101 protein-coding genes and 1 riboswitch (2 of these 102 cut by a window edge) are annotated in these 115343 nt (G+C 71.6%); of the genes, 46 read left to right on the top strand and 55 right to left on the bottom strand.

What is annotated here, in order from left to right:
- The 3 genes in view from ACIBVQ_RS03105 to ACIBVQ_RS03095 are tightly spaced (at most 19 nt apart) and all read right to left on the bottom strand, a layout consistent with a single transcriptional unit that may run on beyond the window.
- Positions 1 to 297 carry the beginning of an XdhC/CoxI family protein gene (locus ACIBVQ_RS03105; protein ID WP_352008980.1) on the bottom strand. Its footprint begins 810 nt before the window's first position, so only the first 297 of its 1107 coding nucleotides appear in the window; it begins with the start codon at positions 295 to 297; its stop codon lies off the left edge, out of view.
- Positions 290 to 1405, bottom strand: a complete 1116-nt coding sequence (locus ACIBVQ_RS03100; RefSeq protein ID WP_399175254.1) for a VWA domain-containing protein — start codon at positions 1403 to 1405, stop codon at positions 290 to 292. The genes ACIBVQ_RS03105 and ACIBVQ_RS03100 overlap by 8 nt, the downstream gene beginning before the upstream one ends.
- A 19-nt stretch (positions 1406 to 1424) precedes the next feature.
- Positions 1425 to 2321 carry an AAA family ATPase gene (locus ACIBVQ_RS03095; RefSeq protein ID WP_399175252.1) on the bottom strand — a complete coding sequence of 299 codons (897 nt, stop codon included), beginning with the start codon at positions 2319 to 2321 and terminating at the stop codon, positions 1425 to 1427.
- A 111-nt stretch (positions 2322 to 2432) separates the two neighbouring features.
- Between ACIBVQ_RS03095 and ACIBVQ_RS03090 the strand changes: the two genes are divergently transcribed.
- Positions 2433 to 3773: a TrkH family potassium uptake protein gene (locus ACIBVQ_RS03090; protein WP_399175250.1), complete on the top strand. Its 1341-nt coding sequence runs from the start codon at positions 2433 to 2435 to the stop codon at positions 3771 to 3773.
- Positions 3766 to 4434, top strand: coding sequence for a TrkA family potassium uptake protein (locus tag ACIBVQ_RS03085; RefSeq protein WP_352008976.1), 669 nt, complete (start codon positions 3766 to 3768; stop codon positions 4432 to 4434). The genes ACIBVQ_RS03090 and ACIBVQ_RS03085 overlap by 8 nt, the downstream gene beginning before the upstream one ends.
- 43 nt (positions 4435 to 4477) lie before the next feature.
- Here ACIBVQ_RS03085 and ACIBVQ_RS03080 read toward each other — a convergent pair whose 3' ends face one another.
- The 5 genes from ACIBVQ_RS03080 to ACIBVQ_RS03060 all read right to left on the bottom strand — a co-directional run bounded on the left by ACIBVQ_RS03080 (position 4478) and on the right by ACIBVQ_RS03060 (position 8011).
- Entirely contained in the window at positions 4478 to 4966 is a 489-nt protein-coding gene (locus ACIBVQ_RS03080; protein ID WP_362916579.1) for a PH domain-containing protein, read from the bottom strand.
- A gap of 96 nt (positions 4967 to 5062) precedes the next feature.
- A complete protein-coding gene (ribH, locus tag ACIBVQ_RS03075) occupies positions 5063 to 5536 on the bottom strand; it encodes a 6,7-dimethyl-8-ribityllumazine synthase (RefSeq protein ID WP_399175248.1) in 474 nt (157 codons plus the stop codon).
- A complete protein-coding gene (locus tag ACIBVQ_RS03070) occupies positions 5533 to 6747 on the bottom strand; it encodes a bifunctional 3,4-dihydroxy-2-butanone-4-phosphate synthase/GTP cyclohydrolase II (RefSeq protein ID WP_352008973.1) in 1215 nt (404 codons plus the stop codon). Before ACIBVQ_RS03070 ends, ribH begins: the two co-directional genes overlap by 4 nt.
- Positions 6744 to 7406, bottom strand: coding sequence for a nicotinamide riboside transporter PnuC (locus ACIBVQ_RS03065; protein ID WP_399175246.1), 663 nt, complete (start codon positions 7404 to 7406; stop codon positions 6744 to 6746). The genes ACIBVQ_RS03070 and ACIBVQ_RS03065 overlap by 4 nt, the downstream gene beginning before the upstream one ends.
- A complete protein-coding gene (locus ACIBVQ_RS03060) occupies positions 7403 to 8011 on the bottom strand; it encodes a riboflavin synthase (RefSeq protein WP_352008971.1) in 609 nt (202 codons plus the stop codon). The genes ACIBVQ_RS03065 and ACIBVQ_RS03060 overlap by 4 nt, the downstream gene beginning before the upstream one ends.
- A gap of 390 nt (positions 8012 to 8401) precedes the next feature.
- Positions 8402 to 8532, bottom strand: a riboswitch (FMN riboswitch).
- 565 nt (positions 8533 to 9097) lie between these two features.
- On the opposite strand from ACIBVQ_RS03060, the gene ACIBVQ_RS03055 reads away from it, so the two are divergent.
- From ACIBVQ_RS03055 to ACIBVQ_RS03035, 5 genes are all read left to right on the top strand, one after another.
- On the top strand, positions 9098 to 10051 hold the full coding sequence (locus tag ACIBVQ_RS03055) for an ABC transporter permease (protein ID WP_362778594.1): 954 nt from the start codon (positions 9098 to 9100) through the stop codon (positions 10049 to 10051).
- 33 nt (positions 10052 to 10084) lie between these two features.
- The gene (locus ACIBVQ_RS03050; protein WP_386189980.1) at positions 10085 to 11875 is read left to right on the top strand and encodes an ABC transporter substrate-binding protein; all 1791 of its coding nucleotides are present in this window, start codon (positions 10085 to 10087) and stop codon (positions 11873 to 11875) included.
- 100 nt (positions 11876 to 11975) lie between these two features.
- Entirely contained in the window at positions 11976 to 12956 is a 981-nt protein-coding gene (locus ACIBVQ_RS03045) for an ABC transporter permease (RefSeq protein ID WP_399175243.1), read from the top strand.
- Between the two features lie 12 nt (positions 12957 to 12968).
- Complete coding sequence (locus ACIBVQ_RS03040) at positions 12969 to 13970, top strand: ABC transporter ATP-binding protein (protein ID WP_352008967.1); 1002 nt, start codon at positions 12969 to 12971, stop codon at positions 13968 to 13970.
- Positions 13971 to 14031: 61 nt separating this feature from the next.
- Complete coding sequence (locus tag ACIBVQ_RS03035) at positions 14032 to 15066, top strand: oligopeptide/dipeptide ABC transporter ATP-binding protein (RefSeq protein WP_352008966.1); 1035 nt, start codon at positions 14032 to 14034, stop codon at positions 15064 to 15066.
- Between the two features lie 88 nt (positions 15067 to 15154).
- On the opposite strand, the gene rpe is transcribed toward ACIBVQ_RS03035, so the two are convergent.
- The 24 genes from rpe to pyrR form a co-directional block, all read right to left on the bottom strand.
- The gene (gene rpe, locus ACIBVQ_RS03030) at positions 15155 to 15811 is read right to left on the bottom strand and encodes a ribulose-phosphate 3-epimerase (RefSeq protein ID WP_352008965.1); all 657 of its coding nucleotides are present in this window, start codon (positions 15809 to 15811) and stop codon (positions 15155 to 15157) included.
- A 64-nt stretch (positions 15812 to 15875) separates the two neighbouring features.
- On the bottom strand, positions 15876 to 17195 hold the full coding sequence (locus tag ACIBVQ_RS03025; RefSeq protein ID WP_399175240.1) for an asparagine synthetase B family protein: 1320 nt from the start codon (positions 17193 to 17195) through the stop codon (positions 15876 to 15878).
- A 292-nt stretch (positions 17196 to 17487) separates the two neighbouring features.
- A complete protein-coding gene (locus tag ACIBVQ_RS03020) occupies positions 17488 to 18948 on the bottom strand; it encodes an RsmB/NOP family class I SAM-dependent RNA methyltransferase (protein WP_399175238.1) in 1461 nt (486 codons plus the stop codon).
- 3 nt (positions 18949 to 18951) lie between these two features.
- A complete protein-coding gene (fmt, locus tag ACIBVQ_RS03015; protein ID WP_399175236.1) occupies positions 18952 to 19881 on the bottom strand; it encodes a methionyl-tRNA formyltransferase in 930 nt (309 codons plus the stop codon).
- A gap of 5 nt (positions 19882 to 19886) precedes the next feature.
- Entirely contained in the window at positions 19887 to 20435 is a 549-nt protein-coding gene (gene def, locus ACIBVQ_RS03010; RefSeq protein ID WP_352008961.1) for a peptide deformylase, read from the bottom strand.
- Positions 20436 to 20932: 497 nt separating this feature from the next.
- Positions 20933 to 22321 carry a hypothetical protein gene (locus ACIBVQ_RS03005; protein ID WP_352008960.1) on the bottom strand — a complete coding sequence of 463 codons (1389 nt, stop codon included), beginning with the start codon at positions 22319 to 22321 and terminating at the stop codon, positions 20933 to 20935.
- A gap of 39 nt (positions 22322 to 22360) precedes the next feature.
- The gene (locus ACIBVQ_RS03000; protein WP_362778606.1) at positions 22361 to 24013 is read right to left on the bottom strand and encodes a hypothetical protein; all 1653 of its coding nucleotides are present in this window, start codon (positions 24011 to 24013) and stop codon (positions 22361 to 22363) included.
- A gap of 64 nt (positions 24014 to 24077) precedes the next feature.
- A complete protein-coding gene (locus ACIBVQ_RS02995; RefSeq protein ID WP_399175233.1) occupies positions 24078 to 26156 on the bottom strand; it encodes a primosomal protein N' in 2079 nt (692 codons plus the stop codon).
- Positions 26157 to 26376: 220 nt separating this feature from the next.
- Positions 26377 to 27636 carry a LuxR C-terminal-related transcriptional regulator gene (locus ACIBVQ_RS02990; protein ID WP_399175231.1) on the bottom strand — a complete coding sequence of 420 codons (1260 nt, stop codon included), beginning with the start codon at positions 27634 to 27636 and terminating at the stop codon, positions 26377 to 26379.
- Positions 27637 to 27854: 218 nt separating this feature from the next.
- Positions 27855 to 30176, bottom strand: coding sequence for an ATP-binding protein (locus ACIBVQ_RS02985; RefSeq protein ID WP_399175229.1), 2322 nt, complete (start codon positions 30174 to 30176; stop codon positions 27855 to 27857).
- A gap of 240 nt (positions 30177 to 30416) precedes the next feature.
- Entirely contained in the window at positions 30417 to 31604 is a 1188-nt protein-coding gene (gene metK / locus ACIBVQ_RS02980) for a methionine adenosyltransferase (protein ID WP_352008956.1), read from the bottom strand.
- Positions 31605 to 31828: 224 nt separating this feature from the next.
- Complete coding sequence (locus ACIBVQ_RS02975; RefSeq protein ID WP_352008955.1) at positions 31829 to 32197, bottom strand: hypothetical protein; 369 nt, start codon at positions 32195 to 32197, stop codon at positions 31829 to 31831.
- Positions 32198 to 32276: 79 nt separating this feature from the next.
- Positions 32277 to 33581: a bifunctional phosphopantothenoylcysteine decarboxylase/phosphopantothenate--cysteine ligase CoaBC gene (gene coaBC / locus ACIBVQ_RS02970; RefSeq protein WP_399175226.1), complete on the bottom strand. Its 1305-nt coding sequence runs from the start codon at positions 33579 to 33581 to the stop codon at positions 32277 to 32279.
- An 8-nt stretch (positions 33582 to 33589) separates the two neighbouring features.
- A complete protein-coding gene (gene rpoZ, locus ACIBVQ_RS02965) occupies positions 33590 to 33853 on the bottom strand; it encodes a DNA-directed RNA polymerase subunit omega (RefSeq protein WP_352008953.1) in 264 nt (87 codons plus the stop codon).
- A 13-nt stretch (positions 33854 to 33866) separates the two neighbouring features.
- The gene (gene gmk / locus ACIBVQ_RS02960; RefSeq protein WP_399175224.1) at positions 33867 to 34499 is read right to left on the bottom strand and encodes a guanylate kinase; all 633 of its coding nucleotides are present in this window, start codon (positions 34497 to 34499) and stop codon (positions 33867 to 33869) included.
- A 139-nt stretch (positions 34500 to 34638) separates the two neighbouring features.
- Positions 34639 to 34962 (bottom strand): integration host factor, actinobacterial type, encoded by a 324-nt coding sequence (gene mihF / locus ACIBVQ_RS02955; protein WP_184714603.1) that lies wholly within the window; start codon positions 34960 to 34962, stop codon positions 34639 to 34641.
- Positions 34963 to 35161: 199 nt separating this feature from the next.
- Positions 35162 to 35875 carry an orotidine-5'-phosphate decarboxylase gene (pyrF, locus tag ACIBVQ_RS02950; RefSeq protein WP_399175221.1) on the bottom strand — a complete coding sequence of 238 codons (714 nt, stop codon included), beginning with the start codon at positions 35873 to 35875 and terminating at the stop codon, positions 35162 to 35164.
- Positions 35872 to 36846, bottom strand: coding sequence for a dihydroorotate dehydrogenase (locus ACIBVQ_RS02945; RefSeq protein ID WP_352008950.1), 975 nt, complete (start codon positions 36844 to 36846; stop codon positions 35872 to 35874). The genes pyrF and ACIBVQ_RS02945 overlap by 4 nt, the downstream gene beginning before the upstream one ends.
- Entirely contained in the window at positions 36836 to 37687 is an 852-nt protein-coding gene (locus ACIBVQ_RS02940) for a dihydroorotate dehydrogenase electron transfer subunit (RefSeq protein WP_399175219.1), read from the bottom strand. Before ACIBVQ_RS02940 ends, ACIBVQ_RS02945 begins: the two co-directional genes overlap by 11 nt.
- A gap of 230 nt (positions 37688 to 37917) precedes the next feature.
- Positions 37918 to 41211 carry a carbamoyl-phosphate synthase large subunit gene (carB, locus tag ACIBVQ_RS02935; RefSeq protein ID WP_362910399.1) on the bottom strand — a complete coding sequence of 1098 codons (3294 nt, stop codon included), beginning with the start codon at positions 41209 to 41211 and terminating at the stop codon, positions 37918 to 37920.
- Positions 41204 to 42352 (bottom strand): glutamine-hydrolyzing carbamoyl-phosphate synthase small subunit, encoded by a 1149-nt coding sequence (carA, locus tag ACIBVQ_RS02930; protein WP_352008948.1) that lies wholly within the window; start codon positions 42350 to 42352, stop codon positions 41204 to 41206. Before carA ends, carB begins: the two co-directional genes overlap by 8 nt.
- Positions 42353 to 42554: 202 nt before the next feature.
- Positions 42555 to 43850, bottom strand: coding sequence for a dihydroorotase (locus tag ACIBVQ_RS02925; protein WP_399175216.1), 1296 nt, complete (start codon positions 43848 to 43850; stop codon positions 42555 to 42557).
- Positions 43847 to 44779 carry an aspartate carbamoyltransferase catalytic subunit gene (locus ACIBVQ_RS02920; protein ID WP_362910403.1) on the bottom strand — a complete coding sequence of 311 codons (933 nt, stop codon included), beginning with the start codon at positions 44777 to 44779 and terminating at the stop codon, positions 43847 to 43849. Before ACIBVQ_RS02920 ends, ACIBVQ_RS02925 begins: the two co-directional genes overlap by 4 nt.
- Complete coding sequence (gene pyrR / locus ACIBVQ_RS02915) at positions 44776 to 45345, bottom strand: bifunctional pyr operon transcriptional regulator/uracil phosphoribosyltransferase PyrR (RefSeq protein ID WP_352008945.1); 570 nt, start codon at positions 45343 to 45345, stop codon at positions 44776 to 44778. The genes ACIBVQ_RS02920 and pyrR overlap by 4 nt, the downstream gene beginning before the upstream one ends.
- Positions 45346 to 45625: 280 nt before the next feature.
- Between pyrR and ACIBVQ_RS02910 the strand changes: the two genes are divergently transcribed.
- The 9 genes from ACIBVQ_RS02910 to ACIBVQ_RS02870 all read left to right on the top strand — a co-directional run bounded on the left by ACIBVQ_RS02910 (position 45626) and on the right by ACIBVQ_RS02870 (position 55191).
- Positions 45626 to 45895 (top strand): DUF3040 domain-containing protein, encoded by a 270-nt coding sequence (locus ACIBVQ_RS02910; RefSeq protein ID WP_352008944.1) that lies wholly within the window; start codon positions 45626 to 45628, stop codon positions 45893 to 45895.
- 123 nt (positions 45896 to 46018) lie between these two features.
- Positions 46019 to 47449, top strand: coding sequence for an amino acid permease (locus tag ACIBVQ_RS02905; protein WP_399175213.1), 1431 nt, complete (start codon positions 46019 to 46021; stop codon positions 47447 to 47449).
- Positions 47450 to 47487: 38 nt separating this feature from the next.
- Positions 47488 to 48732, top strand: coding sequence for an arginine deiminase (locus tag ACIBVQ_RS02900; protein WP_399175211.1), 1245 nt, complete (start codon positions 47488 to 47490; stop codon positions 48730 to 48732).
- A 21-nt stretch (positions 48733 to 48753) separates the two neighbouring features.
- Positions 48754 to 49758 carry an ornithine carbamoyltransferase gene (argF, locus tag ACIBVQ_RS02895; RefSeq protein ID WP_352008941.1) on the top strand — a complete coding sequence of 335 codons (1005 nt, stop codon included), beginning with the start codon at positions 48754 to 48756 and terminating at the stop codon, positions 49756 to 49758.
- Between the two features lie 2 nt (positions 49759 to 49760).
- Positions 49761 to 50696, top strand: a complete 936-nt coding sequence (gene arcC, locus ACIBVQ_RS02890) for a carbamate kinase (protein WP_399175208.1) — start codon at positions 49761 to 49763, stop codon at positions 50694 to 50696.
- 25 nt (positions 50697 to 50721) lie between these two features.
- Positions 50722 to 52146 (top strand): amino acid permease, encoded by a 1425-nt coding sequence (locus ACIBVQ_RS02885; protein WP_352008939.1) that lies wholly within the window; start codon positions 50722 to 50724, stop codon positions 52144 to 52146.
- Positions 52143 to 53051, top strand: coding sequence for a universal stress protein (locus ACIBVQ_RS02880; RefSeq protein ID WP_399175206.1), 909 nt, complete (start codon positions 52143 to 52145; stop codon positions 53049 to 53051). Before ACIBVQ_RS02885 ends, ACIBVQ_RS02880 begins: the two co-directional genes overlap by 4 nt.
- 269 nt (positions 53052 to 53320) lie before the next feature.
- Complete coding sequence (locus ACIBVQ_RS02875) at positions 53321 to 53815, top strand: transcriptional regulator (RefSeq protein ID WP_271219163.1); 495 nt, start codon at positions 53321 to 53323, stop codon at positions 53813 to 53815.
- Between the two features lie 149 nt (positions 53816 to 53964).
- Positions 53965 to 55191, top strand: coding sequence for a PP2C family protein-serine/threonine phosphatase (locus tag ACIBVQ_RS02870; RefSeq protein WP_362910415.1), 1227 nt, complete (start codon positions 53965 to 53967; stop codon positions 55189 to 55191).
- A gap of 5 nt (positions 55192 to 55196) precedes the next feature.
- Here ACIBVQ_RS02870 and ACIBVQ_RS02865 read toward each other — a convergent pair whose 3' ends face one another.
- Together ACIBVQ_RS02865 and ACIBVQ_RS02860 are read right to left on the bottom strand one after the other, a co-directional pair.
- Positions 55197 to 55643, bottom strand: coding sequence for an SAV_6107 family HEPN domain-containing protein (locus tag ACIBVQ_RS02865; protein ID WP_352008936.1), 447 nt, complete (start codon positions 55641 to 55643; stop codon positions 55197 to 55199).
- 726 nt (positions 55644 to 56369) lie between these two features.
- Positions 56370 to 57152 carry a L,D-transpeptidase family protein gene (locus ACIBVQ_RS02860; RefSeq protein ID WP_362910417.1) on the bottom strand — a complete coding sequence of 261 codons (783 nt, stop codon included), beginning with the start codon at positions 57150 to 57152 and terminating at the stop codon, positions 56370 to 56372.
- Positions 57153 to 57270: 118 nt separating this feature from the next.
- On the opposite strand from ACIBVQ_RS02860, the gene ACIBVQ_RS02855 reads away from it, so the two are divergent.
- Positions 57271 to 57750, top strand: a complete 480-nt coding sequence (locus tag ACIBVQ_RS02855) for a YbaK/EbsC family protein (RefSeq protein ID WP_352008934.1) — start codon at positions 57271 to 57273, stop codon at positions 57748 to 57750.
- Positions 57751 to 57826: 76 nt separating this feature from the next.
- Complete coding sequence (locus tag ACIBVQ_RS02850; RefSeq protein WP_362910419.1) at positions 57827 to 58381, top strand: GNAT family N-acetyltransferase; 555 nt, start codon at positions 57827 to 57829, stop codon at positions 58379 to 58381.
- Here the strand turns inward: ACIBVQ_RS02850 and metF are convergent.
- Positions 58378 to 59313, bottom strand: coding sequence for a methylenetetrahydrofolate reductase [NAD(P)H] (metF, locus tag ACIBVQ_RS02845; protein ID WP_352008932.1), 936 nt, complete (start codon positions 59311 to 59313; stop codon positions 58378 to 58380). The two genes, ACIBVQ_RS02850 and metF, sit on opposite strands and share 4 nt — an antisense overlap.
- Before the next feature lie 128 nt (positions 59314 to 59441).
- On the opposite strand from metF, the gene ACIBVQ_RS02840 reads away from it, so the two are divergent.
- On the top strand, positions 59442 to 60509 hold the full coding sequence (locus ACIBVQ_RS02840; RefSeq protein ID WP_352008931.1) for a polyprenyl synthetase family protein: 1068 nt from the start codon (positions 59442 to 59444) through the stop codon (positions 60507 to 60509).
- A gap of 44 nt (positions 60510 to 60553) precedes the next feature.
- Here the strand turns inward: ACIBVQ_RS02840 and thiE are convergent, their stop codons facing one another.
- Genes thiE through ACIBVQ_RS02825 form a run of 3 tightly spaced genes read right to left on the bottom strand, consistent with a single transcriptional unit; the run spans position 60554 to position 62785 of the window.
- Positions 60554 to 61198, bottom strand: a complete 645-nt coding sequence (gene thiE, locus ACIBVQ_RS02835) for a thiamine phosphate synthase (protein ID WP_399175201.1) — start codon at positions 61196 to 61198, stop codon at positions 60554 to 60556.
- Entirely contained in the window at positions 61176 to 61550 is a 375-nt protein-coding gene (locus tag ACIBVQ_RS02830; RefSeq protein ID WP_352008929.1) for an Rv2175c family DNA-binding protein, read from the bottom strand. Before ACIBVQ_RS02830 ends, thiE begins: the two co-directional genes overlap by 23 nt.
- A 50-nt stretch (positions 61551 to 61600) precedes the next feature.
- Positions 61601 to 62785: an NAD(P)/FAD-dependent oxidoreductase gene (locus tag ACIBVQ_RS02825; RefSeq protein ID WP_386189992.1), complete on the bottom strand. Its 1185-nt coding sequence runs from the start codon at positions 62783 to 62785 to the stop codon at positions 61601 to 61603.
- A gap of 327 nt (positions 62786 to 63112) precedes the next feature.
- On the opposite strand from ACIBVQ_RS02825, the gene thiO reads away from it, so the two are divergent.
- The 4 genes from thiO to pknB all read left to right on the top strand — a co-directional run bounded on the left by thiO (position 63113) and on the right by pknB (position 67323).
- Positions 63113 to 64276 carry a glycine oxidase ThiO gene (gene thiO / locus ACIBVQ_RS02820; protein WP_352008927.1) on the top strand — a complete coding sequence of 388 codons (1164 nt, stop codon included), beginning with the start codon at positions 63113 to 63115 and terminating at the stop codon, positions 64274 to 64276.
- Positions 64273 to 64473, top strand: a complete 201-nt coding sequence (gene thiS / locus ACIBVQ_RS02815) for a sulfur carrier protein ThiS (protein ID WP_352008926.1) — start codon at positions 64273 to 64275, stop codon at positions 64471 to 64473. Before thiO ends, thiS begins: the two co-directional genes overlap by 4 nt.
- A gap of 5 nt (positions 64474 to 64478) precedes the next feature.
- The gene (locus ACIBVQ_RS02810; protein ID WP_362910429.1) at positions 64479 to 65261 is read left to right on the top strand and encodes a thiazole synthase; all 783 of its coding nucleotides are present in this window, start codon (positions 64479 to 64481) and stop codon (positions 65259 to 65261) included.
- A 76-nt stretch (positions 65262 to 65337) separates the two neighbouring features.
- On the top strand, positions 65338 to 67323 hold the full coding sequence (gene pknB / locus ACIBVQ_RS02805; protein ID WP_399175198.1) for a Stk1 family PASTA domain-containing Ser/Thr kinase: 1986 nt from the start codon (positions 65338 to 65340) through the stop codon (positions 67321 to 67323).
- An 89-nt stretch (positions 67324 to 67412) separates the two neighbouring features.
- Here the strand turns inward: pknB and ACIBVQ_RS02800 are convergent, their stop codons facing one another.
- On the bottom strand, positions 67413 to 68603 hold the full coding sequence (locus ACIBVQ_RS02800; RefSeq protein WP_399175196.1) for a glycerate kinase: 1191 nt from the start codon (positions 68601 to 68603) through the stop codon (positions 67413 to 67415).
- Positions 68604 to 68745: 142 nt separating this feature from the next.
- On the opposite strand from ACIBVQ_RS02800, the gene ACIBVQ_RS02795 reads away from it, so the two are divergent.
- Entirely contained in the window at positions 68746 to 69603 is an 858-nt protein-coding gene (locus ACIBVQ_RS02795; RefSeq protein WP_399175194.1) for a deoxyribonuclease IV, read from the top strand.
- Between the two features lie 401 nt (positions 69604 to 70004).
- On the opposite strand, the gene ACIBVQ_RS02790 is transcribed toward ACIBVQ_RS02795, so the two are convergent.
- The 7 genes from ACIBVQ_RS02790 to ACIBVQ_RS02760 all read right to left on the bottom strand — a co-directional run bounded on the left by ACIBVQ_RS02790 (position 70005) and on the right by ACIBVQ_RS02760 (position 75519).
- On the bottom strand, positions 70005 to 71636 hold the full coding sequence (locus ACIBVQ_RS02790) for a SulP family inorganic anion transporter (RefSeq protein ID WP_399175823.1): 1632 nt from the start codon (positions 71634 to 71636) through the stop codon (positions 70005 to 70007).
- A 56-nt stretch (positions 71637 to 71692) separates the two neighbouring features.
- Positions 71693 to 72040 carry an ArsR/SmtB family transcription factor gene (locus ACIBVQ_RS02785; protein WP_399175192.1) on the bottom strand — a complete coding sequence of 116 codons (348 nt, stop codon included), beginning with the start codon at positions 72038 to 72040 and terminating at the stop codon, positions 71693 to 71695.
- Positions 72040 to 72237, bottom strand: a complete 198-nt coding sequence (locus ACIBVQ_RS02780; protein WP_352008920.1) for a hypothetical protein — start codon at positions 72235 to 72237, stop codon at positions 72040 to 72042. Before ACIBVQ_RS02780 ends, ACIBVQ_RS02785 begins: the two co-directional genes overlap by 1 nt.
- Before the next feature lie 104 nt (positions 72238 to 72341).
- Positions 72342 to 72746, bottom strand: a complete 405-nt coding sequence (locus ACIBVQ_RS02775; protein ID WP_386189996.1) for a ClpX C4-type zinc finger protein — start codon at positions 72744 to 72746, stop codon at positions 72342 to 72344.
- An 84-nt stretch (positions 72747 to 72830) separates the two neighbouring features.
- Positions 72831 to 73589, bottom strand: a complete 759-nt coding sequence (locus ACIBVQ_RS02770; protein WP_352008919.1) for a LytTR family DNA-binding domain-containing protein — start codon at positions 73587 to 73589, stop codon at positions 72831 to 72833.
- Between the two features lie 76 nt (positions 73590 to 73665).
- Positions 73666 to 74850, bottom strand: coding sequence for a histidine kinase (locus ACIBVQ_RS02765; RefSeq protein WP_362910436.1), 1185 nt, complete (start codon positions 74848 to 74850; stop codon positions 73666 to 73668).
- A gap of 48 nt (positions 74851 to 74898) precedes the next feature.
- Positions 74899 to 75519, bottom strand: coding sequence for a sulfite oxidase-like oxidoreductase (locus tag ACIBVQ_RS02760; RefSeq protein ID WP_399175189.1), 621 nt, complete (start codon positions 75517 to 75519; stop codon positions 74899 to 74901).
- Between the two features lie 343 nt (positions 75520 to 75862).
- On the opposite strand from ACIBVQ_RS02760, the gene aroF reads away from it, so the two are divergent.
- Positions 75863 to 76900, top strand: coding sequence for a 3-deoxy-7-phosphoheptulonate synthase (aroF, locus tag ACIBVQ_RS02755; RefSeq protein WP_399175187.1), 1038 nt, complete (start codon positions 75863 to 75865; stop codon positions 76898 to 76900).
- Between the two features lie 117 nt (positions 76901 to 77017).
- Complete coding sequence (locus tag ACIBVQ_RS02750; RefSeq protein ID WP_184714681.1) at positions 77018 to 77302, top strand: YiaA/YiaB family inner membrane protein; 285 nt, start codon at positions 77018 to 77020, stop codon at positions 77300 to 77302.
- A gap of 4 nt (positions 77303 to 77306) precedes the next feature.
- On the opposite strand, the gene thiI is transcribed toward ACIBVQ_RS02750, so the two are convergent.
- The 3 genes from thiI to macS form a co-directional block, all read right to left on the bottom strand.
- Entirely contained in the window at positions 77307 to 78509 is a 1203-nt protein-coding gene (gene thiI, locus ACIBVQ_RS02745) for a tRNA uracil 4-sulfurtransferase ThiI (RefSeq protein ID WP_352008915.1), read from the bottom strand.
- Positions 78510 to 78634: 125 nt separating this feature from the next.
- Complete coding sequence (locus ACIBVQ_RS02740) at positions 78635 to 79273, bottom strand: response regulator (RefSeq protein ID WP_399175821.1); 639 nt, start codon at positions 79271 to 79273, stop codon at positions 78635 to 78637.
- Positions 79273 to 80409 (bottom strand): MacS family sensor histidine kinase, encoded by a 1137-nt coding sequence (gene macS / locus ACIBVQ_RS02735; RefSeq protein ID WP_399175185.1) that lies wholly within the window; start codon positions 80407 to 80409, stop codon positions 79273 to 79275. The genes ACIBVQ_RS02740 and macS overlap by 1 nt, the downstream gene beginning before the upstream one ends.
- A gap of 120 nt (positions 80410 to 80529) precedes the next feature.
- Between macS and ACIBVQ_RS02730 the strand changes: the two genes are divergently transcribed.
- Complete coding sequence (locus ACIBVQ_RS02730) at positions 80530 to 81444, top strand: MHYT domain-containing protein (RefSeq protein WP_399175183.1); 915 nt, start codon at positions 80530 to 80532, stop codon at positions 81442 to 81444.
- 189 nt (positions 81445 to 81633) lie between these two features.
- Here the strand turns inward: ACIBVQ_RS02730 and ACIBVQ_RS02725 are convergent, their stop codons facing one another.
- Positions 81634 to 82659 carry a 6-phosphofructokinase gene (locus ACIBVQ_RS02725; RefSeq protein WP_352008912.1) on the bottom strand — a complete coding sequence of 342 codons (1026 nt, stop codon included), beginning with the start codon at positions 82657 to 82659 and terminating at the stop codon, positions 81634 to 81636.
- Between the two features lie 148 nt (positions 82660 to 82807).
- Between ACIBVQ_RS02725 and glpK the strand changes: the two genes are divergently transcribed.
- A complete protein-coding gene (gene glpK, locus ACIBVQ_RS02720) occupies positions 82808 to 84298 on the top strand; it encodes a glycerol kinase GlpK (protein ID WP_399175180.1) in 1491 nt (496 codons plus the stop codon).
- Here the strand turns inward: glpK and ACIBVQ_RS02715 are convergent.
- Complete coding sequence (locus ACIBVQ_RS02715) at positions 84264 to 86030, bottom strand: N,N-dimethylformamidase beta subunit family domain-containing protein (RefSeq protein ID WP_399175178.1); 1767 nt, start codon at positions 86028 to 86030, stop codon at positions 84264 to 84266. The genes glpK and ACIBVQ_RS02715 overlap by 35 nt on opposite strands.
- Positions 86031 to 86164: 134 nt before the next feature.
- On the bottom strand, positions 86165 to 87118 hold the full coding sequence (locus ACIBVQ_RS02710; RefSeq protein ID WP_399175176.1) for a lactonase family protein: 954 nt from the start codon (positions 87116 to 87118) through the stop codon (positions 86165 to 86167).
- A 198-nt stretch (positions 87119 to 87316) separates the two neighbouring features.
- On the opposite strand from ACIBVQ_RS02710, the gene ACIBVQ_RS02705 reads away from it, so the two are divergent.
- Positions 87317 to 88216 carry a helix-turn-helix domain-containing GNAT family N-acetyltransferase gene (locus ACIBVQ_RS02705; protein WP_362778675.1) on the top strand — a complete coding sequence of 300 codons (900 nt, stop codon included), beginning with the start codon at positions 87317 to 87319 and terminating at the stop codon, positions 88214 to 88216.
- A 103-nt stretch (positions 88217 to 88319) separates the two neighbouring features.
- Here ACIBVQ_RS02705 and ACIBVQ_RS02700 read toward each other — a convergent pair whose 3' ends face one another.
- Positions 88320 to 89405 (bottom strand): alkaline phosphatase PhoX, encoded by a 1086-nt coding sequence (locus ACIBVQ_RS02700; RefSeq protein ID WP_386190005.1) that lies wholly within the window; start codon positions 89403 to 89405, stop codon positions 88320 to 88322.
- A 198-nt stretch (positions 89406 to 89603) separates the two neighbouring features.
- Between ACIBVQ_RS02700 and ACIBVQ_RS02695 the strand changes: the two genes are divergently transcribed.
- Positions 89604 to 92585, top strand: coding sequence for a P-loop NTPase fold protein (locus tag ACIBVQ_RS02695; RefSeq protein WP_362910452.1), 2982 nt, complete (start codon positions 89604 to 89606; stop codon positions 92583 to 92585).
- A 7-nt stretch (positions 92586 to 92592) separates the two neighbouring features.
- Here the strand turns inward: ACIBVQ_RS02695 and ACIBVQ_RS02690 are convergent, their stop codons facing one another.
- Together ACIBVQ_RS02690 and ACIBVQ_RS02685 are read right to left on the bottom strand one after the other, a co-directional pair.
- On the bottom strand, positions 92593 to 93810 hold the full coding sequence (locus ACIBVQ_RS02690; RefSeq protein ID WP_362910454.1) for an MFS transporter: 1218 nt from the start codon (positions 93808 to 93810) through the stop codon (positions 92593 to 92595).
- A 115-nt stretch (positions 93811 to 93925) separates the two neighbouring features.
- Complete coding sequence (locus ACIBVQ_RS02685; protein WP_362910456.1) at positions 93926 to 94375, bottom strand: hypothetical protein; 450 nt, start codon at positions 94373 to 94375, stop codon at positions 93926 to 93928.
- A 688-nt stretch (positions 94376 to 95063) separates the two neighbouring features.
- On the opposite strand from ACIBVQ_RS02685, the gene ACIBVQ_RS02680 reads away from it, so the two are divergent.
- The 16 genes from ACIBVQ_RS02680 to ACIBVQ_RS02605 all read left to right on the top strand — a co-directional run.
- Complete coding sequence (locus ACIBVQ_RS02680) at positions 95064 to 95255, top strand: streptamidine-related RiPP repeat protein (RefSeq protein ID WP_362910458.1); 192 nt, start codon at positions 95064 to 95066, stop codon at positions 95253 to 95255.
- An 86-nt stretch (positions 95256 to 95341) separates the two neighbouring features.
- On the top strand, positions 95342 to 96097 hold the full coding sequence (locus ACIBVQ_RS02675; RefSeq protein WP_352008902.1) for a hypothetical protein: 756 nt from the start codon (positions 95342 to 95344) through the stop codon (positions 96095 to 96097).
- Positions 96094 to 97647, top strand: a complete 1554-nt coding sequence (locus ACIBVQ_RS02670) for a CocE/NonD family hydrolase (protein WP_399175172.1) — start codon at positions 96094 to 96096, stop codon at positions 97645 to 97647. The genes ACIBVQ_RS02675 and ACIBVQ_RS02670 overlap by 4 nt, the downstream gene beginning before the upstream one ends.
- A complete protein-coding gene (locus ACIBVQ_RS02665; protein ID WP_362910464.1) occupies positions 97644 to 98984 on the top strand; it encodes a YcaO-like family protein in 1341 nt (446 codons plus the stop codon). Before ACIBVQ_RS02670 ends, ACIBVQ_RS02665 begins: the two co-directional genes overlap by 4 nt.
- Position 98985: 1 nt before the next feature.
- Positions 98986 to 100317 (top strand): YcaO-like family protein, encoded by a 1332-nt coding sequence (locus ACIBVQ_RS02660; protein ID WP_399175170.1) that lies wholly within the window; start codon positions 98986 to 98988, stop codon positions 100315 to 100317.
- A 12-nt stretch (positions 100318 to 100329) separates the two neighbouring features.
- Complete coding sequence (locus ACIBVQ_RS02655; protein ID WP_362910468.1) at positions 100330 to 101367, top strand: iron ABC transporter permease; 1038 nt, start codon at positions 100330 to 100332, stop codon at positions 101365 to 101367.
- The gene (locus ACIBVQ_RS02650; protein ID WP_386190011.1) at positions 101367 to 102146 is read left to right on the top strand and encodes an ABC transporter ATP-binding protein; all 780 of its coding nucleotides are present in this window, start codon (positions 101367 to 101369) and stop codon (positions 102144 to 102146) included. The genes ACIBVQ_RS02655 and ACIBVQ_RS02650 overlap by 1 nt, the downstream gene beginning before the upstream one ends.
- Complete coding sequence (locus ACIBVQ_RS02645; RefSeq protein ID WP_399175167.1) at positions 102143 to 103129, top strand: ABC transporter substrate-binding protein; 987 nt, start codon at positions 102143 to 102145, stop codon at positions 103127 to 103129. Before ACIBVQ_RS02650 ends, ACIBVQ_RS02645 begins: the two co-directional genes overlap by 4 nt.
- Positions 103129 to 104316 (top strand): MFS transporter, encoded by a 1188-nt coding sequence (locus ACIBVQ_RS02640; protein WP_399175165.1) that lies wholly within the window; start codon positions 103129 to 103131, stop codon positions 104314 to 104316. Before ACIBVQ_RS02645 ends, ACIBVQ_RS02640 begins: the two co-directional genes overlap by 1 nt.
- A 213-nt stretch (positions 104317 to 104529) precedes the next feature.
- Entirely contained in the window at positions 104530 to 104874 is a 345-nt protein-coding gene (locus ACIBVQ_RS02635) for a CU044_2847 family protein (protein WP_352008894.1), read from the top strand.
- A gap of 3 nt (positions 104875 to 104877) precedes the next feature.
- Complete coding sequence (locus tag ACIBVQ_RS02630; RefSeq protein WP_399175163.1) at positions 104878 to 106758, top strand: TIR domain-containing protein; 1881 nt, start codon at positions 104878 to 104880, stop codon at positions 106756 to 106758.
- The gene (locus tag ACIBVQ_RS02625; protein ID WP_399175161.1) at positions 106755 to 108743 is read left to right on the top strand and encodes an SPFH domain-containing protein; all 1989 of its coding nucleotides are present in this window, start codon (positions 106755 to 106757) and stop codon (positions 108741 to 108743) included. The genes ACIBVQ_RS02630 and ACIBVQ_RS02625 overlap by 4 nt, the downstream gene beginning before the upstream one ends.
- The gene (locus ACIBVQ_RS02620; protein WP_399175159.1) at positions 108740 to 110323 is read left to right on the top strand and encodes an Hsp70 family protein; all 1584 of its coding nucleotides are present in this window, start codon (positions 108740 to 108742) and stop codon (positions 110321 to 110323) included. The genes ACIBVQ_RS02625 and ACIBVQ_RS02620 overlap by 4 nt, the downstream gene beginning before the upstream one ends.
- Positions 110324 to 110332: 9 nt before the next feature.
- Positions 110333 to 112633 carry a hypothetical protein gene (locus tag ACIBVQ_RS02615; RefSeq protein ID WP_399175157.1) on the top strand — a complete coding sequence of 767 codons (2301 nt, stop codon included), beginning with the start codon at positions 110333 to 110335 and terminating at the stop codon, positions 112631 to 112633.
- A gap of 3 nt (positions 112634 to 112636) precedes the next feature.
- On the top strand, positions 112637 to 113839 hold the full coding sequence (locus tag ACIBVQ_RS02610) for a hypothetical protein (RefSeq protein ID WP_399175155.1): 1203 nt from the start codon (positions 112637 to 112639) through the stop codon (positions 113837 to 113839).
- Between the two features lie 4 nt (positions 113840 to 113843).
- On the top strand, positions 113844 to 115343 hold the 5' portion of the coding sequence (locus tag ACIBVQ_RS02605; protein WP_399175153.1) for a hypothetical protein. 708 nt of this gene lie beyond the right edge of the window; 1500 of the gene's 2208 nt are visible here — the first part of the coding sequence; it begins with the start codon at positions 113844 to 113846; its stop codon lies beyond the right edge, outside the window.

Genomic DNA, 115343 nt, shown 5'->3' with positions numbered 1-115343 from the left:
CTCGACGAAGACGTCCAGAATCCCCCCGCAGGTCAGCCCGACGGAGAAGGCGTCGTCGTCGCTCACCCCGTAGCGCCGCAGCACCGGGGTCCCCGAGGCGGCCACCTCACGGGCCAGCTCGTAGACGGCTCCTTCGACGCAGCCACCGGACACGCTGCCCGCCGCCTCCTCCCCGAGGACGGCCATCGAGGCTCCCGGTGGCCGGGGCGCGCTGCGGAAGGTCTCGACCACGGTCGCCAGTCCGAACGTCTCACCCGCCTCCCACCAGCGCGTGATCTGCGAGAGGATGTCACGCATTCCGCCCTCCCAACAGCCGGGCCAGCGCCTCGAAGGCCGCCAGGCTGTGCCCGGCCACGAAGTCGTCCACGTACGGCAGCGCCGCCCGCATCCCGGCGGTGAGCGGGCGGTAGCCCTCCTGCCCCTTGTGCGGGTTCACCCAGATCACCCGGTGGGCGGTCCTGGACAGCCTGGCCATCTGCGCGCCGAGCAGCGAGGCGTCGCCCCGCTCCCACCCGTCGGAGGCGATGACGACGGTCGCGCCCGCCGCGTCGTGCAGCCGCAGGAGGCTCCGCAGTTCCTCACCGAGGCGGGTTCCGCCGTTCCAGTCGGGAATGGCGGCGGAGACGGCCTCCATCGCCGCCGCCGGGTCGCGCGGGCGCAGCTCGGCGGTGATCCTGGTCAGGCGGGTGCCCACGCTGAACACCTCGGTCGCCCTCGGCTCCGCGCGCACCAGGGCGTGTCCCAGGCGCAGCAGTGTGTCGGCGTAGGGGGCCATGGAGCCGCTGACGTCGACGAGCAGCACGACCCCGCGGGGCCTGGTGCGGTGGGCGCGGTGGCGCAGCCGTACGGTCTGGCCGCCGTGCCGCAGGGTCTCGCGGATCGTCGCCCCGCCGTCGAGGCGCCCCCTGCGGGAGGGGCCGAACCGTCGTGACCCGCGCCGCTCGCGATCCACCCGCAGCAGGGCGAGCAGGCGCCGTGCCTCGGCCAGCTCGGCACCGGTCATCGCGGCCACGTCCCTGTTGCGCAGGACCTCCGCCGGGCTGGCGGCCGCCGCCCGCTCCTCACCGTCCCCCGCCTGTCCCCGGGTGCCGGTCAGGGTCGTGACGCCCCGGGTGACGTTGACCGTGGGCGGGGGAACCGGACGTGCCCGCGTGCCGCCGAAGTAGGCGTCGAAGACACGGTCGTAGCGGGGCAGGTCGTCGGGACAGGCGCACAGGGTGAGTCTGCCCGCCCAGTAGACCCCGCGCGGGGCGGCCGCGCCGAGGACGGCCAGCGCGCGCAACAGGGCCTGGGTCCGCTCGTGGTCGGCGGGCACCCCGGCGGCGCGCAGCGTCCTGGCGAACCCGGTCATGACCGCGACCAGGTCGCGTCCCGCGTCCTCCACCGCGTCCTCCACTGTGTCCACCGGCTCCTCCAGGGGGCCCTCAGCCACGGGAGACATCGAAGAATCCGTTCCCGAGGACCGTCTCGTGGTCCTCACGGTGCTTGAGCAGGGCGCCCAGCGTCGCCGCGGCCAGGCCGGGGTCCAGCTCCCTGGCGCCCAGGGTCAGCAGTGCCTCGGCCCAGTCGAGGCTCTCGGCGACGCCGGGCGGCTTGACCAGACCGGCCTCGCGCAGCCGCCCCGCGGCCCCGGCCACCTGCTCGGCCAGGGTCCTGGAGCAGCCCGGGAGCCTGCGCAGCAGGATCGTCACCTCCCGCTCGAAGGAGGGGTGTTCGAGCCAGTGGTAGAGGCAGCGGCGTCTCAGCGCGTCGTGCAGCTCGCGGGTGCGGTTGGAGGTCAGCACGACGACCGGCGGGCTCTGCGCCCGGACCGTGCCGAGCTCGGGGATGGAGATCGCGAAGTCGGACAGCACCTCAAGCAGGATCGCCTCGAACTCCACGTCGGCCCGGTCGACCTCGTCGACGAGCAGCACGCTCGGCTGGGTCTCCACCGCCTTGAGCAACGGCCTGGCGATCAGGAAGCGCCGGTCGTAGACCTCCCCCTCAAGCCGCGCCGCGTCGGTGATCCCGCTCGCCTCCGCGGCCTTGAGGTGCAGCAGCTGGCGGGCGAAGTCCCAGTCGTAGAGCACCTGGGGGCCGTCGAGCCCCTCGTAGCACTGCAACCTGATCAGCGGCGCGCCGAGCACCGTGGCGAGCGTCCTGGCCAGCTCGGTCTTGCCGACCCCGGCCTCACCTTCGAGCAGCAGCGGGCGGCCCATCCGCAGCGCCAGGAACGCCGCCGTGGACAGCCCCTCGTCCGCGAGGTAGGCGCACCGGTCGAGGAGTTCCCCCAGATGTCCCGGTGACTCCACGTCAGAGATCTTGACCGTCCCCCTCAGCACCACCTCAGGCTACGCCGCGGGGGCCGCTGACGAGGCATCGACGGGGCACTGATGGGACAGGGCACGTGGGGCGGACGTGGCGGTCGTCTCCCCGGCGTATTCTCACCCCTCGTGAAGAACGTTCTGCGGCGGATCAACACGCCGTCGAGGGTCGTCGTGGCCGCCTTCCTGGTCGTGGTCATGTCGGGCTCGGCGCTGCTGTCGCTGCCTGTCGCGGTCGAGGCCGGGCGGGCGGCGTCGTGGACGTCCGCGCTCTTCACCGCGACGTCGGCGGTCTGCGTGACCGGCCTGGCCGTACAGGACACCGCGACGCACTGGTCGGTCTTCGGTGAGCTGGTGATCCTGGCGCTGATGCAGATCGGCGGGTTCGGGATCATGACGATGGCCTCCATCCTGGCGCTGGTCGTCTCCGGCAAGCTCGGCCTGCGCGCCAGGCTCAACGCCCAGGCCGAGACCAGGACCCTGGGCCCCGGCGAGGTGCGCCGCCTGATCGCGGGCGTCGCCAAGGTGACGCTGGCCGTCGAGGCGCTGACCACGGCCGTGCTGGCCGCCCGCTTCCTCATCGGGTACGGCGAGTCGCCCGGCCGCGCCCTGTACCAGGGGCTCTTCCACGCGGTCTCCTCCTTCACCAACGCCGGCTTCACCCTGTGGCCGGACGGCGTCGTGCGCTTCGTCCACGACCCGTGGATCTGCCTGCCACTGGCTATCTCCGTGGTCGTCGGGGGGCTCGGCTTCCCCGTCTACACCGCGCTCCGCCGCGGCTGGCACAGTCCCAGGCTCTGGTCGCTGCACGCCAGGATCACCGTGGGGATGACCGCGGTCCTGCTGTTCGGCGGGGCGCTGGCCGTCGCCCTCACCGAGTGGGAGAACTCCGCGACCCTGGGAGGCCTGCCGCCCTGGCAGCGGATCATGGCGGCGTTCTTCCACAGCTCCATGACCCGCAGCGGCGGCATGAACTCCGTGGACGTCTCACAGATGCACGAGACCACCTGGCTGATCAGCGACGTGCTGATGTTCGTCGGAGCGGGCAGCGCGAGCACCGGCGGCGGCATCAAGGTGACGACGTTCGCGCTCCTCGGCTACGTCATCCTGGCCGAGCTGCGCGGTGAGCCCGACGTCACGGTCGGCCGCCGCCGCCTGCCCGAGCAGCTCCAGCGCCAGGCGCTGACCATCGCCCTGCTCAGTGTGGCCTCGGTGGCGCTGGGCACGTTCGTCCTGATGGCCCTCACCCCGTTCAAGCTCGACCGGGTGCTGTTCGAGGTGGTCTCGGCGTTCGGCACGGTCGGCCTGTCCACCGGGATAACCGGCGATCTCGGCACCCCGGGACACCTGGTGCTGACGGTCCTGATGTTCGTCGGCAGACTGGGGCCCGTGACACTCGGCGCGGCGCTGGCGCTGCACGTCCAGACCCGCAGGTTCCGTTATCCGGAGGAGGGCCCTCTCGTTGGCTGACAGGAAGGACCGCGGCGACGCGGTCGCGGTGATCGGCCTCGGCCGGTTCGGCAGCGCGCTGGCGCTCGAACTGGCCGAGCGCGGCGTCGAGGTGCTCGGCGTGGACAGCGACCCCAAGATCGTGCAGCAGCTGTCCGGGCAGCTCACGCACGTGGCCTGCGCGGACTCGACCGACCCGGACGCGCTGACCCAGCTGGGCGTCGAGGAGTTCGGCAGGGTCGTGGTCGGCATCGGCGGCGACATCGAGGCGAGCATCCTGACCACCTCGATCCTGGCCGACTTCGGTGTGCCGGACATCTGGGCCAAGTCGATCAGCCGCCAGCACAGCCGGATCCTGGACCGGGTCGGCGCGCACCACGTGGTGCAGCCCGAGTACGACATGGGAGAGCGGGTCGCGCACCTGGTGACCGGGCGGATGCTCGACTACGTCGAGATCGACGAGGGCTACGCCCTGGTCAAGACCAAGGCGCCGGGCTGGGCGGTGGGCAGGACGCTGGGCGAGCTGGGCATCCGCACGAAGTACGGCGTGACCGTGGTCGGGATCAAGAGCCCCGGCGGCAGGTTCACCTACGCCACCTCCGACACGGCCATCCACGGGAACACGGTTCTGCTGGTCGCGGGCGAGACGGGTATGGCCGAGCGTTTCGCCGAGGAGACCTGAGACGCCCCGGCGTCGTCTCCGGCCCGGCCGCGCAGGCCGGGCCTCAGTCGTCGTCCCCGGCCCGTCCGCCGCTACCGCCCTCGTCCCTGGCCTCGCCGCGTTCCCTGATGAGCGCGGCGAGCTGACGGACCTGCTGGACGGTCCGTTCCTTCTCCGAGCCCTGCAGCCCCATGGCGCCGATCGTCGCGCCGTCGGTGAAGTCGATCTTCGCCCAGGGCTCGCTGTCGGTCAGCGTCACCGCGAGCACCTCCGGCCACTCGTAGCGGTGCACCCGCAGCGCGTTGACCAGGGTGACGCCCTTCTCGTCCGCCTCGACCCGGCAGCGGCCGAGCAGGTGCAGCACCCCGGCGACGGCGGCGCCGAGCACCACCATCGCGACCTTGTCGACCACGGTGAACGGCGGCGGCAGGAGGATCGCCAGGACCACGGCTCCAACGATGATCAAACCGGCGAAGCCGTACGCCACGACGCGTCCCTTCCTCGGCCGCCACACGACGGGCAGCTCGGGGGGCGAGACGTTCTCTTGACTCACCTGGAGATCACGTTCCTTCGGGAAAAGCACCGGTCACGGCGATAGGAAACCTACCGCACGCCCCGGCCGGCCCCGCGTCCAAGACGCTCGGGAACCTCAGGCGTCCCTGAGGTCCCGCAGCAGCAGCGCCGTCTCCAGGGCCGCGACGGTGGCCTCGTAGCCCTTGTCCTCGTGGCTGCCGGGCAGTCCGGAGCGGTCGAGGGCCTGGTCGAGGGAGTCGCACGTCAGCACCCCGTTGCCGACCGGCGTGCCCTCGTCGAGTGAGACACGGGTGAGCCCCGAGGTGACCGACTCGCAGACGTAGTCGAAGTGGGCGGTCTCCCCGCGGATCACCGCGCCCAGGGCGACCACGGCGTCGCAGCGCCTGGCCAGCGCCTGGGCGACGACCGGGATCTCCAGGGACCCGGCGACGCGGATCACCGTCGCGCTCGCCCCGCTGTCCGTGCTGGCCAGCACCGCCCGCGCCACGAGCTGATCGGTGATCTTCTCGTGCCAGCGGGCGGCCACGATGCCGACGGTCAGCCCGGCCGCTTCGACGGCCTCGGCCTGGGGACGTCCCGCGCCGCTCATACGTTCTCCTTGTTGATCTCGTGGCCCAGACGGTCGCGCTTGGCCGTCAGGTACCTCTCGTTGTGGGGGTTCATCGCCACGGGCATCGGCTCACGGCCGAGGACCTTGACCCCGTAGCCGTCCATGCCCCGCAGCTTGGCGGGGTTGTTCGTCAGCAGCCTGACCGACTTCACCCCCAGGTCGGCGAGGATCTGGCCGGCGTTGGAGAACTCCCTGGCGTCGACCGGCAGGCCGAGCTCCAGGTTGGCGTCCACGGTGTCGCTGCCCGCGTCCTGCAGGCCGTAGGCCCGCAGCTTGGCCAGCAGCCCGATGCCACGGCCCTCGTGCCCGCGCAGGTACACCACGACACCACGGCCCTCGGCGGCGATCTCCGACATCGCGTGGTCGAGCTGGACCCCGCAGTCACACCGCAGGGAGCCGAACACGTCCCCGGTCAGGCACTCGGAGTGCGCCCTGACCAGGATGTTCTCCCCGTCCTCCAGATCGCCGTAGACCAGGGCGACGTGCTCGCCGCCGTCCAGGGCGCTGGCGTAGCCGTAGGCGCGCCACATCCCGTACGCGTTGGGCAGGCGGGTCTCCGCGACCCTGCTCACCATCCGTTCCGTGCGGCGCCGGAACTCGACCAGCTGCTCGATGGAGACCAGCGCCAGGTCGTGCTCGTCGCAGAACTCGCGCAGCTCGGGCAGCCGCTTCATGGTCCCGTCGTCGTTGACGACCTCGGCGAGGGCTCCGGAGGGCCGCAGCCCCGCCAGCCTGGCCAGGTCCACGGCCGCCTCGGTGTGGCCGCGCCTGACCAGCACGCCGCCCTCGCGGTAGCGCAGCGGGAAGACGTGGCCGGGCCGTACCAGATCGTCGGGCTCGGTGGCCGAGTCGCACAGGGTGCGGATCGTCCTGGCGCGGTCGGAGGCGGAGATGCCGGTGGTCACCCCGTCGCGGGCGTCGACGCTGATCGTGTAGGCGGTGCGCAGGCGTTCCCTGTTCTCGTGCACCATCAACGGCAGGCCGAGCCGGTCGAGGTCCTCACCGGGCAGCGAGACGCAGATCACGCCGCTGGTGTGCCTGATGGTGAAGGCCAGCAGTTCCGGTGTCGCCTTGGCCGAGGCGAAGATGATGTCACCCTCGTTCTCACGGTTCTCGTCGTCGACCACCACGACGGGTCTGCCCTCGCGAATGTCGGCGATCGCCCGCTCTATGGGGTCAAGCTCGGTCACACAGCCTCCTTGGGGACGAGCACGGTCCTGGACCGGTACTCCTTGAGCCAGTTGAAGAGTCCGATGAGGACAAGGACGAAGAAGACCCCGTAGACGGCCCCCGAGACGACGAGACCCGAGCTGAAGGCCAGTGGCACGCCGACCAGGTCCACGGCCACCCAGATGATCCAGAAGTCCACCAGCGCGCGCCCCTGGGCCCAGGTGGCGACGGCGCTGCCGACGAAGATGTAGGCGTCCGCCGCGACCAGCAGGTAGCCCCTCGGCGGCGGCACCAGCGCGCCCCAGGAGAGCTTGGTCACGAAGAACAGCACGCCGACGAAGGCCGTGCCCAGCAGCATCGTGGCGGCCATCGCCAGCCGTTCCCAGCCGGTCGCGGGCCGTACGGCCAGGCCCTGGCCCGCCCGGGTGCCGCGGGTCCAGCGCCACCAGCCGTAGACGGCCAGGCCGCCGAACATGAGCTGTTTGAGGGCGTTGCCGGTGATGTGGGCGCTGAGGGAGGTGATGAACAGCAGGACCGCGGCGGTGAGCTGCACCGGCCAGGTCCATATCGATCTGCGGATCGCCAGCAGCACGGTGGCCAGCGCGGCCACGTTGCCGACCAGGTCGGTCCACAGGACCTTGACCCCGAGAAGCTGGAAGCCCTCGTTCACCCAGTTCATGACCCGTTCCCGGGGGCGTAGGCGCCGACGAGCCGCTCCACGTGCTTGGCGATCACGTCGACTTCGAGGTTCACCGGGTCGCCCGGCTGCTTGGCGCCGAGGGTGGTCAGCCGCAGCGTGGTGGGGATGAGGCTGACGGAGAAGCCCTCGTCGTCCACGCCGACCACGGTCAGGCTGACCCCGTCGACGGCGATCGAGCCCTTCTCCACGACGTAGCGGTTCAGCGCGGCGGGCAGGGAGATCCGCACGACCTCCCAGTGCTCGTCCGGCTCACGCGCGAGCAGCACGCCGGTACCGTCCACGTGGCCCTGCACGATGTGGCCGCCGAGGCGCTGGTCGGCGCGGACCGCGCGCTCCAGGTTGACCCTGGAGCCGGGGCGCAGGGCCCCCAGGCTGCTGCGGTCCAGGGTCTCCTTCATCACGTCGGCGGTGAAGACCTCCCCCTCGACGTCGACCACGGTCAGGCAGACCCCGTTGACGGCGATCGAGTCGCCGTGCCCGGCGTCGCCGGTGACGACCCCGCCGCGGATCGACAGCCTGGCGGCGTCGCGCAGCGTCTCGATCTCCGCGATCTCGCCGAGTTCCTCAACGATTCCGGTGAACATTCACAGCTCCTTCGCAGGGCGTGCGTAGATGACATCGGGAGTGAACCCGCGCGGGGCCGCCCGTCTTCCTGGCCTCACGGGGCCTGCCGGGACCGGGGAGCCGGTACGGCGGGCGTTTCCCAGGACGTGGGCACGTGGAAGCCGGCCAGGCCGTACGGGTTCACCGGGAGAGGCCGTGGAGATCGCGGGGACACGGCGGGCGAGACGGAGGAGGGGACCGGCGGCGCCGCGACCACGCGCGGGCAGGCCGGTCGGCTGACGCGGGTGCGCCCGACCACACATCCGGGACTCCTACTCGCCGGTAGCTTTCTGCCACGGCGGGCCCCGGGGGATCACAGGCACGTACACCCATTGGCGGCGAGGCGCCCCACCAAGGGACGTCCCTGCCGCCCGCGCGCTTCCTCCCATCCGGACTTTGACCGTCGGTCCTGGAGTTTCACCAGGTCAACCGGCCGATGGCTTCGGACGGGTCGCGGACTGTAACCGCCGGCTCGGAATTTCACCGACCCCGGAGCACGCTGCTCTCCCTCCAGTGTGCCACGTCCGGCAAAAGATGACGTGTCCCCCTCCCACCAGATGGAACAACCGGACATCGGGGAGAGGCACACCGCGCACCCTCGCGCCCGGGCCGGGCACGGTGGTACGAAGGGAACAGGGGCGAAGGGGGCACGGGGCCACAGGGGGCCGAGCGGGACCCGGACGGGTCACCCATAGTCAACACGCGTTCACGCACTCACCCGGCGGCCGGACCGCCTTCCGCCCCACCTGCGGACACCACACGACGAGAGGTGACACGACGGCCACACAGACCGTCATGGTCGTGTCATAGGTATGTCACAAATCCGTGAATAAGAGACGGTGGGGAATCTCATCATTCCATCCGACCCCCCACCCAGGTCAATGGAATTGCAGCCACAACCTGATCTATATTGCACAACAAAAAAACAAGTAACAGCTAGGCCATTGATTTGCCCCTGACTGTTTTGCAATGGTTCCCCCAGATCCCGCTCAGTCATGCTCGTTGGGGGCTCCCGCACGATGACCATCCCTGCACCTGCCGCGACCACCGCCGATGAGGCGCCCGTGGTGAAGGCACCGGAAACGGTGGGCCGCTCACCAGGGCAGCTGATGTGGCTCCGCTTCCGCCGTGACCGGACCGGGGTCGCCTCGGCCATCGTGGTGATTTTCTTCATCCTGGTGGCGATACTCGCACCGGTGATCTCCTGGCTGTACGGCAAGGACCCGTACACCCTCTACGGCCAGGACACCCCGGGCCTGCTCAACGACTTCGGCTATCCGATCGCCCCGAACGGCGGCATCAGCTCGGAGTTCTGGTTCGGCATCGAGCCGAACCTCGGCCGTGACGTGTTCACCCAGCTGGTCTACGGAATCAGGACCTCGCTGCTGATCGCGCTCATCACGACGATCCTCACCACGCTGATCGGCATCGTGATCGGCATCGTGGCCGGATACTCCGGTGGCAAGACGGACTACGTCATCGGCCGCGTGATCGACACGGTGCTGTCCTTCCCCTCGGTGCTGTTCATCATCGCGTTCATGCCCGTGGTGGAGAACCTCTTCGTCAGTCCCGACCAGGAGACGCCGGTCTGGCTGCGCGCCGTGACGCTGGTGCTCGTGCTGACGTTGTTCGGCTGGGCCGGTCTGGCCCGCCTGTTGCGCGGCCAGGTCCTCACGCTCCGCGAACGCGAGTTCATCGAGGCCGCCCGGGTGACCGGCGCCTCCCCCGCGCGGATCGTGTTCAAGGAACTGCTGCCCAACCTGTGGACGCCGATCCTGATCCAGGCGACGCTGCTGCTGCCCGCGCTGGTCACCTCGGAGGCCGCCCTGTCCTTCCTCGGCGTCGGCATGATCGAGCCGATCCCCGACTGGGGCAGGATGTTCCGGCGCGGTACCGAGGTCTACCAGAACGACATCACGTACCTGATCTTCCCGGGCGTCGCGCTGGTGATCTTCGTGATCGCCTTCAACCTTCTCGGCGACTCCGTCCGCGACGCCTTCGACCCCAAGCTCAAGCGCTAGCCCCAGCTCAAGCGCTGAACAGATAGGAGAGAGATGACAGTCAGAAAGCGGTCAGCCGTGGCCGTCCTGGCCATCGGTGTGCTGGCCGTCACCAGCGCCTGCGCCGAGGGCAACCAGGGGGCTCCGGCCGCCCAGCCGTCCGGCAGCTCCAACGGTGCCTCCTCGGCCCCCGCCGCCGCCTACAAGCCCGCGGTCATCACCCAGGGCACCGCGGAGGACTCCAAGGGACCCGCGATCCCGCCGGAGGGCGTCGTCAAGGGCGGAACGGTCACGATGATCGACCGTGACGACTTCTCCCACCTCGACCCCGCGCAGATCTACGTCAACACCGAGGCGAACTTCGCCCGGCTGATCTCCCGCACCCTGACCGGCTACAAGCGCGTCGCCAAGGGCGAGTTCAAGCTGGTCGGCGACCTGGCCACCGACACCGGCACCCAGTCCGACGGCGGCAAGACCTGGAAGTTCACGCTGAAGGACGGCGTGAAGTGGCAGGACGGCACGCCGATCACCTCCGCGGACGTCAAGTGGAGCATGGAGCGGACCTTCGCGCCGTTCGTCACCCAGGGCCCCACCTACATCCAGCAGTGGCTGACCGACGTCGACTTCAAGAAGGCCTATCCCGGCCCGTACGACGGCAAGGAACTCGACGCGATCGAGACGCCGGACGACAAGACGATCATCTACAAGTTCAAGACGCCGCACGCCGACGCGGCCTACGCCTTCGCCATGGCCGGTTACGGCATCGTGCCCAAGGCCAAGGACACCAAGGAGCAGTACGACAAGGAGCCTGTCTCCAGCGGGCCGTACATCATCAAGTCGCACGTGGTCGACAAGACCATGGACCTTGAGCGCAACCCGAACTGGGACCCGGCGACCGACCCGATCCGCGGCGCCTACCCGGACAAGTGGCACCTTGAGTTCGGCTTCGAGGCCCTGCAGGTGACCGACCGCCTCGTGGCGGACTCCGGCGCCGACCAGACCGCCTTCACCTTCTACGCCTCGACGCCGCCGGAGCGTCTGCAGCAGGTGCTGAGCGACCCCAACCTGGCCTCCCGCCGGATGAACAGCCCCTCGCCGTACGGCAACTACTACTACTTCAACCTTGACCGGGTGAAGGACCCCAAGGTCCGTCAGGCCATCAACTACGCCTGGCCGTCCAAGCAGATCCAGCAGGTCATGGGCGGCCCGGCCGCCGCGGCGCTGCCGACCACGATTCTCAACGAGAACACCACGGTCGGCTACCAGTCCTACGACCTGTTCAACAAGGAGACCAAGCCCGAGGGTGACGTCGAGAAGGCCAAGGAGCTGCTGGCTCAGACCAGCACCCCGACGCCGACCATCGTCTACGCCTACAACCAGACGCCGGTCCAGGAGCAGGTGACCGTCGCGATCAAGAGCGCCCTGGCGAAGGCCGGCATCAACGTCGTGGCCAAGCCGCTCGACCGCAAGACCTACTACGACTCGATCGGCAAGCTCGGCAACCAGTTCGACATGTACTGGGGCGGCTGGGGCGCCGACTGGCCGTCCGGCTCCACGGTGCTCCCGATCATCTTCGGCCCGGTCGCCGAGGGTGCGCCCAACTACTCGCACCTGAAGGACCCGGCGCTCACCGCCGAGATGGACAAGATCACCGCCATGACGGACATCGACGCGGCCAACGCCGCGTGGATGGCGCTCGACAAGAAGATCCAGGAGACGATCACCCCGCTGGTCGTCGCGGAGAACCGGATCGCCACCATGCTCCACGGTTCCAAGGTGGGCGGTGCCGAGATCGACCCGCAGCAGTGGATCGTTCAGCCGGACACCATCTTCGTGAAGCCGTAGAGACGGCAAAGGCCGTGGCCCCGCTGACAGGCGGGGCCACGGCCCGCGGGGGCTTCACGGCCCCCGCGGCGGTCTCCCAGCAACCGTCGGGAAACGGGCCATGTTTCGATTCATCACTCGCCGCACCCTCGGCGCCGTGGTCACCCTGCTGATCATCGCCGCGTGCACGTTCTTCCTTTTCTTCGCCGTTCCAGCCGACCCCGCCCGGCTCGCCTGCGGCAAGGTCTGCCCGCCCGAGCTGCTGGAGCAGGCGCGGCACAACCTGGGACTGGACCAGCCGCTGTTCGTGCAGTTCCTGACCTGGGTCGCCGGCATCTTCGTCGGCCGCGACTACGAGGGCCTGGGCAACTGCGCCGCCCCCTGCCTGGGGTTCTCCTTCGTCAACAAGGCCCCGGTGCTGGACACGATCCTCGACCGCATGCCGTTGACCGTCTCGCTGACGATCGGCGCGGCCGTCGTCTTCCTCCTGTTCGGAGTGGCGACCGGTATCGTCGCGGCGCTCAGGCAGGGCAAGGCGCTGGACAAGATCGCCAGCGTCTCCTCCCTGATCGGCGCCTCGCTGCAGATCTACTTCGTCGGCACGCTGGCGCTGTACTTCCTCGTCTACCACAACCACATCCTGCGGCAGCCGCGCTACGTCCCCATCACCGAGAACCCGCTGGACTGGGCGATGGGGCTGATGCTGCCCTGGGTGGTGCTGGCGATCATCTTCACCGCCAACTACACCCGTATGACCCGTTCGACGATGGTGGAGCAGCTCTCCGAGGACTACGTCAGGACGGCTCGGGCCAAGGGCATGCAGAACCGCTCGGTCGTGATGAGGTTCGCACTGCGCGGCACCCTGATCACCATCGTCACCATCCTCGGCGTCGACCTGGGCACCCTGATCGGCGGCGCGATCATCACCGAGCAGACCTTCGGCCTGCAGGGAATCGGGCAGCTGTCCATCAGGGCCGTCTGGAGCTCGGACCTGCCTATGCTGATGGCGACGGTGATGGTGGCCGCAGGCGCCATCGTCGTGTTCAACATCATCGTGGACGTCTTGTACGCCGTCATCGACCCCCGCGTGCGGCTGAGCTAGGAGCTGGAAGAAGTGTCGAACCCGTTCCTGTCGGTCCGTGACCTGACCGTCGACTTCCACACCGAGGACGGCCTCGTCCACGCGGTGGACGGGCTCTCCTTCGACGTGGAGAAGGGCACCACCCTGGGGATCGTGGGCGAGTCGGGATCCGGCAAATCGGTGACCAACCTGACCGTGCTCGGCCTGCACAACCCGGAGACCACCAAGATCAGCGGTGAGATCCACCTCGACGGTCAGGAGCTGATCGGCGCCTCCCGGTCCACCATGGAGAAGCTTCGCGGCAACAAGGTCGCGATGATCTTCCAGGACCCGCTGACCGCGCTCTCGCCGTACCACACGATCGGCAGGCAGATCGGCGAGGTCTACCGCAAGCACACCGGCGCGAGCAAGTCCGAGTCCAGGGCCCGCGCGATCGAGATGCTGACCCGGGTCGGCATCCCGCAGCCGAAGACCCGTGTGGACGACTACCCGCACCAGTTCTCCGGCGGCATGCGGCAGCGCGCGATGATCGCGATGGCCCTGGTCTGCGACCCGGACCTGCTGATCGCCGACGAGCCGACCACCGCGCTTGACGTGACCGTGCAGGCCCAGATCCTGGACCTGCTCAAGGAACTCCAGGACCAGACCGGCACCTCCATCATCATGATCACGCACGACCTGGGCGTGGTCGCCAACACCGCGCACAACGTGCTGGTGATGTACGCGGGCCGGGCCGTCGAGCGCGGCACGGTCAAGGAGGTCCTCGACACCCCGCGTCACCCCTACACCTGGGGTCTGCTCGGCTCGATGCCGCGGCTGAGTTCCTCGGTCGACATCCCGCTCAAGCCGGTCCGCGGCACCCCGCCGAGCCTGCTCAACGTTCCCTCCGGCTGCCCGTTCCACCCCAGGTGCGACTACATGGACCAGGCGGGACCCGAGCTGTGCAAGGGTGAGCGGCCCGAACTGTCCCCGCACCGCGGCCACGGCGACGCGTGCTATCTGACCCTCGCCCAGAAGCGGGAGATCCACAAGTGAAGCAAGGACGGCCAGTGAACGGGCTTGGCGGCTCGCGGACGCCGTCTGCGAGGGAGGACGCGTGAGCGAGGAACTGCTGGAGCTGTCCGGACTGGAGAAGCACTTCCCGGTGACGGGCGGGCTGATCTTCAAGCGGCAGGTCGGCAAGGTGCACGCGGTCGACGGGCTCGACCTGACCGTGCACACCGGTGAGGCCCTCGGCCTGGTCGGCGAGTCAGGCTGCGGGAAGTCGACCACGGGACGGCTCGCCGCCCGGTTGCTCGAACCCACCGGGGGCTCCATCCGCTACCGGGGCCACGACATCACGCACGCAGGCCGCAAGGAGCTCAAGCCGATCAGGTCCGAGATCCAGATGATCTTCCAGGACCCGTACTCGTCGCTCAACCCCCGCCACACCGTGGGCACGATCATCAGTGGCCCGATGGAGATCAACGGCATCGAGCCGCCCGGTGGCAGGGAGAAGCGCGTCAAGGAGCTTCTGGAGACCGTCGGTCTCAACCCCGAGCACTACAACCGCTTCCCGCACGAGTTCTCCGGCGGTCAGCGCCAGCGCATCGGGGTCGCCCGCGCGCTGGCCCTCAACCCCAAGCTGATCATCGCCGACGAGCCGGTCTCCGCGCTTGACGTCTCGATCCAGGCGCAGGTCGTCAACCTGCTCCAGCAGCTCCAGAGGGACCTGGGGATCGCGTTCCTGTTCATCGCGCACGACCTGGCCATCGTCAGGCACTTCTCGCAGCGGGTCGCGGTCATGTACCTCGGCAAGATCGTCGAGATAGCCGACAGGTCCTCCCTCTACGAGCGCCCCCGGCACCCCTACACCCACGCGTTGCTGTCGGCGGTGCCCGAGGCGACCACGGAGGCGGGTGCCCGCGAGCGCATCCGCCTCGCCGGGGACGTGCCCTCCCCCATCGACCCGCCGTCCGGCTGCCGCTTCCGCACCCGCTGCTGGAAGGCACAGGACAAGTGCGCGACCGAGGAGCCGCCCCTGGTCCGGCTGGAGGGCAACAAGGAGGGGCATCTGACCGCCTGCCACTTCCCCGAGGAGCCGACCGTCAGCGGCGAGGGCGTGATCCTCGACCCGGCCCTGCAGGGCTAGCCCGCCCGCTCCACGCACTCTCGCGGCTTCTCGAAGGCCCCGGGGCCGCCCAAACGGCGTCCCGGGGCCTTCGAACGTCTGGAGGCTGTCAGGCCTTCTCCGCCGCCGACCGCAGCTCGTCGATCGCACGGGCCGGGTCGGCGGCGCCGTAGACGGCGCTGCCCGCGACGAACACGTCGGCCCCGGCCTCCGCGCAGCGCTCGATCGTCTCGGCCGAGACCCCGCCGTCGACCTGCAGCCAGATCTGGCCGCCGTGCCCGTCGATCAGCCCGCGGGCCCGGCGGATCTTGGGCAGCACGATGTCCAGGAACCGCTGGCCGCCGAAGCCGGGCTCCACGGTCATCATCAGCAGCATGTCGACCTCGCCGAGCAGGTCCTCGTACGGCTCGACCGCCGTGGCGGGGTTCAGCGCGAGCCCGGCGCGGGCCCCCGCGGCGCGGATCTGCCGCAGGGTGCGCACCGGGGCCTTGGCGGCCTCCACATGGATCGTCACGCTGCCCGCCCCCGCCTCGGCGTAGGCAGGTGCCCAGCGGTCGGGGTCCTCGATCATCAGGTGGCAGTCGAGCGGCGTCGAGGTCGCCTTGAGCAGCGACTCGACGACGGGCAGACCAAGGGTCAGGTTGGGCACGAAATGGTTGTCCATGACGTCCACGTGCAACCAGTCGGCGTTGGGCACCGCCGCGGCCGCCTCCGCGAGGCGGGCGAAGTCGGCGGACAGGATGCTGGGCGAGATCTGTACGGCCATAGTGCGGCCGAGTCTATTGGGCGCCGCCCTCCGGTCACCGGGCGGGCGGAGCCCCCGCGCGCGCTCAGAGTTTGAGCCGCACGTCGTACTCCTCAAGCCAGGCGTTGAGCCCGAGGAAGCCGTCCAGCGCCGCCCTGCCGTCCAGGTCCGCCTCCCCCTCCTGCCGGTCGAGGACGGCTCGCACCCTGCCGAGGTCGGCCAGCTGCGCGGCCGCGACCCCACCCCGGTCGAGCAGCCCGGCGACCTGCTTGCTGAGGGCCTGGTCGTAGGCGGGGTCCTGGGTCGTGGGGTAGGGACTCTTTCGGCGTTCGAGCACCGAACCGGGCAGGATGTCCGCCGCCGCGGCGCGCAGCACGCTCTTCTCGCGCCCGTCGAAGCTCTTGATCGACCAGGGGATGTTGAAGACGTACTCGACCAGCCGGTGGTCGCAGAACGGCACCCGGACCTCAAGGCCGACGGCCATGCTCATCCGGTCCTTGCGGTCGAGGAGGTTCTGCACGAAGCGGGTCAGGTTCAGGTAGCCGATCTCCCGCATCCGCCGCTCCAGCCCGCCCTCCCCTGCCAGCCTGGGCACCTCGTCGAGCGCCTCCCGGTAGCGCCTGGCGCGGTAGGCGGGCAGGTCGAGTTCCCGCAGCAGCTCCTCGCTGAGGATCCCGACCACCCCGTTGAACCGCTCGACGCCCGGCATCGCCAGCCACGGGAAGGTGTCGCCGCCGACCGCGGCCGGTTCGTGGAACCAGCGGTAGCCGCCGAAGACCTCGTCGGCCGACTCCCCGGACAACGCGACCGTCGAGTGCTCCCTGATCGCCCTGAACAGCAGGTAGAGCGAGGTGTCCATGTCGCCGAGCCCGAGCGGCAGATCGCGCGCCCGCAGTACGGCGGCGCGCGCGGCGGGGTCCATGAGGTCGGCCGGGTCCAGGACGATGGAGGTGTGGTCGGAGCCGACGTGCCGGACGACGTCGAGGACGTACGGCGTGTCCGGGGTCGAGCGAATCGCGTCCGGGGTGAAGTTCTCGTCGTAGCCGGCGAAGTCGACGGAGAAGGAGCGGACCCCCTCCTTGCCCTCCTTCCGCAGCCGGTCCATGGCCAGCGCGGTGACCGTGCTCGAATCGAGGCCGCCGGACAGCAGGGTGCACAACGGCACGTCGGAGACCAGCTGGCGCCCGACGACGTCCTCCAGCATCCCGCGCACCGTCCGTACGGTCGTCCCGAGGTCGTGGGGGTGCTCGCGGGCCTCAAGCCGCCAGTAGAACCGCCTGCTCAGGCCCGCACGGCTCACCCGGATCACCTGGCCTGGCCGCACCTCGTGCATTCCCCGGTAGACGGCGTGTCCGGGCGTCTTACTGAACGCGTAGATCTCCCGCAGGCCGTCGAGGTCGACCACGGCGGGCTGGGCGAGCGGGTTGGCGAGGATCGCCTTCGGCTCCGAACCGAACCGTCCACAACCCCTCGTCGTCGGGCCCCCGGCAGGCCATCGTGTCGGTCATGGCCTGCGCGACGTCCCGGGACGACCCAAGGTCACGCTCGAAGTCCACCCACCCGGAGATTCCACACATCAGTAAATCCCCACGTCCTATCGGCGATTTCCTGCATTGTCCGCAGAACCGATATTCATCTCAACGTGGGGGCAAGATTCGGACTTCCTTAACCTATCTTCACAAAGAGTTCAAATCCCGTTACCGGCGGCGCAGCAGGGCGAGGAACATCGCGTCCGTACCGTGGCGGTGCGGCCAGAACTGCGCGTACGGCCCCTCACCCAGCCCCTCGACGCCGGGCAGGAAGGCACGGGCGTCCAGCGCCTCGGCGTCCGCACGGCCGCGCAGCGCGTCGCCCACGACGGCCACCGTCTCCGCCAGATGCGGCGAACAGGTCACGTAGGCGACGACCCCTCCGGGACGGACGGCCTCCAGGGCGTGCGAGAGCAGCTCCCGCTGGAGCGCGCCCAGCTCGGGAAGGCTACGGGGATCACGGCGCCAGCGCGCCTCGGGGCGGCGGCGCAGCGCGCCGAGACCGGTGCAGGGCGCGTCGACCATGACCCGGTCGAAGACACCCGGCCGCCAGGCGGGCACCGTACCGTCCGCGGCGACCACCGCGGCCTGACGGGTGGCCTGCCTGACCAGACGGGCGCGGTGGTACTGCAGCTCGGCCGCCAGCAGCCTCGCCCCGCCCCGTACGGCCAGCGCGTCCAGCAGGCCCGCCTTCCCGCCGGGACCGGCGCACATGTCGAACCAGCGGCTGTCCCCGCCCTCGACCGGGACCCGCGTCAGCGCCAGCGCGACCAGCTGACTCGCCTCGTCCTGTACGGCGGCGCGCCCCTCGGCCACCGCCAGGATGGAGCCCGGATCACCCTCCTTCAGGTAGGCCGCGTACGGGGAGTACTCGCCAGGCTCGGCGCCCGAGGCCAGGAGTTCCTCGACCGAGGCCCGTCCGGGACGGGCGACCAGGGTGACGCGGGGACGCTCGTTGTCGGCGGCCAGCAGGGCGGCGGTCTCGTCGAAACCACCGCCGACGGCGTCGCGCAGCGCGTTGACGATCCACCGGGGGTGGCTGTGGGCGACCGCCAGGTGGCCGACCGGATCCTGCTCGGGATCGGGAGCCACGATCGGGACCCACTGGTCGAGCGAACGGCCCGCGACCTTCCTGAGCACCGCGTTGGCGTATTTCGACGCGCCTGTACCCACCCGCAGCCGCACCAGGTCGACGGTCGTGCCGACGGCGGCGTGCGGCGGGACACGCGTCTTGAGCAACTGGTGCACGCCGAGCCGGATCGCGTCGAGCAGCGGCGGATCGAGGTCCTCGGGGGGACGGTCACTGCAGGCGGCGATGACCTCGTCGTAGGTGCCCAGCCCGCGCAGCGTCCCGTAGGCCAGCTCGGTCGCCAGGCCCGCGTCACGCCCGGAGAGCCGGCGCTCCCTCAGCAGGGCGGGCATCAGCAGGTTGGCGTAGGCGTCCCGCTCGTCCACCGCGCGCAACAGGTCGTAGGCGACGTTCCTGGCCTCGTCACGGACCGGCTTCGGCGGGCGCGGGCGCCTGTTCCCCCGACCCGCCCCCCGCCGCTCTCCGCCGCCGTGAGAGGCGGCCTGATCGTCCCGTGAGTGGCCCGCCGCGCGGCGGCCGCCGCTCCCCCGCTCGTTCATGTCCTAGCCCAGCCGATCGTCTTCGGTGAGCCGCACGCCGCGGGCCCACTCCCCCGCGCTCATCGCGCGCTTGCCCTGTGGCCGCACCTCACCCAGCTCGACCGGGTGCGTCGCGGTGCCGACCAGCACCGTGTTCTTCGAGGCCGCGATCCGCCCCGGGGCGAGCGAGGGCACTCCGGGCGCGGGCCGCACCGGGCCGAGCTTGACCCGCAGCCCGCGGAACTCCGTCCAGGCGCCGGGGGCGGGGGAACAGGCCCGGATCAGCCGGTCGACCCGCATGGCGGGCGCCGACCAGTCCACCCTGGCGTCGTCCACAGTGATCTTCGGGGCGAGGCTCACCCCCTCAGCGGGCTGGGGCACCGCCTCCAGCGTGCCGTCCTCGATGCCGTCGAGGGTCGCGGCCAGCAGCCCGGCGCCCGACTCGGCGAGCCTGGCCAGCAGCTCCCCGCTGGTGTCGGCGGGCCTGACCTCCTCGGTGACCACGCCGTAGACCGGTCCCGCGTCCAGCTCTCTGACGATCTGGAAGGTGGCCGCGCCGGTGATCTCGTCACCGTGCAGTACGGCGTGCTGCACGGGCGCGGCGCCCCGCCAGGCGGGCAGCAGCGAGAAATGAAGGTTGACCCACCCGCGAGGCGGGATGTCCAAGGCGCTCTGCGGCAGCAGAGCCCCGTAGGCGACGACGGGACAGCAGTCGGGGGCGATCAGCCGCAGCCGGTCGAGGAACTCGGGGTCCCCCGCCCTGACCGGTCTGAGGATCTCCACCCCCGCCTCCTGCGCCAGCTCGGCGACCGGACTCGGCTGAAGCTTGCGGCCCCGGCCCGACTGGGCGTCCGGGCGGGTGACGACGGCGGCGACCTCGTGGCGCGGCGAGCCGAGCAGGGCCCTCAACGAGGGCAGGGCGGTTTCCGGAGTTCCGGCGAAGACCAGACGCAAGGTTCCTACAGAGCCTTCCCGTGGGTCGCGTGCGGGGAGAACTTGAACGCGGGGGCGGACAGACCGCTCCACTCGGCCGCGCGGATCTCCCTCATCGCGAGCTTGCGCTGCTTGAGGTCCATCCGGTCGATGAAGAGCACCCCGTCGAGGTGGTCGGTCTCATGCTGGAAACAGCGCGCCATGAGGTCGGTGCCCTCAAGCGTGACGGGGTCACCGTGCATGTTGAACCCCGTCGCCACGGCCCTGATCGCCCTGGGGGTCGGGAACGACAGACCGGGGAAGGACAGGCAGCCCTCCTCACCCTCCTCGTCCTTCTCCTCGGACAGGTCGAGGTCGGGATTGATCAGATGACCGAGCTGGTTGTCGACGTAGTAGGTGAACACCCGCAGGCCGACCCCGATCTGCGGCGCCGCGAGCCCGGCCCCCGGCGCGTCCATCATCGTGTCCGTGAGGTCCTTGACGAGCCTGCGCAGCTCCTTGTCGAAGTCCTTCACCGGCTCCGCCGGCGTACGCAACACCGGGTCGCCGAAAAGACGGATCGGCTGAATGGCCAACAGGGATCTCCTCAGTGCTTTTCGGAAGCCTCAGTGTATCTTTTGCGACGCCTGCGGCGTCGCGGGCTGTGTCTCCTTGCTCCGCCTGACGGCGTCGCGGGGCTTGGGCGCCCCGAGTCGGCGCTTTCCCTCGTCACTCCGTCGCTTCGCTCCTGCGTTCCTCAGTCCAAGCGTCGGCGCGCCCAAGCCGGACACTCCTCACACACGGCGCCGGTAAGGCACAGACCAACCTTTCGCGCCCGGTGCCGGTAAGTCCACGCTGGACTCCTCGCTCTCGGACGTTGTCGGCCGTCCCGCTCAGAGTCGGTTCCGGCGCCCCGGTGCCGGGAGTGAGGGGTCTCGGCTTGGGCGCGCCGACGCTTGGACTGAGGAGCGAAGGAGCGAAGCGGATGAGTGACGAGGGAAAGCGTCGGCTCGAAGCGCCCGAGCCCGCGACGCCGCAAGGCGTCGCAAAGAGACACAGCGCCCGAGCCCGCGGTGCCGAAGGCACCGCCATATCACCTAGAGCGGGTTTTCATCGCCGCCTTGCGGGCCGCCTTGGCGACCGTGGGGTCCGGGTGACGGGCACCCAGCAGGTCGAGCACGGCGATGGTGTCGGGGTGGTCGGCCGCGGCCATCTCCTCGGCCAGCCTGACCAGGTCCTCACCGGGTTCGAGCGCGTCGAACTCGCGGATCGCCTCGGCCGTCCTGCCGAGCTGGGCCAGCGAGGCGAGCGTGTCGACGGCGATCCAGGTGCGGTCCTCCTGGGCGAGGGCCGGGGCCGGGAGGTCGCGGATGTGCAGCCAGGAGGCGGCGTAACGCCACAGGGACGGCTCCTGGAGCGCCTCCCTGAGGGGGGCCTCCGCCTCGGGGCCCAGCTCTTCGAGGATCGTGCCGACGGTGCCGCGCTGGCCGGCCGTACCCGAGGCGGCGACCCTGACCAGTTCGCGGGCGGCGGTCTCCGGGGTGCGGGACTCAAGCCAGACGGTGACGGCGCTGGGAGCCGCGGAGCGCTTGATGATGGCGTCGACCAGCTCGGTTGCGCCCAGGTCGGCGAAGACGGCGACCTCGGCCCCCGTCGGCGCGTCGTGGCCCTCACGGATGAGGTCCTGGCGGACGGCCCAGACGCCCAGGGGGGTCAGCCTCGGCCTGCCCGTCTCGGACGGCTCGATGAGACCGCAGTAGCCGAGCAGGGACAGCGCGGCGTCCAGTTCGCCGGGCAGGGAGGCGCTCAGCGCCCGCATCTCGGCGGGGCGGGCCTGGCAGGCCACCTCGTGCGACTGGAGGATGCCCTTGACGAGGGTGGCGGCGGACAGGCCGTCGCTCACGGCGTACATCGTGGCGAGCATCTCGGCCAGGTGGTCGTCGACCACGGCGGAGCCGGTGAGGCCCTCGTCCGCCCGGTCGAGCACGTCCATGACCACGCCGTCCCAGAACTCCAGCATCGCCCGGTGCGGCAGCTCTGCCGACAGCGCCAGCGGACCCTCCGTCGCCATGCCCCTGGAGATGCGGAGCATGCCGGTGTTGACCGCGACGACCCACAGCAGGTGCAACCGAGCCGGGCCGGGCAGGCCGAGCTCGGCGCACGCCAGGAAGGGGTCGGGCAGCAGGCCCTCCGGGGTCACCGGCCTGGTGCCGGTCCAGACGGCCAGCCGCTGGGCGTCCAGCACCAGGGGGACCCTCAGCACGGCCTCGGCCAGCTCGCCGTCGGCGGCCAGCTCGACCGGTGGGAAGCTCAGCACCTCGGTGCCGCAGTCGGAGCAGTCGCAGTCGCCGTCCGCCTCGGTGGCGCCGACCGCGTCGAGCACGGCCGCGCGCAGCTCTCCGGGTGCCGCCCCGAGCTCGCCGACGAGCCTGCGCAACTCGCCGAGGTCGAAGACGTTGCCCGTGTTCCCGCTCTTTGCCACTCGTGAAACTTACTGCACTCAGGCCCCACGGGTGTACGGCTAGCCGATCGCGCGCGATCTGGCCTTGAAGGCGGCCTTGCGCGCGGCCTTGGCGACGTTCTGGTCGTGCAGGGAGCGGCCGAGCAGTTCGAGGACCTGCACGACGTCCGGGTGGTCGACCCGCCACATCTCGTCGATCATATGGGCGGGCGGACCGGACGCCGCCATGTTCTCGGCGAACGTCTCGGGGTCGTCCTCGGCCGCGGAGACGGCCAGGGCGAGGGTGTCCACGCTCATCCACAGGACCTCCTCCTGGGTGAGCGCCGGGGCGGGCAGGCCGCGCGCCGACAGCCAGTGGATGACGTGGGGGCGCAGCTCCGCCTCCTGCAGATGCCCTCTGACCGCCCGTTCTGCCTCGGGGCCGAGCCTGTCGACGATCGTCACGGCGATCCCCCTGGCGACGGAGGGGGCGCCGGTGACGGCGCCGAGGAGCTCGGCCGCGGCCTCGGCCGCGCTTCTGCTCCGCAGCCACTCCTCGATCTCGGCCTCGGCCAGTTCCGTGGGGATGCCGGACAGCAGTCCCTCGATGAGTTCGGAGGCGTCCACGGCGGCCAGGTCGGCGGCCTCGGGGGCGTCGATGCCGAGCCCGGTGTAGAGCTCCCGCAGGGCCCACACGGCCTGCGGGGTCAGTGCGAGCTCCATCCGGTCCGGTTCGACGACGCCGCAGTAGGCCAGGCGCCCGATGGCCTCCTCAGGGTCGAGTTCGGCCTCGTCGGTCAGCCCGGCCTCCTGGGCGTACTCCATCAGCAGCGGGACCGGCATCGGCGTCTGCAGCCGGTAGAGCACGTCGCACAGGCCGTAGAGCTCCTCGTCGAGGGCCGGATTGCCGGTGACGGCGCCGCCGGTCTCCTTCTCCACGACGAACTCGACCACCGAGGCCCAGACGTCGAGCGGGTCGAGGTCGTCGGCGTCGAAGACGGCGGTGCCCTCGATCTCGACCAGTCCCGCGTAGACCGCCAGGTCCCACAGCAGGGCGGGTTCGGCGACCGAGAGCTGGGCGGTGGCCTCGGCGGCGTCGCGGACTCTGAGGCGCCCCTTGACGGTCGGAGTGCGGCCTCCGGCGAGCATCCACTGCACCAGCCGCCGGGCGTCGGTCACCATGGGGACCCGTAGCGCCGCCTCGGCCAGTGCCTCGCGGGCGGCGAGCCGTACGGGGGGCAGGGGGGCGCATCCCGGGCAGTCGCACGGCCCGTCCTCGCTCTCCTCCCGGACGGCCTGCGCCGCGGGCCGTTCGGCCGGGGTGAGGGAGAAGCCCTGTTCGAGGGCTTCGGCGCCCATCGCGCTGAACAGGCTCTTGGCCATGCCGAACCGGGAGGTGTCGGCGAGCGCGATCGGCATCTCCGGTTCGATTCGGTCCAGTACGGATCGCATTCTGGTCGCCATCTTGCCGCCGATCTCCTCGGTCGCGAGGAGGAAGTCGACCAGGGTACGGGCGGCGGCGACGGTCTCTGGGGCACTCTCCGGCGGGGCGATGACCTTCCGCGGGTAGATGTTGAGCAGCAGTTCCTCGAAGGTGCCCGGGGTGAAGTCGCCCAGCTCGTTCACGTCCAGATAGTCGCTCGCGTAGTCGCAGAGCAGACGTACCTCGTCCACGTCAACGGCCAGGCCGTGCGCACGCCCCCACGCGCGCAGATCGTCTACGGCCTGATTCACCCATTCGATCGACACAGAGGAAAATTAACGGCTTACTGTCAGCACCGCGAATCGGGGAAACAACTCAAATGACGTCCAGGGGGTCAATGCACACCCGGACCACCTCCGGTGACTTACGGGCGGAGCGTACTCCCGCCGCCCCCTTCAGCGCCGCGGACAGCGCCGCCCCCGCCGCCTGCGGGACCCGTACCATGGCACGTTCCCGCACCTGGTCGCCCCTTGGCGTGTCGAGGGGGACGGGCCCGAGCACCTGCGCCTGCCCGGGCAGTTCGACGTCGCCGAGCATTTCCCGTACCGCGCCGGGGGACCCGGTCAGGGTGGCGATCCTTACCGCCGGGGGAAAACGGAGTTCTGTCCTGTCGGCCAGTTCACGTTCGGCGTGGGTGGCCGGGTCCCAGCGCAGCAGCGCCTGCACGGCGGGCACCGAGGAGTCGGCGAGCACCACCAGCTCCGCCCGTGGCCGCAGCAGCGCGGCCGCGTTCATCCACCGGCGCAGCGTCTCCTCGGCGGCCCGCAGGTCGGGCCTGCCCAGCATGGCCCAGCCGTCCAGCAGCACCGCCGCCGCGTAGCCGCCCTCCGCGACGGGCTCGGCCCCCGGGGTCGCCACGACCAGGGCACGCGCGTCACCGACCGCGGCGAGCACCCCGTCCCTGCCCGAGGTCCTGACCGGCACCGAGGGAAAGGCCCTGCCGAGTTCCTCGGCCGTACGGCGGGCGCCGACCACCTGCGCCCGCATCCGCGCCGCGCCGCAGGACTGGCAGCGCCACTGTCCCGCGATCCGGCCGCACCAGCGGCAGTACGGCATGGCGTGTCCCCCGCGCAGCGCGAGCGGCCCTCCGCAGTGCCCGCACCTGGCCGTGGTCCGGCAACTCTGGCAGGCCAGGCCGGGCAGGTATCCCCGCCGGGGGACCTGGATCAGCACCGGCCCCGTCTCCAGGCCCGCGCGCAGCGCCCGCCAGGCGAGGCTGGGCAGCCTGGCCGCCCGCGCCGCCTCGTCCCTGGCCAGTTCCGCGTCGTCCCCCGCGGGGCGGACCCTGGGCGCCCTGGCCCTGATCGTCTCCCGGTCCGCGACGATGGCACCGGCCCAGCCGGTGGCGACGAGCCTGGTGGCCTCGGCCGTACGGGCGTGCCCGCCGATGAGCAGTCCCGCCCTGCCGTGGTGGGCGCGCAGCGCGAGGACCTCCCTGGCGTGCGGGTAAGGCGCGAGCCGTTCGGCGTGCAGATCGTCGCCGTCGTCCCAGATCACCACCAGGCCCAGATCCCTGACCGGCGCGAAGACGGCCGCCCTGGTGCCCACGACGACGCGCACGTGGCCCCTGCGGACACGCAGCCAGCGCCGGTAGCGCTCCGCGGGGCCCAGGTCCGAGGTGAGCGCGACGTGCGTCCCGGGGTCCAGGACCGCGCCGAGCGCGGCGTCGGCCAGCGCGACGTCCTTGCCGTCGGGGAGGACGACGAGGGCGCCCCTGTCCCCCCGGAGGGTCTCCCGCACGGCGACCGCGACCGCCCTCGGCCATTCGAGGCCGTCCTGTCCCGTCCCGGGCAGCGCGCTCCACACCGCGCGGGGTGAGCGGCCCTGGGCCAGGGCCGTGAGGAAGGCCGCCCCCTCCGGATAGCCGGCCCACGGCCCCAGGTCTCCGCCGGTCTTCTCCCCGGACGGCTTCTCTGCCGGTTCCCGCTGGGGTTGCGGCTCGGCCTCGACCCTGGCGTGGCGGGGCGGGACGGCGAGCCTGAGCACGTCGGCCATGGTCCCCGCGTAGCGGTCGGCCACGATCCTGGCCAGCAGGGCGATCTCCGGGGTGAGCACCGGCTCCGGCGAGACGACCCGCTCAAGCCTGGCCAGTCCGCCCTCGTGCTCGGTGTTCTCGGCCCGTTCGAGCAGGAAGCCGTCCACGAGCTTGCCCGCGAACCTGACCCTGACCCGCGCGCCCGGGACCGCCTCGGCGTCCATGGACGCGGGCACGAGATAGTCGAACGGCCGGTCCAGGTGCGGCAGCGGCGTGTCCACGACGACCCGTGCGACCGGCAGCGTCGCGGCCGGCTCCGGCACCCCCCTGGCGGACCTGGCGGCGGGGACGGGCCCGCGACGCACGGCGTCGAGCGGAAGCAGGGCGCCGTCGTCCGCGGGGAGGCTGGTGTGGGTCACCCACTTGTCCTACCAGATGCGCGGGGACCGTCCCGCCAGACGTGGGAGGGGTTCGGCCAGTGGGTCACGCCCGACACAGGGAAAACCCCAACATACTTCAGGTGGAAGGGGACCCCTCCCTCAAGACCACCCGACGCTGCGGAACGCTGGAGCACACGGTGTCCCACTGGCCACCACCATGATGACCGCCGCCACCCCCCTTCCGCATCGGGCGATGTGCCTATGTCGAGGACTGATAATCGCTTTCCGCGACCCAGGCGGCGACCTGGGTGCGGGAGGCGAGGCCGCCCTTGGCGAGGATGTTGCGGACGTGGGCGTCCACGGTGCGTTTGGCGATGTCAAGCCGTACGGCGATCTCCGGGTTCGAGAGCCCCTCGGTGATCAGTTTGGCCACCTGGAGCTCCCTGGCGCTCAGGGTGCCCGCGGGCCTGGCCGTCCCGCCCGGCTGCCGGGGGGAGGGCAGCCGTCCCCCGCCCCGCAGCGGACGCTGTACGGCGGGCCGCCACGGGCTTCCCGAGGGTTCGAGGCCGACCCTTCTGTAGGCCTCCAGCATCCGGTACCTCTCGCCTGGTTCGCGGAGTACGACGGACCCCTCGACCAGCTTCGCCAGGACGGAAGCCACCCGTTCCCCGGGGAGGTGCCCCCGGCACGCCGCGCGCGCGTCCGCCAGGCCGAAGGAGCCCGGCAGGGCCGACAGCAGGGCCCACAGCTCGCGCTGCTCGGCGTCGCAGAGGTCGTAGCTCCACATGACGGCCGCCCGCAGGTCACGGTGGCGCGGCAGCACGGTCCTGCTGACCCCGGTCAGCAGGGTGAAACGGTGCCTGAGCTCCTCAAGCAGGTCCCTGGCCAGCATGGACCGCACCAGGGTCGCGGCCAGCTCGATCGCCAGCGGCAGCCCGTCGAGCCTGCCGCAGATCTCCGCCACGATCGGCGCCGTGGCCGGCGTCAGCGCGAACCGGGGGTCGACCGCCATCGCCCGGTCCTCGAACAGTCGCACGGCCGAGGTGAGCGGTAACGGCGCGAGCTGCAGCACCCGCTCCCCCGGCAGGCCGAGCGGCCTGCGCCCGGTGACGACGATCGCGGCCCTGGGCGCCTCGGCCAGCAGGTCCTCCGTCAGCGCGGCGACCTCACCGGGAATGTGCTCGCAGGTGTCGAGGACGACGAGCGGGCGCCGTTCGCGCAGGGCGGCCCCGATCTCCCTGGCGGACGACGTCCGGGGCAGTTCGAGCGCCTCGGCCAGTGTGGTCACCGGGTCGGCGGTACCGGACAGTTCGGCCCTCCAGGTCCCGCCCGGGAAGCGGCGGCGCAGCCTGGCGGCCAGGCGCAGGGCCGTACGGGTCTTGCCGACGCCCGCGGGTCCTGTGACGGTCATGATCCTGGCCTCTGTGAGGTGGCGCAGGCCCTCGGCCAGCTCCTCCGCCCGTCCCACGAAACTGGACAGGTCAACCGGCAGGTTTCCCGGCCCCCGCACCATGTTCATCCTCCGCTTCCGCTTGGTGCCGTGCCCGGCGAAAGGCGAACGCCCTTGGCGCCGAATCGGCCGTGCTCTTCTGGAACATCCGTCTACGGCAAAAAATTCACGCCGACCAGAACATTCACGTCCAGCAAAATCGCCGGCTCTCAAGGCATACCTGTACACGCGGACACTTCATGCCCACCTGTACCTGATGTCCGGTCAGCCGTCCGTGCGGCCGGACCTCACACGTGTCCCCTGCGCTGCCTGATCGCCCAGGCCGCGATCTGGGTGCGCGCGGAGAAACCGAGCTTGGCGAGGATGTGCTCAACGTGGGAGTCGACCGTGCGCTGGACGACCACCAGCCGGTGGGCGATCTGCCGGTTGGTCAGCCCCTCCGCGACCAGTTCCGCGACCTCGCGCTCCCTGCGGGTCAGCGGCGCCCAGCGGGAGTCCCGTACGGCGGGCCCCGTGGCCACGTCCTCGCCGAGCGCGTAGGCGATCGCCCGTTCCGAGCCGAGCGCGGCCCCCTCCCTGACCGCCTGCTCGGCCTCCCTTCGAGGCAGTCCCGCGGCGACACGCTGGGCGCAGCGGGCGCTCTCCTCGATCACCACCGGATAGCCCTGCTCGATCAGCCCCTTGTCGAGCCGTTCCGCGCGCGCCGCGGCGAACAGCCGCCCTGCCCTGGCCAGGTCGCCCTCGTCGGCCGCGGCGCAGGCCAGCAGCTCCAGGCAGGAGACGACGCCCATGGTGTCGGAGAAGCGTGTCTTGACCCGCAGGGAGTCGCGGGCGTGCCCGACCGCCCTGGCGGCGTCGCCCTCCGTCCGCGCCACCAGGCCGAGGACGTAGTCGGCGTGCGCGTTCGCCCAGACCTCTCCCAGCTCGTCGCACAGCTCACGGCATTCGAGCAGGATCCGGCCCGCCGCCTCGGGCTCGCCGCCGAGCACCAGGCAGGTGCCCAGCTCGACCATCGCGGGCAGGAGCACCTCGGGCAGCTCCCGGTTGGGGCGAAGCCGTTCGATCACCGTGCCGAGCATGTCCTCCGCGGCCCGGGGGTCGCCCTCGACCGAGGCCAGTGTGCCGTTCATCTTGAGCTGGACCAGCTCGACCAGCTCGGCGCCCGGCGTCCCCGGCGGACTGTGCGCCCTGCACCGTTCCAGCAGCAGTCGCGCCTCGTCCAGGTCGCCTCTGGCGTTGGCGATGTAGACGAGGGTGAGCAGCCCCCATGACCAGGCCTGACTGCCCGGCATGGGCTGGGCGAGCAGCCGTTCGAGCTGGTCGCGGCCCTCCCTGAGCATCCCGCAGGCCACCCAGAGGTACCACAGGCCCGCGGCCATCATCAGGCCCGTCTCACGCAGTTCGGGGTCCTGGACGCACAGGTCCAGGGCGGCGCGGATGTTGGGCCACTGCCTGCGGACCCGGCTCCACGACTCGACCTGGTCGCCGTGCCGGCCCGACTCCTTGCCCCTGAGCGCCAGCTCGAAGTGGTAGCGCAGGTGCCTGCGGCGCAGCCATCCCTCGTCCCCGGTCTCGGCCAGCCTGGCCGCGCCGTACTCCCTGATGATGTCCAGAAGCCGGTAGGCCGTGCCCTCCTCGCGTTTGACCGGGATCACGATCGACTTGTCCACCAGGCCCAGCAGGGTGGGCAGAATCCGTTCCGCGGGCAGCGCCTCGTCGGCGCAGACCCCCTCCGCCGCCGCGGCGTCGAAGTCGGAGACGAAGACCGGCAGCCGTGACCACAGCAGCCGTTCGTCGGGGGTGCACAGGTCGTGGCTCCAGTCGACGGTCGCGCCGACCGTCGGGTGCCTGCTGGCCGTCACCCGGCCGGACAGCAGCCAGAGCCGGTCGTCCAGCAGGTCGCGGACCCGGCCGAGGGTGAAGGCGCGCATCCGGACGGCGACCAGTTCGATGGCCAGCGGGATCCCGTCGAGCTTGGTGCAGATCTCCGCGATCTCCTCGGCGTTCTCCCCGGTGAGGGCGTAGTCCGGCTTGACGGCGGCGACACGTTCGAGGAACAGCGTGACCGACTCGCACCGGGAGAGCGCGCCGACCGACTTCATGGCGCGCGGCCCCGGCAGGGCCATCGGCGGCAGGGCGACGATGTGCTCGCCGGGCACCCCGAGCGACTGCCTGCTGGTGGCCAGGATGCGCAGGTTGGGGCTGCTCTCCAGGAGGGTCTGGGCCAACCGGGCGCAGGCGTCCACGAGGTGCTCGCAGGTGTCGAGGACCAGGAGCATCTGCCGGTCGCGGAGGTGCTCGACCAGGACCTCGGTGTCCGGCCTCACGGACAGGTCGACCAGTTCGAGGGCGTACGCCACGGCCTGTTCGAGACGGTCGGGGTCGCTCACCCCGGCCAGTTCGACGAACTTGACGCCGTCGGCGAAGGTCGCGAGCACCTCGGAGGCCGCCCTGACCGCCACCCGGGTCTTGCCGATGCCGGCGACCCCGGTGACGGTGACCAGCCTGGAGACCTGGAGCAGACGCCTGACCTGACGAAGCTCCTCCTTGCGGCCCACGAAGCTTGTCGCCTCCATGGGCAGTTCGCCTGTCCCAAACCGCCTGATCACGTCTCTCCCCCAAGATCTCCAAAAGAGAAGTTACACAGAATTGGACGGTTCAGGGGACACAGTTGGTGGTCAGGCTCCATATGTGCGCTCTTGACCCGTGAAAGGCGGGACACAGCCGGTCACCGCCACGCCTCCGGCCCCGCACGCGGAGCCGGACACGGTCAGGACCACGCGGGGAGAAGGCCGGGAAAAACGGCACGGCCCCCGCGAGGGATGCTCGCGGGGGCCGTGCCTGCGGGGTCAGAGACCGGCGGCCTTGCGCAGGGCGTCGGCGCGGTCGGTGGCCTCCCAGGAGAACTCGGGACGACCGAAGTGACCGTAGGCGGAGGTCGCCGAGTAGATCGGGCGGAGCAGGTCGAGGTCGCGGATGATCGCGGCCGGGCGCAGGTCGAAGACGCTGAGCACGGCCTCCTGGATCTTCTCGACCGGGACCTTCTCGGTGCCGAAGGTCTCGACGAACACGCCGACCGGGTGCGCCTTGCCGATGGCGTAGGCGACCTGGACCTCGGCGCGGTCCGCCAGCTCCGCGGCCACGATGTTCTTGGCGACCCAGCGCATGGCGTAGGCGGCCGAGCGGTCGACCTTGGACGGGTCCTTGCCGGAGAAGGCGCCGCCGCCGTGACGGGCCATGCCGCCGTAGGTGTCGACGATGATCTTGCGGCCGGTCAGACCGGCGTCGCCCATCGGGCCGCCGATCTCGAAGCGGCCGGTGGGGTTGACCAGCAGCCGGTAGCCCTCGGTCTCGATCTCAAGACCGGCGAGCACCGGGTCGACCACGTGCTCCTTGATGTCCGGGGCGAGCATCTCCTTGAGGTCGATCTCGGCCGCGTGCTGGGTGGAGACGACCACGGTGTCGAGGCGGACCGGCTTGTCGCCGTCGTACTCGATGGTGACCTGGGTCTTGCCGTCGGGGCGGAGGTAGGGGACGGTGCCGTTCTTACGGACCTCCGACAGGCGCTCGGCCAGGCGGTGGGCCAGCTGGATCGGCAGCGGCATCAGCTCGGGGGTCTCACGCGAGGCGTAGCCGAACATCAGGCCCTGGTCGCCCGCGCCCTGGCGGTCGAGCTCGTCGGAGCCCTCGCCCTCACGGGCCTCGTAGGCGGCGTCGACGCCCTGGGCGATGTCGGGCGACTGCGCGCCGATGGACACCGAGACGCCACAGGAGGCGCCGTCGAAGCCCTTGTGCGAGGCGTCGTAACCGATTTCGAGGATCTTCGCCCGGATGAGACCGGGGATGTCGACGTAGGTCTCCGTCGTCACCTCTCCGGCGACGTGGACCTGACCGGTGGTGATCAGCGTCTCGACCGCGACACGGCTCCGGGGGTCTCCCTTGAGCATGGCGTCGAGAATCGCGTCACTGATCTGGTCGGCGATCTTGTCCGGGTGGCCCTCGGTGACCGACTCGGAGGTGAACAGGCGACGGGACAAGTCAGTGGCTCCTCATGCAGCGGCTGCTGGCGTCTGGGACTTCGGGGCACACGGCACCCGAAGCGCTCGCCGAATTCTAGCCCCACCAGGTACGGCGCCGCGAAATCACCCTGAATCCGGCGTGCCCGAATCCTGATGCCTTGCCGTCCAACCAGCCCAAAATCACACTAAACCAACCCATTTACCGGGATATCACGCTACGGACGGCGACCGGAGAGCAGGGTTCAGAGGTCGGGCAGGGGGTCGGCGGGCAGCGTCTCCGGCGCGAAGACCTCGGCGTCCGCGGCGCACACCACCGCCGCGTACTCCTCGTCGATCTCGAAGACCATCCCGCCGAACTCGATGGCCGCGCTCGAGGAGAACTCGACCGGGCCGAGCCGGGTACGGCGCGCGTGCGTCGCGTAGACCGAACTGGGCATGCCGTGGTCGAAGAACTTGGTGGACATCACCAGGATCGACCGGTCGGTGACCACGATGAGGAAGGCCGCCGTCCCCGGCGAGCTCACGGAGAGGGCGGGCAGGACGTAACTGATGTCCTCCCCCGGCGGAAGCAGGGCGCGGCAGCGCGCCCTGACGGCAGCGGAGACCGGCATGGTCGGGAACCCTCCGGGCGTGACGTTCCAGGTCGCTCCGGACGCAGTATCCGCCGCCGGCCGATCTCCGGCAAGGGAGTCAGGCCAGGCGTTCGGCGACGAGGTCCCAGACCACGTCGGCCAGGGCCTCCTTGGGGCCGCGCGGAATCTCGACCCGGCCGCCCTCCGAGGCCAGCACGACCGCCGCGTTGTCAGGTGTCCCGAAGGCGAGATTCTCCCCGACCTGGTTGACGACCAGCAGGTCACAGCCCTTGCGGGCGAGCTTGGCCTGCCCGTTGGCGATCACGTCGTCGGTCTCGGCCGCGAACCCCACGATGACCCGCGGGCTCGGCCCCTCCCCCTGCCTCCGGCGCTCACCCAGCTCAGCAAGGATGTCCGGATTTTTCACCAAATGGATAGGGTCGGGATCGGCCGAGGTCTTCTTGACCTTCGACTCGTTCCGCCGCGCGGGCCTGAAGTCGGCGACGGCGGCGGCCATGACCACGGCGTCGGCCTCCTCGGCCGCCTTCAGCACGGCCTCGCGCAGTTCGAGCGCCGACTCGACCCGGACGACCGTCGCCCCCGCCGGATCGGGCAGTGTGACGTTGGCGGCGACCAGGGTGACCTCCGCGCCGCGGGCCAGGGCCGTACGGGCCAGCGCGTAGCCCTGCAGGCCGGAGGAGCGGTTGCCCAGGAAGCGGACCGGGTCGATGGCCTCGCGGGTGCCCCCCGCCGAGACCACCAGCCTGCGGCCCGCGAGGTCGGCGGGCCTGCCCGCGAGCACGCCCCGGCAGAACTCGAAGATCTCCACGGGGTCGGGCAGCCGTCCCCTGCCCGTGTCGGCGCCGGTGAGGCGGCCGACGGCGGGCTCGACGACGAGCGTGCCGCGCTCGCGGAGGGTCGCCACGTTCGCGCGGGTGGCGGGGTGCTCCCACATCTCGGTGTGCATCGCGGGCGCGAGGACGACCGGGCAGCGCGCGGTGAGCAGCGTGTTGGTCAGCAGGTCGTCGGCCAGCCCGTGGGCGGCCCTGGCCAGCAGGTCCGCGGTCGCGGGCGCGACGACGACCAGGTCGGCGCCCTGGCCGATCCTGACGTGGGGCACCTCGTGCACCGACTCCCAGACGTCGGCGGCGACGGGGTTTCCGGACAGGGCGGCCCAGGTGGGCTCGCCGACGAAGCGCAGGGCCTGCCTGGTGGGCACGACGCGCACGTCGTGGCCCGACTCGGTGAACAGGCGCAGCAGCTCACAGGCCTTGTAGGCGGCGATGCCGCCGCCGACCCCCAGGACGACGGCCGGTCGGCGGCGCGGGCCGGGGACCGCCTGCTCCGCCGGGACGGGCTCCGTCCGGGATCGTTCCGCGAGGGAGGAGGGGAGGGCGGTCTCGCCCTCGCCAGGCGTCCGCATCGGCGGGACTAGCCCTCGATCGGCTCTGAGGTCAGCAGACCCTCACTGACCTCGCGCAGCGCGATGGACAGCGGCTTCTCCTGGGCGTGGGTCTCCACGAGCGGCCCGACGTACTCCAGCAGGCCCTCGCCGAGCTGGGAGTAGTAGGCGTTGATCTGACGGGCGCGCTTCGAACCGAAGATCACCAGACTGTACTTGCTGTCGACGATCTCCAGCAGGGCGTCGATCGACGGGTTGGTGATGCCTTCGGAGTAGGCCGCGTTCGTTGCCACGTTGTGTTTTCCCCTAGTTAGGTGAACGTCCGGGGCTCGAAGCCTCGGGAGCATCAGCCAACAAGGCTATCAGCCTGTGGCATACCTCCTGGACGGACGTGTTCACCAGGGAGAGATCGAACTCCTGCTCCGCGGCCATCTCGATCCGGCCCGCGGCCAGGCGGCGGGCGATGACGTCCTCGGGCTCGGTGCCCCTGCCCCGCAGGCGCTTCTCCAGCTCCTGCCAGCTCGGCGGGGCGAGGAAGACCAGCAGTGCCTCCGGCATGCTCGCCCGGACCTGACGGGCCCCCTGCAGGTCGATCTCCAGAAGCGTGGGCACCCCGGCCGCGAGCTTGGCGAGCACGGGACCACGCGGCGTGCCGTACCGGTTGCCCGCGAACTCCGCCCATTCGAGCAGCTCGCCCGAGGCGGCCAGGCGGTCGAACTCCGCGTCGTCGACGAAGAAGTACTCGACCCCGTGGGTCTCACCCGGCCGGGGCCTCCTGGTGGTCACCGAGACCGACAGCCACACCTGGGGGTGTGCCCGCCGAAGCTCGGCGACGACCGTGGACTTGCCAACGCCTGACGGCCCTGAGAGGACCGTCAGGCGGTTGCCGGTCGGCCCGGGGAAGGCTCCAGCCCCCTCCGGACCTGCGACCGGGGACACGGAGCCGCCGGACCCGCTCTCAGCGGTCTTCCCCGGAGCCCGACTCCCGTCGGACCACGATGTTCCGGTCAACTCCACAACCCCCCGTGATGCCGTTCCCGCGCCAGGCGCGGATGAGCGTGTCCGTACCGGACCGAGACTAGCCCTCGGCCCCGCCGAACTCACGCTCAAGGGACGCCCGCTGGTTGGCTCCCAGGCCCCGCACGCGGCGGGACTCTGCGATGCCAAGCCGCTCCATCAGCTGCTTGGCGCGGACCTTGCCCACGCCGGGGAGCGACTCCAGAAGAGCCGACACCTTCATCTTGCCGATGACGTCGTCAGCCTGCCCGTCTTTGAGCACCTCAGCCAGAGAGATAGCGCCGTGCTTCAGGCGGTTCTTAACCTCGGCACGCTCTCGGCGGGCCTTGGCAGCCTTCTCTAGGGCTGCGGCGCGCTGCTCAGGGGTAAGGGGAGGAAGAGCCACGCCGGGTCACCTCGAATTTCCTGTCGATGTACTCGGACGGGAAGGGAAACTAGCTGGTCATCGCGCTTCAAGCAACGTCAAGACCAGTTTCTTCCCTTAGAAAATCTACTTCGTCACTTTGTGTAGCGTGAAAGTCGCCGAGTGTCGATGAAACAACCCTCAACTCCGTGTTTTACGGGGGCGTGGATCACATCCCGGATCAGGCGTTCCCACCGGCCGAGGAGAGGGCTCTGCGCAGCGCGGCGGCGATTCCCGCGGCGGCCGCGCCGGGGTCGGCGGCGCCGGTGATCGGGCGGCCGATCACCAGAAGATCGGCCCCGTCGGCCAAAGCCCTCTCCGGAGTCGCTACTCTTGCCTGGTCCTGAGTCTCAGAACCGGCGGGGCGGACGCCGGGGGTGATCAGGGTGACGTCCTGGCCGACCTCTGCCCGCACCGCGGCGACCTCGTGGGGTGAGCACACGAGGGCCTGGGCACCCGCGCCCACGGCCAGCGAGGCCAGGCGGCGCACGGCGTCGTCGGGAGAGCCCTCCAGGCCGACGCGCTCCAGATCGGCCGCGGACAGCGACGTGAGCACCGTCACGGCCGCGATCCGGGTGTCGGGCAGCGCCTCGACGGCCGCCCTGATCATGGCGGGGCCTCCGGCCGCGTGGACGGTCAGGATGGCGGGCTTGAGCCGTGCCACGGCCCTGGCCGCGCCGGCGACCGTGTTGGGGATGTCGTGCAGCTTGAGGTCGAGGAAGATCTGGACGCCGCTGGCGCCCCTGACCGAGGCGATCACCTCGGGGCCGTAGCGGAGATAGAGTTCGAGCCCGACCTTCACGGTGCTGACATGCGGGGTGACCATGCCCGCCCAGCGGGCTGCGGTCTCCAGGTCGGGCGCGTCCAGGGCTACGGCGATGGGTGCGGGCGTCACAGGGAACTCTCCTCCAGGTCTATCCGGTTCCGGGCGGAAGCGCCCGGCGGGCGATGGGCCAGCCCGACCGCGTCGGCCAGCCGGTGGAAACCGCGCGCCGCCAGGAGCTCCTCAAGCTCTCTCAGGACACGCAGGCAGGCGTAGGGGTCGTGGAACAGGGCGGTGCCGACGGCGACGACGCAGGCGCCCGCCAGGATGAGCTCGAAGGCGTCCCTGCCGGTCAGCACGCCGCCCATGCCGATGATGGGCACGCTGGGCAGCGCCGCGTGCACCTGCCACACGCAGCGTACGGCCAGCGGCCTGATGGCCGGTCCCGACAGGCCGCCGGTGACCGCGGCCAGGGAGGGCCGCATGGCCTCGGTGTCGATGCTCATGCCGATCGGGCTGTTGATCATCGAGAGGGCGTCGGCGCCGCCGTCGACGCACGCCCTGGCCACACTCACGATGTCCATCACGTCCGGCGACAGCTTGGCCACGACCGGCACGTCGTAACGCATGACCGAGCGGACGGAGGCGACCACCTCGGCGGAGGCGGCCCCGTCACGGGCGAAGACCCTGCCCCGGTCCTCGATGTTGGGGCAGGACAGGTTGACCTCGACGGCGGTCACCCCGGGGGCGTCGGTGAGCCTGCGGGCCAGCGCGGTGTACTCGGCGACGGTTCCGCCCCCGATGGAGACCACGGTCCTTATCCCCCGCTGGGCCAGCCAGGGCAGCTCGCGTTCCAGGAAGGCGTCCATGCCCGGCCCCTGCAGGCCGACGGCGTTGAGCAGCCCCGAGGGGGTCTCGGCGACCCTGGGGGTCGGCCTGCCCGCCCTGGGGGCCATGGTGATCGATCTGGTCGTCAGGGCGCCGATCCTGGCCAGGTCGAAGAACTGGGCCAGCTCGGCCCCCGAGGCGGCGCACCCCGCGGCCGTGGTCATGGGGTTGGCCAGTTCCACGTGCCCCAGGTAGGTCCGCATGTCAACCGACATTCCGTGTTCCCCCACCCGGCGCTCCCAGCGCGTCGAACGGGATCGTCCCCACGTCGTCGAAGCGGACGCGCTCGCCTCTGAAGACCGGTCCTTCGACGCACGAGCGCACCATCCGGGTGACGCCGTCGTCTCCGATGACCGGCAGCACACACGTCATGCACACGCCGATCCCGCAGGCCATCCGTTCCTCGACGGCCACCTGCACCGGGATGTCGAACTCGACCGCGACGGCGGTGACGCCGCGCAGCGTCTCCATCGGGCCGCACGCGTAGACCGCGTCCGCCCTGACGTCGGCGATCACACCGGGCAGCACGTCGGCCACTCTGCCGCGCATACCGAGGGAACCGTCCTCCGTGGTCAGGGTGGTCGTCTCTCCCATCCTCCTGGCGCGCAGCGCGCCGAAGACCCGGTCGGCCGAGGCCGCGCCGAGCACGAAGTCGACGCGGCAGCCGCGCTGCTGGAGGGTGTCGGCCACGGTGAACAGTGTCGCCGAGCCGTACTCGGCGCCGACCAGGACGCAGGTCGCGGGGTCGCGGGGCAGCGGGAACGGCCTGCCGAGCGGGCCGACCAGGTCGAGGGTGTCGCGGGCACGGCGCTCGGCGAGCCAGGCCGTGCCCGGCCCCCTGACGGTGAAGACGAACTCGACCGTGCCGCCGTAGTCGGGTTTGACGTCGTGGACGAAGAAGACCCGGCGCGTCAGCATCGACGTCTGCGGCCCGCCGACGGCGACCGAGACGAAGTGGCCCGGCCTGAACCGCTCGGCGACGCCGGGCGCGACCACGGTCAGCGCGTGGTAGGCGTCGACCCGGCGCGTCGTCAGCACCGTGCCCGTCACCTGCACGGGAGTAACAGCCGTCTCTCTCACCTCCGCCTAGGCGTCGACCCCGCAGGTGTTCTCGTCTCCGTGACGTCCGGTCCCTCGCACGGCGCGGAGCGGGCCCCGCGGCCTGCCGCCGCTCACCCGTCCCGCCTGCCGGACGCGCCCGCGGTCCGCGTCCGGCTCCTCATTCTCCACGCCCGGGACCGGTCCTCGTCCGCCGCGGGAGGACCACCGGGCCGAACCGGGCCGGCTCAGCCCCGCAGCCGCCGCGCGTGCTCCTGCAGCGACCGCACGCCCACGTCACCGCGGACGATGGCCTGGATGCCCTGTACGGCCGCCGCCAGCCCCTGGACGGTCGTGATGCAGGGCACGCCCCGCAGCACCGCCGCGGTGCGGATCTCGTAGCCGTCCAGCCTGGGTCCGGACTGGCCGGGGCTGCCGAAGGGCGTGTTCACGATGAGGTCCACCTCACCGTCCAGGATGCGCCCGCCGATGGTCGGCTCCCCGTCGGGCCCCGGCCCCTCGCTCTGCTTGCGCACGACCTTGGCCTGGACGCCGTTGCGGTGCAGCACCTCGGCGGTCCCCTCGGTGGCGAGGATCTCGAAGCCGAGATCGGCCAGCGCCTTGACCGGGAAGACCATCGCGCGCTTGTCGCGGTTGGCGACCGAGACGAACGCCCTTCCCTTGGTGGGCAGCGAGCCGTAGGCGGCGGCCTGCGACTTGGCGTAGGCGGTGCCGAAGAACTCGTCGATGCCCATGACCTCGCCGGTCGAGCGCATCTCGGGGCCGAGCACGGTGTCGACGCCCCTGAACCGGTTGAACGGCAGCACGGCCTCCTTGACCGCGATGGGCGCGTCGAGCGGCAGGGTGCCGCCGTCGCCCTCCGCCGGGAGCATGCCCTCGGCGCGCAGCTCGGCCACGGTGGCGCCCATCATCACCCTGGCCGCCGCCTTGGCCAGCGGGACCGCGGTCGCCTTGGAGACGAACGGCACCGTACGGCTGGCCCTGGGGTTGGCCTCCAGGACGTACAGGATGTTGGCCGACAGGGCGTACTGCACGTTCAGCAGGCCCCGCACGCCCACGCCCCTGGCGATCGCCTCGGTCGCGGCGCGGATGCGCTTGATGTCGTGGCTGCCGAGCGTCATGGGGGGCAGCGAGCAGGCCGAGTCGCCGGAGTGGATGCCGGCTTCCTCGATGTGCTCCATCACGCCGCCGAGGTAGAGCTCCTCGCCGTCGAACAGGGCGTCCACGTCGATCTCGACGGCCTCGTCGAGGAACTTGTCCACCAGGACCGGGTGGTCGCTGGCCGCGCCCGCCCTGGCCATGTAGGTGGACAGCGTGCTGTCGTCGTAGACGATGGCCATGCCCGCGCCGCCGAGGACGTAGGAGGGCCGGACCAGCACCGGGTAGCCGATCTCCTCGGCGATCTCCAGCGCCTCCTCGACCGTGACGGCGGTGCCGTGCTTGGGCGCGGGCAGCCCGGCCTCGGCCAGGACCCGGCCGAACGCGCCGCGCTCCTCGGCGAGGTGGATCGACTCGGGCGAGGTGCCGACGATCGGCACCCCGGCGTCCTTGAGCGCCTGGGCCAGGCCGAGCGGGGTCTGGCCGCCGAGCTGGACGATGACGCCCGCGACGGGGCCGCTCTGCTGCTCGGCGTGGACGACCTCCAGGACGTCCTCCAGGGTGAGCGGCTCGAAGTAGAGCCGGTCGGAGGTGTCGTAGTCGGTCGAGACGGTCTCCGGGTTGCAGTTGACCATGACGGTCTCGTATCCGGCGGCCGAAAGCTCGAAGGAGGCGTGCACGCAGGCGTAGTCGAACTCGATGCCCTGGCCGATGCGGTTGGGCCCGGAGCCGAGGATGAGGACCTTGGGGCGATCGCCCTGCGGGACCTCGGTCTCCTCGTCGTAGGTGGAGTAGAGGTAGGGGGTCTGGGCGGCGAACTCGGCCGCGCAGGTGTCCACGGTGTTGTAGACGGGCCGTACGCCCAGCGCGTGCCGCAGGGCGCGGATCCCGGGCTCGTCGGCTCCGCGCAGCTCGGCGATCTGCGTGTCGCTGAAGCCGTACCGCTTGGCCCTGACGAGGATCTCGGCGGTGAGGTCCTCCGCCTGGCGCACCTCGGCGGCGATCTCGTCGATCGCGTAGAGCTGGTCGAGGAACCACGGGTCGACCGCGGTCGCCTCGAACAGCTCCTCGGCCGTGGCGCCCGCGCGGATGGCCTGCTGCATGGTCCGCAGCCTGCCGTCGTGCGGCGTACGGCAGGCGGTCAGCAGCGCGTCCTTGTCGCCGGGCTCCCCGGCCCAGGTGAAGGTCGACTCCTTCTTCTCCAGGGACCGCAGGGCCTTCTGCAGGGCCTCGGGGAAGGACCTGCCGATGGCCATGGCCTCGCCGACCGACTTCATGTGGGTCGTCAGGGTCTGGTCGGCCCCGGCGAACTTCTCGAAGGCGAAGCGCGGCACCTTGACCACGATGTAGTCGAGCGAGGGCTCGAAGGAGGCCGGGGTCTCCCTGGTGATGTCGTTGGGGATCTCGTCCAGGGTGTAGCCGACGGCCAGCTTGGCGGCGATCTTGGCGATCGGGAAGCCGGTGGCCTTGGAGGCCAGGGCGCTGGAGCGGGAGACGCGGGGGTTCATCTCGATGACGATCATGCGCCCGGTGGCCGGGTTCACCGCGAACTGGATGTTGCAGCCGCCGGTGTCGACGCCGACCTCGCGGATGACCGCGATGGCGACGTCGCGCATGTTCTGGTATTCGCGGTCGGTGAGGGTCAGCGCGGGGGCCACGGTGACGCTGTCGCCGGTGTGCACGCCCATCGGGTCGAGGTTCTCGATGGAGCAGACGATGACGACGTTGTCCGCCTTGTCGCGCATGACCTCCAGCTCGTACTCCTTCCAGCCGAGGATGGACTCCTCAAGGAGCACCTCGGTCGTCGGGGAGGCGTCCAGGCCGGCGCCGGCGATCCTGCGCAGGCCCTCCTCGTCGTGGGCGAAGCCGGAGCCGACGCCGCCCATGGTGAAGGAGGGCCGCACGACCAGCGGGTAGCCGAGCTCGCCCGCGGCGGCCAGGCACTCGTCCATGGTGTGGCAGACGAACGAGCGGGCCGACTCGGCGTTGAGACCGTGCTCGGCGGCGACCTTGGTCACGATGTCCTTGAACATCTCGCGGTTCTCGCCCGCCTGGATGGCGTCCACGTCCGCGCCGATCAGCTCGACCTCGTACTTGGCCAGGACACCGGCCTCGTGCAGGGCGATCGCGGTGTTGAGCGCGGTCTGGCCGCCCAGGGTGGGCAGCAGCGCGTCGGGGCGCTCCTTGGCGATGATCTTCTCGACGATCTCCGGGGTGATCGGCTCGACGTAGGTCGCGTCGGCGAACTCGGGGTCCGTCATGATCGTGGCCGGGTTGCTGTTGACGAGGATCACGCGGAAGCCCTCGGCGCGCAGCACGCGGCAGGCCTGGGTGCCCGAGTAGTCGAACTCGCAGGCCTGCCCGATCACGATCGGCCCCGAGCCGATCACCATGACCGACTGGATGTCCGTACGCTTAGGCACCCTTGTTCCCCCTCGTCGTGTTCCCTGTCTCTTCCTGCGTCGCTTCCATCAGGGCGCAGAAGCGGTCGAACAGCCCGGCGGAGTCGTGCGGGCCCGCCGCGGCCTCCGGGTGGTACTGGACGCTGAAGGCCGGCCTGTCGATCAGCCGCAGTCCCTCGACGCAGTCGTCGTTGAGGTTGACGTGGCTGACCTCCGCCGGGCCGTACGGCGTGTCGAAGGAGCCGTCGAGCGGGGCCCGTACGGCGAAGCCGTGGTTGTGCGCGGAGATCTCCACCTTGCCGGTGCGGCGGTCCTGGACGGGCTGGTTGACCCCGCGGTGGCCGTAGCGCAGCTTGTAGGTGCCGAGCCCGAGGGCGCGGCCGAAGATCTGGTTGCCGAAGCAGATGCCGAAGAACGGCTTGCCCGCCTCCAGGACGCCGCGCAGCGCCTCGACCTGGTGGTCGGCGGTGGCCGGGTCGCCGGGGCCGTTGGAGAAGAACACCCCGTCGGGGTCGAGGGCGAGGATGTCCTCTGCGGTGCTGGAGGCGGGCAGGACGTGCACCTCGCAGCCGCGCTCGGCCATCCGGTGCGGGGTCATCGCCTTGATGCCGAGGTCGACGGCGGCGACCGTGAAGCGCTTTGCCCCGACCGCCGGCACCACGTACGGCTGGGCGGTCGAGACGGCCTCGGCGAGGTCGGCGCCCTCCATGGCGGGGCTGTTCCTGACCCGGGCGAGGAGTTCCTCCACCGGCGCGAGGGCCTCGCCGGAGAAGACGCCCGCGCGCATGGCGCCGCGTTCACGCAGGTGGCGGGTGAGGGCGCGGGTGCCGGGGATGGCGATGCCGACGACGCCCTGGTCCCTCAGGTAGTCGTCGAGGGAGCGCCTCGAACGCCAGTTTGAGGGGATGCGGGCGGGTTCGCGGACCACGTAGCCGGAGACCCAGACGCGCGAGGACTCGGGGTCCTCGTCGTTGACCCCCGTGTTGCCGATGTGCGGCGCGGTCATCGCGACGATCTGGCGGTGGTAGGAGGGGTCGGTGAGCGTCTCCTGGTAGCCGGTCATCCCGGTGTTGAAGACCATCTCGCCGAAGGTCTCACCTTGGGCCCCGTAGGGGGTCCCGTGGAAGACGCGGCCGTCTTCCAGCACTAGCACTGCGGTCACTCGAACACCCCGATCATCTCGGTCATTGCTCCGCAAAGTATGAAATATCTGGCGCACCTGAGAGGTGTCTCTCCATGATGTGGGACGGCCTCGCGCCACCCGCGGCGACACCCTGCGACTGCGGGGTCGCGACGGCGCCCTGACGCCGCCGGGGCGACGCCGGGACGGCACAGCCGTACGGCAGGCCCGCTCGGGCCGGGCCTCACGCGATCTTTCCGTCCAGGACGGTCGGCCTGCCGCGCAGGAAGGTCGCCACGACCCTGCCGGGCAGGCTCCTGCCCTGGTAGGGGGTGTTGCGGCTCTTGGAGGCGTATCCGGCCGGGTCGACCTCGGCGCGCGCGGCCGGGTCGTAGAGGGTGACGTTGGCCGGGGCCCCCACCTCGATCGGCCCGCCGTGCTCGGCCACCCGGCCGATCCTGGCCGGGGCGGACGACATGCGCTCGGCCACACCCGCCCAGTCGAGCAGCCCGGTCTCGACCATGGCCTCCTGCACGACGGACAGCGCGGTCTCCAGGCCGATCATGCCCATGGCCGCGGCGGCCCACTCGGTCTCCTTGTCCTCCACCGGGTGCGGGGCGTGGTCGGTGGCGACGCAGTCGATCGTGCCGTCGGCCAGGCCCGCGCGCAGCGCCTCGACGTCGGCGCGGGTGCGCAGCGGCGGGTTCACCTTGTAGATGGGGTTGTAGGAGCCGACCGGGGAGTCCTCGACGAGGTCGTCGGTCAGGAGCAGGTGGTGCGGGGTCACCTCGGCGGTGACGTCCCAGCCCTTCGACTTGGCCCAGCGGACGATCTCGACCGAGCCCGCGGTGGACAGGTGGCACACGTGCAGGCGTGAGCCGACGTGCGCGGCGAGCAGGCAGTCGCGGGCGATGATCGCCTCCTCGGCGACCGCGGGCCAGCCGGTCAGCCCGAGCCTGCCGGAGACCGCGCCCTCGTTCATCTGCGCGTCCTTGGTCAGGCGCGGCTCCTGGGCGTGCTGGGCGACCACGCCGTCGAAGGCCTTGACGTACTCCAGGGCGCGGCGCATGAGCACCGCGTCGGAGACGCACCTGCCGTCGTCGGAGAAGACGCGCACCCGCGCGGCCGAGTCGGCCATCGCGCCGAGTTCGGCCAGGCGCTCGCCGTCGAGCCCGACGGTGACGGCGCCGACCGGGCGCACGTCGCAGTGGCCCGCCTCCTGGCCGAGGCGCCAGACCTGCTCGACGACGCCCGCGGTGTCGGCGACCGGGTCGGTGTTGGCCATGGCGTGCACGGCGGTGTAACCGCCGAGCGCGGCGGCGCGGGTGCCGCTCTCCACGGTCTCGGCGTCCTCGCGGCCCGGCTCGCGCAGGTGGGTGTGCAGGTCGACCAGGCCGGGCAGCGCGATGAGCCCGGCGGCGTCGACGGTCTCGTCCCCGCTCAGGTCCTGGCCGATCTCGGCGAAGACTCCGTCGCGGATCAGGATGTCGGCGGGCTCTCCGCCGAGGATCCTGGCGCCCTTGATGACGATGGTCTTCACTGGATCTCTCCTCCGAGGTCGGCGCCGCCGAGCAGCAGGTAAAGGACGGCCATGCGGGTGGTCACACCGTTGGTGACCTGTTCGACGATCGTCGAGCGGGGCGAGTCGGCCACCTCCGCCGCGATCTCCATGCCCCGGTTCATCGGGCCTGGGTGCATCACGATGGCCTCGTCGTGCAGCCGGGCGACGCGCTCGCGGTCGAGGCCGTAGCGGCGGCTGTACTCCCGCTCGGTGGGGAAGAAGGCGGCGTTCATCCGCTCGCGCTGCACGCGCAGCATCATCACCACGTCGGACTTGGGCAGCACGGCGTCGAGGTCGTAGGAGACCTCACAGGGCCAGGATCCGACGCTCACCGGCAGCAGGGTCGGCGGGGCGACCAGGGTCACCTCTGCGCCGAGCGTGGCCAGCAGGAGCACGTTGGAGCGGGCGACCCTGCTGTGCAGGACGTCGCCGACGATGGTGACCTTCCTGCCGTCGAGCGAGCCGAGGCGGCGGCGCATGGTGAAGGCGTCGAGCAGGGCCTGGGTCGGGTGCTCGTGGGTGCCGTCCCCGGCGTTGACGACGCTGCCGCGCACCCAGTTCGCCAGGCGGTGCGGGGCGCCCGAGGCGCCGTGCCTGATGACGACGGCGTCGGCGCCCATGGCCTCCAGGGTGAGCGCGGTGTCCTTCAGCGACTCCCCCTTGGAGACGCTCGACCCCTTGGCGGAGAAGTTGATGACGTCGGCGGACAGGCGCTTGGCCGCGGCCTCGAAGGAGATGCGGGTGCGGGTGGAGTCCTCGAAGAAGAGGTTGACCACCGTACGGCCACGCAGGGTCGGCAGCTTCTTGATGGAACGTTCCGAGATCTTCGCCAGTTCGTCGGCGGTGTCCAGGATCAGCAGGGCGTCGTCACGGCTCAGGTCGGCCGCCGAGATCAGGTGCCGCTTCACTTGTCGTCTTCCTTCAGCAGCAGGACGGCGTCGCGGCCGTCGTTCTCCTCCAGGTAGACCTTGACGATCTCGGACTTGGAGGTCGGGAGGTTCTTGCCCACGTAGTCGGCCCTGATCGGCAGCTCCCTGTGGCCCCGGTCCACCAGGGCGGCGAGCTGGACGGCCTGCGGACGGCCCAGGTCGTTGAGGGCGTCGAGGGCGGAGCGGACGGTGCGGCCCGAGTAGAGGACGTCGTCGACGAGGACGACGATCCTGCCGTCGATGCCGTCGGCGGGCACCTCGGTGCGGCCGAGCGCGCGGGCGGGCCGCAGGCGCAGGTCGTCGCGGTACATGGTGACGTCGAGGGACCCGACCGGCACGGAACGGCCTTCGAACTGCCTGATGTAGCCGGCCAGGCGGCGGGCCAGGTGAACGCCCCTGGTGGGGATCCCCAGCAGGACGATGTCCTCGGCGCCCTTGGTGCGTTCGAGGATCTCGTGGGAGATGCGGATCAGCGCGCGATTGATGTCGGGTCCTTCGAGGACCGCGTGCGCGCCACCGCGGGCATGCGAAACGGCATCAGCCAATGCGAACACCACCTTTCCCGCCTCACGGGACGGGTCTTAAAGGAAGCTGACGTCCTCACGTTAGCAGCCGCCCGGCGATGCTCCTGAAGCACCCCCTTGACCCTCCAACCACGACAAACCACACATACATCCCAGATGCCTACAATCCGGATATTTCATGGTATTGATCAACACCTCTGGACGGACGAAGATCTACCTCCCTAGCTTGGCAAAACCCGACAAAGTGCCATTAAAATCCTTCGGGTCATCGTCAGCCACCGGGGAATCGAGAACCATGGGCTTGTCCGCTCGCGAAAAGCGCGCCCTCGACGGGATCGCCGACCGGATCTACAGCGAGGACCCCCTCCTGGCCGAGACGCTGTCGTCGTTCGCGACCGGCGCGGTCACCGCCGAGCCCCTGCCCGCCCGCCGCGGCGCCTTCCCCGGCGTCCTGATCCCCGTCGCCCTGCTGGCCGCGATCATGGCGATCATGGCCGTGCTGCTTCCCCCGATCTCGGGTTCGGCCGCCGAGGTCGCCCCCTCCCCCACCCACGCGCTGACCCGCGGCTGACCTCCGGCTCCGCGCGCCGTCCGCCCTGGTAGGACGGGTTTCACACCTTTCCCCGTTGGGGACCCCATTGGTTATCGGCACCCGAAACGGGCAGTGCGGGGGATGCGTGCCAGGGGGCGTGGGATGGGAGATTCCTTCGGCGACCGTCCGCGAGGGCGCACCGCCGCAGAAGAAGGAGTGATCCGCGACGAGGCGGCCGAGGAGATCGCCGGGGAACACGGCAAACTCGGCCTGCCCGCGGCCATCGCCCTGATCGTGGGCAACATCGTGGGCACGGGCGTGTTCCTGCTGCCCGCCTCGCTGGCCGCCTACGGCACCGTCAGCATCCTGGCCATGGCCCTGGTCTCGATCGGCGCCGTCGCGCTCGCCGTGGTGTTCGGCAGGCTCGGCGCGCGCCTGCCGGAGGGCGGCGGGCCGTACGCCTACGCCAAGGACGCCTTCGGCGAGTTCTCCGGCTTCTGGAACGCCTGGTCGTTCTGGCTGACCGCCTGGATCGGCAACGCCGCCATCGCCGTCGTCTGGGTCAACTACGTCGGCTACTTCCTGCGCTGGGACTCCCCCGCCGCCCGGATCGCCCTGGCGCTCGTCGCCCTGTGGGTCCCCGCGCTGATCAACCTGAGCGGCGTGCGGAACATCGGCGTCTTCGCGCTGGTCACCACGGTGCTGAAGTTCGTCCCGCTGGTCTTCGTCGCGGTGGTCGGCCTGTTCTTCATGCGGGGAGCCGACTTCGGCCCCTTCGTGGCGACCGGCGGCTCCTGGATCGCGGCCCTGTCCACCGCGGGCGCGCTGGCGCTGTTCATCTACTCGGGCGTGGAGAGCGTCACCATCGTCGCGGAGAAGGTCAGGGACCCGGCCCGCAACATCGGCAGGGCCAGCGTCTACGGCGTGCTGATCTGCGCCGCGATGTACATGCTCAGCACGGTCGCCGTCTTCGGCGTCGTCCCGCACCAGGCGCTCGTCGGCTCCACCGCCCCCTTCGCCGACGCGATCAACGCCATGTTCGGCGGGAGCGTCGGCGGCGGTGTCATGGCCGCCTGCGCGATCGTCTCCGGCATCGGCGCCATCAACGGCTGGACCATGCTCGTGGCGGAGATGCCGATGGCCGCCGCCAGGGACGGCCTGTTCCCCTCCGTCTTCGCCCGGCGGTCGCGCCGCGGCGCCCCTTGGGTCGGCATCGTCGCCGGGACCGCGCTGACCTCGCTGGTCGTGTTCTACAACTATCTCGGCTCGGAGGGCGGCTTCGACAGGATCCTGCTCATCGCCACCTTCACCACCGTCATCCCCTACTTCTTCTCCGCCTGCGCCCAGCTGTTCTGGCTGGTCACCGGGGCCCGCGAGGTCAAGGGGGCCAGGCTCGGCCGCGACCTGGCCGTGACCGCCCTCGCCGTCCTGTTCGCCTTCTGGATGGCGTACGGCGCCGGCACCCAGGCCATCTTCGTCGGGTTCCTGATGCTCCTGGTGGGCATCCCCGTCTACATCTGGACCAAGGCCAGACGCGGCGAGTACGGCCCGGGAGGTGAGGCCGCCGTACCGGCGGCCGGGCACGACCGTTGACCGACCGGCCATCACGAGGCCAGCACGGAGGAAGAGAGATGACCTTTCACGTCGACTCCGAAGTCGGGCGGCTTCACCGGGTCCTGCTCCACAGGCCCGAGCTGTCCCTGAAGCGGCTCACCCCGTCGAACAAGGACGACTTCCTCTTCGACGACGTGCTGTGGGTGCAGCGCGCGGTCGAGGAACACGAGGAGTTCCAGCGGGTGCTGCGCGAACACGGGGTCGCCGTCCACCTCCTCGGCGACCTGCTGCGCGAGACGATCGACATCCCCGAGGCCCGCAAGTACATCCTCGACCACGTCATCGAGGAGCGTTTCTTCGGCCCCATGGCCGTGGACGCCCTGCGCAACGCGCTGGACGCCATGCACTCCGACGACCTGCAGCTCTACCTCACCGGCGGGATCACCAAGCAGGAACTCGTCGAACGGGGTACCGACCCCAAGAGCCTGGCCTTCCACACTCTCGGCCCCGACGACTTCGTCCTGCCCCCGCTGCCCAACCACCTGTTCACCCGCGACACCTCCTGCTGGATCTACGACGGCGTCTCCGTCAACGCGATGCGCAAGAAGGCCCGCCAGCGCGAGACCGTGAACTACGAGGCGATCTACCGTTTCCACCCGATGTTCGCCCCGGGCTTCGACAGGCCGCAGGAGGGCGGCTTCAACCTGTGGATGCCGGGCCTGGCCGCCGCGCCCGCGACCATCGAGGGCGGCGACGTGCTGGTGCTGGGCCGCGGGGCCGTACTGGTCGGGATGAGCGAGCGCACGCAGCCGCAGGCGGTCGAGATGCTCGCGCGCAGCCTGTTCGCCAAGGGCGGCGCGAAACGGATCGTGGCCCTGAACATGCCGAAGGCACGGGCGTTCATGCACCTGGACACCGTGATGACCAGCGTGGACGTCGGGGTGTTCGTCAAGTTCGCCGGGCTCGGGATGCTGCCCTCCTACACCGTCGAACCCGGCGACACGGAGAAGGAACTCAAGATCACCGATCACGCGCCCGAGGACATGCACCGGGCCATCGCCCGCGCCATGGACCTGGACGAGATCAGGATCCTCACCCCGACGCAGGACGTCTACGCGGCCGAGCGGGAGCAGTGGGACGACGGCTGCAACGTGCTGGCGATCAGTCCCGGCGTGGTCATCGCCTACGAGCGCAACACCACCACCAACAACTACCTGCGCGCCAACGGCGTCGAGGTGACCACCATCAGGGGCAGTGAGCTCGGCAGGGGCCGCGGCGGTCCCCGGTGCATGAGCTGCCCCCTCGAACGCGACGGCATCTGACCTCTCACCAGGGACAGGCACATGGCATTCAACCTGCGCAACCGCAGCTTCCTCAAGGAGCTCGACTTCACCCCCGAGGAGTTCGGGTTCCTCCTCACCCTCGCGGCCGACCTCAAGGCGGCCAAGTACGCGGGCACCGAGAGGCCGCGCCTGAGGGGCAGGAACATCGCCCTGATCTTCGAGAAGACCTCGACCCGCACCCGGTGCGCCTTCGAGGTCGGCGCGCACGACCAGGGCGCGCACGTCACCTACCTCGACCCCTCCGGCTCCCAGATGGGCCACAAGGAGTCGGTGCGGGACACCGCGCGGGTGCTCGGCCGGATGTTCGACGGCATCGAGTACCGCGGCAGCAGGCAGGCCTACGCCGAGGAACTGGCCGCCTACTCGGGCGTCCCCGTCTGGAACGGCCTCACCGACGAGTGGCACCCCACCCAGATGCTCGCCGACCTGCTCACCATGCGGGAGCACAGCGACAAGCCCCTGCGCGAGATCTCCTACGCCTACCTGGGCGACGCCCGCAACAACATGGGCCACTCGCTGCTGGTCACCGGCGCGCTGATGGGGATGGACGTGCGGATCGTGGCCCCCAGGCAGCTGTGGCCGGAGGAGACGGGGGTCGCCGGGCCCGCCAGGGACCTCGCCGAGGCGACCGGCGCCAGGATCACCGTCACCGACGAGGTCGCCGAGGGCGTCAGGGGCGTGGACTTCCTCTACACCGACGTGTGGGTGTCCATGGGCGAGCCGGACGAGGTGTGGGACCAGCGCGTCAAGCTGCTCATGCCGTACCAGGTGAACGCCTCGGTCGTCGAGGCGACCGGCAACCCCAGGGTGAGGTTCATGCACTGCCTGCCCGCCTTCCACGACCGGGAGACGAAGGTCGGCGAGGAGTTGTTCGAGAAGACCGGCCACGACGCCCTTGAGGTCACCGACGAGGTCTTCGAGTCCCCGCTGTCGATCGTCTTCGACCAGGCGGAGAACCGGCTGCACACGATCAAGGCCGTCATGGTCGCCACCCTGGGAGACTGAGGATGCGCGTCCTGGCCGCCCTGGGGGGCAACGCGCTGCTGCGCAGGGGGCAGAGCCCCGACGCGCTGCCCCAGCGGGAGAACGTCCGGATCGCCGCCGCCTCGCTGGCCCGGCTCGCGGAACGGCACGAGCTGATCATCACGCACGGGAACGGCCCCCAGGTCGGCGTGCTGGCGCTGGAGAGCGCCAACGACCCCAACCTGGCCAGGCCGTATCCCCTGGACACCATCGGCGCCGAGACCCAGGGCATGATCGGATACTGGATGCTGCAGGCCCTGCAGAACGCGCTGCCGGGGCGGCAGGTGGCCGCCACGGTCAACCAGACGCTCGTCTCGGCGGTCGACCCCGCCTTCGACGACCCGACGAAGTTCGTCGGCCAGGTCTACGAGCGGGCGGAGGCGGAGAGACTGGCCGAGGAGTACGGCTGGACCGTCAAGCCGGACGGACGGCACTGGCGCAGGGTCGTGCCCTCCCCCGCCCCGCAGCGGGTCGTGGAGACCCGGCTGCTGCGCCGCCTGGTCCGCGACGGCGTCGTGGTGATCTGCGCGGGCGGTGGCGGGATACCGGTGATCCGCAACGACCGGGGACAGCTCCAGGGGGTCGAGGCGGTCATCGACAAGGACCTGACCGCCTCCGTGCTGGCCGAGGCCCTCGAAGCCGACGTCCTGATGATCCTCACCGACGTGCCGCGGGTCGCCAGGCACTTCGGCACCCCGCGGCAGGAGGAGATCACCCACACCACTCCCCACCAGCTGCGCGCAGAACGGTTCCCTACGGGCTCCATGGGCCCCAAGGTCGAGGCCGCCTGCCGGTTCGTCGAGACCACCGGCGACATGGCCGCGATCGGCAGGCTGGACGAGGCGGAGCTGATCCTTGAGGGCGAGGCGGGCACCATCGTCACCCCCAACGCCACCTGGCCGCTGGCCAGCACCCTTTGACCTGTCTCTTCGAGGAGGGCGTCACGTGGACTCCGTGGTACGGCGGCTGCTGCGCACCAAACCCACCGAGCAGATCGTCGCCGAGGGCGGTCACGGCGAGGGCGGCGAGCTGCGCCGGACCATGACCCTGTGGCAGCTCACCCTCTTCAGCGTCGGCGCCACACTCGGCACCGGCATCTTCGTCATCCTCGGCCAGGCCGTGCCGAAGGCGGGCCCCGCCGTGGTCGTCTCCTTCGCCCTGGCCGCCGTCACGGCCCTGTTCTCCGCGCTGTCCTACGCCGAGCTGGCCGGGACCATCCCGGTCTCCGGCTCCTCTTACTCCTACGCCTACGCGACGCTGGGCGAGCTGGTCGCCTGGGTGTGCGGCTGGTGCCTGATGCTGGAGTACGCCGTCTCCGTCGCGGCGGTCGCGGTCGGCTGGGGCGAGTACCTCAACCACTTCCTCCGTGACCTGTTCGGCTGGCAGTTGCCCGCCGCCGTCACCCACTCCCCCGGCGACCAGGGAGGGGTGGTCAACGTCACCGCGGTCCTGATCGTCCTGCTGGCCACCTGGCTGCTGCTGCGCGGCGCCTCGGAGAGCGCGGCCGCGAACGCGGTCTTCGTGCTGATCAAGATCGCGGTGCTGGCGTTCTTCTGCGTCGTGGCCTTCACCGCCTTCGAGAGCGGCAACCTGACCCCCTTCGCCCCACTGGGCGTCGCCGGGATCACCGCCGCCGCCTCGCAGGTCTTCTTCTCCTACATCGGCTTCGACGCCGCCTCGACCGCCGGTGAGGAGGCGAGGAACCCCAAGCGCGACCTGCCGCTGGCGATCCTGCTGTCCCTGCTCATCGTCACGGTCGTCTACGTACTGGTCGCGCTGACCGCCGTCGGCGCCATGCCGTGGCAGCGGTTCGACCCGGACACGACCGAAGCCAGTCTCGCCCTGATCGCCGACCGCGCGACCGGCTCGACCTGGGCGGGCCTGATCATCTCCTTCGGCGCGGTCATCGCCATCGCCAGCGTCGTGCTGACCGTGCTGTACGGCCAGACCCGCATCCTGTTCGCGATGTCCCGCGACGGCCTGCTGCCGAGGATCTTCGAACGGATCGATCCACGCCGCCAGGTCCCGGTCGCGAACACGATCATCGTCGCCGCGTTCGTCTCCCTGCTGGCCGGGTTCATCCCGCTCGGCCAGCTCGCCGAGGCCACCAGCATCGGGACCCTGTTCGCCTTCGCCATCGTCAACGTCGGCGTGCTGGTGCTGCGCTACACCCGGCCGGACCTGCCGCGCAGCTTCAGGACCCCGTTCTTCCCGCTGACACCGGTCCTCGGGGTGATCTTCTGCGTGGTGGTGATGCTGGGGCTCGCCGGGGTCACCTGGCTCGCCTTCGCGATCTGGATGACCGTCGGCCTGCTCGCCTACTTCCTGTACGGCTACCGCCACTCACGCCTCAGCAGGAGCGTCCGATGAAGATCGAGCACATCCTCGCCGGATTCGTCCCCGGTGGCCGGGGCCAGGACGGGCTGACGCTGGCCGTACTGCTGGCCCGGCGGGCCGGGGCCCGGCTGACCGTCGCCCACGTCCACGTGCCCACCTGGCCGACCCCGGGACCGGGGAAGATCGACGCCGAGTGGCGCGCCTACGTGGCCGCGCAGGCGCAGACCGTCCTGGAGCAGGCCCGCGAGCTGCTGGCCGGCGTGCGGGACGTGCCGGTCGACTTCGTCTCCCACGGCCACCGGGGCAGCGGCAGGGGGCTGGTCCAGCTCGCCGGGCGGCTGGAGGCCGACGCGGTGGTCATCGGCCCCGCCCCCGGCGGCGGTAAGGGCCGCATCCGGGTCGGCAGCACCGCCGACCAGCTCCTGCACACCTCCCCCGTGCCCGTCGCCCTCGCGCCCCGCGGGTACGCCGAGAGCCATCCGCCGGCCCTGCGGAGGCTGACCGTGGCCTACCGCCGCGACCCCGCCTCCGACGAGGCCGTACGGCAGGCCTTCGAGCTGGCCGGGCGGATGGGCGTCCCGCTGCGCCTGGTCACCCTTGTGCTGGGCGGGGGACGGCGGGGCAGGGTCGAGGCCGAGATGCTCGGCAGGATCAGGGAGAAGGTCACCGCCGACCTCGACGAGATCGTCCGGGGGCACGACGACGTCCGGGTCGACGTGGAGGTGCTTGAGGGCAGGGACGTGGCCGCCGCGCTGGCGGGCACCGACTGCGAGGGGGCGATGTTGATCTGCGCCTCCAGCGAGACCGGGCCCCTGCGGCGGGTCTTCCCCGGCGACGTCTCGCTGAAGATCATACGTTCGGCCCCCTGTCCGGTGATGATGGTGCCCAGGAGTCCCGCCGGGAAGCGAGGGTCCGCCGGACGGCGCGGGAAACGGTGATGATTCACTATCCGCCATGGGACAAGCACGGCGTTTGAGGCGGACCACATCGGATCGGATTCGACATCTTTTTTCCAATCAGCTTGACCTTAGGCGCCCACAGCTTTACCGTCACTGTCCGTAACCACACCTCGCGGCGTTATCGGGTAAACCCCGACGCATCAGTCACCGAAGGTGCCTACCCCAGGCCAACCCGGTGGTTGGGGCATAAGTTGCGAGGGAGGACAATCAACTGAAAGCAGTACATAACCGAGCCGGGGGGCCACACGATGCCGTCTGAATACGCCAAGTCGCTGGGTGCAAGACTCCGCGCGATTCGCACTCAGCAGGGCCTGTCCCTGCACGGAGTCGAAGAGAAGTCCCGCGGTCGTTGGAAGGCCGTTGTCGTCGGCTCCTACGAGCGTGGGGACCGTGCGGTCACGGTGCAGAAGCTGGCCGAGCTGGCCGACTTCTACGGGGTTCCGGTCAATGAGCTCCTGCCCGGGGGCAGCGCGCCGAGCCCTCTTGGCCCCACGCCGAAGCTTGTGATCGACCTTGAGCGTCTTGCCCAGCTGCCCAAGGAGAAGGCGGGTGCGCTGGCTCGTTACGCCGCCACCATCCAGAGCCAGCGTGGTGACTACAACGGCAAGGTGCTGTCCATCCGTCAGGAGGACCTGCGCTCCCTGGCCGTGATCTACGACAAGTCCCCCAGTGAGCTCACCGAGGAACTCATCACCTGGGGTGTGCTCGACCCCGAGGCCCGCAGGGCCGTCGAGTCCTTCTGACGACCCGTCCGGTCGCGGGCACGCGCGGCTGGGCGTGCCCGCGAGCCGTGGTCTTCCTCTCTCGTTAGAACATGGCCCGCACGCCGCCACGGATCACCATCGCTGTGGTAGGAAAAGGCAAACATGGCATTTAACGAGATGTGGTGGACATGGCCCGGGGAGAGGATCGTCACGATCACTCTCGACCGCGCCCTGAAGGCCGTCTCGCCTCACTCAAGGCGGCCCTGGGCTCGACCAAGACCCGGGCGTTCCTGCGGCTGCTGACCTCCGTCGGGGCGACCAGGACCCAGGAGACGCTCAGGCTGCTGCCGTTCGTCGTCATGGCCCTGGTCGCGCTGATCGACTTCGGCTCCGGGCCGACCTCCGGGCTGCTGCCGCTGCTCGCCCTCGGCCCCGCCTTCGCCAGCGTGGCCTGCGGCCTGGCCAGGACCACGATCTCCGGCCTCATCGCACTGGCCCTGTGTGTGGCGCTCGGCGTCTACAACGACATCCTGTGGACGCCCCGCACCAACATCACCATGGCCGCCATCCTCGGTGTCACGGTGGCCAGCGTGCTGGCCAGCGCGGGACGCCTGCGGCACGAGCGTCAGCTCGCCGACGTCCGCTCCGTCGCGGAGGCCGCCCAGCGGGTGCTGCTGCGACCGGTCCCGCGCCGCGCCGGGCCGGGGATCGGCGTGGCCGTCTCCTACACCTCCGCCACGGCCGAGGCCCGCATCGGCGGCGACCTGTACGAGGTGGTGACCACTCCGCACGGGGTGCGCATCATCGTGGGAGACGTCCAGGGAAAGGGCCTGGAGGCCGTGGAGACCGCCGCCGTGGTGCTCGGCGCCTTCAGGGAGGCCGCCCACGACGAGGCCAAGCTGCAGGGCGTCGTGGCCCGCCTGGAGAACGCGCTGTCGCGGGAGCTGTCGGGCGAGCAGTTCGTCACCGCCGTACTCGCCGAGATCACCGACCTGACCGATCTCGGCGAGGCGCAGGAGGGCACCTCCATCACCGTCATCAACTGCGGTCATCCGCCGCCCATGGTGCTGGCGGCCGACGGCAGCCGTTCCTTCGCCGACCCGCCCGACGAGGCCCTTCCGCTGGGCATGGCGTCGTTGAAGGGGGCCGAGGCCGTGCCGTACCAGATCGGCTTCGAACCCGGTGACCAGGTGCTCTTCTACACCGACGGGGTCATCGAGGCGCGCGACGGGACGGGCCGGTTCTATCCGCTGGCCGACAGGGCGCACCTGCTGAACGGCTCCGACCCGCAGCTGGCCCTCGACGCGCTACGCGCCGACCTGCTGCGTCACGTGGGCAAGCCGCTGAACGACGACGCCGCCATGCTCCTGCTGCGCCACCGCGCCGCCCGCCCGCTGGCCTCATCGGCGGCCTAGAGCCGCTAGCCGGCCAGGGGGACGCGGGCCGGGAGGGTGGTCTGGGCGGGCAGGCCCAGGAGGGTCTCCACCGTGACGACGAACCGCTCGGCCTCGGAGATCAGCTCCTCGGCGTCCCTCGCCGAGACCATGCGGGTCATGCCCGCCTCGGCGGCGGCCCGTTTGGTCGCGCTGGTCTCGAAGTAGGGGGCCCACTCGGCCAGCCTGGGCTCGGCCTCGGGCAGCAGCTCCCAGGCGCTGCGCAGGCGGCGCCTGCGGCCGTCCATGGGCCGTGGCCGCGCGGCCAGGATCGCGGCCGCGGCTCTGAGCGCCGCCAGGTGGGCGGCGACGTATCGGGTTGCGGGGGTCCGGGCGGCGCCCGCCTCCTCAAGACAGTCGCGCGCGTCGGCCAGGTGCGCCCGCACCGTGGACGAGAGCCGGGGCCCATCGGAATCGCTGAGCCGAGGGGTCATGTGCTTCAGCCTCCTTGGTCGCAAGCGGCTCCCGGCGAATCCGCCGGTCAGGTCAACACTCGCAGACCCCACCGACAAATCCTCCGGGCGGCCGGACGAGGAGCTTCCCCTCTCCCCGCCCGCCCCGGCCCGGCCGGGCCGCCGTGGCCGACGGTCCCGGAAAGGCCAACCACCCTGGACGTGGACCGCGAGCCCCACGTCATCACATCGAACATAAATTCGATCACTGGTAGTGTCAAGTAAACGCACGAACAAAAGTTCGACACCACCGGGCAGCCTAGAACCATACGAATCACCCACCCCGGAAGAACCGCCGGAGAGTCGCCGGTCGCGCGCGGACAAGCCGGGGCGGTCACGGCCAAGGGGTTTCGGACATCCCCGGCTTCCCTCCCTCACCCAGCGGACGCACGGCCGCCTCCATACCCCTTTCCCTGTCGCATTGGCTGATTTATAGGCCTGTGCCTGCTTTAAATGTTCAAGGTGGAGTTTGAGCGTTGTGCGGTTTTCTGCGGCATCTCGGTGGCCGGGAGTCGTGGGCGCCGCGCGTTCCGCGTTGCCCACGAGTTCCCCATGACGAGAACACGGCCCGGTGTTCACAGGGCGGGGAAACAGCCGTCAAGACGGGCCCGCCACGGCGCCCTTTCCCGCGCCCCCGCGGCGGCCCCGGGAACGACCGTGCCCCCGGCCCTTGAAGGACCGGGGGCACGAAGAACCGCGTTCACTCCGTCAGCGAACGAATCTGCCCCGGACGTGCACCGGGACTCCCGTGCCGAGCATGCCGGGCAGGACCGCGGCGACGTTCATCGGCAGCCGCACACAGCCGTGGGAGGCCGGGGCCAACGGCACCGAGAGTGCGCCGTGCAGGGCGATACCGCCGTTGAAGAAGATCGGGTTGTAGAGCTGACCAAGGTATGACCTGTGCCAGCCGTTCCTGCGCCAGGTCGTCTTGTAGTCGCCCGTCGGCGTGCGGGCGCTTCCGCAGAACTTCTGGGTCTTGCCCTCCCAGGTGGCCGTCTCGCAGTACGGAATCCCGCTGCCCGAGGAGATGTGGCTGATCAGCTTCACCCTGCCGTCCACGTACAGGGTCATCACCTGCTGGGTGAGGTTGACCTCGACCCTGGTCGGCCTGCCGTTGGGCACCAGCACCTTCGGCGACCTGGGGTTCTGTAGAGCGTTCCAGGTCTTCCTGGTCACGGTGCTGGTCGGCGCGATGCCGTTGATCTTCTGGAAGGCCCACAGCGCGGTCAGCGTCGTGCCGCCGTAACGCCCGTCGGCCGTGCCCGGCAGGTAGCCCAGCTCCCGCAGCCTGGTCTGCAGCGCCTTGACCGCGGTCCCCTTCGCCCCGAGCCTCAGCGTCTGGCCGGGGGCGACGAACCCCGGCGCCGCCTGGGCCGTGACCGCGGTCGCCGCGGAGGTGACGACCTGAGCGTTCGCGACACCGGGAGAGGCCAGCAGCATCGCCCCCGCCGTCACCAGGGCGGCCACTCCGAGCCGTCCTCCAACCCCCATCACCATCATCCCCTCCTGTCAGTCAAGCCCGAACAACGGACCATAGCGCACCAACCATCCACTCTCCGGCAACGGTTATGAAGAGGTAATCGATGGTCAACCCGTTTAGAGTGACCGGGTGCCGGAAAAGTTGCATCCCAACATCGAGAAGGTCGCCGCGGCTCTGAGAGAGCACGGCGTCACCGGAGAGATCGTCGTCTTCGACGAGGCGACGCCGACGGCGGCGACCGCCGCGGCGCAGCTCGGCTGCGAGGTCGGCGCCATCGCCAACAGCCTGATCTTCGACGCCGACGACCGGCCGCTCCTGGTGCTGACCAGCGGCGCCCACCGGGTGGACACCGGTCTGGTCGCCGAGAAGGTCGGCGCGGCGCGGGTACGGCGGGCGACCCCCGACTTCGTCCGCGCGGCGACCGGCCAGGTCATCGGCGGCGTCGCCCCGCTGGGACATCCCGCCCCGATCAGGACCCTGGTCGACGTCTGGCTCGACAGGCACGAGGTGGTCTGGGCCGCGGCCGGCCACCCGCACACGGTCTTCCCGACCTCCTTCGCCGAACTCCTCCGCGTCACCGGCGGGACCCCGGTCGAGGTCGAGCGCTGAACGCCAGGCGGACACCCGCCAAACCCTGACGAACCTCTCAGATCCTCATGGTGGTCATCCTGCTAGGGTGCGTTGCGTGATCGAACTGCGACGGGTCGGCCCCGAGGAGTTCGCCGTGGGCCTCGACGCGGTCCTCGACGTCTACACCGCGGCGATGCTCCCGCCCGCCGACCAGCTCACCGGGCGAAGGGCGATCATGAGAGGCCACGCCTCCTACTCCCGGTTCACCTGCCTGTTCGCCGAACGCGCCGACGGCAGGACGGTAGGCTTCGCCTACGGCTTCCACGGCGAACCCGGCCAGTGGTGGCACGGCGTCGTCCGTCAGGCGATCACCGAGCACGACGGCCAGGCCAGGACCCGCGAGTGGCTCGACGACGCCTTCGAACTCGCCGAGGTCCACGTCCACCCCGACTACCAGGGCAAGGGCGTGGGCCGGGCGATGGTCACCGGCCTGTGCGCGGGGCGCCTGGAGCGCACCGCCGTACTGTCGACCCGTGACCAGGAGACGGCGGCACGTCATCTCTACCGGAGCCTGGGCTTCGGCGACCTGCTGACCGGGTTCGTCTTCCCCGGGGGCCAGGAGCGCTACGCGATCCTGGGCACCCCGCTCCCGCTGGCCCAGTACGTCTAGACCGCCAGCCGGTCGTCCGCCCCGGTCGTGACGTCGAGGGCCTGGAAGACCTCGCGGGTCGCGCTCGACCGGTTGAAGGTGATGAAGTGGATGCCGGGCGCGCCCTCGTCGAGCAGGGTCTGGCACAGCTCGGCGGCGTGCTCGATGCCCAGGTCGCGCACCGCGGCCGGGTCGTGGGCGACGGCCTCGAACCTGGCGGCGACCTCGGGCGGGAACGGCGCGCCGGAGAGCTGCTCGGAACGGGCGATCGTGCTCATCTGGGTGACGGGCATGATGCCGGGGATGATCGGGGTCTCGCATCCACGGGCGGTCACCCGGTCACGCAGCCTGAGATAGTCCTCCGCGCGGAAGAACATCTGCGTGATCGCGTAGTCGGCGCCCGCCCGGCACTTGCGCACGAAGTGCTCGGTGTCGGCCTCGACGGAGGTGGACCTGGGGTGCTTGTAGGGGAAGGCGGCCACGCCGACGCAGAAGTCGCCGGACTGGCGGATGAGCCTGACCAGCTCCTCGGCGTACTGCACGCCCTCGGGGTGACGGATCCACTCTCCCGTCACGTCGCCGGGCGGGTCGCCCCGCACGGCGAGGATGTTGCGCACGCCCGCCCCGGCGAACCTGCCGATCAGGTGGCGCAGCTCACGCAGGGAGTGGTTGACGGCGGTGAAGTGGGCGACCGGGGTCAGCGTCGTCTCGTGGGCGAGCCGCTCGACGATCTCCACCGTCCGGTCGCGGGTGCCGCCGCCCGCGCCGTAGGTGACCGAGACGAACGTCGGCCGCAGGGCCTCAAGCTCCCGGATGGCCCGCCAGAGCTGACGCTCCCCCTCGTCCGTCTTCGGTGGGAAGAACTCGAACGAGAACGAACGGCCACCGGCGGCGAGGAGCTCGCGGACGGTGGGCACACGTTCGGGGAAGACTGACGAGCGACCCAGAGCCATGCCCCTAGGGTACTGGCCGCCCGACGGAGCGCCACAACCGTGATCGGTTCAACACCCTTCCTCCTGCCGGGCCCCGGCGGGGACACCGCGGGCATAACCTCGCACCTCCGGGCCGATAATCTCGGGGTATGACCCCTTCCGCGGCTGCTCTCGACACCATCCGTTCCGAAGTGGATCGATCCCTCAGGGAGTTCGTCGACCGGCAGCGCCCCCTGGTCGGCGCGCCCGAACTGGTCCCGCTGCTCACCGCGGCCGAGGAGTTCCTCGCGGGCGGCAAGCGGCTGCGACCCGCCTTCTGCTACTGGGGCTGGCACGGCGCGGGCGGGGAGGACGATCCGGCGCTGTTCACCGCCGCGGCCTCCCTTGAGCTGCTCCAGGCCAGCGCCCTCGTGCACGACGACGTCATGGACGCCAGCGATCTGCGCAGGGGCATGCCGTCGGCGCACCGCAGGTTCCAGGCGATGCACGAGAAGGCGGGCTGGCGCGGTTCCGCCGGGCAGTTCGGCGAGGGCGCCGCCATCCTGCTCGGCAACCTGCTGCTCATCTGGTCCGGGGAGATGTGGCGCAACAGCGGGCTGCCCGTGGAGTCGCTGGCCGCTGCCCAGCGGATCCACGACCACATGCGCACCGAGCTGATGTGCGGGCAGTACCTCGACCTGCTGGAGCAGGCGCACGAGGAGAACACCTTCGACAGCGCGCTGCGGGTCGCCCTCTTCAAGAGCGGCAAGTACTCCGTCGAGCAGCCGCTCAGGCTCGGCCTGGTGCTGGCCGCGCGGGGCGTCGAGCCGTGGATCGACCGGCTCTGCGAGGAGTACGGCCGCAGCGTCGGCATCGCCTTCCAGCTCCGCGACGACGTCCTCGGCGTGTTCGGCGACCCCGCGGAGACGGGCAAGCCCGCCGGGGACGACCTGCGGGAGGGCAAGCGGACGATGCTCGTCGCCCGTGCCCTGGCCGTGGCCACCCCGCTCCAGGCCAGGACGGTCGAGGAGACGCTCGGCGACCCCGACCTGGACGCCGCCGGGGTCGCCAGGCTGCGTCAGATCATCGAGGAGACCGGGGCCCTGGCGGCGTGCGAGAGCATGATCAAGGAATATCTCGACCACGCCCTCGTCTCGCTCGACGGCGCCCCGATCACCCCGCGGTCCCGTACGGCCCTGGCCGATCTGGCCGTGGCCGCGACGTCACGTCGCACCTGAGGCCGGGCCCGGCGTCCACCGGGCCCGGACCGGTCGGATGCGGATCAGGTGAGCCCGGCGGTCAGGCGCCGCCTGAACTCCCCCGCGGCGACCTTCGGGTCGTCCGCCTCGGTGATGGCCCGCACGACCACGACCCGGCGCACGCCGTATGACATGACCTCGTCGAGGTTGGACAGGTCGACACCGCCGATGCCGAACCAGGGGCGTTCCGTCTCCAGCGCCGCGGCGTGCCTGAGCAGCGCGGGGCCGGGGGCGTGCCTTCCCGGTTTGGTAGGCGTCGGCCAGATGGGACCACAGCAGAAGTAGTCGACTCCCGCTTCGACGGCCGCGGCTGAGGCCTCCTGCGGGGCGTGAGTGGAACGCCCGATGAGGATGTCGTCGCCGAGGATGTCGCGGGCGGCCCGCACCGGCAGGTCGTCCTGTCCGAGGTGGAGCACGTCGGGACGGGCGGCGTGAGCGATGTCGGCCCTGTCATTGACCGCGAGCAGCTTGCCGTGGCGGTCACAGGCCTCGCGGAAGACCTCAAGGAGGGCGAGTTCCTCCCTGGCCTCAAGGCCCTTCTCACGTAGCTGGACGATGTCGACCCCGCCCGCGAGGGCGGCGTCGAGGAAGTCGGCCAGGTCTCCGCGCTCACGGCGCCCGTCGGTGCAGAGGTAGAGGCGGGCGTCAGAAAGCGAGCGCCTGGGCACGTCTCTTGACCTCGGTGTGGCGGCCCGCGACTATCGCGTCCACCGGGGACCCCGGGAGGGTCTCGTCTGGGGTGAAGAGCCACCGGAGCGACTCGACGTCGTCGTATCCGGCGTCGAGCAGCACGGTGAGCGTGCCTGGCAGCCCCTTCACCACGTCGTCCTTGCCGAGGAAGGCGGCGGGAACCTGTGGCTCGCCCCCGCCCCTTCGCACTCCGATGAGCTTGCGGTCCTTGAGAAGTTGCTTCGCGCGACCGGCGCTGAGGTTGAGTCTCCTGGCGACCTCGGTCAAGGTGAGCCACTCGCCCACCAGTTGGTCTGTTTCCCGGTCGATCTGCGCAACAGAAAGCGTCACGAATCCACCACTACCACATCGTGCCTTCCGCCAAACACCCGGTGGGCAGGTTAAGCGACCGTGCAGTCGCGCAGCGCCACCGCCGGATCGGCCAGGCGAACGGCGTCGAGCCGCTGGCCGCCCTCGATGAGACGGCGCCCCTGCAGGAGGTCGCGGGGGCGGTTCACCGCCAGGACCGCGGCCAGCCTGCCGTCGCCGCGGACCCAGCAGGCCCCCCACCTGGAGCCGCCCTCCGGGTCGCCGCGCAGGACGAGGCGCTCGCCGTCGTTGCCGTCGTCGTGGTGCCCGGCGTACTGCACCATGTGGCCGAACTGCTCCGACCAGAAGTAGGGCACCGGGTCGTAGACCGCGTCTCCGCCCATGAGCGCGGCCACCGCGACCTCCGGGGCACCCAGCGCGGTGTCCCAGTGCTCCACCCGCAGGCGGCGGTCGTAGCGGCGCGACCACCAGGCGGCGCAGTCGCCGACGGCGACCACCCCGGGCAGCGAGGTGCGCAGGTGCTCGTCGGTGACGACGCCGTTGTCCAGCTCGACACCGGAGCCCGCCAGCCACTCGACGGCGGGCCGTACGCCGACGCCGGTGACGACCACGTCCGCCCTGACCCGTGAGCCGTCGGCCAGGGTGAGCCCGTCGTGGTCGACGGAGGCGACCTGGACGCCCAGGCGCAGCTCGACGCCCGCCTGTTCGTACCAGCGGGCGGTGTGCCCGCCGACGGCCCCCAGGGCCTGGGAGAGCGGCAGGTCGGCCGCCTCGACGACAGTCACCTCGCAGCCCGCCCTGTGGGCGGCGGTGGCGACCTCGGCGCCGATCCAGCCAGCCCCGATGACGGCGACGCGCACGCCCGCGACGAGCCGCTCGCGCAGGGCGAGCGCGTCGTCGATGGTGCGAAGCACGTGCTGCTCGCCGTCGCCGCGCAACCGGACGGGACGGGCGCCGGTGGCGATGACCAGTCCGTCGTAGGCCACCTCGCCCTCGGTGGTCTCGACCACGCCCGGCCGCAGTCCCTTCGCGGCCACCCCCGGGCGGAAGTCGACCTCAAGCGCGTCGAGATCGGAGTCGACGACCGTGGAGTCCGTCTCCCCCAGCAGGACGGACTTCGACAGCGGGGGACGGTCGTAGGGGCGGTGTGCCTCCTCGCCCATCAATGTGATCGTGCCGGCGAACCCTCGGGCTCGTAACGCCTCGACACTGCGCACGCCGGCCAGGCCGGCGCCAACCACCACGACATGATTCACAACTCACGAGCCTAAGCGCCCTGCCCGATCCTCTGCCATTAGCTGTTTGATAACGAAAACGGTATTTAGCTCGCATCCAACGCAGTGAGGGCGTCACCACAGCCCTTAAGGTGGAAGCGAGCAGACGCGCGGGAGCCCGGAGCGCACCGGGCTGAGAGGAGGGCTACGGGGCGACGCGGACCATCGAAGGCCATTTGACGTGCTGATACACCGTGCCGGCGCACGGGGCGCGCGTCCGGCGGCGATGATCCCGGCGTGACCGTCAGCGGCCCTCGACCGCCAGGAACCTGATCCGGGTCATGCCGGCGAAGGGAGCGGAGGGTACGAATGTCACACCACTTCGACGTGCTCGTCATCGGCGGAGGCGTCGCCGGGCTCTCCGTGGCCTGGCGTGCGGCCAGGAGGGGCTCACGGGTGGCCGTGGCCGACCCCGACCCCGGCTCGGGGGCCTCGCACGCGGCGGCGGGCATGCTGGCGCCGGTCAGCGAGGTGACCTACACCGAGGAGCCCCTGCTGCGCCTCGGGCTGGCCTCCCTGGCCAGATGGCCCGCCTTCGCCGCCGACCTGACCGAGGACGGCGGCCTCGACCTGGACTACCGGGCCCTGGGGACGCTCGACGTCGCCTTCGGCTCCGACGATCTGGCCGCGCTCGACGAGTTGGCCGCCTTCGTCGACAAGCTCGGCCTGCCCGCGGAACGGCTCACGGGCCGCGAGTGCCGCCGCCTGGAGCCGATGCTCGCCCCGTCGGTGCGCGGTGGCCTGCTGGCCGGCGGCGACTCCTGGGTCGACCCGCGCAGGGTCGTCAAGGCGCTGCTGACGGCGCTGCAGCGGCGCGGCGGCGCGCTTGTCCGCTCCCGCGTCGCCGGGCTCACGACCGACGCCGCGGAGCGGGTCACCGGCGTACGGCTCGCCTCCGGCGAGACCATCGGCGCGGACCTGGTGGTCCTGGCCGCCGGCGCCTGGTCGGGCGGCCTTGAGGGGCTGCCGCCCGACGCGGTGCCGCCGGTGCGGCCGGTCAAGGGACAGATCATGCGGCTGCGTTCGGCCACCCCGATCCTGGGGCGGTGCGTGCGCGGCGTGGTGCACGGCTCCCCCGTCTACCTGGTGCCGCGCGGCGACGGGGAGGTGGTCGTCGGGGCGACCCAGGAGGAGATGGGCTTCGACACCCGGGTGACCGCGGGAGGCCTGTGGGAGCTGCTGCGCGACGCGCGGGAGCTCGTTCCCGGCGTCACCGAGCTCCAGGTCCACGACGTGGTCGCGGGCCTGCGTCCGGGCACCCCGGACAACCTGCCGCTGGTCGGGCCGTCGGCCGCCGCCGGTCTGTCGCTGGCCACCGGCCACCACAGAGGCGGCGTCCTGCTCGCCCCGCTCACCGCCGACCTTCTCTTCCCACCGTCCTCGTCCGAGGCGCACTCCCCCGGCGCGCCACCCGGCGAGGAGGACGAACTGCGGGCGATCTGCTCTCCACTGCGTTTCCAGGAGCACCGATGAACGTGACGATCAACGGAACCGCCCACGAGCTGCCCAGGGGGGCGACCGTGGCGCTGGCCGTACAGCGGCTGACCGAGGCCAGGAGCGGCGTGGCCGTCGCGGTGAACGACGAGGTGGTCTCACGCGGCGCGTGGGACTCCACGACGCTCGCCGAGGCCGACCGGGTCGAGGTGCTCACCGCGGTGCAGGGAGGCTGAGGGACATGCTTGGGGACACACTGACGAACCCGGACGACGACCTGGTCATCGGCGGGGAGAAGTTCTCCTCGCGGCTCATCATGGGCACCGGGGGCGCCCCCTCGCTTGACGTCCTCGAACAGGCGCTGGCCGCCTCGGGCACCGAGCTGACCACGGTCGCGATGCGGCGCCTGGACCCGTCCGCGCGGGGCTCGGTGCTCGACGTGCTGCGCAGGCGCGGCATCAAGGTCCTGCCGAACACCGCGGGCTGCTTCACCGCGGGGGAGGCGGTGCTGACCGCGCGGCTGGCCAGGGAGGCCCTGGAGACGAACTGGGTGAAGCTGGAGGTCATCTCCGACGAGCGCACCCTGCTGCCCGACCCCATCGAGACCTTCGACGCCGCCGAACGGCTGGTCGCCGAGGGCTTCGTCGTGCTGCCTTACATCGGTGACGACCCCGCCCTGGCCCGCAGGCTCGAACAGGCCGGGTGCGCGGCGGTGATGCCGCTCGGCGCGCCGATCGGTTCCGGTCTGGGTGTCAGGAACCCGCACAACATCGAACTCATCGTGGAGGCGGCGGGCGTTCCGGTGATCCTCGACGCCGGGATCGGCACCGCGAGCGACGCGGCGCTGGCGATGGAGCTCGGCTGTGACGCCGTCCTGCTCGCGACCGCCGTGACCAGGGCGAGGCGTCCCGACCTGATGGCCCGCGCCATGCGCTCCGCGGTCGTCGCGGGCCGTACGGCCAGGGCCGCGGGCCGTATCCCGCGCCGCAGGTACGCCGAGGCCTCATCCCCCATGACTCCTTAGGGATCGGTCAACTTCTCCGCATCGGTTTCGAACACGCCGACCCTGTGGGCGCCAAATCGCCCGTAAACTCTGCCGGGTGGACACGACGCTTACGGACCCCCTGGTCGGGAAACTCCTCGACGGGCGTTACCGCGTCGAGTCCCGGATCGCCCGGGGCGGGATGGCGACCGTATACCTGGCTCTGGACGTCCGGCTCGACCGCACGGTCGCCGTGAAGGTGATGCACCGCACTCTCGCCGAGGACCCCGCGTTCGTGCGCAGGTTCATCGGCGAGGCCAAGTCGGTGGCGAGTTTGTCGCACCCCAACGTGGTACACGTGTTCGACCAGGGCACGGACGGGGGCAACGTCTACCTGTCGATGGAGTACGTCCCCGGGCGCACCCTGCGCGACGTGCTCCGCGAGCGGGGCAGGCTGCCGGCCCGCGAGGCCCTGGAGGTCATGATCCCGGTCCTCGCCGCGCTGGGCGCCGCCCACCAGGCCGGGATGATCCACCGGGACGTCAAGCCGGAGAACGTGCTGCTCGCCGACGACGGGCGGGTCAAGGTCGTGGACTTCGGCCTGGCCCGCGCGATCGAGGCGACGAACCAGACGCGCACCGGTGTCATGATCGGCACCATCGGCTACATGTCGCCCGAGCAGGTGACCTCCGGCTCCGCCGACGCCCGCAGCGACGTCTACTCCGCCGGGATCATGCTGTTCGAGCTGGTCACGGGGCATCAGCCGTACGAGGGTGAGACGCCGATGTCGGTGGCCTACCGGCACGTCCACGACACCGTGCCCGCGCCCTCCTCGCTGCTGCCGGACATTCCGCCGCTGCTGGACACGCTGGTGGCCCAGGCGACGGCGCGCGACCCCGCGCTGCGCCCCGTGGACGCGACCGCGCTGCTGGTCGCCGCGGTCGAGGCGCACCGGACGCTGCCCAGGGACAGCGCCCCCGTGGCCGGGCACGCGGGAGGGCAGCCGACCGGGCCCACCGGAGGGCACACGGCCGCCGCCGGGTTCCGCCAGCCCCCCGCCGCCCCCGCGGCGGGAGGCGTCAACCACACGCTGATCCAGCCACGGGGTGACCTGCTCACCGGCCCCGCGGCCGACCCGCACCCGCGCCCGCCCGCGCCCGCGCGCAGGGGGTTCCGGCCGAACTGGTACCTCGTCGCGCTGGCCGTGGTGATGGTGATCGCGGTCGGGGTGACCGGCTGGCTGTTCTCCCAGAACACCACGATCGTCGTCCCGGTGCTCACCGGCAAGAACGTCAACGTCGCCCAGAGCGAGGCCAGGGCTCTCGGCTTCCTCGTCGAGATCGGCAAGCCGGAGAACGACGAGAAGGTGCAGAAGGGCAACGTGATCAGGACCGATCCGATCGCGGGCACCACGGTGGACAAGCAGTCCAAGATCGTCCTGTTCCCCTCGGGCGGCCCCAAGCGGGTCGTGGTGCCCAACGTGATCGGCATGACCGAGGCCCAGGCGAGGTCGGACCTGGCGAGAGTGACGCTGACCGTCGACGACGTCAAGAAGCAGCCCAGCAACACCGTGCCCCGCGGACAGGTCATGCGGACCGTCCCCGCCGTGGGCAACCGGGTCAAGGAGGGCACCAAGATCGACCTGCTGGTGAGCGCGGGCCTGGTCGCGCCCGATCTCAAGGGCATGCCCCGCGACCAGGCCGACGCCCTGCTGCGCGGCGCGGGTTTCGTGCCCGAGTTCGTCGAGCAGACCGACGCCGCCCAGCCCTGCACGGTCATCGCCCAGGACCCGCAGCCGAACGCGGAGATCGACGCGGGCGCGACCATCAGGCTCACCGTGTCGCTGTGCAACAACCCCCAGTGGCACTGGCCCTGGGAGATCAACAACTCCGTGCCGGGAGACGACGGCGGAGACGTGGCCCAGCCCCTGGCCGTCGTCCCCAACGTGATGTTCAAGGACGTCAAGGCGGCGCGCGAGGAGCTTCGCGCCGCGGGGATGAAGGTGACCGTGCGCAAGGGGCTGGGCAGGGGCAGGGTCCTGGCCCAGCGCCCGCCGGGCGGCCAGCAGGTGCCGTCCGGGACCCAGGTCACCATCTGGCACTGAAAGAGGCACTGAAAGAGGCGCTGAGGGGGCACTGAGGGGGCACTGAGGGGGCACTGAGGGGGCGCTGAGAGGCCTCCGGGCGGGCGGGGTCAGAGCCGTTCGCGCGCGACGGTCTCCGCGAGCCGTTCGAGCAGGGGACCCGCCTCGGCCAGGCACACGGCCGGGTCGGGTTCGACGGCGGTGAGCGGATAGGCCGCCGTGATGCCCGCGGCGTTCAGCTCCTCCTCTCCGAGGTCGCACCGGCCGCACACCGCGACGACCGGCACCCCCGCCTTCGCCGCCGCGGAGGCGACCCCGGCGGGCGCCTTGCCGCGCAGGGTCTGCTCGTCCAGCGCGCCCTCGCCGGTGATGACGAGGCGGGCGCCGTCGAGCCGCCGGTCGAAGCCGAGCAGGTCGAGCAGATACTCGATGCCGGGCCTGAAGGCGGCACGCAGAAAGGCCAGGGCCGCGAAGCCCGTTCCACCCGCCGCGCCCGCGCCCGGCATGCCCGCCACGCCCATGGAGCGGACGACGCCGTCGTGCTCGACGGCACCGGCCAGGCCGTGGGTGTGCGTGGCGACGGCGGCGAGCCTGGCCAGGGCCCGTTCCAGCAGCTCCACCTCCTCGGGACCGGCGCCCTTCTGCGGGCCGTAGACGGCGGCGGCGCCGTACGGGCCGAGCAGGGGGTTGTCCACGTCACAGGCGACGACGAACTCGACGCCCTCCAGGGGAACGGTCCCCGAGGTGTCGATCCTGTCCAGTTCGCGCAGGGCCGCGCCGCCTTCGGGCAGTTCCGCTCCCTCCGCGTCCAGGAAGCGGACGCCGAGGGCCCGCATCATGCCCGTCCCGCCGTCGGTCGAGGCGCTGCCGCCGAGGCCGAGCACGATCCGGCGGGCTCCGCGCCGCAGGGCGTCGGCGACCAGTTCGCCGGTGCCGCGGGTGGTCGCGGTGAGGGGGGCGAAGCCGGGGCCGTCTCCCCGCTGGGGCAGTACGCGCAGTCCGGACGCCTCGGCCAGCTCGACGACCGCGGTCGGCCCTGGCTCGCCCTGGGCGGCCTCCCGCCAGGCGTAGGCGGCGCGCACCGGCTCTCCCGTGGGGCCCGCGACCTGGATCTCCACCCGGGTGAACCCGGCCGCGACGACGGCCTCGACGGTGCCGTCGCCGCCGTCCGCGACCGGCAGCGTGACCACGGTGACGCCGGGGCCGAGCCCCCTCGCCACGTGCGCGGCGACCTCGGCCGCGCTCAGCGACCCCTTGAACTTGTCCGGGGCGACGACGACGTGGCCCGGCGACTGAGACAACCCTGCTCCCTGCGGCGAAAAACGGGCGGACGACGGCGTGCGCCGCGTTCCGCGTGCTGGACGCCCATCATCACACCACGCCGCCGGGACATGGGTGACGGGTGCGAGTCCCCGGACGGGACGCCCCTAGACTGGCTCCACCATGAGTTCCGTGTCCCTCATCGGCGGACACGTCTCCGTCGCCGGTGGCCTGGCCACGGGCGGCCTGCGGGCGGCCTCGGAGATCGGCGCCGAGGTGATCCAGGTGTTCGTCACCAATCCGCGCGGCTGGGCGCTCGCCGAGGGCGACCCCGCCGAGGACGCCCTGTTGCGTGAGTCCGGCATGCCGTGTTTCGTGCACGCGCCCTACCTCGTCAACATGGGTTCCCCCAACCAGCAGACTCTGGACCGGTCGGCGGACACCGTACGGCACTGCCTCCGGCGGGCCCACGCGATCGGCGCCCGGGGGGTGGTCGTCCACACCGGGTCCGCGGTGACCGACCCCCGCGAGAAGGCCCTGCGCAGGCTGCGTGAGCGTCTGCTCCCGCTGCTCGACGAGATCCCGGACGACGGTCCGGACCTGTTGCTCGAGCCGATGGCGGGACAGGGCGCGATGCTCTGCGCGACCGTCCAGGATCTGGAGCCCTATCTCGCGGCCCTCGACTGGCATCCGAGGGCCCGTGTCTGCCTGGACACCTGTCATGCCTTCGCGGCCGGGCACGACCTGTCCACCGCCGCCGGGGTCGCCGAGACCCTCGACGCCCTGCACGGGTTCGCCCCCGGACGGCTGGGGCTGGTCCACGCCAACGACTCCATGGACGTGTGCGGTTCCAAGAAGGACCGGCACGCGAACATCGGCACGGGCCACATCGGCGTGCGGCCCTTCGGTCACCTGCTGTGTCATCCGGTGGTGGCGGGGGTTCCGGTCTGCGTCGAGACCCCCGGTTCCGCCGCCCGCCAGGACATCGAGACGCTCAAGGGTCTCCGCCGGGCACCGGTGCCCTCGGGTCCCCGGGTGTGACGGGACGCCGCCGCCCGCAATCCGGCCGCCCCCGCGCGTGACCGGATCGCTCGGACCCGCCCCCGCGGGTCGGCGCGGGCGTCCCGTCACACCGGAGGCCGCCGGGCCCCCTTCCCCCCGGTTGGGGGCCCGGCAATGGGTGACCGCGCTTGGAGGTCACCTCGGGTTTCCGCGCACCAGGTGTTCTCGAGCCTTTCGGCTCTCTCCCCCTCTCCGGTGCCGCGGGTTTGGCTCTCCGACGTACGGAACACTAGAGGGGGTGCTCCGAGGACGACTCACCATTTTTTGACCAGCGCGATTAACGGTGCGTAGTCGTCGATGTACGGAGCGTTCCGAGGCGACGAGCGGCAGCGCCCGGACGACGAGCGGTAGCCCCTCCTTGGGACACCTCCCCCGGCCGGTCAGGCCGGTCCTGCGGCCAGCACCCCGGTGCGATGGAGGTGGTCGCGGGCCGCGGCGATGGCCTGCGGGGTGGTGGCGAAGACGTGTCCGGCCTCGTCGAGGTCCGCGATGACACCCAGGGCGTTCAGCGGCTGGTGGTGGCCGTCCCGGATGCCCGAGACGTAGACGGTGATGCCGCGCCGTCGCAGCCGCCCGATGGCGTCGGCCAGGACCAGGGCGCCGCTGGCGTCCACGGTGGTGACCCTGGACATGCGCAGGATGACCACCGAGACGTCGGCGACCTCCGACAGCTGCAGCAGGAAACGGTGGGCCGCGGCGAAGAACAGCGGCCCGTCCAGGCGGTAGGCGACGATGTGCTCGGCCAGCAGGGCGTGTTCCTCGTCGGTGTGGTCACCGGGCAGGTCGGGCCGCAGCGGCATGGCCTCAAGGCGGACGTCGCGGGCGACGGCCCGCAGCGCCAGTGCCCCGGCCACGATCAGGCCGAGGATGACCGCCTGGACCAGGTCGAGCGCCAGGGTGGCGACGGCGGTCAGCGCCAGCACCACGGCGTCGCCGCGGGTCGAGCGCAGCATGGCGACGACCGAGCCGACCTCGACCATCCGGATCGCGGTGGCCAGCAGCACCCCGGCCAGCGCGGCCAGCGGGATCCTGGCGACCAGCCCGGCGGCGGTGAACACGATCAGGCCCAGGATCACGGCGTGCGCCAGCGCGGCCAGCCGCGAACGGGCGCCCGAGCGGACGTTGACGGCGGTACGGGCGATCGCGCCGGTCGCCGGGACGCCGCCGAACATCGGCGCGAACACGTTGGCCAGTCCCTGCCCGAACAGCTCCCGGTCGGGGTCGTGCCGGTGGTTGACGCTCATTCCGTCGGCGACCGCGGCCGACAGCAGCGACTCAAGCCCGGCCAGCGCGGCCACCGCGACGGCCGGGGCCAGGAGCGACCCCAGGGCCGCGGGGTCGAGGAAGGACAGTGAGGGGGCGGGAAGCCCGGCGGGCAGTTCGCCGATCCGGCTCGCCTCGATCCCGGTCAGCTCGACCACGACGGTCGCGCCCGCCACGACCAGCAGGGAGAAGGGGACGGTCGGCCGCCATCTGGCGCCCACGAGCATCGTCGCGACCACCCCGGCCGCGATCGCCGGGGCCCATCCCCCGGGGTCGGCGGCGAAGTCGAGCACGGCCCGCCAGGCCACGACCGTGACCTTCTCCCCCTCGGGCGTCGGGACGCCGAGCGCCGCCGGGATCTGCTGGAGCCCGATCACGCAGGCGATGCCGAGGGTGAAGCCCTCGACCACCGGGGCGGGCACCAGCGCCATGTACCGTCCGGCACGGGCCAGCGCCAGCGCGATCAACAGCAGCCCGGCCATCACGCCGACGGTCAGTACTCCCGAGGCGCCGTGCTCGTGCACGATCGGCACCAGCACCACCGTCATCGCCCCGGTCGGGCCGGACACCTGCAGGCCGGATCCGCCGAAGAACGCGGCGACCGTGCCCGCGATCACCGCGGTGGCCAGCCCGGCCGCCGCGCCGAGTCCCGAGGAGATGCCGAATCCGAGGGCCAGCGGCAGCGCCACGATCGCCACCGTCAGCCCGGCCAGCAGGTCCCTGCCCGGGCGGCGGGCCATCGCGGCCATGTCCGCCCTGCCGGGCAGCAGCGCGCGCAGGCGGCCACCCGGCGAAACCACCGTGTTCACGACGTGCCGCTCCCCGCCCTGTCCCGCAGCAGTTCGTCGAGCAGTTCGTTCTGCCCGGCCAGCTTCTCCGTCAGGAGTTCGCGCGCCGCCCGCAGCAGGCCCGCGACGCGCCCACCGGCCAGCGCGTAGACCACGGTGCTGCCCTCGCGCTGCGCGGTGACCAGCCCGGAACGGCGCAGCACCGCCAGGTGCTGGGACAGGCCGGTCGGCTCGACCTCGATCTCGGCCAGCAGTTGCCGTACCGGCCTGGGGCCGTCCTGCAGCAGTTCCAGCACCCGGATGCGCACCGGGTGCCCCAGCAGCCGGAACAGTTCCGCCTTGGCCTCGTACAGCGGTATCGACATCACGAGTCCGCCTCCTCCTCGGCCTGGGGGCCGAGGTCGAGGCTCACTCCGTGTTCGCGGGCCAGACGCCGGACGTCCTCCCACTCGTTCTTGGCCGCCAGGCCGGCGTGCACGTCGTCGTCCTCACGGGCCTGCTGCAGGGCCTGCCAGGCCTGGCGCGCCCGTTCTCTGATCGCCGCGGCGAAAGCCGTACTCACGTCATCCCTTCGATCGCGGCGCGACCCGGGGGGACACACCTACGTAATTGCGAATTTTCGCAATTACGATACCTCGTGGCCGGACCACCCCGGCCCGCGAGGGGTCACTCCTCGCCGGAGAAGCGCTCCCAGGCCGACTGACGCGTCATGCCCAGGGCGGCACCGATCCTGGCCCAGGTGACCCCGCGCCCGCGCAGCCGTTCGATCCAGGCCCGCAGGTCGCCCTCGACCCTGGCGCTCGCCGCCGCAACGCGGGGCAGGTGGGCGAGGATCTCCTCCTCGGTCATGCCCTCGGGCCAGGGGATGCCGGGGACCTCCTCCTCCGGCTTCTCCGGCTCGCCCTGCTCGGCCGTGGACGTCCGGGTCTCGGCGAGGATCGCGACGCAGAGGTCGACGCACTCGTTGCAGATGTAGACGCCGGGACCGGCGATCACCTTCTCCACCTCGGTCTTCGGCTTGGCGCAGAAGGAGCAGTGGATCTCCTGCTCGGCGAAAGACGTCACGGGCATACGGCCCTCCACGCGTATGGCTGTCAGGCCCACCCTGACAAGCATCGTCGCGAGCCTATACCGTCAGGCAGCACCTGACAAACATCAACCGAGCGTCCCCTGGGAGGCCGGACGGTCCTGGAGCTGACGGACGAGCCGCTCCCTGACCCGGCGGGTGTGGCGGCGGCTGACGGGCAGCGTCTCCGCGCCCACCCGCAGTGTCACCCGGCCGCCGTCGAAGTGCAGTTCGCTCACGTGCCGCGCGGAGACCAGCGTGCTGCGATGCACACGTATGAAACCGGAGGAGGCCCAGCGGCGTTCGAGCGCGGCCAGCGACATGCGCACCAGGTAGTCGCCGTCGACGGTGTGCAGCCGCACGTAGTCGCCCTTCGCCTTGGCGAACCTGACCGCCTGCTGGGGGACGAACCTGGTCCTGCCGCCGAGCTCGACCGGGATGACGTCGTCGATCTCCGGTCCTTCCGACGCCTGCGCGGCGCATTCGAGACGCCGTACGGCCTCCGCCAGCCGGTCGGGCCTGACGGGCTTGAGGAGGTAGTCGACCGCCTCAAGCTCGAAGGCCTGGACGGCGCAGTCCTCGTGCGCCGTGACGAACACCAGCCGGGGCGGGTTGGGGAAACCGCCGATGAGACGGGCCATGTCGAGGCCGTCGAGGCCGGGCATCCTGATGTCGAGGAAGACTCCGTCGAGCCGTTCGCCCGCCCCGATCATCTGGACCATGTCCTGCAGCGCGTTCACCCCTCCCGAGGCGGTGAAGACGTGCTCGATGCGGGGGTCCTGACGCAGGAGGTAGGCCAGTTCCTCCAGCGCGGGGACCTCGTCGTCGACAGCCAGGACTCTCAACATGGCCCCACGCTGCCCGCTACGGCCGCCTTCCCGCAAGGGAAGAGGAAACTTAGCGTAACGAGATGACTACAATTAGCTATGCCCGGCAGGAGAGCTTGGGAAGGCGCAGCCGCACCTTGGTGCCCGCGCCGGGCGCGGTCTCCACGACGAGCCCGTAGTCCTCGCCGTAGATGTGGCGCAGCCGCACGTCCACGTTGGCCAGGCCTATCCCGCCCTCACCCCGTTCGTTCCGCGAGTCGTCGCCCAGCAGCAGCCTGGCCCGTTCCGGGTCCATGCCGAGTCCGTCGTCCTCAACGCTGACGTGCGCCTCTGAGCCCGCGTCCGAGGCCAGCACCCGCACCTCACCACACCCCCCGGTCTCGCCCATGCCGTGCTTGATGGCGTTCTCGACGAGCGGCTGCAGGCACAGGAACGGCACCGGGACCGAGAGCACCTCCGGGGCCACCCTGACGGTGAAACGGAGCCGTTCCCCGAACCTGGCGCGCTCCAGCAGCAGGTAGCGGTCGACGCAGTGCAGCTCGTCGGCGAGGGTGGTGAAGTCACGCTCACGGCGCAGGGCGTATCTCGTGAAGTCGGCGAAGTCCATCAGCAGCTCGCGGGCCCGCTCCGGGTCCGTGCGGACGAACGAGGCGATGGTGGTCAGCGAGTTGTAGATGAAGTGCGGGGAGATCTGCGCCCGCAGGGCCCGGGTCTCCGCCTCCATCGCACGCCGCCGTGAGGAGTCCAGCTCGGCCAGTTCGAGCTGGCACGACACCCAGCGGGCGACCTCGGTGACGGTCCTGACCAGTGAGGGGCCGACGGCCGAGTCGTAGGCGGCCAGCGCTCCGACGACCCGTCTGTCCACGGTGAGCGGGACGACGACCGCCCCTCTGATCGCGCATCCGGGGACGCCGCAGGACAGGGCGTGCCCGGTCACCACACGCGGCCTGCCCGAGGCCAGGACCGCACGGGCGTGGCCCGGGGCGTGCTCACGCTGGCAGTCCACCTCGCCGTCCCAGGCGAGCACGCCGTCCACGTCCGTCACCGCGATGGCGCCCGCGCCCAGCAGGGCGCGCAGGTGCCTGATCGTCTTGCGGGCCGAGTCGCGCGTCAGGCCCGCACGCAGGGAGGGGGCCGCCAGCGCGGCGACGTGCAGGGTCGCGAAGGTGGCCTCGTCCGGTGAGCCGCCCGCGCGCCGGGGGAAGACGGGGGTACGGCCCGGCACAACGAATCCCAGGAGAGTCCTGACGGCGCAGAGCAGCGCCCAGACACTGGTCGACATGCGGGAAACCGTAGTCAAACCCGCCTGTCAATCAGGCAAGAACGCCGATCACGGCGGCCCTTCACCCGGTTCCTCCTGATAGGAGTAGCGCTGCTCCCGCCACGGATCGGCGACGTTGTGGTAACCGCGCTCCTCCCAGAAGCCGCGCCTGTCCTCCACGAGGTACTCGATGGCGCGCACCCACTTGACGCTCTTCCAGGCGTAGAGGTGGGGAACCAGGGCGCGGACGGGGAAGCCGCGTTCCGGGGTGATCGGCTTGTCGCCGAGTTCGAGGGCGAACAGCGTGTGGTCGCGGGCGAAGTCGCTCATCCGCACGTTGGCGCTGTAGCCGTACTCGGCCCAGATCATGACGTGCCTGACCTCGGGGGCCGGAGGGACCAGCTCCATCAGCGTGGCGGCCGAGACGCCGCGCCACTCGTTCCCCATGACCGAGAACTTGGTGACGCAGTGGAAGTCCGCGACGACGGTGGTGCGGGGCAGCTCGGAGAACTCGGGCCAGGTGAAACCGTGCGGCTCCCCGGAGGCCGTGGCCCCCATCACCTGCAGCCGCCAGGAGGCGGGCCGGAAGGTGGGCACCCTCCCGTAGTGGATCACCGGATAGCCCCGGGGAACGTACTGGCCGGGAGGCAGGCGCGCATCCTCCCCCGGAGGTTCGGACTGCTCCACCATCACTCCCCTCGCCGTCGCGCCCCGATCACTCGGGGCAATCCTGCCATCGTGCGTCCACCGCCCTCGCGGCGGCCACCCGCTAACGCGTCGCCGGTGTCACCCGGCGTTCACGGGCCCGCCATGGTTCTCCGGCCCCTCGCCGTCGCCTCCCGGCAGTGCGCTACTATTGCCCGCGATGCGTACTGCGTTCTGGTTTTGGTATGGCGACGGACCCGTGGGTCGGACCGTTCGCCTCCAGATGCTGCGCTAGACAGCCAGGCGAACGTGAAGGCCCCGGGTCCGGACAACGGACTCGGGGCCTTTCGTTTTCCCGGAACTTCCACCGGATCAGCGAAGGAGAGACATGGTCATCGTCATGGGCCCCGACGCCACACAGGGCGACATCGAGGCGATCGTGGAGATCATCGGCACCGCGGGCGGCGACGCCTTCGTCAGCCGTGGCGTCAGCCGTACGATCATCGGCCTCGTGGGCGACGTGGAGCAGTTCGGCGCGCTCAACCTGAAGGGCATGCGCGGAGTCGCCGAGGTGATGAGGGTGACGGCCCCCTACAAGCTCGTCAGCCGGGACAACCACCCCGAGCGCTCCACGGTCAGGGTCGGCGGCGTGCCGATCGGGCCGGGCCTGGTCACCCTGATCGCCGGCCCGTGCGCGGTCGAGACGCCGCAGCAGACGCTCGACGCGGCGCTCATGGCCAAGGCCGCGGGTGCGACCCTGCTGCGCGGTGGCGCCTACAAGCCCCGCACCTCCCCCTACGCCTTCCAGGGGCTGGGCGAGGCGGGCCTGCGCATCCTCGCCGACGTGCGCGAGCAGACCGGGCTGCCCATCGTGACCGAGGTCGTGGACGCCCACGACGTCGAACTTGTCGCCTCCTACGCGGACATGTTGCAGATCGGCACCCGCAACGCGCAGAACTTCGCACTGCTGCAGGCGGTCGGCGGGATCGGCAAGCCGGTCATGCTCAAGCGCGGCATGAACGCCACCATCGAGGAGTGGCTGATGGCGGCCGAGTACATCGCCCAGCGCGGCAACCTCGACATCGTGCTGTGCGAGCGCGGCATCCGCACCTTCGAGACGGCCACCCGCAACACCCTTGACGTCTCCGCGGTTCCGGTGGCCCAGCGGCTTTCCCACCTGCCGGTCATCATCGACCCGTCCCACTCGGGCGGACGGCGTGACCTTGTGCTCCCGCTGACCCGGGCGGCCATCGCCGTCGGGGCGGACGGAGTGATCATCGATGTGCACCCGCAGCCCGAGCTGGCCCTGTGCGACGGCCCGCAGGCACTGGTCCAGAGTGATCTTGAGGAGCTCTCCGAGGTGATGCGCACCCTGCCCCCGCTGCTCGGCAAGGCGGCGACCGGCGACGCCCTCGCCACCGCCTGACGACCACCGGCGAGTACGGCCCGGCCCGTGGGCCGTACTCGCCAGTAGCATCGTACTCACCGGTAATTAAGTAGGAACACCCAGGCGTCACGGCCGGCTGCCGGGGATCGTTGGGGCATGACCAAGACGATCCAGCCACGGCACACCGGCGCCTTCTACATCCAGTCGGTCCTGTCCTTCTGCGTCTCCGTCTCGGCGGTCGCCATCGGAGTCGCCTACCTCCCGGTCGAGGCCTGGGTTCGCGCCTTCCTCGGCATCGGCGTCCTGTACGTCGTCACCTCGGCCTTCACCCTGGCCAAGTGCGTGCGCGACCGTCAGGAACTGACCGACGTCACCAGCCGCGTCGACCGGGCGCGGCTGGAGAAGCTCCTGACGGAGCACGACCCCTTCAAGCCTGTCTGAGGCCTCACACCTGCAGCTTGTACTCCTGCAGGGAACCGGCCAGCTGCACGGCGAGCTCCTCGGCGTCCAGGCGCCGCTCGATCTGCTTCAGATCGGCGATCTTGGCGGCGGTCTCCGCCCTGCGGGGCGCCAGGAGCGTGCAGCAGTCCTCGTCGGGCAGCTCGGAGATCTGCAGGGTGCCGATGCGGCGGGCCTCCGCCATGATCTCCGTCTTGTCGAGGCCGATGAGCGGGCGCAGGATCGGCATGTCGACCGCGTCGTCCTGGGCGGTGATGTTCTGCAGCGTCTGGGAGGAGACCTGTCCCAGCGAGTCGCCGGTGACCAGCGCCCCGGCCCTGAGGCGGCGGGCGACCTCCTCCGCGGTCTTGAGCATCAGGCGCCGCTGGGAGATGACCGCCAGCCGCTCCTGGCCCGAGGCCTTGATGGACTGCTGGGCCTTGCCGAAGGGGACGACCCACAGGCGGGACCTGCCCTGGAACTTGTCCAGCGCCCTGGCCAGGGCGTACGCCTTGTAGATCGACTCCGAGGTGGTGAACGGGATGCCGGAGAAGTGCAGGAAGTCCACCCGCAGGCCCCGGCGCATCATCCGGTAGGCCGCGACCGGGGAGTCGATGCCGCCTGACATCAGCACCAGGCCCCTGCCGCTGGTGCCGACCGGCAGCCCGCCCTGGCCCGGCTGCCCGCCGGTGAAGACGAAGACCTCGTCACGGTCGACCTCGATGGAGACCACGAGCTGCGGGTTCTTCAGGTCGACCGGCAGGCCGTAGATGTCGTTGAGCTCGCCGCCCACGGTCCGGTCGAGCTGCATCGAGGTCAGCGGGAAGCGCTTGTCGCGACGGCGTGAGCGGACCGCGAAGGAGACGCCCCGCCGGACGTCCTCCCGGTCGGCGAGCAGTTCGATCGCCGCCTTGGTGACCGCAGAGGGGTCCTTGGCGACCCGCCACGCGCGGTGGATCCAGACCAGGCCGGGCACGTTCCCGACGCGCTCGGCGACCGCGTCGGCCCGTTCGACCCCCGAGCCCTCCGGCAGGAAGAGCGCGATGACTCCGTGGCGCTGCCGCAGATCGACCTTGAAGTCCAGGTCCTTGACGGAGGCCTTGATGTTGGACTGCAGGGTGCGTTCGAAGAGCTCGCGGTTGTTTCCCTTGAGGACGACCTCGCCCAGTTTGAGCAGAACGCAGGGCTCGCCCAAGGCCGACATCGTCATGGCGTAACCTCCGGTGGAACTTCGAGGGGAAAAGGGGCGCACGGCACCGCCGTCACGCGGCGGGAGCCCTCAGGACCGCGCCACAACGCCAAGTGTCGCGCGTTACCTGATAAAGACAACTCACTTTAGTCGCCCCCGGGACCGTCGAGCCCCCTCTCGATGGCGTAACGGATCAGCTGGGCCCGGTTGTGCAGCTGGAGCTTGTTCAGGGTGTTCTGGACGTGGTTCTGCACGGTCCTGTGCGACAGGACCAGACGCTCGGCGATCTGCCGGTAGGACAGTCCCTTGGCGACCAGGCGGAGCACCTGCGTCTCCCGCTCGGTCAGCCGGGGGCCGTCCGCGGGAACCGGCTGGGCGGCCAGCCTGCGGTACTCCCCCAGCACGAGCCCGGCCAGGCCCGGGGTGAAGACCGCGTCGCCCTGCGCGGTACGGCTGACCGCGTCGAGGAACTCCTGCCTGCTCGCCGACTTGAGCAGGTATCCGGAGGCTCCCGCCTTGACCGCCTCAAGCACGTCCTCCTGCTCGCCGCTGGCCGACAGCACCAGGATGCGGGGCTGGGGGTCGTGCGCCGCCAGCCGCCTGGCCACCTCAACCCCGGACAGGTCCGGCAGCCGCAGGTCGAGGACGACCAGTTCGGGCCTGACCGCGGCCGCGGCCCTGAGCGCCTGGGCGCCCTCGCCGACCGTCGCCACGACCACGTATCCCGCCTCGGTGAGGTCCCTGGCCACGCCGTCCCGCCACATCGGGTGGTCGTCAACCACCATCACGCGCATCCGCCAAGCCTAGACCGGACGGGGACGGACATCTCGATCTCCGTCCCCTCGCCGGGGGACGACATGATCGTGACCGTGCCGCCCAAATCGGTGACGCGGCCCCTGATGGACTGGGCGACGCCGAGCCGCCCGGCCGCGGCGGCCTCCTCAAGGCGTCCGGCGGGGATGCCCGGCCCCTCGTCCCTGACCGTGACGGTGATCAGGCCGTCGTCGCTCTCGGCGAAGACCCAGGCGGGGGCGTGCGGGCCGCAGTGCCCCGCCACGTTGTCCAGGGCGGCGCCGACCGCCGCGGCCAGCTCCCTCGCGACGGTCTCGGGCAGGGACATGGGGGTCGCGGGGACCGAGACGGTCACCGAGGCCGAGCCGTACGCCTGGAGCAGGACGCGCAGGTCGGCGACGCCGTCGCGGGGCGGCTCAGGGCGGAGCCTGACGAGCTCGCGCAGCGCGGCCTCCTGCTCGCCCGCGAGCCTGCCCAGCTCGGCGGCCTCCCCTCCGATCTCCTGGCCCCTGCGCTGGACCAGCGCCAGCACCTGCAGCACCGAGTCGTGGATGTCCCTGGCGATCCTGTCCCGCTCGCGCCCCGCGGCCTCGATCTCGATGGCCCGCTGCAGGCGCGCCTCGGCCCTCCTGGCGAGCTGGGCGACGTGCCCGACCAGGACCCCGGCGAGGAAGAGCAGCACGCTGCCGTTGATCGGCAGGTTCTCGAAGCCGACACCGGATCCGCGCAGGTCGTGCAGCCACAGGTCGGCCACTGAGACGACCAGGGCCGCGACCGCCCCGGCGCGGCGCCCGCCGTACACGCCCCAGGCCAGTACGGCGCCGCCCATCCAGGTGCCGGTCACCGGCAGGCTGCCCGTCCGGTAGGCGCCCTGGACCAGCGGGGTGGCCAGCAGGCAGCCGAGCGTCACGACCATGTCGGCGACCAGCAGCGTACGGCCGCGCAGCTCGGGTGAGGAGTAGGCGAAGGTCGCCACCGCGCTCCACAGCGCCATGACGCAGATCACCAGCCAGCCGGTCACCGGGTGGGCGTATCCGCCCGCGCGCAGCAGCAACAGGACCGCGTAGACCAGGGAGGCGACGCGAAAGACCGCGATGACCCGCCAGAACGGACCTTCGATCCCCGTCACTCCTGGACCTTATCGCCACCCGCAACCCTCCCTTCTCTTCCGCGAAACCCCCTCTTTTACGCACAACGACCAACAACTGTCATAATCCAACAAATCACCCACTGACTCAGAAATTGGAACATGTCCCACGTAGACCACTTCTCATATGGCCTGGTCACCCCCATCGCGGCCTATATCGTCTCGACCATCGGGTGCATGCTGGGCCTGGCGCTCACCGCCAAGGCACGGGCCGCGACCGGGCCCGCGCGGGCGCGCTGGCTGGTCGGAGGAGCCCTCTCCATCGGGGGCACCGGCATCTGGGTCATGCACTTCGTCGCCATGATGGGCTTCACGGTCGGCGGCAACCCCATCCGCTACGACGTGCTCCTGACGAGCGCCTCCATGCTCCTGGCGGTCGTCATCGTCGGCGGCGGGCTCTTCCTGGTCTCCTCGAAGAACTACAGCGCGTCCCGGCTGGTGGTCAGCGGCATGGTCACCGGAGTCGGCGTGGCCGGGATGCACTATCTCGGCGTGTCCGCGATGAACATGTCGGCGACCGTCTACTACGACGTGACGCTGATCGCCCTGTCGGTCGTCATCGCCATGGTCGCCTCGACCGTGGCGCTCTGGTTCAGCGTCAAGACGGACGGGACGCTCGCCACCGCGGGCGCGGCCCTCATCATGGGTGTCGCGGTGTGCGGCATGCACTACGTCGGGATGTTCGCGATGGAGGTGCGCCCCCGCATCTCCCTGACGCCCGTCGACGGCGCGCGCGGCATCGACTTCATGCTGCCGGTCCTGGGAGCGGTCAGCCTGCTGACGCTGGGCCTGCTGCTCGCCGTCATCCTGGCGCCCTCCGAGCAGGAGATGCGTACGGACGCCGAACTGCTGGCCCAGCTGGAGAACCGCCGCACCACCGCGCGTCACGCCGCGACCGCGGCCGCGGCGAGCGCCCCCGCCGCGCAGAACACCGGGCAGAACACCGTGCGGAACGCCGGGCAGAACGCCCCCGCCGAGCAGCGACGTCCCTCCCTGTTCGACGCCCAGGACAGGTGATGTACGGCTTGCGCCCGGACGGGCCGCTGCTGAGGCGCAAGCCGTACATGGAGAGGTAGCGGATCGTCGCGCATCCGCGGCCCGACGGTATGCCCGGGGGGTTGCAGAACGTTTGCAGGCCGATACAAGGCGTGGGCGGCGCCCCGTCACCGGTGCGCCGCCCGTCGATCCCGCCGGTTTCCCGGCCCGTCAGCCGAAGAAGACCTCGGCCTCCTCGTAACGGCTGACCGGCACGGTCTTCAGCTCTCTGGTCGCCTCGTCGAGGCCGACGGTGACCACGTCCGTGCCGCGTAGCGCGACCATGGTCCCGAAGCGCCCCTCGTGCACCGCGTCGATGGCGTGCAGCCCGAACCGGGTGGCCAGCACCCGGTCGAAGGCCGTGGGTGTGCCGCCTCGCTGGATGTGCCCGAGGACCGTGGTCCTGGCCTCCTTGCCGGTGCGCTTCTCGATCTCCTTGGCGAGCATCTCGCCGATGCCGCCGAGGCGGACGTGCCCGAAGGAGTCGAGTTCGTTCGCCTGCAGGGTCATCTGCCCCTCGATCGGGTGCGCGCCCTCCGCGACCACGATGATCGGCGCGTAACGGGTCTTGAAGCGTGACTCCACATAGGCGCAGACCCGGTCGATGTCGAAGGGCTTCTCCGGGATGAGGATGACGTTCGCCCCGCCCGCCATGCCCGCGTGCAGGGCGATCCAGCCCGCGTGACGGCCCATGACCTCGCAGATCAGGGCACGGTGATGGGACTCGGCGGTGGTGTGCAGCCGGTCGATCGCCTCGGTCGCGATGTTGACCGCGGTGTCGAAGCCGAAGGTGTAGTCGGTCGCGTTGAGGTCGTTGTCGATGGTCTTGGGCACTCCGACGACGTTGACGTCCTTGTCGAAGAGCTGCTTGGCGACGCCGAGGGTGTCCTCGCCGCCGATGGCGATGAGCGCGTCGACCCCGGTGGCGGCGAGGTTGTCCTTGATTCGCTCGACACCGCCGTCGATCTTGATCGGGTTGGTCCGCGACGAGCCGAGGATCGTCCCGCCGCGTGGCAGGATGCCACGGACCGCCTGGACGTCCAACGGCATGGTCTCGCCTTCGAGCGGCCCTCGCCACCCGTCACGGAAACCGACGAACTCGTGACCGTAGACACTCACGCCCTTGCGCACTGCGGCGCGGATAACGGCGTTGAGGCCGGGGCAGTCGCCGCCCCCGGTAAGCACTCCAATACGCATGGCATCCTCCGGTGGTGGTTCCGAGGCAAGACGGCCAGACTTAAATGGGGTGACGCGGCCGGCGGTCGAGGGATTTTCGGACGCCGACGCAACGCATTCTGCCTGCCGACACGCCAATGGTCTAGACCAAATCGAAGGAGTCCCTCATATGTCGGTTCTCGCCATCGACGCCGGGACGACCGGGGTCACCGCGCTGGTCGTGACCGAGGACGGCCGGGTCGACTCCCGCGGCTACCAGGAGTTCCCTCAGTACTTCCCAGAACCGGGATGGGTCGAACACGATCCCGGGGAAATCTGGCGGGCGACCCTGGCGGCCTGTGGTATGGCGTTGGAGAGGACGGGCACGAGGCCGACATGTGTGGGGATCACCAACCAGCGCGAGACCGCGGTGGTGTGGGATTCGGACACCCTCGCCGCGCCGCGCCCGGCGATCGTCTGGCAGGACCGCCGTAGCGCGGGGATCTGCGCGCGGCTGCGCCAGGCCGGGCACGAGCCCCGCGTCAGCGCGCTGACCGGGCTTCGGCTCGACCCGTACTTCACCGCGACCAAGCTCACCTGGATCGCCGAGAACGACCCCCGCTCCTGGGCGCGGGTGCTGTCCGGCGAGGCCGTCGTCGGCACCGTCGACTCCTATCTGGTCGCGCGGCTGACCGGCGGCGCCCGGCACGTGACCGACGCCTCCAACGCCTCCCGCACGCTGCTGTACGACCTGGAGGCCGGTGAGTGGTCGGCGGAGCTGTGCGGGTTCTTCGGGGTGCCGCGCGAGGCCCTGCCGGAGATCGTCCCCAACCACGGGGTGATCGGTGTGACCGACCCGGACGCCTTCCTCGGTCTCCGCCTGCCGATCGGCGGCATGGCGGGCGACCAGCAGGCGGCGCTGTTCGGTCAGGCGTGCTTCTCCCCCGGCGACGTCAAGTGCACCTACGGCACGGGGTCGTTCGTGCTGATCAACACCGGCTCCAAGCCGGTACGGCCGGGCGGGGGGCTGCTGACGACCGTGGCGTGGCAGTCGCCCTCCGGTGAGATCACCTACGCCCTGGAGGGTTCGATCTTCGTCACCGGGGCCGCCGTGCAGTGGCTCCGCGACGGGCTCGGGCTGATCGGCCACGCGCCGGAGTCGGAGGCGCTGGCCCGTACGGTCCCCGACAGCGGCGGCGTGGTCTTCGTGCCCGCGCTGACCGGGCTCGGCGCGCCGTACTGGGACCCGGACGCCCGGGGCGCGATCCTCGGCCTCACCCGGGGCACGACCGCCGCCCACCTGGCCAGGGCGACGCTTGAGGCGATCGCGTTCGAGGTGCGCGACGTCGTCGAGGTCATGACGGGCTCAGCGGGCCTGCTGATGCCCTCGTTGAAGGCCGACGGCGGGGCCAGCGGCAACGACCTGCTCATGGAGACGCAGGCCGCCCAGCTCGGTGTGCCGGTCGAACGGCCCGCGGTCCAGGAGACCACCGCGCTCGGGGCGGCCTTCCTGGCCGGGCTCGGCACCGGTGTCTGGTCCTGCGCGGAGGAACTGCGCGAGACGTGGACCCTGGACCGGCGCTTCGAGCCCGCCGGGCGGGACGAGAAGGCTCACGAGGCCGCCGAGGCGGCCTACGCCCGCTGGCTCAAGGCCGTCGGCCGTGCCCGTTCCTGGGCGTGAACCGGTGCCGGTCGTGCCGGGCGCCGCGCGCGGCGGGGCGGTGCCCGGCCCGGTGGCGCTTCCAGCGGCTCATCGGCACGCGGTTCTTCGCGGCGTCGCGGGCGCGGTCCCGGACGTGGTCCCCGGCCCTCCGTACCGGGTTCAGGCCGAGCGCGGCGAGGTTGTCCCTGGCCGGGTGCCTGAGGGCCGCCGGGCCCTCGGCGAAGGCCCGCAGCACGTTCGTCGTCGCGGCGCGGACGAAGGCCCCGGCCCGGTCGGTGACGCCGTGGCCGCAGGCGGAGCCGCGCATCGCGCAGACCCAGCGCATCGTGCCCGTGCTGAACACGCCCGCGCCGCTCGGCGCGGTGTAGTAGGCGCTGTGCGCCGTCGTCGGCCTGCCGCTGCAGTCGACCGGGGAGACGGACAGGACCTCCATCGGGCGCGGCAGCGGCATCGTGGGCAGCACCTCGTCGGTCTCCACCCCCGCCAGGCCGGGGAAGGAGGTGCCGCGCCGTACGCCGGTCCCCTCGAAGACCCAGCTGTCGGGGGTGTGGACCACGTAGGTCGCCTCCGCCGGGAAGCAGGTGTACATCGGGCCGGTCAGTGAGCTCTCCGGCTCGGTCACCCGCCAGCGGTCGGTGGTCGGGTCGACCCTGCCGTCCTTGTGGCAGATGACCAGGCGGTTGGGGCCGAGCGGCGTCGAGGCGAAGCGGATGCGCCAGTAGACGGCGTTCGCGCCGAGGAAGGCGAGGTTGACGCCCTGGTCCCGCGCGTCCTCGACCGTACGGCGCATGCCGGCCGACCAGTACTCGTCGTGCCCGAGGGAGACCAGTCCCCTGGCCCCGTCGAGGATGTGCGGGTCGTCCTCCAGTTCGAGGCTGGTGATGTAGGCCAGCGGGGCTCCGCTGTGCTCGGCCACCTCGATCGCGGGGCGCTCCATGTCGAGGAACAGCCTGGCGCCCGAGGTGTCGTAGGGACGGTCGAAGCTGACGGCCGTCGACCTGTCCTCGAAGCCGCCCGGCCCCTGGTAGAGGCTGCGCCCGCCCCAGAGGTTGTAGGCCTGCCAGGTGGTGACGCCGTTGACGACGACCAGGCGTCCCTCGGTCGAGGCCGACCGCACCGTGATCGGGACGAACCGCCTGCCGCCGGTCGAGGCCTCAAGGCGGATCAGGTAGGAGCCCTCCGGCCAGTCCGCGGTGTCGACGACCGGGCCGGGCCTCCAGTGGGCCGCGGTGACCGTGCGGGTCCCGGGGATCGTCCTGGCGGGCTCCTGGACCGTCCCCGGCAGCTTGTCCGACCGCCAGACCCTCCTGGCCCCGGCGCCGCCGTACCAGCCCATCCTGAAGGCGGTCGCGGTGTAGTGGGCGGCCGTGGTGGACACGCGCAGCCGGAAGGTCTGGCCGGGCAGCACGCTCACCTTGTCGGCGTAGCCCTCGATCTCATGCTCGCCGCCCCTGGGGGTGGCCTGCCAGAGCGGGTCGCCCGGCTTGGCGTTCTCGGCCACGGTCGGGTTCGGCTCCGTAGCCGTCGCCGTGGGCGCCGTGCCCTCCAGGGCCGCCCCGGCCGCCGCGGGTGAGCCCTTCACGGACAGCGCCCCGCCACCGGCCGGGGCGCCGGGGAGATCAGGGGCCACAGCCGCGGTGCCGGACACAGTGCCGGCCGCGGTGCCGGTCGCCGGGGCGCACCCGGCGACCGCCGCGACCGTGGTGATCACAGCCAGTGTGACCGTCAGATGAGTGAACGCTCGGAACATGACATCCAGCATGATCACGGGAACCCTCCCCACCGGGGAGGCCTGTCCGTGATCGTCCGGGGACTTGGCCGGATCTTGGTCCGCACGCGCCCCAGGACGTTCCAGGGCCCCTCAGGACGGTCTCAGGGCGACTTTCAGGGCAGGGTGAGCACGCACGCGGGGGTCCCGGTGGCGAACACCACGGGGTCGGGCTGCGGGACGCCGTCCTTGAGCACCAGCACGGCGACGCCGTCGGAACGCTGGTTGGCCACGTACATCCGGTTGTCGGCGATGGCGAAGTGCCTGGGCCACGACCCGCCGCAGGCGACCTCGGCGACCGGCTCCAGGGTGTGCGGGGACAGGACGGAGACGGTGTCCGGGCCCCGGTTGGCGACGTAGAGGAACCCGCCGGAGACCTCAAGGTGGGAGGGATAGTTCGTACCCGGCGCCGAGCTGGACGGGGCCGCGGCCACCTCGTTCCAGGCGTCGTCGTAGACACGGACCGTGCCGTCGAGCTCCCCTGCCACGTACCAGTGGTCCGCGAAACGGGTCATGTGCCGGGGACCCATGCCCGGCGCGAGCCGTACCGGGCCGTCGGGGTGGGGGACGACCCTGTCGTCGTCCGGGTCGGTGAGGTAGCGGCGTACCTCGTCGGCGCCCAGATCGGGCACGTAGAGGACGCCGTCGGCGCCGAAGACCGTCTGGTGGGCGTGGGAGCCGTCCCGGTAGGGGAAGGAGCACAGCTCGGTCAGCAGGCCCGCGGCCCCGACACGGTGCACGCTCACCGTGCCGTCGCCGTAGTTGGCCACCGCGAGCAGCCTCCCCGACGGGTCGACGGACAGGTGGCAGGGGAAGGAGCCGCCGCTCGGCCGCTGCCCGAGGGGCGTGGGGGCGCCCTCGCCGAGGGCGTAGACGCCGACGGTGCCGCGCTCGCTCTCCCCGACGGTGTACAGGATCGGGAGGCGGGGGTGGACCGCGAGGAAGGAGGGCCCGCTGGCGGGCGTGGTGCCGAGCCTGGTGAGACTGCCCAGCTCGACCACGGTGATCCCCGTGCCCGATCCCCCGGTGTCGGGGGTGTATCCGCCGATGTACGCGACCTCAGCCATCATGCTCCCGTCACTGGGTCGGGCGGCCCGGGCCGCCCGAAATCTTCAACCGTTCTCGGCCAGTCTGCGAACTTAGCGCAGCGACTCGGCCCCTGGGCACCCGGCTTTTCCCGGATGCGATCCCCTGTCCCGCTCGTGGCTCCATGCCCCTCGCGGGGGCCTTCATTGACCTGGACAACGGGAAAGTTGATCGTGTCAACCATGGAGAACCTCGTCGCGCGGATACGCGCGTTCAACCACTTCTACAACGAGGTCATCGGCGCTCTCCACCGGGACATGGTCAACACCCCCTATTCCCTCACGGAGGTGAGGGTCCTGTGCGAGCTCAACCTGCGGGACCGCATGGAGACCGGCGAGCTGCGGCGGCTGCTCGAACTCGACTCCGGCTACCTCAGCCGGATGCTGGGGCGCTTCGAGACCGACGGGCTGGTCACCCGTGAGCGCTCGCCCGCCGACGCCAGGCGGCAGATCGTCGCGCTGACCGAGGCGGGCAGGATCGCGTTCACGAACGTCGACGAGCGTTCGGCCGCGCAGGTCCGGGACCTGCTCGAAGGACTGACCGAGGAGGAGCGTGACCGACTCGCCGCGAGCATGACGACGATCAGGGAGATCCTCTCCAGGAACAGGAGCGCGGCGCCGTACGTCATCCGTCCGCCCCGGCCGGGGGATCTGGGCTGGGTCGTGCAGCGGCACGGGGTGCTCTACAGCCAGGAGTTCGGCTGGGGCCTGTGCTTCGAGGCCAGGGTCGCCAGGCTCGTGGCCGACTACGCGGAGAAGTACGACCCGAGGCGGGAGGCCTCGTGGATCGCGGAGGTCGACGGCGACCGGGTCGGCTGCGTCTTCTGCGTCCGCAGGGACGACGAGACGGCCCAGCTCAGGCTGCTGCTCGTCGAGCCCTCCGCCAGGGGGATGGGCATCGGCGGGCGGCTCGTCGACGAGTGCCTGCGCTTCGCGGGCGAGGCGGGCTACCGGCGGATCATGCTGTGCACCAGGGACGTGCTGACCGACGCCCGGCGGATCTACCGCACGGCGGGCTTCGAGCGGGTCGAGGAGCACACCATGGGCGGCGTCGTCGAGGAGACCTGGGTCATGGACCTTTAGCCGGCCCCTTCCCGTATTAATTCCTTCTATTTTGATAGGTATTTTATGGAGGGGATCCGGGCATCCACGGGGAAGGAGGCGACGGTGCGGTTCCACCGGGCCGTCAGCGGGGGAAGGGGCCGGTGATCTCGTAGGTGACGCCGTCGGTGCCCGCGGCGTCGTCCCGGCGGCCGCGCTGGGAGGAGAAGTACAGGCGGGCGCCGTCCGGGGAGAGGGCGGGGCCGGTGATCTCCGAACCGGGGTGCCCCTCGACCCGCAGGAAAGGGGCGGCCGTCCGCCCGGGACCGGCCAGGACAAGTTCCATGAGGTCCCCGGCCTCCGCGGTCTCGACGGTTTCGAGCCGTTCCCGCAGGGTGTCGTAGGCCCAGACCCGTCCGTCGTCGCCGCTGGCGAACAGGCACACCCCGGCCGAGTAGTGGCAGGCGCCTCCCCCCTGGAACCTGTGGGCCGCGTCCACCTGGTGGCGGGTCGCCTCAAGCAGCGCGGCGGGGTTGGGCACCCGCCGCCAGGCCGTCGAACCGTCGTCCGGCAGGACGCAGAGCACCTCCAGCCTGCCGGTCGTCAGGTCTCCCCAGCAGGCGGGGACGAACCGGTAGAGGCAGCCGTCCGGTTCGTCCTCCGTCAGGTAGACCACCCGGTTGACCGGGTCGCAGGCCGCGCCCGCGTGCCTGAAGCGGCCCATGGCCAGGCGCGGCATCGCGGCGCGCACGCCGTACGGGTCGCACTCGAAGACCTGCCCGCGCGCGGTCTCCTCGCACGAGAGCCAGGTCTTCCACGGGGTCGCGGCCCCGGCGCGGTTGAGGTCGGTCCCCGACAGCACGCGGTAGGCGCCGTGCACGCTCCCGTCGGGCCGGAACCTGATGGCGGTCGCGCCGCCGAGCAGCGGGATCTCCGAGTTGGACACGTAGACCCAGCCGTCCCCGTCGGGGAAGCAGGCGCCGTCGCCGGGGGCCGGGTGCCAGAGCACCCCGCCGACCCGGTGGCCGGTGCGGGCGACGACCCGGCTGGAGAAGCCCTCGGGCAGCACGACCCCGTTGGCGTCCGGGGGCCTCGGCGGGCCGTACGGGCCGGACAGCACGGCCAGGCCGCCGCGAGAGGCGTCCGCGCCGGCGGCGCCCCACCGCAGAGGTCCCGCGAAGGCCGTTCCCGGCGCGGGCTCCCCGGTGCGCACGAACGTACGGCGAAGCATCGCTCCTCCTCGTCACCTTCACGGTAGGCGGCCAGTCGATCGGACCCACGTGAACAGGGCGACTCCCCCCGCTCAAACTTTGCGGAAACCGGAGAGCAAGCGTTTCCCAAAACCGGGCGTTTCATGCCCGATGTCCCCGATCACCGCCACCCGGGCGTTCACAGTGGAGATCACACCGTCGTCAGAGCGGGGGCACCGTTGAGCGAGGGACTCACGTTCGCCGATCCGGCGGCCCGGGCCGTTCCCGCCGAGGGAGGCCGCCGGGCCCTGGTCCTTCTCGACGCGCCGGACCCCTCCTCTCAGGAGGCCCCCGCGCGTCCCGACGCCCGCCTGGCGGGCGCGCTGCGCGCCGAGGGCTTCGCCGTCGAGGCCGAGTACGGCCGGGGCGCGCGGTGGGACGGCGAGCGGGTGTGGGAGTTCCTGGGTTCGGCCAGGGAGGACGACCTGCTGCTGATCCGGCTGCCCTCGGACGGCGGCTGGACGTCCAGGCAGCTGGGAGCCATGATCGGCGCGTTCGGCAGGCGGGTCGGCCGGTCACTGGCCACGGCCGTGCTGCTGGTCGTCGACTTCGGCTGGAGCGCCCTGGAGGAGACGGCCTCCCCCGTGCGGCGGCTCGCGGTCGCCGGTGAGCCCAGGATGGCCGCGGCGGCCCTCACACTGACGCTGAAGGTCGGCGAGGCGCCGAGGGGGCCCGCGCGGAGCCTGACGGACGTGATCGCGGAGGGGCTGGCGACCAGGGCCGCCGACCTCGACGGCGACGGCGTGATCACCGTCGGCGAGCTGCACGCCTACGCCCTGGAGCGCTACGCGGCGGCCTGCGCCGCCCGCGTCCCCATCCTGATCGCCTACGGCGCCGTGGCCGACGTCCCGCTGACCGGCGGTCCCGGCCCGGCCCGGGCCGTCCCCGCCGCCCTCGCGCGGGCCGCCGCGGGGCTCGGCGGCGCCGTGGCGCCCGCGTCGGGGTTCGAGGTCGTCAGGCGCGTCTACGAGCTGCACCTGAGCGAGGCGGGCAGACGGCTGCTGCGGGTGGCCTCGTTGCTGGCCGAGGACGAGTCGGTCGAGGAGGTCTTCGGCGACGCGGCCGAGCTCGGCCGGTGGGGGCTGCTCGGCGAGCGCACCACGTTCGCCCACCCGGACGTGCGGGCCTTCGGCTACTCACGGCTGACGCCCGCCGAGCGCGCGCAGACCTCCGCGCTGCTGCGCCGCAGACGGGCGGGGCTGCGGGCCGTACCGCCGAGGGCCCGGCTGACGGCCGACCGGTGGACCACGCAGGACCAGCTCGGGCACCGGCTCTACGCGGAGGCCGTGGCCGCGTTCGTCAGGCACCCGGAGACCCGGCCCCCGCTCACCATCGGCGTCAAGGGGCCGTGGGGGGCGGGCAAGACCTCCCTGATGCGGATGATCCAGGACCTGCTGGACCCGGGGGCCGCGGGGAACACCCCGGCGAGGATCCACCTGCCGGGAATCGGCCCGTCCGGCGCCCGTGCGGGCAGGACGCCGACCAACGCCGAGGTGCTCGCCCACGCGGGACGGCGCCGGGCGGAGGACGGGGAGGGCGCGGTGCGCGCGGAACCCGGCCACCTTCCCGTACGGCAGGCCGACTGGCGCCCGACCGTCTGGTTCAACCCCTGGATGTACCAGAACGGCGAGCAGGTCTGGGCCGGGCTCGCCCACGAGATCATCAGCCAGGTCACCGAGCGGCTGCCGAGGGCGGAACGGGAGCGTTTCTGGCTGCGGCTCAACCTGGCCAGGATCGACAGGGAGGCGGTCCGGCGGCGCGCCTACCGGCTGGCGCTGACCCGGCTCGCGCCGCCCGCCCTCTGCCTGGTCGCCGGGCTCGTGCTGACCGGCGCGCTGCTGGCGGCCTCGGCGCTGCTGCCCGCCGCCGGAGAGATGATCCGGCACCTCGCCGCCGCCGTCGGCACCGTGGGCTCGGCCGGTGTGCTCGGGGCGGGAGCCGTACGGCTGGCGCGGTTCTTCGGCGAGTCTGCCGACAACGCCTTCGCCGAGCTGGTGCGCAGGCCGGACCCGCTGGCCCGGGACGCGGGCGGGCTCTTCGCCGAGGCCGTGACCGGCCCCGGCTACCGGTCCAGGACCGGGTTCCTGCACCTGGTGCAGACGGACATGCGGCACGTGCTCGACCTGGTCGCCACCGAGGAACGGCCGCTCGTGGTGTTCGTCGACGACCTCGACCGGTGTTCGCCGGGGACGGTCGCGCAGGTCATCGAGGCGATCAACCTGTTCCTCGCCGGTGAGTTCCCCAACTGCGTCTTCGTGCTGGCGATGGAGCCCGAGGCGGTGGTCGCGCACGTCGAGGCCGCCTACCGGGACCTGACCGAGGCGCGGCCCGCCTCCGGGGCCGGGCTGGGGTGGCGGTTCCTGGAGAAGATCGTGCAGCTGCCGCTGAGTGTGCCGCTGCTCGACGACGCCGACCGGCTGCCCGCCTTCGTCCGGGCCCTGCTGGGCGTGCCCGACCCCGCGGAGGGGCAGGACGTGCCGTTCGTCGCGCCGCCGCGCTCCCCCGCCGACCCGCCGATCGCCGACCCGCTGCCCGGCCCGGCGGAGCCTCCGGACCCGGTCCAGGTGAGCCGTCTTGAGGAGGCGATCTGGGCGCTGCGGCCCACGGCCACGACCCTGGACGAGGCGGCGAGGCTGGCGCAGGAGAGGCTGGGCGTCGAGAGCCGCGACATGGTCGGCGGCCTGTCCTCGGCGGCGCGCGAGGCGGCCGACCGGGTCTTCGACGACCTCTACAGCGACGAGAACGCCTACCGGGCGATCGAGTTCGTGCTGCCCGCGCTGACGTTCTCCAACCCACGGCAGATCAAGCGCTATGTGAACGTCTTCCGGTTCTACTCGTTCCTGACCTACCGCCGGGCGCTGGCCGGGGCGGCGCCCGCCTCCGACGCCGAGGTCGCCAAGCTCGCGGCGCTGACCGTCAACTGGCCGCACCTGCTGTCGTCGCTGGTCACCGAGGCCGGGGGGCCGAGCGCGCTGGAGGGCCTCGAAGGCGCCGCGGGCACCGGCGACGACAGGATCTGGGAGCGGGCCGTACGGCAGGCGGGTCTGACGGGCGAGGGCCTCGGCGGCCCCAGGGACTCCTGGGGTACCGAGCTCGACGCCCTGCGCGAGTTGCTGTCCCGGCCGCACCCGATCGCGGGACTGGCCCGTCACCTGCTCTGAACGGCCCTCAGGACCCCTTGCCGAGGCGGGGCAGGCGGCGGATGGGCCAGGCGACGACGAGGGCCGCGGCGCAGCCAAGGGCGATCACGGCGGCGGCCAGCAGCATGTCCCTGATGCCGAACAGCGCGCTGGCGGGACCGGCGATCGCCTGGCCGAACGGGACGGCCAGGATCGACCCGGCGATCTCGTAGGCCGCCACCCGGTTGAGGCGGTCGGCGGGGATGTGGGTCTGCACGGTCGTGGCCCACTGGACACCCCAGAACGCCCAGCCGAGGCCGCTGACGCCGTAGCCGAGCATGAGCAGCGGCAGGGAGGGGACCAGCGCCGCCGCCAGCGGCATCAGCGGGAAGAGGAACATGGCGACCGCGCCGCCGAACAGGGGACGGGAGGGGCGCAGCCTGAGCGCGGCCAGCCCGCCGAGGACGCAGCCCGCCCCGAACGCGGCCTCGGCGAAGCCGAACGCCGCCTTGCCGTGGGCGGCGATGATGGAGGCCGCGCCGAGCGGGGTGATCGGCCCCCAGACGAACACCCCCAGCACCCACCAGATCAGGATGACCCCCCACAGCCAGGACCGGGAGCGGAACTCCTTCCAGCCGGTGCGCAGGTTCTGCAGGGTCGTGGCCGACCGGTCGACCTCGAAGGCGGGCAGCCGCAGCGCCACCAGGCAGATCCCGCTGACGGCGAAGGTCGCGGCGTCGATGGCGAACACCCAGCCCGCCGAGGTCACGGCCAGGAGCGTTCCGGCGATGGCGGGACCGGCCATCGTGGACAGGCCCTCGCTCACCTTCAGCACCCCGTTGGCCTGCTGCGGGTCTGCGGCGACCTGCGGCACCAGGCTGGAGACGCCCGGCTGGAACATCGCGGTCGCCATCCCGCCGAGCACCGAGGTGACGATGATGAACCACACCGGCGGATGGCCGAGCCCCAGATAGAGCGCGAGCGAGCCCTGGATCAGAAACCGGGCCGCGTCCGAGCCGATCATCAGCGGGCGGGGGTGGAACCGGTCCGCCAGCACTCCGCCGAACACCACGAAGAGGGCGAAGGCCCCCATCCAGGCGGCCAGTGCGAACCCCGCACCGCTCACCCCGTAGCCGAGGGAGAGCATCGCGACCGAGAGGGCGACCGGGAACATCGCGTCGCCCAGCATCGACACGATGCGGGCGACGAAGTAGAGGCGGAAGTTCCTGGTCCACAGACGGGTAGGGGCCGCGACGGGGGGAAGCACGCGGGCACTGTGTCAGAAACCGGCTATTCCGACAACCCTTTTTCTTGGCGACAAACCACCCATAACCCCTAAGTCGCGCCCCATGTACGGCGGGGCGCGACCGGCCGTCCCGGACTCAGTCTCCAGAGGTGGCCGGGGCGGTGACGTGCCGGGCGATCACCTCGTCGAGCCGGGTGATCGCGGGCCGCCAGTCGGCGGGCGGTTCGTGACAGCGGGTGGCGCTCCTGCCGTGGTACTCCAGGGTGTAGGTGAAGTGGTCGGGGACGTCACAGCCCGCCGTGGAGGACGACCACGTCCTGATGTGGTCCAGCCCCTGCCGCAGGGAGCCGAGCTCGGCCGGGGTGAGCCTGAAGGTCCTGGTGGCGCCCGCGGATCCGCCGCGGGCCAGGCCGTTCCCGTCGACGACGAGCGTCTGACGGATCCCGGCGAAACCGCCGGTCTTCCGGTAGGAGATCGTCCCCCAGGGGACCTCGGCCGCGCCGCCCTCCGGAACGCCGGCCCGCGCGGGCACCGGGCCCATCGTCGCCGCCGCCAGGATCGCGGCGGCGAGCAGGTGTCTCACCATGACGTCTCCCCTCGTCGATGTGGAACGTTCCATAGTTCGTCGGGAACCCCGGGACAAGGCTCTCGGCGACGACCGCGGAAGACCATCCGCCGCGCCGGTCACCCCCGGATCGCCGCGAGCACCCAGGACGGCCCCCACCCGAGACCGTGATCCCGCGGACGCGTCGTACGGGTGGAGGAGATCCTTCGACGGACCTGCCCGCGGAACGACTCCGCACACCGACCGCCGCCGATCTCCCCGCCGCCCTCCACGGCCCCGGCCCTGTTTTCCAGGCGGGAATTCCCCCGGCCGGGAAAGGCGCGTTTCCCGATGCCCCCGAGTGGCCGAGGCGTCGCCGAAGACGAGATCCGGACCGCCCGGCGACCACCGAGTCGCCCGTGGCGAACTGGCGAAACGCCCCGACCGCCCTTCGGGTAACCGGCCACCCGGAATGCCTTTCCGGGTGGGCGAAAATCCGGTCGGATATTCGGGAAAACCGGCCTACCGGAAAGAATTCCCTCCCCGCCGAAAACGTCATGTCACGAGCCTTCACGAGACCCTTTCACCACCGTGCCGATCACCCACAGTCACCACAGACAAGCCGAAAGTAAGGATAAAAGCTGCTTTTACCCCTCTTGCGATGGCCGGATTCGGCGATCTATGGTTCTCCCCGAAAACGACAACCGTTTTCACCATCGAAAGGAGAACCATGAACACGGATCTCGGCTTCGAGGAGCTGACCTCCGCGGCGGCGCTGCCCGCCTTGCAGGGGCCGGGCACCAACGCCCTCGTCCACACACCGTTCGGCTTCGAGGAGCTGGCTCCCGCCACGGCGCTGCCCGCTCTCCAGGGGCCGGGCACCAACGCCCTCGTCCACACCCCCTTCGCCTGGAACGCCTGAGTTCCAGAACGGACGGCCCGCTCCCAGTGCGGGCCGTCCGCCCATCCCATCCTTCCCCCTTTGTGAGTCGCGGAGAAGAACAGCCCATGGAGTCCATCACCCCCGGCCACCACCTGTACGTCGGCCCGGACGGGACGTGGCGCTCGTGCGACGAGAACGAGCGGTTCACCCGCCTGACCGGCCGGGCCGACCTGCTCGAACGCATGCGTGAGCAGTCCTACCTTGGTGGGAACGCCCCCGACCTCGAACCGCTGGCCACCGCTCTGCGCGAGCGGGGCGTGCTCACCGACGCTCCCTCCGGGAGCGAGGAGCCGCTTCGGGTGTGCGTGCGCGGGGACGGGCCGGTGGCCGCCGAGACCGTACGGCTGCTCGCCGGCACGGGGAACGCGCTCGCCGTGGACGACCCGGCCGCGGCGGACGCGCTGGTCGAGTGCGCGGGCTGGCTCCCTGACGGGCGTTGGCTGCGCCTCGACGACGACGGCGCCGTCAGGCACCGCTGCCACGTCGAGGGCCGCAGGCTGGTCGTCGGCCCCATGACCGTGCCAGGCCGTACCGCCTCCTACCGGGACCTGCGGGGACGCAGACTCGCCGCGGCGGCGCTGCCCGACGAGCTGGCCGGGCTGTGGACCTACCTCGACGAGGGCGCCGCCGGTACGGTGCCGCTTCCGCCGGTGCCGTGGCCGAACCCCGGCGCGATCGCGGTCGCCGCAGGCCTGCTGGTCAACGACCTGCTGACCTGGTGGACCGGTGACCTGCCCGCCACCGCGGGGCTCCAGCTCGTGGTCGATCCGGCCTCCGGACGGGTCGACCGGCACCCGGTGCTGCCGCTGCCGGTCCGATGAACCGGTTCAACCTGCGGCTGCCCGGCTGGGACGGCACCCTGCTCGCCCTCGACGTCCGCCTGCCGGACCCTTCCTCGTGGCCCGTCCCCACCGTCGTCACCCGCACTCCGTACGGGCGAGGCCGTCACCTGGCGGAGGGGTCGGGGTGGGTCAGCCGCGGCTTCGGCTACGTGGTCCAGGATGTGCGGGGACGCCACGACTCCGACGGCGCCTGGGAGTGCTACCGCAACGAGCGCGGCGACGGCGCCGCCCTGGCCGACTGGATCACCGCCCAGGAGTGGAGCGACGGCCGGCTGGTCGGCTACGGCGGTTCCTACGGCGGGTACACCGCCTGGGCGCTGGCCGTCGAACGCCCCGAGACGGTGCCCGCGGTGGTGAGCATGGGTCCGTCCATGGCACTGCACCGCACCAAGTTCGAGGACGGCGTGCTGCGGCTGGCCGAGCACGCGGCCTGGTGGCTCGAACGCGCGGACAGCCGTACCAGCAGGGACGGCCTCGCCGCCTTCCTCCTCAAGGAAGGAGACGCGCTGGCCCGTCTGCCGGTGACCGGCCTGCCCGAACGGCTCGGCGTGCGCCTGCCAGGCTGGGCCGGGGTCGTCCTGCGGGGTCCTGACCACCGCCCCGCCGAGGAGATCACCGAGGAGGAACTGGCCGCGCTGCCCACGGCGGGGCTGCACGTCGGCGGCTGGTACGACCTGCTGGCCGACGAGACCATCCTGCACTGGCGGACGGTCGGCTCCGCCCGCACCCCGCGCCCCCCGCAGCGGCTGATCATGGGACCGTGGGGGCACGACCTCGCCTTCACCGGACGGACCCGGCACATCGACCGGGAGCACGGCCCCCAGGCGCTGTTCGACCTGGGCGCGGCGCAGGTCGCGTGGATCCGCGCCTGCCTGGCGGGCGAGGACCCCGGCCCCGACATGGTCCTGCCCGTCGGCGGAACCTCCTGGCGGCCCTGGCCGGCCACGACCCGCGAACGCGTGCTGCACGCCCACCCCGGTAAGGGTGTCGACGAGGTTCCCGGGGACGGCTCACCCGATGGAAGTCTTGAGGAGGTCCCCGGGATCGGTCCGGCCGGTGCCTTCGTGTACGACCCGGCCGACCCGTGTCCGTCCCTGGCCCCCGGCACCGACCGCCGTGCCCTGGACGGGCGGCCCGACATCCTGCGCTTCAGCACTCCGCCGCTGACCGCGCCGCTGTCGTTCACCTCGGTCGCCGTCCACCTGGACGTCACCGCCTCGGCCCCCGACGCCGACTGGATCGTACGGCTCGCCGAGCACACCGTGGACGACCAGGTGTTCGAGCTGGCCAGGGGCAGGGCGGCGAGTTCGGGTCGTCTGGCGCTCAGCCCGGTCTGGGCGTGCCTGCCCGCCGGATCCCGGCTCCGCCTGGAGATCACCGGCAGCGACTTCCCGCGCCTGGCCCGCTCCCTCGGCACCGGCGCCGACCGCCACACGACCACCGCGACGGCCCCCGTTCGCCAACGGGTCCGCGCCGCCCGCCTGGTCCTGGAGACCCCGAGAAGCCCGCAAGACCTGGAGAACGCGTGAACAACCCGGAAGACCTGCTGGTCGACTCCCGTACCGGCGTGCTGACCGCGCTGGAACCACAGCCCCGACGCCCCGGCCTGCCCCGCTGGTGGACCGGATACGGCGCCGCCGTCGCCGACACCCGGCGGTTCGCCCCCTGGACCGCCGACCGGCACGGGTTCGGCGCGACCGTCGGCGACCCGTCGCACGCCCGCGCCGCGGCGCTCGGGGAGGCCGTCGAACGCTACTGCGGCAACGCCGTCCCCTCCGGGCTCACCGTCTCCTCCTGGCGTGACCTGACCGAGGCGGCCCTGGACCCGGAGACGATCCCGCTGTACTCGGCCGCCCAGTACCGCGAACCCGGTTTCCCCTTCGTCCCGTTCACCCGGGACCTGCCGGTCGCCTGGACTCCGGCGCGGGACATGCGTGACGGCTCCCGGGTGCTGGTTCCCGCGTCCCTGGTCTGGCTCGACTACTTTCACGGTCCTCGTGCCGCCGAGCCGCCGACCCACGCCCTGCCGTACTCGGGTATCGCCACCGGGCGCGGCCGGGAGCACGCGGAGCGGGCGGCCCTTGAGGAGCTGTTCGAGCGGGACGCCACCACGATCTGGTGGTCGAGCGGGGCCGCCTGCGAGGCCGTGGCCGATCCGGAGACGGTCACCGCGGCCCTCGGCGACGGGAGACAGGAACCACGGGTCCGGCTGCTGGCCGTACCGTCACCGTTCGGTGTGCCGGTGATGGCGGCCTTCCTTGAGGACCTCGCCGGCGGGATCGTGGCCTTCGGCAGTGCCTGCCGGGCCACTCCCCGTGAGGCGGCGGCGAAGGCGCTGGTCGAGGCCTTCGGCCTGTACTCCCTGACGCTCCAGCTCGCCGACCCGCGGGGCGCGGTGTGGCAGGCCGTGGCCGCCGGAGTGCTTGAGGAGCACGTGTTCCGGCCCTACCGGGCCGACCGTTCCTACCGGGACGCCTTCCGCCCGGACTACCGCGACCTGACCGACCTGCCCGCCGTCGCGCAGCTCTACCTCGACCCGCGCATGCAGGGCGAACCTCTGGCCCGGCTGCGCGCGGCTCCCGGCCCCCACCTGGACGACCTGCCCCCGGCCGATGCGGCGAGCTATCTCGACCGGCTGGCAGGGGCCGGGCTCACCGCCTACAGCGTGGACCTGACCACCCCCGACGTGGCCGCGACGGGGTTGTGCGTGGTGCGGGTCCTGGTGCCCGGCCTGGTGGGAAACGCCCCACCGGCCTTCCCTCTGCGCGGCGGCGGACGCCTGTACGAGGTGCCGGAAAAGCTCGGCCTCACCTCCCGCGTCCTGGACGAGGACGACCTGTTCCCCCACCCTCTCCCCCTGGCCTGACATGACTGCTCCCACCGCCCTGGAAACAGGGGCGTACTCCTCGCTGCTCGACTCCCGCACCGGGATCGTCCGCTCCCTGGTCCGCTCCGCCGCTCCCGGCCATCTACCCGCCTCGTTCGAGCTGGTCACCGCGGTGCTCTCGGACACCACCAGGTTCGGCCCGTGGCCCTGCGACTCCGCGGGTGCCGGATACGCCTTCGCCGACCCGCAGGCCGCGCGCGGCGCGGCGTTCGGCGAAGCCGCGGAGCGCTACTGCGGCAACCTCGTCCCTCCCCGGCTGGTCCTGGCCTCCCACGCCGACCTGACCGCCCAGGGGGCCCGTGCCCTCGACCCCGAGGACCTGGCGCTGTACTCCCCCGCCCAGCACGCCGCCCCCGGTTTCCCCCTGGCGCCGTTCACCCGTGACCTGCCGGTCGAATGGACGGAGGCGGTCGACCTGCTCGACGGCCGGGGGACGCTCGTGCCGGCGGGGCTGGTGTGGGTGTCGTACTTCTCCGCCGACGTCACCCCGCCGACGCCCCGCGTCAACCCGGTCATCCAGGCCGGACTGGCCGCCGGGCCGACGCGTGGGTACGCCGTCCGGGGCGCCCTGTACGAGATCGCCGAGCGCGACGCCATGACGCTGGCCTGGCACGGGCGGGCCGGGCTGCGCGCCCTGACCCCGCCGCCCTGGCTGGCCGACTTCGCCACCGGGCCGCTGCGGCGGCTGCACGTGCGTTTCCTCGGCTTCCCCACCGCCACCGGTCTGCACGTGACCGGTGCGCTGGTCCGCGACCGGGAGACCGGCCATCTCACTCTCGGCATGGGCGTACGGCGCGACGCCCAGGAGGCGATGGTCAAGGCCTACGGCGAGGCGCTGCAGTTGCAGTTGTTCACCGCCGGGCTCGACGACCCCGCGGGGCCGTACTGCCAGGTGGCCGCCGACCCGCGCAGTCCCCTGAAGCCGTGGCGGGCCGACCGTGCCTACGGCTCGTCCTACCGGTCCGACCTGGCCGACGTCGTGGACTACGGCTGCCACCTCCAGCTGTACCTCGACCCGGCCGTCCAGGAGGAGTTCGAGGAGGAGCTCGCCGAGGCGCTGGCCGAGCACGTGCCCGCCCGGACGGTGCCACCACCCGGGGACACCCGCGAGCTGGCCGTACGGCTGGGCCGTCAGGCGCTGTGCGCCGAGGTGACCACCCCGGACGTGCGGGAGGCGGGCCTGCGCGTGGTGCGGGTCGTGGTGCCCGGCACCTACTCCAACACCGCGGCCGGGCTGCCGTTCCTCGGCGGCACCCGGCTGGCGGAGACCCTGGGCGGCCGTCCCCGCCGTCGCCTGCCTCTGCCCCACTAGAGAGAGTCTCCCTTGGCCTCCTCCCGTCTCATCTCCGTGCGACGCCACCCGCTGGCGGTGGCGCTGCTGCTGGTCGCGGTCCCGCTCGCGATGGTGGCCGCCGTCAGCCTCGGCGCCGTCGACCTGCCCGCCGCGGATGTGTGGCACACGGTTGTCGCCCACCTGACGACCGGGCGGCGTCCCGCGGACGTCAGCGGCATCGACGACGAGATCATCTGGAACTCCCGGGCCCCGAGGACCGTCCTGGCCCTCGTCGCCGGGGCCGGGCTCGCCGTCGCCGGAGCCGTGCTGCAGGCGGTGGTGCGCAACCCGCTGGCCGACCCCTACGTCCTGGGGGTCGCCTCGGGGGCGTCGCTGGCCGCGGTCGCGGTCATCACCCTGGGCGGCGTCGCCGGGCTCGGCGTGCCGGGGGCGGCCTTCGTGGGGGCGTGCGCCACGCTCGCCCTGGTGCTGCTGCTCGGCAGCAGGCGCGGCACCCTGGCGCCGACCCGGCTGATCCTGGCCGGGGTCGCCCTGTCCTACCTGCTGCAGGGGGCCACCGGCTACCTCCAGTTGCGCGCCCAGCCCGGTCAGCTCTCCGGCATCCTGTTCTGGCTGCTCGGCTCGGTCTCCGGCGCGGGCTGGGACGACCTGACCGTGCCGTGCGCGGTGGTCGTGGCCTGTACGGCGTGGCTGACGGCGCAGGGCAAACGGCTCAACGCGATGCTGCTCGGCGACGAGACGGCCGCCATGCTCGGCGTCGCCGTACACCGGTTCCGATTGACGCTGCTGGCCGTCGCCGCGCTGTTGACGGCGGCCGTCATCTCGGTCGCCGGGGGCATCGCGTTCGTCGGGCTGATCGTGCCGCACACCGTACGGCTGCTCGCGGGCCCCGACCATCGCCGCGCCCTGCCGCTGGTCGCGCTGGGCGGCGGCCTGTTCCTGGTCCTCGCCGACCTGGCCGCCCGCATCCTGTCACCGCCGCTCGAACTTCCCCTCGGCATCCTGACCGCCGCGATCGGTGCGCCGTTCTTCCTGTGGCTGCTGCGCAGGGAAGGGCCGGTGTCCTGATGCGAGTGGAGGTCACCGGCCTGAACCTGCCGCTCGGCGGGGTCGAGGGGGTCGCGCTGCGGGTCGAGCCCGGCGAGTTCGTCGGACTCATCGGCCCGAACGGCAGCGGCAAGTCCACGCTGCTGCGCGCGCTGTACCGGGCGCTGCGTCCGGACGACGGCACGGTGCTGGTCGGCGGAGACGACGTGTGGCGAGCCCTGACGGCCCGTGAGTCCGCCGGGCGGATCTCCGTCGTGGCCCAGCACGGCGGGGACGGCTTCGACTTCACCGTCGCCGAACTCGTGGCCACCGGCCGTACCCCGCACCGGACCTCGCCCTCGGCCGACCGGGAGATCGTCACCGCCGCCCTCGAACGGGTCGGGATGACCGGTATGGCCGAGCGCCTGTACTCGACGCTGTCCGGAGGGGAACGGCAGCGGGCGCTGCTGGCCCGCGCCGTGGCCCAGCGGGGCGCCCTGCTCGTGCTGGACGAGCCGACCAACCATCTCGACGTCAACGCGCAGTTCGAGCTGCTCGGCCTGGTCCGTTCCCTGGGCGTGACGACGCTGGCGGCGCTGCACGAGCTGAACCTCGCCGCCGCCTACTGCGACCGGCTCTACGTACTTGAGGCGGGCCGGATCGTCGCCCACGGCTCCCCCGGCGAGGTGCTGACCCCGGCCCTGCTCGCCGAGGTGTTCGGGGTCCGCTCCCACCTGGGCGTCAACCCGCTCACCGGCCGGCCGAACCTCACCTTCGCCCCGTTGAAGGACACCCTCAAGGAAACTGGAGACCCCCGATGAGAACGCCACGAACGGCCCTGTGCGCCCTGGCCCTCCTCGCCCTGTCGGCGGGCTGCGGCGCCGACCCCGCCACATCCGCCGCCCCCTCGGCTCCGCGCGGTGAGGGCGTCTTCCCCGCCCAGGTCGTCAACTGCGGGCGGAGTGTCCAGGTGGACAGCCGGCCGAAGCGGATCGTGTCGTTCTTCCCGTCCAACACCGAGTTGCTGCTCGCCCTGGGGGTCAAGGACCGGCTCGCCGGCCAGGTGTGGGCCGGCCAGTCGGCGCCGAAGCCGGCCTACGCCGCCGACTACGCCGGGGTCAAGGTCCTGTCCGGGGGTGAGGTGTCGAAGGAGACGCTGCTGGCCGCCCGTCCCGACTTCATCCTGGCCGACGGGGAGTACAACTTCGACGGCAGGAAGCTGCCGACCATCGCCGAACTGGCCGCGCTGGGCGTGCCCGTCTACGTCGACGCCGCGTTCTGTCCGGGGACCACCGGCTCGGCGACCCTCGCCGACATCGGGCGCGACCTCGACGCCCTCGGCGGGCTGCTCGGCGTGCCCGGACAGGCCGCAGGCGCCAAACGCGACGTCACCAGGGCCCTTGACGGCCTGCGTCGCCGCCTCGACGGACACGCCCCGGTGCGCACCGCCATGGTGCAGGTCTTCGACAGGCAGCTGTACGGCCTGGCGGGCGGCCTGTACTCCGACATCCTGCGCGTCGCGGGCGGCGCCAACGTGCTCGACGGGCTGATCCCCCCGGGCAAGAACTTCGACGTCGTCTCCGTGGAGGCCGTCGCCAAGGCAGACCCGGAGACGATCGTCTACCACTACACCGACGAGGCCGACCGCGCCTCGGCCGAGAAGTGGCTGCGTGAGCACCTGGGGCAGACCAGGGCGGTCAGGAACAGCCGCCTGGTCGCCACGCCCGCCGCCGACTACTCGGGGCTGCGTGCCGTTGACGGCGCCCAGGCGATCGCCCGCGCCCTGCACCCGGACGTGTTCTGATGCGCCGTTACCTCGCCGCCCGGATCATCTCGTGGGCCGGGTCGTCGATCACCCTTGTCGCGTTGCCGATGCTGCTCTACCAGCGCACCGGTGACGCCGCCCTGACCGGCCTGCTCACCGCCATGGAGGCGGTCCCCTATCTGCTGCTCGGCCTGCCCGCGGGGGCGCTCGCCGACCGGTGGGACCGCCGCCGTGTGCTGACCCTCACCAGTCTGCTCAGCGCGCTGCTGGTGGTGAGCGTCCCGCTGGCCGCCGCGCTGGGGCTGCTCACCACGCCGCACCTGTTCGTCGTGGCCGCGGCGACCGCCTCGTCCTTCGTGTTCTTCGACGCCGCCGCGTTCGGCGCGCTGCCCGCGCTGGTCGGGCGGGAGGGGGTGGCCAGGGCGACCGGCGTCCTGATGACCTGGAGCACCCTGGTCTCGCTCGTCGGCCCCGCCCTGGCGGGGGTGTTGGTCGCCGCGACCGGCGCGGCCCCGGCGATGGGGCTGGACGCGCTGAGCTACGTGGCGGCGGCGCTGCTGCTGGCCCGGCTGCCGCCGGCCAATCCGGGGCCCAGGCCTCGCCGTGATCTGCGCGCCGAGGTCCTCGACGGCGTCCGCTACATCCGCGCCCACCCGGTGGTCGGGCCGCTGACCTTCCTCGGCGTCGGCAACAGCCTCGCCGAGGGGGCCGTGATGGGGCTGCTGGTCGTCGTGGCGGTCCAACGGCTCGGCCTCGGGCCCGCCGATCCGGCGATCGGCCTGCTGTTCGCCGCGACGGCGGCCGGCGCCATGGCCGCGGGCCTGGCCGTACCCCGGCTGCGGCTGCGTTTCGGCACCCCCGCGATCTCCCTCACCTCGTTGACGGCCGTGGGGATGCTGCTGGTGGTGTGGGCCCTGACCGAGCACCTGGTCGTGGGGCTGGTGGTGCTGGCCGTCTGGCAGGCGGCCAACAGCCTGGTCAGCCTGAACGGCATCATCGAACGGCAGGAGCGGACCCCCGACCACCTCCAGGGCAGGGTCAACACCACCGCCAGAATGATCGCCTGGGGTGGGCAGCCCGCGGGAGCCGCCCTCGCCGGGCTCCTGGCCGAGCTGACCTCTCCCCGTACGGCCCTGCTGACGACGGCGGTGGCCGTACTGCTGTCGCTTCTCCTGCCTCCGGCACGTGCCCTGGCCCGGCAGGCTCCCTTGGCGTCGCGGGACTGAACGAGGATTCCGGCCATGATGGAAATCCTCCGGCTGGAGGCATCCCCGACTAGTCCCATAAAGTGCAGATTTCGGGCCATATCAGGAAAATTCAGCATCGAGTCGAGCAGCCCATATTCCTCTTTACGGAAATATTGATCTTGTTATATTTTGATATTAAGACCGGTATTCCTCGGGGGCGGGTCATCCAGTGACGGATACAGACGAGGACATATGGCCAAACAGCTCGTACGGTGGGAGATCGACGGCGGAACGGTGGTCGTCGAAACGGACGAGGAGTACGTCACGGACTGGGTCCCGGTCTCCTCGACCGGTGACCGGGTCATCTACGACGCGAGACAACGCTTCGAAGAGGCCCTCAAACACGTCAGGGGCGCGGCGGAGACCGCCCTGAGGACCTTCCGTGAGAGCGCGATCGGCCCGGACGAGGTCGAGGTCGAGTTCGGCGTGAAGCTGGGCACGGAGGCGGGGGCCGTCATCGCCAAGGCGTCCGTCGAGGGGAACCTCACCGTCAGGGTCAAGTGGTCGGGGACGCACAACCACGAGCACCGCGGATGAGCCGTGCTCACCACGTGGCGGGCCCGGATCACCGGGAAACGTGACCGGTCACTGGTCACGGGCGCGGGCGTCCTGGTGGACGCCGGGCACCTGCTGACCTGCGCGCACCTCGTGTGGGGCTGCTCGGACCTCACCGTCAGCTTCGTGCAGACGGGCCGGGGAGACCTCCAGAACATCCCCGTGGGCGTCTCGTACACGGGTCCCTGGCGGCGTCCCGGAGACCCCGGCGACATCGCCGTTCTCGAACTGCCCGAAAAGGTCGATCTCTCTCCGGCCAGGTTCTCTCTCCGGCCCGGCACCGCCGCCGAGTTGAACGCTCACGGTTTTCCGAGGGACGCGGGTCCTTTCGGATCGGTTCTCCGGCTACGGGTGACCTCCTCACACGGAATCGGTGAATGGCTGCACATCGAGGCCGCCACGGGTCACGCGGAGTTTCCCCGGGAGGGGTTCAGCGGTTCCGGCGTATACGAGGAAAACAGCGGCGAGGTCCTCGGCGTGATCTCGGACGCCTCACACGCCGAAAGCCGTCGCACCGGCCGCATGATTCCCGTCGAGACGATCCGCCGCCACTGGGAGGACATCGACGACCTCCTCGACCTCTCCTGGCTGTCCAGGGACGCGCGGGTCCGGCTGCGGGCGGTCGTCCACGGCGCCGGGACCGGCGCCGACCTCGCGGAACTGGTCATGGGGACCTTTCCCGGCATTCCCCGGCCGAGGGACCTCCGCTCCCCGTGGGACGCCATCAGGTTCGTCGCCGAGGAACTCCGCGCGGAACCTCACGGAGACGACCGGCTCACCAGGATCGTCACCGCCCTGTCCACGCGGCTGACCGGCCCCGGTGTCCGGGCCGGGCTGCAGGAGTGGCTCAGGACCGCCGCGAGCTCTCCCCCGCCGGGGGAGGAGGCCACCGGTCCCGCCTTCTTCCTCTCCTCCTGCGCCGAGGACGCCGCCTACGCGGAGCGGCTCGGCGAGTACCTGCGTCTCCAGGGGGTGCCCGTGTGGCACGACGCCCATGTGAGGTGGGGCGACGACTCCGTCGAGGAGACCAGGCGGCGCATCTCCCAGGCCCTGGGCGTCATCGTGCTCGTCTCACCCGACGCCGAGAGATCCAGCCGGGTGATCGGAGAGGTCCTGGAGGGCCAGCGGCGCAACCGCAGGTTCTTCCCCATCCTCCTGCGCGGGGAACCCCTCTACATCCTTGGCGCCACCCGGCACTGTGACGCCCGCGACGGCGCGATGCCCGGCGATGACTACCTGCGCGTCCTGCGGGAGGTCCGTGACGCGGCCACCGGGACGGCTCCCCCGCCACCCGCAGAACCGCCTCGGAGAACACCGTCCTGGGAGGCACCGCCTCGAAGGACACCGCCCAGGGCGCCGATCCCGGTCCCGCACGTCACCGGCAGGGCCTCGGTAAGGAAACTCACCTCCCTCCTGGACGGCGGCGGCCTCGAACACGCCGACATCTGGACGACGACCCTTCTCCTCGACGCCGCCGGACGGCTCGGGGACGGCTGGATGCGCCGGCTCGACGGAGAGCTCCTGCCGTACGGCCTGCTGGAGGAGGTGGACGCGGTCTGGGCCCGCTCCATGGGCGGGACGCAGGGGTTCGGGGCGCAGCTGGCCCGCTACGGCGGCCCTCCCCCGGGTACGCCCGCCGGGCACGCCGGTGACTTCTTCGCACTGGCCGACGCCCTCGGCTGGCGCAGGGGCCGTCAGGCGACACCGAGATACGGGGAGTTCGTGCCGCCGGAGCCACTCCCCGCGGGTTTCTTCCCCACGCTGCGCAACCCGCAGCTCGAACACCACCGAGGCTGGCACGACCAGTGGAGGCAGACGGCGATGGCGGTCCATCTACGACTGAGGAAGATGAGAGGGCGGCGATGATGTCCGGGCTCGTCGTCAAGCTCTCCAAGGGAGAGATCGGCATCGTCCGCCGCAGGGTCGGCCGGATACACCCGGAGGACGAGGGCCGCGAGATCCGCGTCCAGGAGACCTCCCCGGGCGTCCAGGCGGCGGTCCTGCAGTCGGACCGCATCCACGTGCTGCCGGGTGTCCTGTACGAGGTCACGGTGGTCAGGCGGACCGAGGTGCCGCTCGGGACGATCGGCGTCGTCGTGGCCAGGGACGGCGCCCCGCCCTCCCCCGTCAGGAACCTCGCCCCGCACGTCGAGTGCCGTGACTTCCAGGACGGCGTGGCGTTCCTGCGCAACGGCGGAACGCGGGGCAGGCAGCCCGGAGTCCTGCGGGGCGGCGCCTCCTACGCCATCAACACGGAGCTGTTCGAAGTGATCACCGTGAACACCCCTGTGGAGGGCAGGCACGGCCTCACCGACGACGACCTCAGGGAGATCACCATTCCGGAGGGCACCACCGGGGTCGTGGTGGTCCGTGAGGGCGAACCCGCGGGAGAGGAGGAGGGGGCGCTCGGCCGCCGGGTGCCGGGGCACGCGAGCTTCCAGCTCCCCACGGTCTTCCTGGACGGCGGGGGACAGCGGGGGGTGCAGGAGGAGACCCTCGGCGGCGGCGACTACCGGATCAACCCCTGGTTCGCCAGGGTCGTGCAGATCCCCACCCGGGTCCTCGTCCTCGACTGGAAGAGGCCGGAGCAGAAACGGCCGACCAACCTGGACTCCTCACTGGACCAGATCCGGATCAACGTCGAGGGCTACTGGGTGCGCTTCGACATGAGCCAGACCATCCAGATCCCGGCCAGGGCCGCCCCCGTGCTGGTCAGCCGGGTCGGCGAGCAGAAAACCGCCCAGGACGACCCCCCGGTGCGGCGGTTCATCGACAAGGTCCTGGCCCAGACGGTCGAGAGCTACTTCCAGCGCGCGGCGGCGGGCCGCCTGACCCTCGACTTCCTCGACAGTCCCGAGCCGATCCGGCTCGAACTCGCCGGGCAGGTGCGCGAGGCGCTCGGCGACTGGCAGGTCACCGCGATCAGCACCACCATCGGCGAGTTCGAGCCCGAGGACACGACCATCCACGAGCTGCGCAAGGCCAACGTCGAGGCGCGCACCCGGAAGCAGCGGCTCCGGCACGAGAACGAGAACGCCGACATCGAGGAGGAGATCAACCGGAAGCGGATCAGGACCGAGCGGGAACGCCGCAGGCTGGAGGCCGTCATCCTTGAGGAGCAGGTCCGGCTCCTCGGCGCCGACCACGTCGCCATGGAGCGGTTCATGTCCCACCTCAAGGAGATAGGCGTGCCGACCTACGTCGGCGGCAACGCGGAGGGAATCCTGCAGTACATGCCGCTCCAGGTCGCGCAGGAGGTGATCAGCACCGCGCTGAACGGCCCACGGCGGCCGGAGATCGCCCGGGGACCGTCGGGAGGCCGCGTCGAGGCCGAGTTGAAGCGGGCCCTGACCGACCAGCGCTCGGCGTTGCTGGCCGACATGGGCGGTGAGCCGCCCCTCGAACAGCGCGTCATCCTCTGTCTCGGGCGGGAGGACGACCACGCCGACGTCCGGGACGCCCTCGACCGGTTCGTCCGGTCCTGCGGATGGACCGTCGCCGGGGAGTCCGAGCCCGTCACCGACCCGTGGTTCCAGACGGTCACGATCAGGGCGGCGGACGCGGGCAGGGCCGCCACCTCCGAGGAGCTGGAGGCCGAGCTGCGCCGCGCCACGGACCGGGAGGCCCCCGGCTCGGACCTCGCGGCGGAGCTGGTCGAGGTCCTGGAGGGCACGACGCCGGCCGTACTGCTCGTCGGGCCGGTCCTGCTCGCCGCGGCCGGCGGGGAGCACGCCGTGCTCCGCCTGGGGCACCGGCAGCTCAGCCACCTCATCCGCAGGCCCGGCCGGCTGCTCACCGAGCCGCTTGCCGTCGTCGCGGAACTCCGCGCAAGCAGCGGGGGCGCCGGATGACCGCCTACGGCATCGACCTCGGAACCACCTACTCCTGCATCGCCCGGGTGGACGAGACCGGCAGGCCCACGGTGCTGCGCAGTCTGGAGGGCACCGACACCGTCCCGTCCGTGGTGTTCTTCGAGTCGGCGGACAACGTGGTGGTCGGCGCGGCCGCCAGGGACGGCTCCGTCCTGGAACCCGGCCTGGCGGTCAGCCTGATCAAGCGGGAGATGGCGCACGGCACCCCGCACAGGAGACACGGCAGGACCTACACCCCCGAGGAGATCTCGGCGTTCATCCTCAGGAAACTGGCCGAGGACGCCCAGGTCGCGACCGGGGAGGCCGTGCGCGACGTGGTGATCACCGTCCCGGCCGACTTCGGCGCGGCCGAGCGCGACGCCACCCGCAAGGCGGGCGAGATCGCCGGGCTCACCGTCGTGGACATCATCTCCGAGCCCGTGGCCGCCGCCATCACCTACGGTCTGCTCAACCCGGAACTCGACCGCACGATCCTCGTCTACGACCTGGGCGGCGGCACCTTCGACACCACGGTCATCACGCTCAGGGGCGGGAGCATCAAGGTGGTCTGCACCGACGGCCACCGCGATCTGGGCGGCACCGACTGGGACGAACGGCTGATGGAGCACCTCGTCGAGGAGTTCACCCTGGAGCACCCCGACGTCGGCAGTCCGCTGGACGACCCGCAGGCCGAACAACAGCTCCGGGTCGACGCCGAGGCCCTGAAGAGGACCCTCTCGTCAAGGAACCGGCACGTCGTGCGGGTCGCCCACGAGGGCAGGGTCGCCAGGGTCGAGTTCACCAGGGAGACCCTTGAGGAGCTGACCAGGGACCTTCTCGACCGCACCGTGGAGATCACCAGGCGGACGATGGAGACGGCGGCGGCCAAGGGGGTGCGCGACTACGACCAGTTCATCCTGGTGGGCGGCTCCACGAAGATGCCCGCCGTCGCCGAGGCGCTGCGGCGGGCGTTCGGGGTCCCGGTCCTGATCCAGGACCCCGACCTCGCGGTCGCCAAGGGGGCCGCGCTGTACGCCTTCGAGGAGACCTACCGGCGCCTGCTGCGCTCGGGCGACCACGCCGGGGCCGAGGCGGTCGCCGCCCAGGCCGGGCTGACGGCGGAGCGGCGGGAGCTGATCGAGAACACGACGATCAGGACGGTCGCCTCCCGAGGCTTCGGCATCGTCCTGACCGGCGGAAACGGCGAGACACCGCACGTGCTCCACCTCGTGCACGCCAACGACCCCCTGCCCACGTCCGTGACGGAGGAGTTCTACACCGTCGTCCCCGACCAGGCCGTGGTCACCGTCGAGATCGTGGAGCAGGCGGGAGCCGCCGAGTCGCCGCGCCTCGACGACAACGTCAGGATCGCCACCGGGCAGCTGCCGATCCCGCCGGGCAAGCCGAGGGGCTGGCCGATCGAGGTCGCCTTCGACCTGGACTCCTCGGGCCTGCTGCACGTGACCGCCAGGGAACGGGAGACCGGCGAACGGCTCGACCTGCGGGTCCAGATAGGAGGCATGTCCGAGGAGAAGGTCGCGGAGTCCCGCACATGGCTGTCCCAGGTGCGGGTCGGCTAGGCGGCCCCGATGGCCTTCGACCACGACCGGTACGTCGAGGAGGTCCTCGAACCCGCCCGCCGCCCCGGTGGCGCCCTCCCCGACGATCCGCGTGCGCGCTACCGGGTGGACGAGACGATGAGCGCCGCCGAGGTCACCGAGACCGTCAGGCGGGTACGGCAGAGCTGGCGGCTGGCCAGGGGGCAGCTGAAGTTCAAACGGCTCGTCAACCGGCTTGAGGCCGACGACCAGGGGAGATACCGGGAGATCTTCTCCGCGGCCGAACGGGGGGATCTCGGCCCGCTGCGCACGGCCCTGGCGGAGACGGCGGAGCACGCGGCCAGGCGGCGCGCGGACGCCGAGGAGCGTCTGCGGGCCGCCGCGGGCCGCCTGCGCCTGGTCCTTCCCGACGTCGTGGAACGCATCGCGCGGGACACCGGACTCGGGGCGGAGGAGACCCTCGCGCTGTGCGGCGAGCTCAGGATCGAGGCGCGCGAGCCCGACCGGCTGCCGCAGGCCCCGCCGTACGCGGGCTACGGCGAGGTCCGCGCGGCCCTCGACACGCTGGGCGAACGGCATCTGGCGCGTTTCGTGTTCGGTGACGCCTGCCGGGATACGCGGGTGCTCGGCGGCTTCTCCCTGCCGGACGGGACACCGCTCGGCGGTGACGCCCTCGAAGGGGTGCGGGCGAGGTGGGCGGCCGAGCCGAGGGGGACGCTGACGACCCAGGCCGAGACCGTGCTGACCGCGCTGGGCGCCGTACCCGACCCGGCTGAGCTGGTGCGTCACGACCTCGTGACCCGGGTGCGGGAGCGGGCCCGCGAACACGCCGACGACGGCACCCTCGTGCGGTACGCCGTCGACCGTCTCGGCCTGGCCCTCGACGAGGCGCGCGGGCTGGTCTTCGCGGTCCGGCACGAGAGCCGCTACGGCGGCGCGCCGGGTGACACGGCGGCCCGGCTCAAGGAGCTGATCGACGGAGGGGACGTCGTCGGCGCCGTCGATCTCGCGCGGACCCTCGACGTGGCCGCGATCGCCGGAGAGGTCGGCGACCTGGTGGCCGAGGCCCAGACCAGGCTGGACACGGCCGTGCGCCTGAGGGACGAGGCCGTACGGGACGGCACGGACCCCGACCGGGCCTGGCTGATGCTGCGGGACGCGCTGGCGAGCGTGCCCGGCCTGCCGGAGGCCGGGGAGCTCCAGGCGAGGCTGGCCCCGCACCCGGCCGGGCCGGTCACGGCCGAGGCGTGCGCGGAGGGCGTCCTGGTCTCGTGGGAGCCCTCGGCGTCCAGGGTCGGGGAGATCGGCTACGAGGTGCGCAGGAACGGCGTCCCGCTGGCCGTCGTCGCCGGATGTTCCCTCCTCGACGAGGCCCCCGCCGTCGACACCGCCCTGCGCTACGAGGTGGTCGCCCGCCGGGGCGAGGCCGCCGCAGCGCCCTCGGGCGCCGAACCACTCCTCCTGCGCCCGGAGGCGGTCCGCGCGTTCGCCCTCGAACCCGACCCCGAGGAGCCGGGGGCGTTCCTCGTGCGCTGCCAGGCGCCCACGACCGGCGTCCTGGAGATCGTCGCCCTGCCGGGTGAGCCGCCCTGGCCGCCGGGAACGACGGTCCCGGTGGCCGGCCTGCGCGCGGCGAGTCGTACCGTGCCCTCCTCCCCGCACCGGGACGGCCTGACGGTCCGGCCCGCCGGGGTCGGCGCCGTCCTGCTCGCGGTGACCGTCTTGGGCGGTCTGGCCACGATCGGCGGCCACCGTGAGCACGTGAGCCTGCCGCCTGTCGCCGGTCTCACCGCCGAACGCCGGGGCGAGGTCGTGTACGTGGGGTTCGCCTGGCCGTCCGAGGTGAGCGAGGCGCTGGTGCGCTGGAACGGCCGGGAGCGGATCGTCTCCTCCGCGCTCTACCGCGGCCGGGGCGGCGTCCGGCTGACCGTCCCCGAGGACGAGGAGCTGACCGTCGAGGTGGCCCCGGCCCTGTTCCTTGAGGGGGGACACGTCTTCGGGCCGGTGTCCTCCGTACGGCTGCCCGCCAGGCCGCCGGTGCGCTACGACGTGATGTGGCAGGGACCGCCCTGGCGGCGCCGCCTGGTGCTCACGTTCACCTGCGAACGCCCCGTACGGCTGGCACGCCTGTCTCTCGTGCTGCGGCGGGGCCGCGTCCAGCCCGTTTCCGCCGCCGACGGCGTCGTCCTGGCCGAGTGGAGCGACCTGGAGGTCCCGGTCACTCTGGAGGCGCCGGGGCCCGGCCGGGCGGGGCCGTACTGGCTGCGCTGTTTCGCCGAGGGCGAGGCCGAACTCGTCGATCCGCCGGTGCGGCGGCTGAGGGTGGGGTGAGCCGTGGTCACCTGTCCGCACTGCTTCGCGAGGCTGCGTCCCGGCCGGATCGAGTTCCGGTGCGTCGGAGCCTCGGGGCGCAGGGGAGGTTGCGACCCCGAGCCCGACGAGGTCCTGGCCCGCCATCTCGGCTCGTCCTCGGGGGTCTCGCTGCCTCCCGCGTTCGCGGTGCCCCGTCCCGGGAGCCGGGCCGAATGTCCCCGTTGTCACCGGCCGACCGGCCGCCGGGTCTGCCCCCGGTGCCACGGCCCGCTGCCCGCGGAGTACTGCCGGCGGCCGGGAAGGATCGTCGCCCTGGTGGGGGCGAAGGGCTCGGGGAAGAGCACCTACCTCACCGTCCTGCTGCACGAACTGGCCAACCAGGTCGGCGAGGAGCTGAACACCACCCTCATGGGCTGCGACGAACGGACCATCGAACGCTACCGGCGTGACTTCGCCCGCCCGCTCTACGAGGAGAACCGGCTGCTCGGCGCGACCCGCTCGGCGGAGACCGACCCCGGTGGGCCCCTGGTCTATCTGCTGTCCAGGACCGTCTGGTCGTTCGACCGCGCGGTGCGGCTGTTCGGGCGGGAGTTCCGGATCAGGTGGGACAGGACGCGCTCGCTGGCGCTGGTCCTGTTCGACGCGGCGGGTGAGGACCTGCGCAGCCGCGACCGCAGTGAGCTGTACCTGTCCTACCTCGGCGCGGCGGACGGCGTCGTCGTCCTCCTCGACCCGCTCGGGCTTCCCGGCGCGGGCCCCCCGGTGAACGGCGACCCCGGCGACGACCCCCTCGACGTGCTCGCCAGGGTCACCGAACTGCTGCGCGAACGGCACCGTTCGGGGTGGCTCTCGGGGTGGTTCCCGCGGCGGCTGCGGATCCCGGTGGCGGTGGCGCTCAGCAAGATCGACGCGCTGCGGCCCGAGTTCGGCCGCCAGTCGGCCCTGCACCGCGCCCGGCCCCGCACCGGCCGTCTCGACCTCGACGACCGGGAGGCGGTGCACGAGCAGGTGCGGGCGCTGCTCGACCGGTGGCAGGCGGGCGCGATCGACCGGTATCTGGGCCAGCACTACACCGGCCACGCGCTGTTCGGGCTTTCCGCCCTCGGCGGGGAGCCCGACCTGGGGACCGGCAGAGTCGGGCCGGGAGGCGTGCGCCCCTACCGGGTCGAGGATCCGCTGCTGTGGCTGCTGTACCGGTTCGGCATGCTGTGCGCGGGGCGGTGAGGCGGTGGCCTGGCAGCTGCACTACACCTCGGTGGCGGCGGGCCCGACGGGCCGGGCGGGGTTCCAGTTCGTCGCGGAGACACCGGGGCTGCCCGAGGGCCTGCGGTCGCGTGTCGCCCCTCTGCTGACCTACCGGCCGCCGCCCGGCGCCCCGCTCGCCCCGACCGAGCGGGAGGCGTCGCGTTTCCCCGTCGCGCTGACCTACGACCTCCTCGGCTCCCACCGGGTGCTGACCCGCTGCGTCCATCTCGGCCGGGACTACTCGGGGCGCCACGGCAACTTCCTCGGGCACGCCCTGGTGGTCTCCCCCGGCGAGCTGACCGGCCTGAGACCGGTGGAGCTGTGGCGGGCCCCCTTCTGGAAGGACTCCCCGGAGACGGCTCTGCCCGAGCTGACCGAGATCGTCCCCGGCGGCACGGCCGACCCCGAATCCCTCGGGGAGTGGCTCGCGGGCCAGGGCGACGGCGGTTACGCCCGGCTCGGTTTCCTGCTGGAGACGACGGTGCGGGCCCTGACCCGGGGGCACGGGCGGCTGGTCCTGGTGGCCGGGGACGTCGAGGAGATCGTCCGGTGGATCACCGTGATCTCCTACTCGCTGCCGCAGGCCGTCGCCCTCGGCCTGTCGTTCGCCACCTACAGCGCCGATCCGGCGGCGGCCTCGCAGATCATCGTGGGGACCACGCCGGACGTCTGGCTCCCCTCCGACCTGGACGCCGAGGTGGTCGATCTCACCCGGCCCGCGGCCGGCTCCGGGACCGGCCGCCTGGCCCGTACGGTCGTGGACCGCTGGCGGCGGATGGACATGGCCGCGCTGGACGGCATGGCCGAGCTGGGCCGTACCGACCCCGAGGCCGCCGCGGCCCTCATGGCCTTCTGCGACGGCGACGTCACCGTCACCCGCGCCGAGCAGCTGGACGCGGCACGTCTGCTGGAGGCCGGTCTTCCCGCCTGGGTGTGGCGGGCGTTGGAGGGCGCCGCCGGCCGGATGGAGTACGAGCTCGCCGCCGCCGCGAGCGCGACCGGCCCGCCGGACACGGCCGACCGCTGCGCGGCCCGGTGCGTGGCGCTGGCCCTGCGGGACCCCGAGCTGCCGTTGCCCGCCGTACGGCTGCGCGCGGCGACCCGCCGGGCGCTCGAACCCCGGGTGCGGGACGCGCTGGGCGGGGCGGAGAGCCTGACCGGTCTCGCCGCCGTGGCGCTGCTCGCCGTCGAGGCGGGGCTGGCCGTACCGGGGCGCGACCTGGAACGCCGGGCCGCCGCGCTCGTCCGTGCCGGGGCGGGTGATCTCCGGCGTGCCGCGGGGCGGATGCCGTACGGCTGGCGCGGCAGGCTTGTCGAGGGCGCGCTCGCCGGGCTGGAGACGGCGCCCGAGGAGGTGCGGGCCCGGCTGCTGACCGACGAGGTCTGCGACCTGCTCGCGCCCGCCGACCTGACACGCGCCCCGCGTACCGGAGCGGCCGTCCTCAACCGCCTGGTGCGGCGCGGCGCGCTCGGCCGGATCGAC

It is taken from the genome of Streptosporangium sp. NPDC049376, assembly GCF_044466505.1.
GTDB lineage: Bacteria > Actinomycetota > Actinomycetes > Streptosporangiales > Streptosporangiaceae > Streptosporangium.
This window is presented reverse-complemented; position numbering and strand designations above follow the sequence as displayed.

What these genes read in the sequence shown, in the direction of transcription:
- ribH (WP_399175248.1), bottom strand. Translation starts at nt 5,536, where the DNA reads ATGAGCGGCGCGGGACGTCCCCAGGCCGAGGCCGTCGAAGCGGCCGGG.
- ACIBVQ_RS02975 (WP_352008955.1), bottom strand. Translation starts at nt 32,197, where the DNA reads ATGCCGGTCTCCGCTGCCGTCAGGGCGCGCTGCCGCGCCCTGCTTCCG.
- ACIBVQ_RS02740 (WP_399175821.1), bottom strand. Translation starts at nt 79,273, where the DNA reads ATGGTGGTTGACGACCACCCGATGTGGCGGGACGGCGTGGCCAGGGAC.
- ACIBVQ_RS02705 (WP_362778675.1), top strand. Translation starts at nt 87,317, where the DNA reads ATGGAGAACCTCGTCGCGCGGATACGCGCGTTCAACCACTTCTACAAC.
- ACIBVQ_RS03045 (WP_399175243.1), top strand. Translation starts at nt 11,976, where the DNA reads ATGTTTCGATTCATCACTCGCCGCACCCTCGGCGCCGTGGTCACCCTG.
- ACIBVQ_RS02625 (WP_399175161.1), top strand. Translation starts at nt 106,755, where the DNA reads ATGATGTCCGGGCTCGTCGTCAAGCTCTCCAAGGGAGAGATCGGCATC.
- ACIBVQ_RS03065 (WP_399175246.1), bottom strand. Translation starts at nt 7,406, where the DNA reads ATGAACTGGGTGAACGAGGGCTTCCAGCTTCTCGGGGTCAAGGTCCTG.
- ACIBVQ_RS02865 (WP_352008936.1), bottom strand. Translation starts at nt 55,643, where the DNA reads ATGACCCCTCGGCTCAGCGATTCCGATGGGCCCCGGCTCTCGTCCACG.
- ACIBVQ_RS02870 (WP_362910415.1), top strand. Translation starts at nt 53,965, where the DNA reads ATGGCCCGGGGAGAGGATCGTCACGATCACTCTCGACCGCGCCCTGAA.
- ACIBVQ_RS03050 (WP_386189980.1), top strand. Translation starts at nt 10,085, where the DNA reads ATGACAGTCAGAAAGCGGTCAGCCGTGGCCGTCCTGGCCATCGGTGTG.
- ACIBVQ_RS02645 (WP_399175167.1), top strand. Translation starts at nt 102,143, where the DNA reads ATGAGAACGCCACGAACGGCCCTGTGCGCCCTGGCCCTCCTCGCCCTG.
- ACIBVQ_RS02790 (WP_399175823.1), bottom strand. Translation starts at nt 71,636, where the DNA reads ATGGCCGCGATGGCCCGCCGCCCGGGCAGGGACCTGCTGGCCGGGCTG.
- ACIBVQ_RS02715 (WP_399175178.1), bottom strand. Translation starts at nt 86,030, where the DNA reads ATGTTCCGAGCGTTCACTCATCTGACGGTCACACTGGCTGTGATCACC.
- ACIBVQ_RS02945 (WP_352008950.1), bottom strand. Translation starts at nt 36,846, where the DNA reads ATGTCGGTTGACATGCGGACCTACCTGGGGCACGTGGAACTGGCCAAC.
- metF (WP_352008932.1), bottom strand. Translation starts at nt 59,313, where the DNA reads ATGGCTCTGGGTCGCTCGTCAGTCTTCCCCGAACGTGTGCCCACCGTC.
- ACIBVQ_RS02760 (WP_399175189.1), bottom strand. Translation starts at nt 75,519, where the DNA reads ATGGTGGAGCAGTCCGAACCTCCGGGGGAGGATGCGCGCCTGCCTCCC.
- ACIBVQ_RS02775 (WP_386189996.1), bottom strand. Translation starts at nt 72,746, where the DNA reads ATGCCCGTGACGTCTTTCGCCGAGCAGGAGATCCACTGCTCCTTCTGC.
- ACIBVQ_RS02880 (WP_399175206.1), top strand. Translation starts at nt 52,143, where the DNA reads ATGAAGATCGAGCACATCCTCGCCGGATTCGTCCCCGGTGGCCGGGGC.
- ACIBVQ_RS02710 (WP_399175176.1), bottom strand. Translation starts at nt 87,118, where the DNA reads ATGATGGCTGAGGTCGCGTACATCGGCGGATACACCCCCGACACCGGG.
- thiI (WP_352008915.1), bottom strand. Translation starts at nt 78,509, where the DNA reads ATGACGATGTCGGCCTTGGGCGAGCCCTGCGTTCTGCTCAAACTGGGC.
- ACIBVQ_RS02750 (WP_184714681.1), top strand. Translation starts at nt 77,018, where the DNA reads ATGACCAAGACGATCCAGCCACGGCACACCGGCGCCTTCTACATCCAG.
- ACIBVQ_RS02875 (WP_271219163.1), top strand. Translation starts at nt 53,321, where the DNA reads ATGCCGTCTGAATACGCCAAGTCGCTGGGTGCAAGACTCCGCGCGATT.
- ACIBVQ_RS02640 (WP_399175165.1), top strand. Translation starts at nt 103,129, where the DNA reads ATGCGCCGTTACCTCGCCGCCCGGATCATCTCGTGGGCCGGGTCGTCG.
- ACIBVQ_RS02660 (WP_399175170.1), top strand. Translation starts at nt 98,986, where the DNA reads ATGACTGCTCCCACCGCCCTGGAAACAGGGGCGTACTCCTCGCTGCTC.
- arcC (WP_399175208.1), top strand. Translation starts at nt 49,761, where the DNA reads ATGCGCGTCCTGGCCGCCCTGGGGGGCAACGCGCTGCTGCGCAGGGGG.
- rpe (WP_352008965.1), bottom strand. Translation starts at nt 15,811, where the DNA reads ATGGCCGTACAGATCTCGCCCAGCATCCTGTCCGCCGACTTCGCCCGC.
- ACIBVQ_RS02650 (WP_386190011.1), top strand. Translation starts at nt 101,367, where the DNA reads ATGCGAGTGGAGGTCACCGGCCTGAACCTGCCGCTCGGCGGGGTCGAG.
- ACIBVQ_RS02785 (WP_399175192.1), bottom strand. Translation starts at nt 72,040, where the DNA reads ATGTCGATACCGCTGTACGAGGCCAAGGCGGAACTGTTCCGGCTGCTG.
- glpK (WP_399175180.1), top strand. Translation starts at nt 82,808, where the DNA reads ATGTCGGTTCTCGCCATCGACGCCGGGACGACCGGGGTCACCGCGCTG.
- ACIBVQ_RS02680 (WP_362910458.1), top strand. Translation starts at nt 95,064, where the DNA reads ATGAACACGGATCTCGGCTTCGAGGAGCTGACCTCCGCGGCGGCGCTG.
- ACIBVQ_RS02860 (WP_362910417.1), bottom strand. Translation starts at nt 57,152, where the DNA reads ATGGGGGTTGGAGGACGGCTCGGAGTGGCCGCCCTGGTGACGGCGGGG.
- ACIBVQ_RS02725 (WP_352008912.1), bottom strand. Translation starts at nt 82,659, where the DNA reads ATGCGTATTGGAGTGCTTACCGGGGGCGGCGACTGCCCCGGCCTCAAC.
- ACIBVQ_RS02635 (WP_352008894.1), top strand. Translation starts at nt 104,530, where the DNA reads ATGGCCAAACAGCTCGTACGGTGGGAGATCGACGGCGGAACGGTGGTC.
- argF (WP_352008941.1), top strand. Translation starts at nt 48,754, where the DNA reads ATGGCATTCAACCTGCGCAACCGCAGCTTCCTCAAGGAGCTCGACTTC.
- thiO (WP_352008927.1), top strand. Translation starts at nt 63,113, where the DNA reads ATGTCACACCACTTCGACGTGCTCGTCATCGGCGGAGGCGTCGCCGGG.
- ACIBVQ_RS02900 (WP_399175211.1), top strand. Translation starts at nt 47,488, where the DNA reads ATGACCTTTCACGTCGACTCCGAAGTCGGGCGGCTTCACCGGGTCCTG.
- coaBC (WP_399175226.1), bottom strand. Translation starts at nt 33,581, where the DNA reads ATGCGGACGCCTGGCGAGGGCGAGACCGCCCTCCCCTCCTCCCTCGCG.
- ACIBVQ_RS02810 (WP_362910429.1), top strand. Translation starts at nt 64,479, where the DNA reads ATGCTTGGGGACACACTGACGAACCCGGACGACGACCTGGTCATCGGC.
- ACIBVQ_RS02840 (WP_352008931.1), top strand. Translation starts at nt 59,442, where the DNA reads ATGACCCCTTCCGCGGCTGCTCTCGACACCATCCGTTCCGAAGTGGAT.
- ACIBVQ_RS02795 (WP_399175194.1), top strand. Translation starts at nt 68,746, where the DNA reads ATGAGTTCCGTGTCCCTCATCGGCGGACACGTCTCCGTCGCCGGTGGC.
- ACIBVQ_RS02765 (WP_362910436.1), bottom strand. Translation starts at nt 74,850, where the DNA reads ATGTCGACCAGTGTCTGGGCGCTGCTCTGCGCCGTCAGGACTCTCCTG.
- ACIBVQ_RS02700 (WP_386190005.1), bottom strand. Translation starts at nt 89,405, where the DNA reads ATGCTTCGCCGTACGTTCGTGCGCACCGGGGAGCCCGCGCCGGGAACG.
- ACIBVQ_RS02905 (WP_399175213.1), top strand. Translation starts at nt 46,019, where the DNA reads ATGGGAGATTCCTTCGGCGACCGTCCGCGAGGGCGCACCGCCGCAGAA.
- ACIBVQ_RS02730 (WP_399175183.1), top strand. Translation starts at nt 80,530, where the DNA reads ATGTCCCACGTAGACCACTTCTCATATGGCCTGGTCACCCCCATCGCG.
- aroF (WP_399175187.1), top strand. Translation starts at nt 75,863, where the DNA reads ATGGTCATCGTCATGGGCCCCGACGCCACACAGGGCGACATCGAGGCG.
- ACIBVQ_RS02620 (WP_399175159.1), top strand. Translation starts at nt 108,740, where the DNA reads ATGACCGCCTACGGCATCGACCTCGGAACCACCTACTCCTGCATCGCC.
- ACIBVQ_RS02615 (WP_399175157.1), top strand. Translation starts at nt 110,333, where the DNA reads ATGGCCTTCGACCACGACCGGTACGTCGAGGAGGTCCTCGAACCCGCC.
- ACIBVQ_RS02685 (WP_362910456.1), bottom strand. Translation starts at nt 94,375, where the DNA reads ATGGTGAGACACCTGCTCGCCGCCGCGATCCTGGCGGCGGCGACGATG.
- ACIBVQ_RS02670 (WP_399175172.1), top strand. Translation starts at nt 96,094, where the DNA reads ATGAACCGGTTCAACCTGCGGCTGCCCGGCTGGGACGGCACCCTGCTC.
- ACIBVQ_RS03060 (WP_352008971.1), bottom strand. Translation starts at nt 8,011, where the DNA reads ATGTTCACCGGAATCGTTGAGGAACTCGGCGAGATCGCGGAGATCGAG.
- ACIBVQ_RS02675 (WP_352008902.1), top strand. Translation starts at nt 95,342, where the DNA reads ATGGAGTCCATCACCCCCGGCCACCACCTGTACGTCGGCCCGGACGGG.
- ACIBVQ_RS02770 (WP_352008919.1), bottom strand. Translation starts at nt 73,589, where the DNA reads ATGTTGAGAGTCCTGGCTGTCGACGACGAGGTCCCCGCGCTGGAGGAA.
- thiS (WP_352008926.1), top strand. Translation starts at nt 64,273, where the DNA reads ATGAACGTGACGATCAACGGAACCGCCCACGAGCTGCCCAGGGGGGCG.
- ACIBVQ_RS02990 (WP_399175231.1), bottom strand. Translation starts at nt 27,636, where the DNA reads ATGAACATGGTGCGGGGGCCGGGAAACCTGCCGGTTGACCTGTCCAGT.
- ACIBVQ_RS03020 (WP_399175238.1), bottom strand. Translation starts at nt 18,948, where the DNA reads ATGAACGAGCGGGGGAGCGGCGGCCGCCGCGCGGCGGGCCACTCACGG.